Source organism: Snodgrassella alvi (assembly GCF_002777855.1).
GTDB lineage: Bacteria > Pseudomonadota > Gammaproteobacteria > Burkholderiales > Neisseriaceae > Snodgrassella > Snodgrassella alvi_E.
This window is the reverse complement of the sequence record NZ_MEIK01000029.1, coordinates 173,015-283,878: the sequence shown is the minus strand read 5'-3', so window position 1 is coordinate 283,878 and position 110,864 is coordinate 173,015. Positions and strand designations below refer to the sequence as shown.

The following is a 110,864-nucleotide window of genomic DNA, read 5'->3' as shown; positions in this document are numbered from 1 at the left end:
GCTGAGCGAAACCACCGCACAAGGCACCCTTAGCCATCAGTACGACCAACTGGGCAACCGCATCGCCACCACCTTGCCCGATGGTCGTACCCTCAACAACCTCTATTACGGTTCCGGCCATCTGCACCAAATCAACCTAGACGGCACCACCATCACCGACATCGAACGCGACCGCCTACATCGCGAAGTCCTGCGTAGCCAGGGACAACTGAACACCGAATTCAGATACGACCGCAACAGCCGCCTGCAACACAAACAGACCCGACGTGGCCACAACACCATCCTGCCCGACATCCTCACCGACCGCCGCTACCAGTACGACAACCTCGACCGGCTGGTGAGTAAAAAACATACTCAGCAAGGACAGACCGATTACCACTATGACCGCACCGGCCGCATCGAAAGCTGCCGCAACCAGGCCTACTGGGAAACCCTGCAATACGATGCCGCTGCCAACCTACTGGATAAAAGACGCAACCAAGACAGCAGTACCGACAACCAAAACCTGGTCCGCTTTAACCAACTACTCCACTTCCGCGGCCTGCAATACACCTACGACGCACATGGGCGTACCCACAGCAAACAGACCGCCAGCGGTACCCAGTATTACCACTACGATGCCGAACACCGCCTGACCGAAGTTCGTATCGAAAAATTAAACTGTACCGAACGCTACGGCTATGTCTACGATGCCTTAGGCCGACGTATCGAAAAGCACCAGATAGACCGGGCGGGCAAAGCCTGCAACCGTACCCACTTTCTGTGGGACGGACTAAGAATGATTCAGGAAACCCGTACTGACAGAAGCAAAAGCGTCTATATCTACACTGATGAAAGCGGCTATGAACCCTTAGCCAGAGTAGAGACCACCACCGGTACAGAACAAAAGGTGCTGTACTACCACACCGATGTTAACGGTGCCCCGGAAGAACTCACTGATGAAGCTGGTAACATCTTGTGGGAATGTAGCTATCAGCTGTGGGGCAAACCGATACAGGAAATCGAACACAGCCAGATACAACAGAACCTAAGGTATCAGGGACAGTATTTAGACAGAGAAACGGGCTTACATTACAATACTTTCAGGTACTATGACCCTGATATAGGCAGATTCACGCAGCCGGACCCGATTGGGCTGTTGGGTGGGTTTAATCTGTATCAGTATGCGCCTAATGGGTTGACTTGGATTGATCCGTGGGGACTAACAACGGAAAAAATAAAACTTAATTCAAATGAGATTCTTGTTAACCCTAAAGATATTAATTTTTCTCAGAAAACTATTAATAGTGCTTTTGATACACCTGAAGGTAAACGAAATATACAATCTGTAATAAATGATGTACGTAAAGGAAATATAAAAGTTACAGATTTTACAGCAATAAGGGTTATCAATGTTAAAGGACAATTAGTGGTAAGGGATGGTAACAGTCGTTTAACTATTGCTCATCAAGCAAAAGCTAAGCAAATAAAAGTAATCATTGAAACAGATATTGATACTTTGAAAGATTTCAACAGTAGACTTAAAAAAAATGGTTTACCTAAAAAAGGGACTGGTAAAATTCCAATTTGCAAATGAAAGATAAATATTATGAAAAAAGATATGGCATATGCAATAGAGCTTCCTTATTGGCAGGCTCCAAATGATGATATTGTTTTAAAATCAAAAGGAGATTCATTAACTGCTTTTTTTAAAATATGGAATTCTTCTTCTGCTAAATATTCTGTATTTACTGGAATATTAGATTTTTCTTATGTTTGGGCCATGAGATACGAACGTAATAAAAAATTAAGCTATTATATTCCTCGTGAAGACGATAATTTTCACGCTTGCTATTGGATTGTCAAAGATTCATCCTGGCTAGAAAATTTGAAGATTGAAAGAAGTTCTTTTTTTCCTGAATGGAATAAATATGATTTTGGAGACTATTATCATTATATTATCCAAAGTGATTCATTTTATGTTGAGATTATTGCTAAAGATTTAAAAATATCAAGAAAAAAATTAACAGGTATTTTTTAAAAGATCATGTAGACTAGATAATATATCTATACTCCAGAAAGAATTAATTTTAGCATAACTAATTTTCATTGATGAAATTTGAATATAAAATTAAACAATTATTTTAAAAAAACTGACCATTCAGTATCGCACAATTATATAGGAATGCAGCTTTCAACAATGAGGCAAACCAATTCAAGAAATCGAATACAGCCAGATACAACAGAACCTAAGGTATGAGGGACAGTATTTAGACAGAGAAACGGGCTCACATTACAATACTTTTAGGTACTATGACCCAGATATAGGCAGATTCACGCAGCCGGACCCGATTGGGCTCTTGGGTGGGTATAATCTGTATCAGTATGCGCCTAATGGGTTGACTTGGATTGATCCGTGGGGATTGACGGCCTGTAATACAACAATTTCATCAAGAAAATCTGCTTTGGGAGCAGCTAAAAGAGAAACAGGATTGGCTATGAATCAACATCCGATAGTAGTTAAGAAAGTTCCTTTAACTGATAGAAAAGGTCATTTAGTTATGGATGATAATTATAGACCATTAGAATCAAGAAAGTATCATTTTGTACAACATAATGGTTCAAAAGTCGTAATTCAGGAGCATTTTGCAGGACATATATATGGACTTAAAGGAACTCCAGGAAACCAAGGGTCACATTTCAATATAAGGCCTTTGACTCTGAAACAGGAAATGGCACAAGAAACGGCTCTATCAAAAATACATTAGGTCATTATGAATTTCCAAAAGGATTTTAAATATGTGGTTAGATCATTTACAAGGACGCGAAAAAATTAAATTTATGTTTAACGATGAATTATCTCTTGATGATTCAGAGTTTGAAAATTTACTATTTTACGATTTATCTAAAGTTAGATTATGTTTTAAAGTAAAAAACATACCAAAAAAAACTCCTAAAAAATGGAAACAAATAAAGTTTAACGGTATATCAATAACTTTGGAACTAATAGCTATAAACAACTTGATTTTAAATGGAAACCGTGTCGGTTTCATATGTTCTCCATTAATACATCAAGAAAATAATAAATTTATATTTACGATTACCAATAAAGAAGAATTTTTCTTTTCTTGTACCACCGATGTAATTTTTATTGATTCAATTTATCCCTATTGGGATCAGCGATGGAAATAATAGATTAAATTTTAGCTTTATTATTTATAATTTTGTATTTAATAAATAAATTATTCAAATATATTATTAATGAGTATAAATAAAAAATTTTAAATTATTAAAAATATTGAGGTAAAAACAGACCGCCAGCGGTACCCAGTATTACCACTATGATGCCGAACACCGCCTAATCGAAGTTCGTATCGAAAAATTAAACCGTACCGAACGCTACGGCTATGTCTACGATGCCTTAGGCCGACGTATCGAAAAACACCAGATAGACCGGGCGGGCAAAGCCTGCAACCGTACCCACTTTCTGTGGGACGGGCTGAGAATGATTCAGGAAACCCGTACTGACAGAAGCAAAAGCGTCTATATCTACACGGATGAAAGCGGCTATGAACCCTTAGCCAGAGTAGAGACCACCACCGGTACGGAACAGAAAGTGCTGTACTACCATACCGATGTCAACGGTGCCCCGGAAAAACTTACTGATGAAGACGGTCATATTGTATGGGCGTGCAGCTATCAGCTGTGGGGCAAGCCGATACAGGAAATCGAACACAGCCAGATACAACAGAACCTTAGGTATCAGGGGCAGTATTTAGACAGAGAAACGGGCTTACATTACAATACTTTCAGGTACTATGACCCTGATATAGGCAGATTCACGCAGCCGGACCCGATTGGGTTGCTGGGTGGGTTTAATCTGTATCAGTATGCGCCTAATGGGTTGACTTGGATTGATCCGTGGGGGTGGAAAGCCGAGGATGGATACTATCATGGGCCAAAACCAAAATATGAAAATCCAGGCCATCATGACCCTTCATCTGGTAATTTTAGAGGAGGTGGAACAAAAACATCAGTTTTACCAAGTGATGCAGAAAAACTATATGAACATGCAATACCAGACAAAGAAGGTAAACATTGGTATGCAATTGATAAAAATGAAGTTATTCATCGTTATGGTAATAGCAATAATGGGAGGGTTCATTGGAATGGAGATACATCACAAAATAGAGGTATTTTAGTACCTAAAGAAGTTAAAAATAGATTTAATCAAATGAAAAAAGATGGATTTTTCAAAAATAAACACAATAAAGGATGTTGATGGACTTTTTTTTTAAAATTAAAACTTTTCTTTCAAATGACCAAGAATATTTGTTTTGTAATTGTTGTTTTTTATGCAATAACTATGTTATTGGGGATTTTGATCAAACAGTATTAGCTGAGTCATTAAAATTATCATTTGATGATTTAATGATGAGATTATCCAATAGTAAATTAATTAAAGTTAAATATGATGAAATTGATATAGTATTCGATTTTCTTTTCGAAGACATAAATAACTCATGCTTACCCACTTTTATTGAATCATTTGATGGAGATTTTGGTATTTTTTGCTCCATAGATGAAGTAGAGTATTTGGTAGTAAAAAAATGGGGTAGTTCTAAATTAATTAGAATAAAAGTAAACAAAAAAGATTATATTAAAATTATTCAAAATGCTATTGATAAATTGAACAAAGAGATAATAAAAAATTAGTTTGAGAATAAAAAGTATATTTTTAAACTTTAAGGCAGACTTGGCTTTTACAAAAGATTTTACATACTAAGATATAAAAGAACCTAAGGTATCAGGGGCAGTATTTAGACAGAGAAACGGGCTTACATTACAATACTTTCAGGTACTATGACCCTGATATAGGCAGATTCACGCAGCCGGACCCGATTGGGTTGCTGGGTGGGTTTAATTTGTATCAGTATGCGCCTAATGGCTTGATGTGGGTTGATCCGTGGGGGTTGTGTAATGTAGCTAACAACTCAAAACTGAATAAAAAAATAAAAGAAGCACAATCAGGAAAAGATGTAAGTGTTAATTCATTTAAAGAAGCCGATCAAGTATTATATGGCGCTTTTAATAACACCCGAAAAGTTACCGAAGCCGAGAATAAATCGACAGACAAAACATCTAAACAAAAGAAAGAATTTAAACTTAGACCTTTAGAAAAAAACAAAACTGCTGTATACCATAAAGATTACCAATTTAATAAAAATGGTGTTTTATATGGACATGAGGGATTACCAGATGGCCATCCTCATAAAACAGTACCACATATTAATGTTTTAACACCAAATGGTGAAAAAATAACTATTTATATTGAGAGGTAATATGCAAAAAATTATCAGCTTTATTGAAAATGAAATTAATTCATTAAATGGAAATAATAAAGAATTATATTTAAAACTATATTTGTTAAAACAACTTACTGTTTATTTATCGCAAAATAAAATTGAAGGAAAAGTGGAAAAAATAATTCCACTAATAAACACGTATACAGGATATTCTGAATATAGAGTAATGAATGATTGTGAATCAGATAATAAAGAATTATGGATAGAATATATTTACGAAAATAATAAAATAAGATTAAATACAGGGGACATTTTAGTAAAAATGAAATATTCAAAATAATGTGAAAATTATATTATTATGAGTAATCCCTAACATAAAGATACCATCAAATTTTAATAAGAAATTTATATTAAAAAACAAAATATTATATAATTTATGATTACTACAATAACTTTTTTGGGCAATATCAACCGCCACTACTAAAACAGTTATCATAATATTTAGAACATTGTTGGCTGCTTACAACTTATTCCACTTCCGTGGCCTGTAATACATTTACGACGCACACGGCCGTACCCACTTCCTGTGGGACGGACTAAGAATGATTCAGGAAACCCGTACCGACAGAAGCAAAAGCGTCTATATCTACACTGATGAAAGCGGCTATGAACCCTTAGCCAGAGTGGAGACCACCACCGGTACGGAACAAAAAGTGCTGTACTACCACACCGATGTCAACGGTGCCCCAGAAGAACTCACTGATGAAGACGGCCACATTGTATGGGCATGCTGCTATCAGCTGTGGGGTAAATCTACGCAATTATTAAAGTACGCTTTGACAATATAAAAGCATCTTAGAAATTGGAAGTACATCAACATATTGAAATGTGTTGTCGCCTACTAATATGTTTAGATTAAAAATGGTGATTAATCCATAAAATATTTGCTCAATAAAAAATACTTGAATTAAAGTGAACTTGAAGTTTTATACTTAATCATCAAAACATTTCAAGATAAAAACCATGAATTCATCATTTAAACAAATCTTTCCACTAGGTGAAGAAAATATCAATTATGCTCAATATTTTATTGGTCAGAGCTATTTAGCTAATCTGGCTGCTATTGATGACAATATCGATGTAGACGTTAGCAATGTTACTTTCGAGCCTGGCTGCCACAACCATTGGCACAAGCATATGAATGGCTATCAAATTTTACTTGCTACTGCCGGTCAGGGTTGGTATCAAGAAGCAGGCAAACCGGCACAATTACTTAATCCTGGCGATGTAGTGGTTATTCATGCGGGAGTCAAACATTGGCATGGAGCAACGAAAGATAGTTGGTTCAGTCATGTGGCCATTACCAAAGGTCAAAGCGAATGGCTGGAACCCGTAGCAAGCAGCGATTACAACGCTCTGTAATTTTTAATCTACAGGAGTACGGCAATGAAAAAACAGACAGCAGGTCATGAACTTTTAGGCGAATTTGCACCTCAGTTTGCTCATTTTAATGATGATGTTTTATTTGGTGAAGTTTGGTCACGAGAACAACAATTACCAGCACATCAGCGCAGCATGATTACTATTGCAGCATTAATCAGTGCCGGTAATTTCGAGCAATTAAGTGCCCATCTGAATATTGGCAAACAAAATGGCATCACCAAAGATGAAATTGTTGAAATTATTACTCATCTGTCCTTTTATGTGGGCTGGCCGAAGGCTTGGTCTGCATTTAATCTAGCCAAGCAAATTTATCAAGACAATGAAAAATAATTTGCGCTAAACTTCAAATGTATTCAGGTATTTGATAATTTTGAAATTTTTCCCTGGTCAAACTTAAGCTCAGACACTATAGCTAATTTGCCAGCTAATATTTATATACCTGTCATTTAATCTTAACAAAACAGCAATCGGTGTTTGAGCACTAAACGGAACTAATCAAAGGAGTAAAACATGGCTGTTCAAAATAAAGTAGTCATCATAACCGGTGCATCATCAGGTATTGGCGCAGCAACTGCACGCTTACTAGCTCAAAACGGAGCAAAAGTCGTACTTGCTGCGCGCCGCGAATCACAACTTCAACAACTACAACAACAGATTACTCAGTCTGGCGGCGAGGCCGTTTATCAAGTTACAGATGTGCGCCAGCCGGTAGAGATGCATGCATTAGTTGAGCTGGCTAAAAAACATTTTCAGGGTGTAGATGTGATATTTAATAACGCCGGTATTATGCCCAACTCCCCTATCAGTGCTCTTCAGACAAACGATTGGAATAATATGATTGATATTAATCTGAAGGGTGTGCTAAATGGAATTGCTGCGGTCATGCCTATTTTCACGAAACAGAAATCTGGCCATATCATTACTACCTCTTCAATTGCTGGCTTGAAAAGCTTCATGGGCTGTGGTGTTTATGGCGCAACTAAATTTGCCGTACGTAATCTGATGGAAGTTATTCGGCAGGAAAGTGCCACTGAACAAACTAATATCCGTACTACTACTTTGTATCCTGCAGCGATCAACACAGAGCTGTTACAAAGTATTTCTGATGCAAATGTGCTGCAAAGTATGACTCAATTATACAATCAGGTTGGCATCAGCCCTGATGCCATTGCTCGTGCTGTTAACTTTGCCATTGAGCAGCCCGAAGATACCAATATTAGTGAGCTGACTATCTATCCAACTAAACAAGCTTAATCAAATTATCTGGAATACAATATTTGTAGTAAATACGAAAGCAAAAGCTTTATACTTTTGCTTTTTGCATATCAATTTAATTTGTTACTGCAGAAATCAACAATAATTACTGAATTAGTTTAACTTATTATTTAATAGTGCATTTTACAGATCAATACCGTATCAATAAGCTTTTAAAAAGTTTATAGTATTTTTATTACAATTAAATATTTGTTTACTGGTCTCAATGATTTCTTTTGATGTATCAGCTCTTATCATTAATTTATAAATGACATATACTTTGAAGTTTAAAACATTATACTGAGAAATATTTTCTCATGGTTGAACTTAAGTAATAGAAAAGCCCGAGCAATGCTCGGGCTTAAAACATTTTTTATTACAATCAGATTATTTATCTGATTATATCAATCAATGTTATTTTCGATGAGTGCGCAGGTAATCCAGAGTTTTCAGTTGAGCAATCGCCGCAGCTAAAGCCACATGAGCTTTGGCCAGTGAAACATCATCCTTGGCCTCATGGATACCGGATTCGGCTGCTTTTTTGGCTTCTTCGGCACGCTGCTGATCCATTTCTTCACTGCGAACGGCCACATCTGCCAAAAGCGTAAGCTTATTCGGCTGTACTTCCAGAACACCGCCTGATACTGCTACCAGAATTTCTTCTTTCTGGTCAGGTACGGTCAAACGAAGAGCACCAGGACGCACCAAGCTCATAATGGGTTCATGGCGAGGGTAAATACCTAGCTCACCTTCCAGAGTCGGCACAACTACAAAGCTGGCTTCACCTGAATAGATGTTTTCTTCGTTACTCACCACTTCCACTTGCATGGTACTCATCAAGCGCTCCTTAGTTTAGGGTTTTCGCTTTTTCAGCAGCTTCTTCAATATTGCCTACCATGTAAAAAGCTTGTTCAGGCAGGTGATCGTACTCACCATTCAGAATAGCTTTAAAGCCGGCAATGGTATCACGCAGTGAAACATATTTACCCGGCGCACCGGTAAACACTTCTGCTACGTGGAATGGCTGTGACAAAAAGCGCTGGATCTTACGTGCGCGGTTTACGGTTAGTTTGTCTTCATCAGACAATTCATCCATACCCAGAATCGCAATGATATCGTTCAACTCTTTGTATTTTTGCAAAGTAGTCTGTACACCACGTGCAACGTCATAATGTTCCTGACCAATTACAGCGGGGTCTAGCTGACGTGAAGTAGAGTCCAGCGGATCCACTGCCGGATAAATACCTAAAGAAGCAATATCACGGCTTAACACCACGGTTGCATCCAAGTGGGCAAATGTTGTGGCCGGAGAAGGGTCAGTCAGGTCATCTGCAGGTACATATACGGCTTGGATAGAAGTAATGGAGCCAGTTTTAGTAGAAGCAATTCGCTCCTGTAGACGACCCATTTCTTCAGCCAGTGTTGGCTGATAACCCACAGCAGACGGCATACGTCCTAGCAAAGCTGATACTTCAGTACCGGCCAGTGTGTAACGGTAAATGTTGTCGATGAACAGCAGTACGTCACGGCCTTTACCGTTTTCATCTTTTTCATCACGGAAGTATTCCGCCATGGTCAGACCAGTTAAAGCTACACGCAGACGGTTACCAGGTGGTTCGTTCATCTGACCATACACCATGGCCACTTTATCCAGTACGTTGGAGTCCTTCATCTCGTGATAGAAGTCATTACCTTCACGAGTACGTTCTCCTACACCGGCAAATACAGACAAACCACTGTGTGCTTTGGCAATGTTGTTAATCAGTTCCATCATGTTAACGGTTTTACCAACGCCGGCACCACCAAACAAACCAACTTTACCGCCTTTGGCAAATGGACACAGCAGGTCAATCACCTTGATACCCGTTTCCAGCAATTCAGTTGAGCTGGAAAGCTCATCAAATTTCGGTGCCTGTTGGTGAATGGAGCGGGTAGTACTGGTCTGAATTTCGCCAGCTTCATCCACCGGATGACCCAAAACGTCCATAATCCGACCCAACGTAGCTGTACCCACCGGTACAGTAATCGGTGCGCCGGTATTAACTACGGCCATACCGCGTTTCAGACCATCGGAAGTACCCATAGGGATGGTACGCACGATACCATCACCCAGTAACTGTTCAACTTCAAGAGTCAAATCAGTATCAACCAGTTTAAGAGCGTCATACACATTGGGTATGGAATCATGTGGGAATTCTACGTCCACTACCGCCCCAATAATTTGTACGATTTTGCCTTGGCTCATTATCGCATCCTAAGTTTATTTGACCTGTACTGCTTAAACAGCAGCAGCACCGGCCACAATTTCTGACAACTCTGTGGTAATCGCTGCCTGACGCGATTTGTTATACACCAGACGCAATTCTTTAATGGCATTGCTTGCATTATCGGTAGCAGCTTTCATCGCTACCATACGCGCAGCCTGCTCGGCAGCCATATTTTCAGATAAGGCCTGATAAACCACAGACTCTAAATAACGGCGGACTAAAAATTCCAGCACCTGTTGTGGCGAGGGTTCGTATACATATTCCCAGCTGTATTCCTTACTTTCAGATACCTGATCCAGAACATTCTGCCCGATGGGCAGCAGTGTTTCCAGACGCGGTTCCTGACGCATGGTATTGATAAAGCCGGCATAAACCAGATAAATGGCATCCAGTTTACCTTCTGCATAACGCTGAAAAATTTCCGTTAACGGACCCAGCAATGTAGCCACTCTAGGTGTATCACCTAGACCCACAGCACTGGCAATGACATTCAAACCCACTCGGTTACAGGCGGCCAGTCCTTTACTGCCGAGACATACAACTTCGGCCTCAAGCCCCTGCTGATTGCATTCTTGTACTTTACTGAAGAATGCTTTGAGGATATTGGCATTCAGACCACCACATAGTCCTTTATCAGTCGTAATTACAATAAATCCTACTCGCTTACTGTCATTATTACTGCGCAACAGCGGGACGTTGTGATTAGAATGGGTTTGTGCCAGATGGCTCATCACCAGACGAATTTTATCGGCATACGGACGCGCCTGACGCATCCGTTCCTGAGTCTTCCGCATTTTAGAGGTTGACACCATCTGCATCGCTTTAGTGATCTTTTGGGTATTTTGAACACTGCGAATTCGGGTGAGAATCTCTTTTCCTACTGCCATTTCAGACTCCTTTCAATGACACGTTTACGCCTGATAGCCGTAAGACGATTTGAAGGTCTTCATGGCGTTGTCCAATGCTTTGGCATTGTCATCGCTTAATGCACCGGTGGCATCGATGTCCTGTAATACATTTGGACACTGAGTACGCACATAGCCCAAAAATTCTGACTCAAAATTCAATGCCTTGGACACAGGAACATCATCATATGAGCCATTATTGATTGCCCACAGAGTTAGTGCCATTTCACCTGTACTCAACGTGCTGAACTGTTTCTGTTTCATCAGTTCAGTCACAACTTCACCATGACGCAACTGTTTGCGTGTTGCTTCGTCCAAATCAGAAGCAAACTGAGAAAACGCCGCAAGTTCTCGATACTGAGCCAATGCCAGACGAATACCACCACCCAGTTTTTTGATAACTTTAGTCTGAGCAGCACCACCTACGCGGGATACAGAGATACCAGCATTAATGGCCGGACGAATACCGGAGTTAAACAGATCGGTTTCTAGGAATATCTGCCCGTCAGTAATGGAAATTACATTGGTCGGTACAAATGCAGACACGTCACCAGCCTGTGTTTCAATAATTGGCAATGCAGTTAATGAACCGGTTTTGCCTTTTACTGCACCTTTGGTCAGCTCTTCTACTTCATGTGCGTTAATACGGGAAGCACGTTCTAGCAGACGTGAGTGCAGATAGAATACGTCACCCGGATAAGCTTCGCGGCCAGGTGGACGGCGCAATAGCAGGGAAATTTGACGATAGGCTACGGCCTGTTTGGACAAGTCATCATAGACAATCAGGGCATCTTCACCATTATCACGGAAGAATTCACCCATACTACAACCAGCATACGGAGCGATATATTGCAGCGCAGCTGCTTCAGAGGCAGTAGCTGCTACAATAATGGTATGATCCATCGCACCATGTTCTTCCAGTTTGCGCACTACACTAGCTATGGAAGAAGCTTTCTGCCCGATGGCTACGTATATACAGATTACGCCGGTATCTTTCTGGTTAACAATAGCATCCAGAGCCACGGCTGTTTTACCTGTCTGACGGTCACCGATAATTAATTCACGCTGTCCACGGCCAATAGGCACCATTGAATCAATGGCTTTCAGACCGGTTTGCATTGGCTGATCAACAGATTGACGTGCAATTACACCCGGAGCAATTTTTTCTACCGGAGCAGTATGTGTAGCATTAATCGGTCCCTTACCATCAATGGGGCGACCCAGTGCATCTACGACGCGTCCTACCAGCTCACGGCCTACTGGCACCTCCAGAATACGCCCAGTACAGGTAACTTCGTCACCTTCTTTAATGTGTTCGGATTCGCCCAGAATCACGGCACCTACAGAATCGCGCTCCAGGTTCATGGCGAGACCAAATGTATTGCCGGGAAACTCGAGCATTTCACCTTGCATCACGTCTGACAAGCCATGTACGCGCACAATCCCGTCAGTTACAGACATTACGGTACCACGGGTACGTAATTCTGTATCTACGTTCAGGTTTGCGATTTTAGCTTTAATCAAATCGCTAATTTCAGCAGGATTAAGCTGCATGAAAACTCTCCTAATTCATCAATGCCGTATGCAGGCTGTTTAATCTACCCTGCACCGACAAATCCAATACTCGGTCACCAACTTCTACTTTTATGCCACCAATTAATTCTGGGGCAACCACCTGATGCGCTTTCAACCGTGTGTTGAAATGGGCTTCCAGATCCACTACTACTTGTGCAAACTGCGCTTTATCAATAGGGTAAGCTGTGTATACGGTGGCTTCTTTTATGTCGTTAAGGGACAAAGCATAGTCTTGGAATAACGTATAAATTTCTGGCAAAACTGTTAAGCGTTTGTTCTGCGCCAGCACAAAAATGAAGTTTCTCAAATCTTCTGCGGGCGTAAAATCCACTAAAGACAGGATTTCTTTTGCCTTTTCAGTGTATTCGCATTCCGGCTCATCTATTAGTAACTGCACTTTCGGTTGCAGTATGATTTCAGCCAGTGTTTTCAGTTCGTCCAACCAAGACTCAATCTGATTCTGTTCTTGCGCCAGACTAAACAATGCCTTGGCATAAGGTCTGGCTATGGTTGCGAACTCAGCCATGGGATTACAGCTCCTGTTTCAGGTTCGCCAGTAAATCAGCGTGACGTGAAGGATTAACTTCACTGCGCAGGATAGATTCGGCACCTTTTACAACCAAATCTGCTACCTGCTGCCGCAGTGCTTCACGGGCCCGGTTAGCTTCCTGCTCTACATCAGCTTTTGCCTGAGCCATGATACGGGCAGCTTCTTCGGATGCCTGTGTTTTGGCATCCTCAACAATCTGCGCGGCACGCTTTTCCGCATTGGCCACCATTTCGGAGACCTGACTGCGACCCTCGGCCAAGATATCAGCAACACGTTTTTCCGCCTGAGCAAAATCGTTTTTTCCACGTTCGGCAGCAGCCAAACCTTCGGCAATTTTGTCGGCACGGGCATCAAGTACTTTGACGATGGGTGGCCATACGAATTTCATCGTAAATAGCACAAACATGACAAAAACAAGTACTTGTGCAATTAGGGTTGCGTTGATATTCACGATTAAACCTTTAGAATTTGTGTTTATTAATTAATACAGTTAACAACCAGCAAATCTAAGTTTATCAGCCGCCGATTTTGGCGAAGTACAAGAATGATACGCCTAGAGAGATAATGAACGCAGCATCAATCATACCCATGATAATGAAGAATTTACCCAGCAATGAGTTCATTAATTCTGGCTGACGGGCAGAAGATTCCATGTATTTTGCGCCCAGCATACCGATACCGATAGATGCACCCATGGCAGAAATACCAATCATCAAACCACAAGCGATAGCGATTAAACCACCCATTTACTTCACTCCTTAAATAAAAGAAAAGAATACTACAATAAATAAATTACCCTTAATGGGAATCGTGAGCCTGACCCAAATATACAAAGGTCAGCACCATAAAGAGATATGCCTGTAAAGCAATGACCAAAATGTGGAATATGGCCCAAGCCAAACCTGCAACAATCTGGAGAATGAATAAAACCACATCGCTTACGCCTGCAGCACCGGACATACCCCAGGCACCACCCATTAGAGCGATCACCATAAATAAAATTTCACCGGCATACATGTTACCAAATAGTCGCATACCATGAGACAGGGTCTTGGAGAAAAATTCGATGATATTCATCAGAAAATTAGGGATGAACAACCAAATTTTGTTACCAAACGGTGCACTGAATAATTCGTGTATCCAGCCACCCAATCCTTTGATTTTGATATTGTAAACGATACACAGAAACAAAACAGATATCGCCATTGCCATGGTGGTATTCAGGTCAGCCGTGGGAACAACGCGCAGAAACGCATGATGATCACCCGTAGCATGCTGCCATGCCCAAGGCAACAAATCTACAGGTAGCAGATCCATAATATTCATGAAGAGAATCCACATGAATACAGTTAAGCCCAGAGGAGCAATGGTTTTTCGGGATTTCTCATTGTGAACCATATCTTTGCAGATACCACCCACAAATTCAATTAGTAGTTCGACGGCGGCTTGAAAACGGGTAGGTACACCTACTCTCATACGACGAGCTGCTACAAACAGAATAGCTGAGGCGATGATGCCAGTCAGTATGGAAAAAAATAAGGTATCCAGATTAAGAAACGAGAAATCAACCATATTGGTCTGGTAATCTGGTGATTTCTGAGTGTAATTGATTAAGTGATGGCTGATATATTCGCCCGGAGTCATCTCTGTGCCGCTCATAGTAACAATCTTTTTCTAAATGTGAACAATCCAGCCTGACTGACCAGTATAAGTCCTGTCAGGAAAGCAAACCAGTTAACTGCGGAATAGCACACGTAAGCCAGCAACATCATTAGGCATATCATGAGAATTTTGCTGATTTCGGCCATTAATAGTGTTGCCGGTAATAGCGCCGGTAATTTTTTTGCGGCGATGACGGTTAGCATCGCCAATAATGTAGGTATTAGGTAACTTAGTCCACCCAATACTGCCGACCAGATAGCAGAATATTTCCACAACCATGCGGACACACAAACTGCGGCAAACAACATGACTGTTTGCCAGAACATGATCCACTTCATTCTGTTACCTTAAAAAAACACTGCGGTAAGCTGCGCTAATATAATCAACTAATACTATATCGTCAAGTAATTTTGTGAAATTTTGTTAAATAAATTTCAGCTAATTTATTAATTTTTCTATATATTTCTTTAACATTGCCGAATTTGATAACTGAATTAAACAATTTTGCCACAATTAATCTGTGATTGCAGGATTTATTCCAGTCCCATTTTTTGTAATAAATGACTCAAGGTTTCGGGATTATCAAATTGTAAGATGATACGGCCGCTGCGCTGGTTGCGGCTTTGTACTTTGACTGGTACGCTAAAACGTTGCTCCAGTGCAGCTTCTATTGATTGAACTTCGCTGCTTTTTTCAGCCAAATGGGGAGAGGCGGTTTCTGGTTTGGCCTGAACTTGCTGGCAACGGCGCTCCACTTCGCGCACTGACCAGCCATTCTGAGCTGCTTTCTGAGCCAGATCAATCTGCTGGATAACAGGTAAAGTCAATAAGGCACGGGCATGACCCATTTCTAACTGCCGGCTGTACATTAAGTCTTGTACTGGTTGCGGCAGATTGAGTAAGCGCAGACTATTGGAAATGCTGCTGCGGCTGCGTCCTACAGCTTTGGCCACTGTTTCATGAGTGAGTCCAAATTCATCTACCAATCGCTTCAGACCTTGTGCTTCTTCAATCGGATTGAGATTTTCGCGCTGAATGTTTTCAATGAGTCCCATTGCCAGTGCTGCTTCGTCAGAAATGCTTTTGACGACTACTGGAATTTCCGCCAGTTCGGCTAGACGGGCAGCTCGCCAGCGGCGTTCGCCGGCAATCAGCTCATATTGCTGTAGTCCCATTTCCCGTACAATCACTGGCTGAATGACACCTTGCGCGCGTATGGATTCTGCCAGCTCTTGCAATGATTCGTCATCAATTTGAGTACGTGGTTGATAACGTCCGGGAATAATATCGCTAATTGCAACTTTGGTTAAACGGTCGCCACCGGTGATATCACTGCCGGAACCAAGTAGGGCGTCTAGCCCTGCACCCAAACCTTTTGCTTTAACCATGTATCGCTCTTTAATTTATTGGTTGACACTTGTTGTTGTGCTGATGTTATTACCATGAAAATGAATAATTTTATGTCTGTTTAGTGGCTGTGCGCTGCAAAATTTCGTCAGCCAGCGCGAGATATGCTTTGGTACCAGTGGCTCGTGGGTCGTACTGCAATGCAGGCATGCCATGACTGGGAGCTTCGGCCAATCGGATATTACGCGGGATAGGGGTACTGAATAGCTGATCAGGAAAATGAGTCATTAACTGTTCATCCACCTGTTTGGCCAGTAAGCTGCGTGGGTCATATAATGTGCGCACAATGCCCAGTATTTCGAGCTGAGGGTTGATGGCCTGACGAATTTTACGCACGGTAGCAATAAGGTCGGAAATCCCTTCCAGTGCATAATATTCGCATACCATTGGTACAATGATGTGACGTGCAGCTACTAATCCGTTGATGGTTAATAGGGTTAATGTGGGCGGGCAATCAATAATGATGTAATCGTATTTATCGGCTACCTGCGCCAGCGCATTTTTCAAACGCATTTCTCGTGCCAGCTCTTGTACCAGCTCGACTTCAGCACCAGCCAGAGCTCTATTTGCAGGCAGAACATCAAAGCCGCCATGTTGTGCAGTAATTATGGCGTTGTTTATATCTTCATTACCTAACAACACGGCATAGACGCCGTTGGTGACGTTACCTTTATTGATGCCGCTGCCAGTTGTGGCATTACCCTGCGGGTCGAGGTCAACAATCAATACTTTGGACTTTTTTTCCACCAGTGAGGCTGCCAGATTAACAACGGTGGTAGTTTTCCCAACACCACCCTTCTGATTGGCTACGGCAATAATATGTGCACTCATGCATTCTCTTTCTTGCGGACAATCACCATGTGACGTTCTGCATCCAGATGGGGGACACTGAGTTTATCCACACGTACTAGCTCAACATTTTCAGGCAAACGTTCGATTTCCTCATACGGATACACACCTTTCATAGCCGCCCAATATCCACCTTTTGCCATTAGTTGTTTGGTAATGGTGACAAAATCGTTTAATTCGGCAAACGCACGGCTAGTGATTACATCAAACTGTTCACCCACCATGGCTTCTACGCGAGCGGTAATCACTTGTACGTTAGTTAAGCCCAGTTCGATTACTGCCTGTTGCAGAAATGAGGTTTTTTTGCTGTTGGCATCGAGCAAAGCAACAGGCAGATCCGGACGGGAGATAGCTACAGGGATGCCTGGCATACCACCACCGCTGCCAACATCTATCAGACCACGGGCTTTCTCCACATAGGGCAGTAGCGTCAGGCTATCGAGGATATGATGACTAATAACATCCTGATCATTACGCAACGCGGTGAGGTTGTAAGTGCTGTTCCATTTTTTTAACAGTTCTACAAAAGCCAGCAGTTGTAATTGCTGTGGTACGGTCAGGTTGATATTCATTTGCTGCAAACCTTGTTGCAGCATCGTTTTCATGTCGCTCATGCTGTTTTTGCTCCCTCAAAACCCCGTTTTAGGTGAACCATCAGTAAGGCAACCGCTGCCGGTGTGATACCGGAAATACGGGACGCCTGTCCTACAGTTTCGGGACGGTACTGATTTAATTTTTGTTGTACTTCGGCGGAAAGGCCTTTTACCAATGAGTAATCAATGCTATCTGGCAGTTTCATTTTTTCCAGATTCTGGCGATGGCTGATTTCTTCGTTTTGTCGTTCAATATAACCCTGATATTTTGCCTGAATTTCCACTTGTTCTGCCGCATCACTATTCAGTATTTCCTGTTGTGCATTGGGCAGAGTCATTAAGTCGGCATAGCAAACGTTTGGCCGGCGCAACATGTCCAGCAGGCTGGATTCTTTGCTTAAAGGCTGACCGAGTACGCGTTGTTGCTCTGCTATCGGCAGATTAAGAGGTGTATACCAGACATGGCTCAGGCGTTGGAGTTCGCGTGCGACAGCTTCCTGCTTGTGCTGAAATATTTGCCACTGTTCATCATTCACCAATCCTACGCTGCGCCCCAGCTCGGTAAGCCGCATATCGGCGTTGTCTTCACGCAGTTGTAGGCGGTATTCAGCGCGGCTAGTAAACATGCGATAAGGTTCGGTCACGCCTTTAGTTATGAGATCGTCAACGAGTACGCCTAAATAAGCCTGATCACGTTGCAATACTAGGGGTTCAGTTTCTCGGGTATACAATACGGCATTAGCACCGGCGAGTAACCCTTGTGCAGCAGCTTCTTCATAACCAGTTGTCCCGTTGATTTGGCCAGCAAAAAATAGGCCGGAAACAGTTTTGGTTTCAAGACTGGATTTTAAGTTACGCGGGTCAAAATAGTCGTATTCAATGGCGTAACCAGGACGTAAGATATGGGCATTCTGCAAACCGGGCATGGAATGAACCATTTGCAGTTGGATATCAAACGGCAGGCTGGTGGAAATACCATTAGGGTAATATTCGTGTGTAGTCAGCCCTTCCGGCTCCAGAAAAATTTGGTGACTGTCTTTGTCTGCAAATCGATTGATTTTATCTTCAATAGACGGACAGTAACGCGGGCCGACGCCTTCAATTTTGCCGGTGAACATCGGGCTACGGTCAAAACCGCTGCGAATAATGTCGTGGGTTACGCTATTAGTATGGGTAATCCAGCAAGATATCTGTTGTGGGTGCATAGCAAGGTTGCCACGTACAGAAAATACTGGAGCAGGATTGTCTCCTGGCTGTTCCTGCAATTGACTGAAATCAATGCTGCGCCCGTCTATCCGCGGCGGTGTACCGGTTTTCAATCGTCCCTGCGGTAAATTCAAATCTCTGAGACATCCAGATAAATGTTGTGCTGCGGGGTCTCCGGCACGGCCACCAGCATAATTTTCTAATCCGATGTGAATTTTTCCGGCCAAAAATGTACCCGCAGTCAGCACAATAGCGCGGCTGCGAAAGGAAACTCCCATAGATGTCATAACGCCAACTGCCCGGCCGTTTTCAACAATAATATCTTCTACTTGTTGCTGAAATAATTGCAGGTTAGGCTGGTTTTCCAGCATGGAACGGATGGCCGCTTTATATAGAATGCGATCAGCCTGCGCCCGTGTTGCACGTACTGCCGGCCCTTTTGATGCATTCAGACGTCTGAACTGAATCCCGCTCTTATCTGCTGCCAATGCCATTGCGCCACCCAGTGCATCCAGCTCACGCACTAGATGGCCTTTGCCTATGCCGCCGATAGACGGATTACAAGACATTTGTCCCAGCGTTTCGATATTGTGAGTCAGTAATAATGTGCTTGCACCCATGCGCGCAGCAGCCAGAGCGGCTTCTGTACCCGCATGGCCGCCACCAACCACAATCACATCGTATTCAATCGGATAGTTCATTTTGACAACAGTTGATTCCATAACGTTGTTTTTTCACGGAACAACGCTTAAGCAAAAGTGTATTATTTTACGCGAGCTGCAGCTGTTTGTCAGGCCGATAAATTGATAAACGGATTTTACTTCCAGTAGTTGCCTGAACGGTGCATTGATTTAACGGCTGTGCACAGCCTGCCAAGCCGCATCCAGTCTGGCACCGGCGGCCTGCAATGCTGCATCGGCTTGCTGCCGCTGCACATCGGCCTGATTAAAATCACTTTGCAAGCGGGTAACATTATCCTGTGCATTCTTCAACTGTAGCTGTGCTGACTGCAACTGGGTTTGCAGCTGTAAGGCACGGCTCTGGCTGGCACTTTGCCCAGACAATGCGGCCTGATAGGCTTTCTGTGCGCTGAGCAATTCTACATCTGCTGGAGATTCTGCCCATGCCGATACGGCCAAACCTAAAATTATCCATAAGCTGTATTTTGCTTTCATGCCTGATTACTTTCTATTAGCAAAATTAATGGCTACATACGTGCTGATATTGCTGCTCGGCAGCAGAACCACTGGTGATACCCATCGGACGCAGATCGGTTTCGCCAAAATGATCCTGACGAATCAGCTCACCATGCGCATCCAGCAATTCGACATCAAGCACGCGGAACAATTTGCGGCTGCAGTCTATCTGAGTAGTGCTCAATGCAGTTTTATAGGCTGGTGTGTTGCTGTAATACTGCTGTTTCGGGTCGATAACGGTTTTACGGTCACGAAAGGTTACCATATTACCCTGACGTTTAATGCTGCCGCTATCCAGTGCATATTGAATATTACCGCTGGCTGATACACCCAGCTCAATCCAGCTGCCGCTGGCTTTGGGCACGTTGGTGGTGGTACAGGCAGCCAAAATAGAAGATATAGCCAAACTGGCTGTTAGGTGACGGATACTAATGATTTTCATGCTGATTCCTTATAACAGCAATTGGTTAGCTGTCGGAAATAGAGGTAAGTTGCAGTACAATACCCGTTTCAGATTCAGTGTAACAGGTGTTTTGTGACTCATGCCGTGCAAATTCTACACGATGTTTTCGGCTATCCCGAATTTCGCGGGCAACAGGCTGAAATCATCGACACGGTGGCAAGTGGCCATCATGCACTTGTATTAATGCCTACCGGCGCAGGTAAGTCTTTATGTTATCAAATTCCAGCCTTAATGCGCGATGGTGTGGCCATCGTTGTGTCACCGCTGATTGCACTCATGCAGGATCAAGTCACAGCTTTGAATGTAAATGGAATTGCAGCTGCTTGTGTTCACGGTGGTACTAGTGGCGAAGAGATACGGCGTATTGCCGATGATATTGCTTCTGAACACCTGAAATTATTGTATGTAGCACCGGAACGGCTGGTTATGCCACGCTTTTTACAGTTTCTACACCAAACGCCTGTCAGTCTGTTTGCTATTGATGAGGCACATTGTGTAAGTCAGTGGGGACATGATTTCCGCCCCGAGTATCAGCAGCTGGCAATACTAGCAGATGAGTTTGCCTTTGTACCACGGATTGCGCTAACGGCTACCGCAGACAGCGCCACACGTGCTGATATTCAGCATTATCTGGCTTTAAATGATGCACGCCTTTTTGTTTCCAGCTTTAATCGTCCCAACATTGATTATCAGGTTGTGGAAAAAAACAATGGCAAAAAACAGCTATTACAGTTTATTCGCAGCCAGATGCCGGGTGAAAATGGCATTGTTTACTGTCTCTCGCGCAAGCGAGTGGAAGATATTGCCGCTTTTCTGACGGAAAACGGTCTGACCGCTCTGCCCTATCATGCTGGACTGGACTGGGAGACCCGCAGCCAAAACCAACGCCGTTTTACACAGGAAGATGGCATTATTGTGGTAGCGACAGTGGCTTTTGGAATGGGTATCGACAAGCCGGATGTGCGTTTTGTCGCCCATTTGGATATGCCAGCCAGTATTGAACATTTTTATCAGGAATCGGGCCGCGCTGGCCGTGATGGCCTGCCTGCTACCAGCTGGCTGTGTTATGGCCTGAATGACTGGGTATTGCTGCGTGAGCGGATTCAGCTGGCTGAACGTGATGAAGCGCAAAAACTCATTGATTTGCAAAAACTGGATGCAATGCTGGCTTTCTGTGAAACGGCCGATTGCCGACGCCAGCTGTTATTGCGCTATTTTGGCGAAGACAGCCAGCCATGCGGCCATTGTGACAACTGTACTGACCCACCAACTCGTTTTGACGGTACTGTATTGGCGCAAAAGCTGCTGTCCTGTGTGTATCGAGTGGGGCAGCGTTTTGCCACTGGCCATGTGATTGATGTGTTACGTGGGCGCAAGTCGGAGTGGGTGTTGCGCTATGGCCATCAGCAGTTATCCACTTTTGGAATCGGCAATAAACTGACTGTTAAGGAATGGCGTACGGTGGTACGGCAATGTGTTGCTGCCGGTTATCTTAATGTTGATATAGCCAATCAGGCTTTGCAATTAACTGAGCAGGCACGCGCAGTATTAAAAAATCAGCAGCAAGTCTGGCTGCGCCCGCTGAAACATGACAAAACCCGCAGTAGCCGTAATAATGATATTTGGCTGCGCACCGAGCGCGAAGAACGCTTATGGCAAACCTTGCGCCGTTGGCGCAAAGAGCGCGCCAGTCAGAATAATGTGCCTGCTTATACCATTTTTGCAGACCGTACCTTACAGGATCTGGTCCAACATCCCCCATCCAAGCTGGCAGATTTAAATCATATTTATGGACTGGGTGAAAGCAAAATAAAGCATTTTGGTGCCGATATTCTGGCTTTGTGTCGCGAATGGGCACAATAATGGTTTAACGATTTGGCTGCTTAAACAACTTCCCGATTCTTGACTTGTAAACAGCTTTCGCTTATGCCCTTCACTTTCTCACACCCTGCCATTATTTTACCTTTATACCGTTTCAACAAATGGTTTTCTATGACCGGATTGATTATTGGCAGCATGTCACCAGATTTTGAATATTTTATTCGCATGAAAATGTTCGGTATCTATGGTCACGCCAATATTGGTATTTTTCTACTTAATATCTTATGTGGATTAGCAGTAGCTTTTATTTTTCATCTAATTATCCGCAATCCTTTCATTCTGCATTTGCCCGCTTGTTTGCAGCAACGTTTAAATGTTTATCTCAGATTTAACTGGACGGAGTATTTTTGCCGCCACTACTTGGTAGTTATCTTTTCGCTGTTTCTAGGTAGTTTATCGCATGTATTATGGGATGCATTTACTCACCCATCTGGCTGGTTTGTCAGCCATAGCCTTGTGCTAAAACAGTCAATTGCCTTGCCTTTTTTACAGCCATTGCCTGTGTACAAATTGTTGCAGCACGGCAGTTCCATCGGTGGTTTGTTGGGTATTGCTGCCTTCATCCTGTTGATGCCGCGGTCTGATTTAGCCGTTATGCGCATTGATTACCGTTATTGGCTACTGATTGCTGTATTTGCTTTGCTGATAGCGGGCATTCGTATTAGTTTTAATCCTGATTGTCTGCGCAGTGGTCATTTTATTGTTACTATTATTACGTCATTTTTTCTCAGTACATCGTTGGTTTCACTTTATACAATGTACAGTAAAAACCGCACTGAAAACTTGTTGCAAGGCGATCACCAATAACTCATTTTATCAATTGAACTATATGAGTTATTAGCGATGGCACAAATCATTAGCCTCGCCGCCAACAAGCAAGAAATGACCATTTTTTACACTGCACTTTTATTTGTATAAATTATTGATTTTTATAAATTAAATATCATTGTCAACTCGATTTGATGCGCTATATCAAATAAAAGCAAAAAATGCTGCTTTATCCAAAACAGCAATCCCATATATAGTAAAAAAAAGAGCAACAGGGGTACTTTGCTACTAAATATAGTATCTATTATTTCTATATACCCCTTGCAAGGCCAATTGTTATACCTGAAAGACATGCAGTAACTGCTACCAGATGTTAGCGGCAGCAGCAGAAGGACTATCAACATGAAACCCATTGTAATTAAGAGAGATGGTTGCCGCGTTCCCTTTGATGCAACGCGTATTGAAGAAGCTGTACAGCACGCGGCCAGTGCGGCAAACATTATTGACAATACCTACTGTGCACAGGTAGCTGCTCACGTCAGCAGCAGCATGTCCAGTCGTGAATGTGTGGATATTCATGATATTCAGCAGGCAGTAGAAGACCAGTTAATGGCCGGTCAGTATAAAGAACTGGCACGAGCCTATATTGAATACCGTCATTCGCGCGATGTTGCGCGCGAATCTCGCGGACATCTCAATCGCGAAATTCAGGGTTTGGTAGAACAAACCAATTTCAGTCTGCTTAACGAAAATGCGAACAAAGACAGCAAGGTTATTCCCACGCAGCGTGATTTACTGGCTGGCATCGTGGCCAGACATTATGCACAGCAACACCTGTTACCGCGCGATGTGGTATTGGCACATGAGCGGGGAGAAATTCATTATCACGATTTAGACTACGCACCGTTTTTTCCAATGTTCAACTGCATGTTGATAGATCTAAAAGGCATGCTGACCAACGGATTTAAAATGGGCAATGCTGAAATCGAACCTCCTAAATCTATTGCCACAGCTACCGCTGTTACCGCACAGATTATCGCGCAGGTGGCTAGCCACATTTACGGCGGCAGCACCATAAACCGGATTGATGAAGTGCTGGCACCTTTTGTCCGTACCAGCTACGACAAACACTTTGCCGTAGCTCAGGAATGGCAGATTGCCAATGCTGAAGACTACGCCCGTACTCGCACTGAAAAAGAATGCTACGACGCTTTTCAGTCACTGGAATACGAAGTCAACACCTTGCATACTGCTAATGGTCAGACTCCTTTTGTCACTTTCGGCTTTGGGCTGGGCACCAGCTGGGAAAGCCGGCTGATTCAAACCGCTATTCTGCGCAATCGATTAGCTGGACTGGGCAAAAATGGCAAAACGGCTGTCTTTCCAAAACTGGTTTTCAGTATTAAAGACGGCGTGAACCACAAAGCGTCAGACATTAACTACGACATCAAGCAACTGGCTCTCGAATGCGCCTCCAAACGTATGTATCCGGATATTCTCAACTACGAGCAGGTTGTAGCTGTGACTGGTTCTTTCAAAACGCCGATGGGCTGCCGCAGCTTCCTCAGTCGTTATGAAGAAAACGGTCAGGAAATTCATGAAGGACGGAATAATCTGGGCGTAATCAGCCTGAACCTGCCACGTATTGCCATCGAAGCCAAACACGATGAAGCACGGTTCTGGCAACTGTTGGAAGAGCGCCTGCAACTTTGCCGCAAAGCCCTGATGACCCGCATTGCCCGTTTTGAAAACGTCAAAGCACGAGTGGCACCAATTCTGTATATGGAAGGAGCCTGCGGCGTGCGTTTGCAAGCTGATGAACCCGTAGCACATATATTCAAAAATGGCCGTGCCTCCATTTCTCTGGGCTATATCGGCCTGCATGAAACCATCCATGCCCTGTACGGCAGCGACATCCATGTGTTTGACAGTGACAACCTGCGTCAGAAAGCCATAGCCATTGTCGAGAAACTGCGCCGTACTGCCGACCAGTGGAAAACTGAGACCGGCTATGGCTTCAGCCTTTACAGCACTCCGAGCGAAAACTTGTGTGACCGCTTCTGTCGTCTTGATACCGCTGAATTCGGCGTAATTGACGGTGTAACCGACAAAGGCTACTACACCAACAGCTTTCATCTAGATGTAGAAAAAAAAGTTAATCCATACGACAAAATCGATTTCGAAGCACCCTACCCGAAAATGGCCAGTGGTGGCTTTATTTGTTACGGCGAATACCCTAATCTGCAACACAATCTCAAAGCATTAGAGGACGTATGGGATTACAGCTACCGTCATGTACCTTATTACGGCACCAATACGCCCATCGACGAATGTTATGAATGCGGTTTTAGTGGTGAATTTTCCTGTACCAGCAAAGGCTTTGTCTGCCCCAAATGCGGCAACCATGATCCGGCACGCGTATCCGTCACCCGACGTGTCTGCGGCTATCTCGGCAGTCCCGACGCCAGACCGTTTAACACCGGCAAACAGGAAGAAGTGAAAAGACGAGTCAAACATCTCAGCCAGCAGTGTGGTGCTCTGTAAACATGAATTACCATCAGTACTATCCGGTAGATGTCGTCAACGGCCCTGGTACGCGCTGCACCTTATTTGTTGCTGGCTGCGAACATAAATGCCGCGGCTGCTATAACGCCACCACATGGCGAACCGACTCCGGCAAGCCATTTGACCAGCAGTTAGAAGACCGCATCATCAGCGATCTAAACGACACACGTATTGTCCGGCAGGGACTGTCACTCAGCGGTGGCGACCCACTGCATCCGCATAACCTTAGCGCTATTTTGCATCTGGTGAAGCGAGTGCGGCAGGAAACAGAGCATAAAGACATCTGGCTTTGGACTGGCTACACACTGGCAGAACTATCAGTAGCGCAACAACAGGTGGTAGCAGAAATTAATACCTTGATTGATGGTAAATTCATAAAGGAACTACGAGATCCAGCATTAATTTGGCGTGGCAGTAGCAACCAGCAGATTCATTATCTGCGTCCAGCGTGATTCTTAATTCAGCATTGTTGTGATGCGCTGAATAATGCGCATCACAACAATGCTTTTAAACTAACACTACAAATAAATTCTATTAACAAACCATCATCTTAGCCTGCAATACCAGTTCTTCCCTGCCAAATGTAGCGGAATTTGGCATAAAATTTGCCTTCGCTGAATAAATTTTTGGGATAATTTACGCTTCATTTTGCTTACAATCGCGAATTTAACTCTACCATAGTGCTATTTCCCTCAATTGATACAGCACAGATTTACCCAAATAAACCCTAGCCTACGCCGTCTGCTTCTATGCTGTGTCTATAACCGGCAACCGACCAGCAACAGAACCCAAACGGTTTTTACGCACAGACATGGACACCACTGATGAGCATAATTGATTTAACCGCCAAACGCGCTGAAACACAGGCCATGCTAGATACAGCAGAGCTGCTGTTTGACCGCAACACCTGTGAAGCGAAACTGGAACAGATGGCTGCGGACATCACAGCCGCACTCAGTGACAAATATCCACTGGTATTACCGGTAATGGGTGGCGCAGTAGTATTTACTGGGAAATTATTGCCATTGCTGCGTTTTCCATTGGATTTTGACTATATTCATATTTCACGTTATGGCGATAAACTGCAAGGTGGTAACTATCAGTGGCTGAGAGCACCACAAAACGCCGTAATTGGACGCCATATACTGGTACTGGATGATATTCTTGATGAAGGGCATACACTAGCAGCCGTCAAAAAACAGATACTGGAAATGGGTGCAGCCAGCTGCGCCACCGCTGTATTTGCCAATAAACTGATTAATAAAGACAAGCCGATTACAGCTGATTTTGTCGGACTGGATGTCCCCAACCGTTATGTCTTTGGCTATGGCATGGATGCTGAAGGAAAATGGCGTAATCTAGATGAAATTTACGCACTGGCAGAAGATTAGTAACTTTGCTGCAAACAAAAACTCTTCGTTATGATTTGCCACTGTCTGGATATTAGAATTGGAAAATAGAATATTTTGGCTAAAAATATGGTAATAAAATATTAAGTGCTAACAGCCACCAACTCAAATTTTAAAATCATCTTTCTAATCTTTCCCTCAACTAATACCCGTAAATTCAAGCTACTATATTCAATCAGCTTTTCAGGTCTGTGCCTGATAAGCTGCTTGTAATATGTAAAATCAGGCCAGATATAAAATATAAAATCAGCAGCAATCTTTATCCTAAGCGCTAAAATTAATTCTACTGTAGCAGCATGCCAATCAACTGCAAATCAGTTACATGCAAAAAATTGAGCTAATAAAAAAATTCTGCAAGCTATCGCTTAAATCTAAGCGTATAGAAAATTCATTTTAATTATTAATAATAAATATATGCAATCAGCATTTAAACATGGAGTATCAAAATAAAAAACCAGTATGGATCATAAAGCCAATATAAAATTGCTCATAAAGTGAATTTTTTTATGCAGATTTAGATAAAAATTTTAATTTTAAATTTTTAGCATATTTCAGCTATATTTATATAATAACATTCACTATTATGCAAACAGCAATACATAATAATCAAATAATATAAATATTTATATTATTCATATTATTTTTTTACATTAGTCAGTCTACTCAATCTATAATTACATTAATTAGTAAATCATAATATTTATTTAACACATTCTTGACAAATATAAATATCCGACAGTATGATGGCCGAGCCGTATTCAATAGTACGGCCAGCTCTGGAAGGCTGTTTTATCAGACAGATAAGCCATTGAATTTTTGCAATAAATGGTTTTTAAATCTGTATACCAAGTCATTGACATACCTTTTCCATGGTAGACAATGGCAGGGAGGCATTATGCCTGCCGGTTCTGATTAACGGTCTTCCAGCCTTGCCATTCTTCTGCCGCCACATGCGTCTGGAAGCGCAAAGCGGTGTTGGTAGAATAATCAGGAAAGGCAGTGTTAATGACTATTTTTTTGGCAGTAAACCGCCATCTGGAGGCGTATATGTTACGCCTGTTTCCGCCAGCGAAATTTATAATCGGCGGAATACAGGTTGTATTTGGATTTGTCATATCAATTGGCGTAAAAACAACACCTTTGGGTAAGATGAACCGGCAATTTTCAGCATCAGCCTAAAATACCCCAGAAAACCGATTATTTACCTAATGAAACCTGACAACGTAGCAAATTGAGTATTATAATCAATAATGAAGTAGTTAAATTTTAATAACACTAAATTTATTGTATAAAGTATATTTTTTTCATTACTACAATTTTATCCGATTGTAAAAAGGGGTTGAAAAAATGCTTCAGAAAAAAGCTTACCTATCGAATTTCGGATGATGCCAGTATAGCAATAAAATACTGAGCATCTTCTACCGATTAATGTTTATTTGTCTATGTTTCCTGGTTCTTTAGCTTTTAAGGGGCGGAACCAGGCTTTTTGCATTTTGGTACAACGTTATAATTTTAACATATCATCTGCATAATCCACAGTCATTTTAGTGTTTCATAGCTGCATGCCCCTCATCTCGCAACTGCAGAATTTTTCTGCCCTCGGTTTTGGCTTCAGTCAGTTTGCCGGCATTCACCAACTTACCAGTTTTATCAATTTCAGCAATCAACCTATCTATTTCAGACTGATAAACTTTAAGTTTCGGATTATTAGTTGGCGCATTGTCCAGAGCAGATGGTTTTTGCGCCCGTGCAGCCACGGCCGCCGTACGCATATTAGCTAAAGCCTTCCGCGCATCTGCAACTGTCTGAGCAGCATTGAAGCGTGCATAGCTCATGGTAATCGCCCCCATATACATATTCACTTCATTCGCTTGTACAGTTACACTGGATACGGTCAGCGATAGACACAACATTCCTACTGACACGAAATCTTTTGTCTTCATTTGATTTTCCCATTATTACAATCATTGGTAGCATTGCATATGCAGCTACATACGCGGAACAACACAGCAGCTTTATCCACTGTGGTGAATCAGGAAAGCGTACATCTCCTGACAAATTATTTTAACAAGTGCTCATCTTGATACAGAATCGGCCTAAGATATCTCTTTTAATAGCATTTACATACTTTGTGTCTGAATCAGTTTGCGCAGAAAAACATCACAGCGACTAAGCTGCTCTAATTCAATATATTCGTTAGCCTTGTGTGCCACCGTAATACTGCCAGGACCACACACTACGGTATTGATACCACTATTTTGAAACTGCCCCCCCTCTGTAGCGTAAGCTACTTTAACCTGCTGTTCAACATCCACAAGACCAGCAATCAGATTATGCAGGTGATGATTATTTGCATCATTTAAAGGAGGAACATTCACGACATGGTTTAGTTTGATAGCAGCTTCCGGCGCCACTTTGTGCATAGCCGGCAAAAGTTGGGTCGAAATATATTGCCGGATAGGCTCAATTAGTTCGTCGACTGTCATATGTGGAAGATTACGGTAATCAAATTCAAAAGCACAGTAATCAGGTACAATATTAATAGCTGTACCACCACGAATTAGGCCAGTAGAAACAGTAGCAAACGGAATATCAAATGCATGATCCAAATCAGCACGTTGCTGCAATTGCTGAGCCAGCTGATTAATAAAGACAATTAAACGAGCGGCATACTCAATTGCGTTTACTCCATCCGGAGTCAGTGAAGAATGAGCGTTTTTACCCTGTACCTCGCAGCAGAATGTATGAATTCCTTTATGTGCCACCACCATCTGCATCGATGTAGGCTCGCCAACAATACACGACTCAGGCTGTAGCCCCCTTCTCTCCAATTCTGCCAGCATCACCGGTGCACCCAAACATCCCACCTCCTCATCAAAAGACAAAGCAATATGCAAGGGTACTTTCAGTCTCGCTGTCTGCATGGCAGGCACCGCAGCAAGCACACTGGCAATAAAACCTTTCATATCGCTGCTGCCTCTGCCATAAACACAGCCATCCCGCACATCGGCCACAAACGGGTCTGACTGCCAGTTCTGTCCATCCACCGGTACCACATCAGTATGGCCTGAAAATACCAATCCACCGGAAATACGACCATCTGTGGCAGGGATCGTTACAAACAGATTAGCTTTATCACCAGCAACATTTTGTGCCAGCCAAGGCGACAATTTTCGGCTTTCCAAATAATCTGCTACATAATTAATCAAGGCTAAATTACTCTGACGACTGGTGGTATCAAAAGAAATGAGCTGACATAACCAGGAAAGGGTATCCACAAATAAATCTCCAAAAAATTTCCGGCTTAATAAGCCCCTATTTTATGCTTTTAACTTAGCATTGACATCAAACAATACACTGCTTGATGCTGATAATCGCTACAATATACATTTACTGAAAGGCACTACACATGAAACAGCATTTTGATTTAGCAGGACATCCATATGTAGCTTTATGTGATTTACTCAAACTGACCGGACTGGCAGAAAGTGGAGGCCGAGCCAAACAAATGATTGCTGAAGGCTTGGTTCAACGTAATCAGCAGCCAGAGACACGTAAAACGGCCAAAATTATCGTCGGAGACTGTATCGGCGTGGATAACACTGAAATCTACGTGATTAACACTCAGGTATGAATACGCTATCATCATTAACACCACCAGTACCACCGGAAGACTGGGAGTGCTGCAACAGCGATTGTGGCGAGGCCTGCGTCTGGCAGATTTATTATCGTGAGAAAGCCAATTATGAGGCACATCTGGCTCAACTCACCTCATCTTCTTGCGACCAATAATATTTATTCATGAGTATTGATTTACATTGCCATTCCACCATTTCCGATGGGGTGCTGACTCCAGAAGAAGTTGTTCAACGTGCCCATGCCAACGGTTGCACGATGCTGGCGCTGACTGACCACGACCACACCGGCGGGCTGGCTGCAGCTCGTAAACAGGCAGAATTATGTGGCATCCAATTAATCAATGGCGTAGAAATTTCCGTAAGCTGGCGCGGGCGAACTATACACATCGTTGGCCTGAATATTGCACCCGAAGATGAGCTGTTGCAAACCTTGCTGCTGCGCCTACGCAGCGGCCGGCTACAACGATTACAGGCCATTGCCAATAAACTGGAAAAAAAAGGTATCAGGGGTGCCTATGAAGGCACACTGGCACAGGCCACTAATATTGACATGGTAACACGCACCCATATAGCTGATTTTCTGGTTAATAGCGGCCATGTAAATAAAAAAGCAGATGCTTTCCGCAAATATCTTGCCGATGGTAAATCGTGCAGTGTCCGTCATCAATGGGCAGAACTGACCGAGGTTGTCGCTGCCATTCGCCATGCAGGGGGCATTGCAGTGATAGCTCACCCCATGCGTTATGAACTTTCGGCCACGGCACGACGTAATCTATTCAGTGAATTCAAAGCTTGTGGTGGAGTAGCTATAGAAGTACACAGTGGACGTTCTGGACTCAACGATCGTCTAAACTATGCCTTAATGGCACAACAATTCGGATTTTTGGCCAGCTGTGGCAGCGATTTTCATCGAGATGGTGATTTCGGCGGTGGCTTACTAGGCAGCTGCCCAGAATTACCACCTATCTGCGTACCAGTCTGGCATCATCTGACAGATTAACGGCATATGTGATTTAATTCAGACAAGGGAAATCTTATAGGCCTGGATCACCAAATGCATATTGACGGTTTACTTAGTGCAAACAAAGTTTATCAAGCATTGTGTTATTGCAGCAGAAATACCCTCCGTTTGCTGCCAGCCCAGAGGCACACAAACATTAATGTAAAATTGTTAAACCGTCTTCCCGCTTTTTATTCGATGCCAATACAATTCAAATATTTGTATGCATAAAAACAGCGCATCATTCAACAAAGCAAATAAATTATACCGATGGGCACCCTGACCATCATCAACGCATTACCTCAAAAAATAATAAAGCTACATTTCTAACGGATACTTGCATCATTTTTCTGATTATATTTCACAATCCATAGCCGCAATCACAAATAAGATAGCTGTTATACTGAGAGCATTTGGCTGATTCAGCTAAACTCTCAATATAATCAACCCTGAGGATAAAGAATGAAATCTCGTGCCGCCGTGGCCTTCGCACCGGGTGAAGCATTAAAAATTGTAGAAGTAGATGTTGCACCGCCCAAAGCGGGAGAAGTTCTCGTCAGAATTACCCATACCGGTGTCTGTCATACCGATGCTTTTACTTTGTCGGGTGCCGATCCAGAGGGTGTATTTCCGACGATACTAGGCCATGAAGGCGCTGGTATTGTGGTAGAAGTAGGTGCAGGGGTAACTTCGGTCAAACCAGGTGACCATGTGATTCCTCTCTATACCGCTGAATGTGGTAAATGCTTATTTTGCCGCTCAGGCAAAACCAATTTATGCACCGCAGTGCGCTCTACTCAGGGTAAAGGACTGATGCCAGATGGCACCACACGTTTTACCTATCAGGGTCAACCCATTTATCATTACATGGGCTGTTCAACATTTAGTGAATATACCGTTGTCGCGGAAGTTTCATTGGCCAAAATCAATCCAGCCGCCAGACCGGAAGAAGTGTGTCTGCTCGGCTGCGGCGTCACCACCGGCATTGGTGCGGTACACAACACGGCTAAAGTGCAAGCAGGCGATAGTGTGGCCGTATTCGGGCTGGGTGGTATTGGATTGGCTGTGGTTCAAGGGGCACGGCAGGCTGGTGCTGGACGGATTATCGCCATTGATACCAATCCGGCCAAATTCACGCTAGCCAGACATTTCGGCGCTACCGAATGCATCAATCCTGATGATTATGAAGAGCCCATCCAGCAGGTTATTATCCGTCTCACCGAATGGGGTGTGGACCATAGCTTTGAATGCATCGGCAATGTGGACGTAATGCGAGCAGCACTAGAATGTGCTCATCGTGGCTGGGGGCAAAGTATTATCATCGGTGTAGCTGGTGCCGGCCAAGAAATTGCCACACGCCCTTTTCAGCTGGTTACCGGACGTATTTGGAAAGGTTCTGCATTTGGCGGCGTGAAAGGCCGGTCACAACTTCCTCACATGGTGGAAGAGGCCATGCAAGGCAAAATTGAGCTATCACCTTTCATTACCCATACCTTACCACTAGCCGAAATCAATCAGGCTTTTGAGCTAATGCACAGCGGAGAATCTATCCGCGCCGTGATTTACTATTGAATCCACACCTTGCTATGGTTTCAATTTTAATCATAATACTGCGGTAAATCATATTCATCCCACGAGCAGAACGGATAAGCTACCATGACTGAAATCACACTGCTGAACAAACATAAACTTTTTAATGGCGAACAACGGCGCTACCAACATTACAGCCACTTCAACCACTTCAACATGACTTTTTCTATATATTTGCCATCACGTGCATTACAAGGGTACGCACTGCCCGTAATCTATTGTCTTGCTGGCCTTACCTGCACTGATGAAAATTTTTCCATCAAAAGTGGCGCCCAGCGTTTTGCTGCTGAGTGGGGCATCGTTCTGGTAATGCCCGATACTAGCCCACGCGGAGCAGAAGTTGCCAACGCCGATAGTTACAGTCTGGGACAGGGAGCCGGTTTCTACCTCAATGCCACTCAACAACCTTGGGCACAGCATTATCAAATGTACGATTATGTAGTCACAGAACTACCCGAACTTATCGAAAAGCATTTTCCTGTTACTAGTCAGCGCAGCCTGTGTGGGCATAGCATGGGCGGCCATGGTGCATTAATGATTGCACTGAAAAATCCACAACGCTATCTTGCTGCATCAGCATTTGCTCCCATTGCCCATCCCATGAACAGTGCATGGGGAAAAGAAGCATTTAGCACTTATCTGGGCAATAATCAGGCTGAATGGGTAGCTTACGACAGCACTGAGCTTATTCAGCTATACCCACCATCCTTACCCATTCTGATTGATCAAGGTAGTGTAGATGAATTTTACCCTGAACAATTACATCTGCAGGATTTCATAGTAGCAGCTAAAAGCAAAGGAGCTAATATCCGTTATCACCTACGTGAACATTACGATCACAGCTATTATTTTGTCAGTACCTTTATCGAAAGTCATATCAGCTTTCATGCTGAAGCATTCGGTCTATAGGTCATCAGGCTTCAATCACAGATTCACGCGCAAAGGTTTTCTCACAATAATGACAGCGTAAACGGGTTTCGCCATGGCTCAATCGCACTGTAAAACGGCTTTGTACCGGTTCACCATGGCTGGCACAATTGCTGTTCGGACAGCGAAAAACCTCAGTAATGGCTTCTGGCAACGTGAGCATGCGTTTACGCACCACTTTAAAATTTTCAATATCATTGACAGTTGCTCGAGGTGCAAACAAAGCCAGACGGTTAGCCGCTGCATCATTCAGAAAATGACCAGCTATTTTAATGATATCTTTGCTGCCACTGGACTGGCTACTCAGATTAAAACCCACTGTAACCGCATTACCGGAATGCAGCAACTTGAACTGGCGCAGAATATTCAGCCCCTGCCCTACCGGAATGTGATCAATTACCGTACCGTCTTTAATCGCCTCAATACTTAATCTGGTCTGATTCATCATTGCTTTAACCTCGTGCACTGTCCGCATCAGTTTCTTCATTCAAAATTGCTGCCAAAATCGCCTGACGCGCATACATACCATTATTCGCTTGCTGAAAATAATAAGCATGAATACTCTCATCGACATCCGCATGAATTTCATCTACCCGTGGTAAAGGATGCAGAATTCGCATATTCGGTTTTGCCTGCTTCAACATAGCCGCACAAAGACTAAAATGACCATTAATTCGTGCAAATTCTTGCTCATCAAACCGCTCCCGCTGTATACGTGTCATATACACAATATCAGCCCAAGCCAGCGCTTCCTCAAGATCATCTGATGTGCGACAGACAACCCCGTTCTCTTCCAGCTGTTCACAGATATAATTTGGCATGGACAGAGTGGGAGGAGATACAAAAATAAACTCACAGCCCCAACGGCTCAGAGCCTGAGCCAGTGAGTGTACTGTGCGCCCATATTTCAAATCTCCAACCATGGCAATCTTCAAATTCTGCAAAGTTCCCTGTGTTTCGTATATCGTCACTAAATCCAGTAAAGTTTGCGACGGATGCTGATTTGTACCATCACCAGCATTAATCACGGGAACATGAGCAAATTCACTAACAACACGTGCTGCACCGTCTTTAGGATGGCGCATAATAATTGCATCAGCATAATTACTGATAATTCGTGCCGTATCAGCCAAAGTTTCGCCCTTTTTGGCACTGGTATTGGCACCATCAGCAAAACCGATAACTTTTCCTCCCAGCCGTTGAATCGCCGTCTCAAACGACAACCGGGTTCGCGTAGAAGGCTCAAAAAAACACGAACCAATTAATCGTCCCTTCAACAACTCAGTCTGCGGCTGCCGCTTTAACTGCAACGCAAGCGTCAGTAAGAACTCTAGTTGCTCTGTGGATAAATCATTTATTGAAATAAAATGTTGACGAAAAAGCGGATTAGCCATAATTTAACTTTCAGCATCTAACAACAGGCATAAAAAAACCCGCTTAGAAACGGGTATACATACGGTCATTAACTGTTCAAAAGTAACAACTGCTTCAGACACAACAATAAGCTGGCTGCAAATATTGTCATTTTTCAGTTACTCACATATTAAACTATGTGAATTATCTCATAAACACTCCTACGGTAAAAGCCAGCCACTTTGAGTTACAATAAACAAATCATTGCCTATTTACCCCTGATTACATTGATTTACCATCAACTGGCACTGAACGTGCCCCTCTACCCATTGCTAACATACGCCCATCCAACTACCTTGCCGGCAGGAACAAGGGTAGCCGTACGCTTTCGCAACCGATTGGTAGCAGCCATAGTATGGGAAAGTGATATACAGCCGGAAATAGACCTTAGTAAAATACGACCCATTGAGAACATTTTATCGGATGGCTGGCAATTGCCCGCAGACTGGCGTGCACTACTTAGCTTTACTGCGCGCTATTATCATTATCCTCTTGGACAAGCCGTGATGGCGGCCCTACCCAAAGGTCTGCGTCAGCCTCAAGCCGTGCCATTACCGAAACAAGAACACATTTACAGCCTCAATGCCCTTGGATGCATCCAGCCAGCACCTCCGGCTCGTTATCATAAACAAAATGCATTATGGCAGAGACTATTAGCCGCTCCAGCCACTCTGCACCAGCTTAAAACCATACATACTCAGGCATCACAATATCTTAAACAGTGGCAACAACAAAACTGGATAGAAGCCAGTCACATACCAGCTTGTGGACCTGTACCGACCAGCCGGCATCAGCTCAATCAGCAACAGCAACTAGCCAGTGCAGAAGTACAAACCAGATGTGGGCAATTTGCCCCATTTCTATTGTATGGCATTACTGGCAGCGGTAAAACCGAAGTCTATTTCGACATCATGGCCAATATAATGCAGCAAGGTAAACAGGTACTGTTTTTGCTGCCCGAAATCAACCTCACACCGCAGCTTATGCAACGGGTACGCCAGCGTTTTCCACATACAGTTACTACTGTATTACACAGCCAGACCGCAGCCGGACAACGTACCACCAACTATCTTCAGGCAGCTCTGGGGCAGGCAGCTCTGGTCATCGGTACACGTCTGGCCATATTTACCCCCATGCCTAATCTAGGCCTGATTGTTGTCGACGAAGAGCACGATTATTCATTTAAACAAGAAAGTGAATTACGCTATCAGGCACGTGACCTAGCTGTCTGGCGTGCGCGGCAGGCAGCCTGTCCAGTGGTACTGGGTAGTGCCACTCCGTCATTAGAAAGCTGGTATAAAACGCGGCACGGAGATTACCAATTACTGCAACTGAGCGAGCGGGCACACTCCAACGCCCAATTGCCACAAATACATTTACTCGATATCCGCCGCTTACCACTGGATAATGGTATCAGCGATATCATCAAGCAAAAACTGCAAACCAATGTCGCTCGCGGTGGTTTAAGCATGGTTTACCTAAACCGAAGGGGTTTTGCCCCAGCTTTATTCTGCGATGCTTGCGGTCATACTTTCGGCTGCCCGAATTGCTCCGCCAAACTGGTTTTACATCAGCATGCAGGTCAGCTACGCTGCCATCATTGTGATTTTCACCAGCCCATACCCCCATCCTGCCCGGAATGTGGCAATCAGGACTTGACCGCCGTTGGACAAGGCACTCAGCGCATTGAAGAATACCTGCAGCATCTACTCCCTAGTGCACGCATTCTTCGGGTAGACCGTGATAGCACTGCTCACCGACAAGACTGGTCGGAAATCTATCACACCATTATGCGTAAAGAAGTAGATGTATTGGTCGGCACCCAGATGCTGGCCAAAGGCCATGACTTTCCCCATCTCAATCTAGTGGTAGTTTTAAATGCAGACAACAGTCTCTATAGCGCCGATTTCCGTGCTCCTGAACGTTTATTTGCCGAATTAATGCAGGTAAGTGGCAGAGCCGGCAGAGCCGACTGCACTGGTGAAGTATGGGTACAAACGCGTCAGCCGGAACACAAAGTGTACCAAGCTTTGGCGGCACAGAATTATGTAACTTTCGCCACGGCAGAACTGGCAGAAAGACAAGAGCTGGGCATGCCGCCATTTAGTTATATGGCCGCCATCCGCGCAGACGCTCACACCATGCACGAGGCGCAACAGCTTTTACGGCAAGCACAACAAGGAATCGAGCAGCAGCATGCATTACCAGCCAATGTCAATGTCTTCGGTCCAGTACCGATGCTAATGGCCCGACTGGCTGGGTACGAACGCGCACAAGTATTTCTAGAAAGTAAAAACCGGCGAGACCTACACCGCAGCATTTCATTATGGCAAAATTGGCTCCTGCATCTGGAAAAAAGCAACCCTCATACACGTTGGCTGATAGATGTCGACCCACTGGAAATGTAGCTATACTCCATATATATTTTTTCCTGAGAGTTTGCTTAAGGCTATTCCATACCAGACATGCGTTTCAAGTATCGGAACAACTAAACAGTCATTCTAATTTTCACAGTTACTCATAATTTACAAATATAATTATCAAAAAAAAACGGTCGCTAGCTGGGACAGCAAACGACCAGATTTATTCAAATAATTTGTTTAAGCGCGACCGGTCAGACCGTGCCATGCGCGCGAAAGCCAAGATTTCTGTTTTTTCTGACGCGTCACTTCATTACCATCATAACCAACTTGTGACTCTTTCGGAAATGCACCAAATGGCTTAACAGCATAATTTTCCAGTTTATAACCAGCATCCAGCGCCTCCTGATAATACTGATCAAACAATTCAACCAGATCCTTACGCGGATGAGGCAAAATATCACTGTCAAACCAATGTTTCTGACCAGCAGCGGTTAGACGCGGTATGGAGTATTTATGACTGAACTGCGTACCCATGTCTGAATAATGCAGAATTTTCATCTGTTCTATCGGCATCCCTTCTCCATCGACACAATTCCAAGCAGCCTTATAAGCCTGTACCCATTCCGGATGTTGCTTAAACTTTGCCATCATTTTCTTATGCGAATCAGGGTCAGCACGCAAACTAGCCAGCTCAGGCAAAATCGATTTAGCTTTGGCGCAATCCCAGACACAAGTACACAATCGAGTAAATCGTTTACCCTTAGCATGATCATGTACTTCTTTAGCCGCAACAATCGCTTCGCCTTCAATCGGATGTGCCCACAATTCCGCTATATCAGCCAATACAATCATATCCGCATCCATATAAATGGCGCGTCCCTCATAATTACAGGCGGCCGGGATCCCCCAGCGAAAACCGGAAAATGGCGTTGCCCACTTTTCTGTATGCCAGCCTGCACCCGTTTGTGGATCAGAATACCACGGACTGTTCGGATCATGACTTAATTGCATCCAGACGATTTCTACCGGCCGCGATGTGTGTTTGTGGATACTGTAATCCACCACCATCATCTGCTCCAGATCACAGTTATTCGGGTCACAACCCACAAAAACCTTAATAACATCGTTGCTCATGCATAGACTCCCGATTTCGCTTACATTTTAAGAATAATTGTAATATTACAGCAAAAAATACCAAGGCAAATGATAAAAATAATCAAATAACACTTGATTTGGGGCAAATAATGCCACAACACTAGACTAAAATTTGCCACATCTAAATCATAACTCGCTACGAAATACTAACCTTCAGCCTACCCAAAACCATACTTAACCAACATTATCAGCCACTGTCTTAAAAATATTATAAGACTCAAGCAACTTATCCATATCATAAATATAGCTGACTGCCATCACTTCATCCGGCTGAAAACGCAAGACATATGCTTCTAACTGCTGCTGAACTGTTTCTGGTGCGCCCAATAAAGTACAAGCGGTAAAATTTCGTACGTAGGCTTCTTCTTCAGGTGTCCACAAACCATCCATAGTCGGTACTGGCTGATGCAGCGCTTTCCGATTATTCCGAATCAGCCCCAGCACAGACTGCAACTGCGTCGTTTGTAAATAAAGAGCCTCATCATCAGTAGCAGCCGCCACCAGATTTAGACATAGCATAAAAAAAGGTGCAGCCAGTTGAGCAGAAGGCTGGAATCGCTCACGGTAAATAGCAGCTGCCTCATCCAGAAAACGCGGAGCAAAATGCGCCGCAAAGACATAAGGCAAACCCAGACTGGCTGCAAGATATGCACTGTCGGTGCTAGAACCCAATATATATAAGGGAATATGAGTGCCCATACCCGGATAAGCCTTTACTAACCCCTGCTGTTGCTCATCACCTAGATAACGTTGCAACTGCACCACATCATCCGCAAATTTAAGCGAAACATCGTTCAACTGGCGCCTCAGAGCAGCAGCGGTTACTCTGTCTGTTCCAGGCGCTCTCCCCAGCCCTAGATCAACTCGGTGCGGATAAATTGTAGCTAGAGTGCCATATTGTTCAGCCACCAGCAACGGACTATGGTTAGGCAACATCACACCGCCACTGCCTACACGAATATGATGCGTATGGCTTAACGTATGGCCGATCAATATCTGTGTCGCCGAACTGACCACCATCGGCATATTATGGTGTTCAGCAATCCAGTAGCGTACAAACCCCAGCTGTTCGGCTACCTGTGCCAGTCGCAACATATCCCGTATTGCCGAAGCTGCCGTACCATTGTCTCGACGCGGCACCAGATTCAAAATTGAAACAGGTATCGCCATAAAACTTCCCGTCTTTAAAATATACAACAGAGACTAAGTTATTCCGTTCTTCATCAAATTACAAATATATTCAATTCAAATACAAAAAAACCACTGCAGGAAACATGCAGCGGTTTAAAAAAACTGATAAAAAATTATTCTGGCAATAGTTCAATTTTACTAGGGTCCCGACCTTGCTGCTTCAACGATACCACTGAAGTAAACAGCATATCACTGGAAGAATTCAGAACAGTTTCGGCAGAATCCTGAATCTCGCTGATAACAAAGCCAATGGCCACAACCTGAGCTGCAATGGCTGGATCAATTCCGAACATACTACACGCCACCGGAATCAACAGTAACGAACCTCCCGGTACACCGGAAGCGCCAAGTGCACATACTGTAGCCAAAATACTTAGCAATAATGTCTGAATAAAGCTTACATCCATCCCCAAAGTATGCACAGTAGCCATCGTCATCGTCGTAATTGTAATAGCTGCGCCATTCATACTCATCGTCACACCCAAAGGAATAGAAAGTGAGTATATTTCTTCGGGCAACTGCATACGCTGAGCTAGACGAATATTTACTGGAATATTGGCGGCCGAACTACGAGTAAAAAACGCCGTAATGCCACTATAACGCAGACATGTAAATACCAATGGATAAGGATTTTTACGGAAATTCAAAAACACAATCAGTGGATTGATTACCAAGGCCACAAATACCATCAAACCGAGTAATACACCAATCAACTCCAGATAATTTTTTAATTTAGCCAGACCATCACTAGTAAAATGTGAAGCCACCAAACCTAGAACTCCGTAAGGAGCAATGGCCACCACCAGCCGTACCACCCAGATAGTTGCATCAGACCAGTTTTTAATTACCGATTTAGTTGCTTCACTACTGTGACGCAAAGCAATACCCAATGCCGTCGACCACGCTAAGATACTGAGGAAATTGCCAGTAGCCAACGCATCGACAGGATTATCCACAAACTTAAGGATAATATTCATCAGAATCTCAGCTACACCTTCGGGCGGTTTCTCGGAAGCCGGCGGCACATCCATCACCAAATGCAGTGGATACAAATAACTCACCGTTGAAGCCAGTATTGCAGAAATCAGCACCGTTATAGCATACAGCCAAGCCACCGACTTAATACTGGAAACATTATCAAACTTATTATTGACAATCGAAGATATCACCAGTACGAAAACCAGAATAGGTGCAGCAGCACGCAAAGCCTGAATGAATACCCTACCCAGAAATTCCAGTTTAACCCCGTATTGCGGTAAAAAAGCCGCGATAAACGCGCCAATAATCATACACACTAACATGCGTACAATCAGATTACTCTTAAACAATATCCATAAAAGTTTCTTCATTCACAATCCTTAGTTACAGCCGGATAAAACATATGTAAAACAGATTAAAAACCATCCAGCCATGCAAAAAAATTCATTGCATCAAATCAAGTTTTTGAATCCATTTCCATCCACCTCCACAACAGCCTAAACTTAACAGAAAACCATTACTACTTAGCAGCTGGATAACAAGTTTAGCATTAAAATAGCCCAAACCTACGAATAAACATATAACAACCAAAATAGTTAAAAAACAGCTGCTCTTAATTAACTCATCTCAAATAGATCAAACAGCCCAAAATATTAAAATGCTATACTGCAAACCTCAAAATCGCCCGATACAGCAATCAATGAACAAAGCTTCACAAAATTACATCTTATGTATGAAATGGGGTCAAAAATATAGCGCGGAATATGTCAACCGACTATATCACATGGTTAAACGTAATCTGACACTGCCATTTACCATGATTTGCCTGACAGATGACGCGAGCGGCATCCATCCTGCAATTCAATGCCATCCACTGATACCATTAAACTTGCCTGCAGGCTTACCAGAACGCGGCTGGAACAAACTGACCACTTTTAGTGCCAACCTGTTCGGTTTACAAGGCACAGCCCTATTTTTAGATATAGATATCGTTATCATCGATAACATCGATTGCTTTTTCACCCAGCCATCCAGCCGTCCCGATGAAGTCTGGATTATCCGTGACTGGAAAAAACCTTGGCGCAAAATTGGCAACAGTTCTGTTTATCGATTTCAAATTGGTGCGATACCAGATTTAATGGATTATTTTCGCAATCATTTTCAACAAATCCGGCAACAATTCCGCCATGAACAGGCTTTTTTATCATGGTATGTGCGTGAACATCATCAACTTAGCTATTGGCCAGAAAATTGGTGCCTGAGCTATAAGTACAATGTTTTAAAAAAAATGCCTTATGCAATATGGCAAGCACCGGAAAAACCTGATTTTGGTAAAATCATCGTTTTTCATGGCGAAGTTAATCCTCCCGATGCCATCAAAGGTGGTGGAGGTAAATGGTACCGTAAAATTTTACCGGCTCCTTGGCTAAAAAATTATTGGCAATAATAACAAACCACTATGAAAACAGTTCAGACTCACAGTAAATTCTTCATTATTGGTAATGCTGACGAACAAAACTCCATAGCACACCTGATTCAGGATGATGACATTGTAGTCCGCTTTAACAACCCCAATCCAAACTGCACGCTTAAAGCAGATTGGATATTCATTGCCAATGGTTACACCCAGATTAGACATCTGGTAATCGAACATCAATTTTTAAAACACGAAACTCAAATATTTTTCCGCTATAGTAAAAAAGATATTTTCTATAGTCGCTACCAGAACATCCCTATGCATAAACGCATAAAATACCTATGGCGTTTTCCCAAATGGATAAAAAAATCGCAATTGGATCAATATTTCATCAACACCATACCAAGCAAAATTTACCGCCACTGTGCTGACTCACTGGGTTTCCGTCAACCTAGTACAGGACTTCTTGCCATTGATTATATTTGCCAGCAGTACCCAAAAAATACCGTATATATTCACAACTTTACTAGTGAAGGCTGGACCGGACATAACTGGAACGACGAAAAACAACTAATCCATACTTGGGTAAAAACAGGGAGAATAATTACTATTTAAAAACTTCATTTATGCGTCAAGGCAAATAAAGCTGATTTCAACATCAATTTAGCCGCTTTATCCCACATATGAGTACGCAGCAACAACAAAATTGTTGTACGAATTGACAAACGTTTCACGACAAAAAGCTCAGCCGCCTTGTGCAAAATTGCCTTTTTTTCTTTTTCTGGCATAGTTGTTTTTGCAAGCTTCCGGCATAAACGAAAATAGTACAAATGAGCCTTATACAGCAAATAAGCACAACATTTCTCATCACCTACAATAGTTTCAGCATAAAATGCTTGAGTGAGATAAGCTTCAATACCATAAACCTGCTTTAGACTCATTTTCTGCACAATAGAATTTGGCCATATACGATAATGCACCAAAACCTGCGGATAATAAAAATAAGTTTGGCATTCATGCAGCAGACTAGGTGTATTCGCAATATCTTCGTAGGCAGGAATAGTAAAACGGCAAACTTTTGTCGCCAACTGGCGTCGGAAAACTTTATTCCAGAAATAATGTTTCCCATCCATAATAGCAAGATGGAATAAGTTTCCATTTTTCTGATGCAGTAAAGTATTGGCCGGAGCAATCGATAAATGCTCCTTCGATTTTAACTTACCAGTATTATCAAAAAATACATCATAATCAAATAGAAGCACATCTGGATGGTATTGTTTCAAAATACCCATAATCTGTTGGACAGCTAGTGATTCAACCTTATCATCCGAATCAATAAACCAAATATACTCAGCTTGAGTTGAATGTAAGAGACATTGGCGTACCTGCGTAATGCCTTTATTTTCCTGACCACACAACACGCGAATAAACGCATCTGTGTAAATTTGCTGATATTTTCGGATAATAGCCAGCGAGTCGTCCTGCGAACAATCATCATAAAAAATCACTTCAACATTAGCCGGCAAATTTGGCAATAAAGATTCCAGCAATTCAGGTAGATAAACTCCTACATTGAATACCGGAATCAGAATACTTAACTCTATTTTGCCCATATCAGCGAAAATATCCTTCATCTCCCACAAACTTATTCTTCAAAATCACTTTGTATAATAGGTACCATTAGTCGTTGCGCACATCTTGATACAGACAGCTGACGACAGCCCATACGTAACTGCGCTGCCAGCCGACGGTATTTAAAACATAAATAATGATAAAAATGGTTAGCCTGTGGTTTAACATTATTTTCAGGTGTTATCGTTGAAACAAAAGAAACAGGAGGGTTCAAACCATAATTAGCACATTGATCCAGTTGAATGGCAGCAGCCGGATAAACCTGCCAGCCATTTAAGTCATAGGACCGGCATAAAAAAGCGTCAGCCAATGCCGGAGCCGCAAACTGTGCTCTGTTTACCAGCTTACGTGCTCCTGATGGAAATAAAACATAAGCAGCAGCACCTGTTCGATCCTGATATAAACGCCGCAATTCATAACCCGCAATCAAAGCCAAGCTTTTTCGATCCAGCCACTTTCTCCGGTGCCTAGTTTCCAGATTCACATAATCTAACTCACAAGTCGTAGAAGATATAGTTGTCAAAAGTTCAGCCGTTTTATGTGAAAGCAACGCATCATCTTCAAGAATTAACCAAGGCTGACCAGTTTCCAAAACAAATTGCCAGGCTGCTTTATGGCTCAAAAAACAGGCTAATTCTGCCGGACGTAATTTACGCTCCCAACCATTTGCCTGATGCTCATACTGATCAGATAATATATCTTTCGTACTCACCGCATCCAGACGCCGCATGGGAATCTGTAAATGAGTTAGCTGCTGACGCTGGAATCTCAGTCGCTCGGCAGAATGTTCCAGATTAATTACTAAAGCAGAAATCATCTGTTACTTTCATTACAGATATTTATTACAATGAACCATCAAGTCGGTTTGGAAACAAAATATTCTCAATTTCAAGAATCCTATCCATCCGGCGCTGTACCTTACTTTTTCGAATAGAAAACAATTTTCCATTGGTTCGCAGATTTTCATGAACCACCCGCGCGGCCTGCAACTGCTCTATATAAACCCGTTGTTTGGGGGCGAGTAAATTATCCTCACGATCAAAAATCCAGCAAAAGCCCACTGGCAAATGAGCAACTTTATAGCGAGGATGTGCAGAAGCTTGGTCTGCCGCAATTACAGATTGTAATACCTCTTGATCCCATATTGTCGGCTGAGCAATACACTGACGGTTCCATTCGGCCAATAAATGTCTGGCAGCAGCTGTATCCTGAAAAAATAAAGTAGCAGAAACTAAATGACCATCACCCAAATCATAATAAACAGCTATATCACAATCCAGACCAGCCAAATATTTCAACGGTGAAACATGGAAAACCGCATCCACATCGACATACAACATCGGACCACTCACCAAATCGCGCTCATGCATCAAATAGTTCGACTTAAAAGAAGTATTAGCTTCCCATCCCCCCTTACTGGAAATCGTTGTAATTTTAACTTTGATATTTAAACGCTCAGCAGAGGCACACATCCGTTTCGCTTCATGCGTATAAAACTCATCATCCGTATGATAAGCCACCACTGTCACCCCATCAGCAACAGAAGCTTTCATCTCTTCCGTTACCACTTCAGCTAGCGGTACCACAACCCGACGATTCTTCGCACGCCAAGCATATTCCCTACCCAGTTTAACCATTATTAATATTCTCAAACATGAACGAGATTAATTATAACCGCGACCAACCATACATGCGTATTACATCCAGTCTGCGTCGCCAATGTCGCCCCTTCACAAAAAATCTTATAAATTTTTGCCAAAATGTCAATTTAAAGCGCACTCGATGAGGAATATCAGAATCCAGTGACTGAAATGCCAATGGTTCAGCCAGAAATCCCTCTTTTAACAAACCACCACAATAATGCCAAACTTTATCGATCGGATAAAAAAGATTATCACTGGCCAAAAGCATTTGTTTTGCCCCTTGCAAAGAAACAATATAACAACAAGCTAAAGAGGGAGCAAAATCACATTCACAGGCAATCATCCCATTATGCAAAGCATGTAAACGATAAATTTTCCACTTAACAATTGCCTTGACCTCCATCATTCGCCAAGCTTTACGCTTTATCACTTGCCAAAATGCTGGACGAATAAGGTGTTTTTGGGAAAGTGATTTTTTAATTTCCACAGCATCAATATCATAATATGGGCGCTTCAAAGTCAGATTCAAAAAATCAAATGAATGATAATTTTTTTCTTCAGCAATTAAAGAAACCAGCTCAGAGCTCAACTGAACATCATCTTCCAGCACTAAAGCAAAAGGAATACTCTCAGCCACCATCCGCTGCCAGACGGCTCGATGAGATAAAGCACAGCCAAACTCTCCGTTAACAGCCTTACGTTTACACTCCAAGGCAAATCTTGGCTGATTTAAAAATACTTTCTGCTCATCCGTTAAACAATTACCATCAACAGCACTGATTCGTTCGAAATCAATCCCCAAATTCCCCAATTGCCGTTTAACGTAAATTAACCTATCTGAACGTCTATCCAGATTTATTAAAAAGGTTTTGAGCATTTATTCAACACCATACCAACTAAATCATAATTTATTCATAAATTATAACCAAAAACCACAAAACAATTCACAGATATTGTTTCTCTTAAAACCACTGAAACCAACATATACTGCTAAAATACGAATCTAACTTAACCAATAACCCCTATCAGATTCACAACAATTTAAAACCACAACTCTCCAAAAGTAATTTAACAATGCCGCAACAAACTATTATTCTAGCTATGTCGAGCTATAGCGACTTCGCCTGTGCCATCAAAAATCATCTAGAATATCATAATTACAAAGTTATCTTTATTGACAGTACTTCAGAAACACTGAAAAAAAAGATTGAAGCTAATTTTCATTATCCCAGTCTGAAAACGCATATCATTAATACTATCCGAAAAATATTTTTGTTCGACTTCACCTATAAAGCTGAACTGAAAGAACAAATCTATCATCAGGAACTATATGAGAACACCCAGAAAACACTAGGAAATTATAATTATGACTATACACTGGTTATACGTCCGGATCTGTTTTCCATCGCAACATTAGAGCTTCTGAAAAGCCATACAAAAAAGAAATTTATAGGCTATCAGTGGAATGGTATCAAACGCTTTCCCAAAACCATTCCAACAATAAATTTGTTCGATCGTTTTTTTGTATTTGATCCTTTAGATGTAAATAATCCGGAATATAGCCAATTTCATTTGAAAGGGATGAGTAATTTTTATTTTGACATGTACCATCCACAACCAGTACCCCATAAAGGGCTCATTGCCTACTTTGTAGGCTTACATGTTGACAACAGAACAAAAGCCCTTCAAACCTGTGCAAAAGCACTGATAGAAAATGGCGTGAATTTAGATTTCAATATCAAATTGCGCCCGTCCGAAGCAAGCAAAGCAGTCCAATATACAGAACAAAACATATGTTTAATTGCTCAAAATATTTCTTTTGAAGACAATTTAAAGCACGTTAATAAGGCTGACATACTTATAGATATCGTTAACCCAATACACAATGGCTTATCATTTAGAGTATTTGAAGCCTTGTACTATAGGAAAAAATTAATTACTAATAATTCATATATAAAGAATTATGATTTTTACCATCCTGATAACATTTTTATCTGGACAGAAGAAAAAGACTTGCAGCAATTAAGTGATTTTTTAGTCAGACCATTAATCAGCATTCATCCTGATATCATATCGAAATACAGTTTTGCCAATTGGATAAAAAATATTCTGGACGATTCACCTTACAAAGAAATATCAGTTATATAACATTGAAGCTACTGCCCAATATAGCTAGGCTAAAACCTTACATGCTTAATTGAAAATGAAAGGATTGAAATACAAAATACAGATACGTAAATCTTTTAAAAACCGTATCTTGTATTTTGTATATAAGAACTATTATCAAAAAATCAGTACAGTTTAATCATTAAAAATTCAATAAACAACATTTGAAAAATTAGTAATATCAAAATAAAACATGAAAATCAATTATTTACAATAACTAAATGTTAACATCTGCTGAACTTCTGTTTTCACCAAACTGCATACGGTGTAGCACTGCATAACGACCATTTTTGGCTAACAAATCCTTATGTTTACCTTGCTCAACAATTCTACCCTGATGCATCACCACAATATTGTCAGCAGTTTCAATAGTTGAAAGCCTATGAGCAATAACAATTGTAGTCCGATTTTTCATCAAAGTTTCCAGAGCTGATTGAACCAGCCTTTCAGATTCTGTATCCAGTGCACTAGTAGCCTCATCCAGAATTAAAATAGGCGCATCTTTTAACAGTGCACGCGCAATGGCTAGTCTCTGTCTCTGACCTCCAGAAAGTTTCATCCCCTGATCACCTACTTGAGTTTGTAAACCTTCAGGCATATTACTAATAAAAGACCAAGCATTAGCGGCCTTTGCCGCCTGAATAATATCAGCCTCTGAAGCCTCAGGACATCCATAAGTAATATTATTGGCTATAGTATCATTAAACAAAACCACATCCTGACTTACCAGTGCCATCTGAGAGCGAAGACTTTTCAGCTCAAAATCTTCTACATTAACTCCACCAATAGTTAATTGACCACTAGTCACATCATAAAACCTAGGAATCAAATTAACAGTAGATGTTTTACCGCAGCCTGACTCTCCTACTAACGCAACAACACTACCCTGTTTAATCGTCAGACTTAAATGATCAATCGCGTTTTTATTTGCTTCACCGTAACGTAATGTTACATTATTAAAAGTTATATCACCTATCGGTGAAACAAGCTGTTTTACCCCAAGATCTTTTTCTTCAGGCTCGTCCAGAAAATGGAAAACACTATCTGCAGCCATCAAACCTGTCTGCAACACACTAGACATATTAGTAATTCGCTTTAATGGATCAAACATCATCAGCATAGCTGATAGAAAAGACATAAAATCACCGGCAGTAAATCCTGCATGACTGGCTCTTTTAGCAGCAACATACAAAATAATCGATAAAGAAGTTGCAATTAATAATTGCGTCACAGCACTGCCTATAGAAGTATAAGACTGGCGTCTTACTGCAAGGCTTCGTAATGCTTTATTAGTCTTTTCCAAACGATTCTGTTCATAATTTTGACCGCCATAGATACGTACCACTCGAGTACCATCAATGGATTCAGACAAAATCTGCATCACCTGACCAAGATCATTTTGACTTCGTGTAACCAATCGACGGATGCGTTTATTAATAATCCTTACACACCACGCAATCAAAGGAATGGTCACAAAAGTAATTAACGTAAGTTGCCAATCAAGATAAAACAACCAGATTAATAAACCAAGAACGGTAACACCGTCTTTAGCAAACACAGTAATCACATCAAAACCGGCTGCAGTAATCCCTTTGGCGTCATTCGTAATCCGTGACATCATACGCCCACGGCTATTTTCCTGATAGTAGCCGATTGGAAGCATCATCATTTTGGCAAACAAATCCCTCTGAATTACCTGAACCATCTGATTCGAAATATATGCACTAGTGTATTCATTAATATAATTAGCAATACCACGAAAAATAAATAAACCGACAATTTCAAATGGAACCCATTTCATGGCTTCCATGTTTTTTTCGACGAATCCATTATCGATGATTGGTTTCAACAAATAAGCAAACAGAGGCCCTGTTACCCCTACCACAACCATAGCCAGCACAGAGATAAAGAAATACTTTACAAGTCCCCGCATATAGGGGAACAACCTCTTATACAGATTCTTCGGTGAATAGGCATTGGTTTCTTTACTTTTTTTCATTCGTTACCTAGAACAATCAAAACATAAATGTTATATAAGTTTAATATAGATCATTAATACATTGTATTAATCAAAATCTTTCAAATACAAAAATTTTTAAAATATTAAACACCGCAAGCAATTATCCAAGCTAATTATCCTATCTAGCCTAAATCATCACATCAATCATAACTAAGTATATTCTACCAAAACAAAAAAATCTTGCATGGAAAGTTTAAAAAGATTCATATTTATTGATAATAAAAAATATTGATTAGTTCATATTAAAATTAAGAAAACATCTATATTAGATAGTAATGAATTTAATTATAAACAAACATACCTATTCTTAAGAAATAGGCAATGGCTAGTAATCAATTAAAACTTTCTAAATAAAATTTAATACCAAATAATCTCGCAATATTGATTAAAAAAAACACTACACTTAAAATAATTAGTTTCAAATTGCCAAAAATTCTAGTTTAAATTTGTTTCATGAGAAATAAAACTATTTTATTAGCCATGCCACCAAGTAATGGTATCGTAGACTTAATTGCAAAAAATTTGCAATTTCATGGGTATGAAGTATTTCGTGTGGATAGCATATTAAATTTTGAATATGCAAGCATCAAAGACCGAATATCCAATTTTTTTATTAAGCATGCCTTACGTAACAATAATTACAAAGAAAAATTAAAAGCGAAACAATGTTTAAATAAAGCAGAATTACTAATTGGAAACAAACAATATGATTACACTATTGTTATCCGACCAGATTTATACCCTAAAAGTGTTTTAGAAATGTTAAAACAGCAAACCAAAATTAAATTTATAGGATATCAATGGGATGGACTTAAAAGATTTCCGGTAATAAATCTTATACATTTATTTGATAAGTTCTATATATTCGATCATACAGATATAATAAATAAAGAATATAAAAAATACCATCTACATAAGACTACAAATTTTTATTTTGATATGCTTACGCCCCAAAATATAAAAAATGATGTGATGCAGGCTTATTATATTGGAGATCATCAAACTTGTCGCGTACAAGCAATTGAGCAATGCATAACAAATCTTACCGCCAATGGAATAAAAACGAAGTTTATTATCCCTACAAGCAAAAGAAAAGATATTAATTGCTATCAATCTAAGCATATCATTTTTGGCAAAGAAAACCGAATTAATTATTTTGAAAATTTAAAAAATGTGAATTCATCAGATATACTGGTCGACTTTGTAGTTGGAGGACATCATGGTCTTTCTTTTCGTCATTTTGAAGCTCTTTATTATCAAAAAAAATTAATTACAACAAATACATATGTTAAAAATTATGATTTCTATCATCCAGAAAATATATATATATGGGAAGATAAAACACATAATGATATTAAAGATTTTCTAAAAGAACCTTTTAAACCAATAAAAGCAGAAATATTCCAAAAATATAGTTTCAAAAACTGGATAGAACAAATCCTTTACTCTTAAGCTTAATAAGGTAAACTATTAAAATATAACAAATACCTATAAATTTTTTGTTTTATATGATTTTTTATATACAATTTGCTCGTAAAAAGTTATACTAAAAAATTGATTTAAATAAATTTTACAACTAGCAATTTTTCTGACGCAAAGTAATAAGTAAGCAAAAATTGTGAAATATTGTTATCATGATTATTAGGTTTTTGGTGTGACGCATTATGAATTCAACCGACTTTCAATCTATTCTTACCTCTGCGCAACAATACTATGAGCAAAATTTACAAAAAATTGATCAAACATATATTAATAATGTTTTAGAAAAATCTAATGACTTTGAAGTAATATCTTTTGATATTTTTGATACGCTTTTAACTCGATTATTCGAATGTCCTATTGACTTATTCGCTTACGTAGAAAATCAGCTCCAAGTGAATAATAGTAATTTAAAAGATTTTGCTAGAAATAGACTCCTAGCAGAAGCACAAATACGAGATATTTTGCATCGTCAGAAAAATAGAGATGAAGTGACATTAGATGAGATTTATGACTATCTTTTTGATACATATAAATATAATACAAGTTTACTAAATAAAGCAAAAAAGCTAGAGCTAGTAGCCGAGATAGATAGCAATATCAGTATAGAAGATAATAAAAAACTAATTTTAGAATTAAAAAAGCTTGGAAAAAAAATTATATTTGTTTCTGATATTTATTTATCTAAACAATTTATTGAAACTCTTCTTGAAAAGAATCATTTAAACTTATATGACGAATTATATGTCTCATCTGACTTATTATCATCAAAACATAGTGGAAGAATTTGGAAATATGTTTTAGAAAACAATACAGGCTATAAAATATTGCATATAGGCGATAATAAAGTTGCAGATGTTATACAACCTAGAAAATTTCATATAAATACTTATCATTATAAGCGATTTTTAGGACAAAGAAGATTAGGTGCACAGCTTTGTCAAGAAGTAGTCCCTTTTTCATTAATGAATAAGGTGTATCATTTAACTAATGGTATCTACTCTTTGAAAGAGTTTAATGAAGATTCATTCTGGAATGGTTTAGGGGAAACACTTGGAGCTTTAATTTTATATAGTTATACTTCATGGTTAAAAAAACATATTAAAAAAAATGAAATCAACCACATTTATTTTTGTGCAAGAGATGCACAATTAATTCAAAAAGTATGGCAATTACTAGATTTAGATAAAGAATGTAATACAACTTCCAGCTATCTCTATCTTTCAAGAAAAGTCTTACGCTTTCCTACATATTACATAGAACTTAAACAAAATGGAAAACTTTCAAGTGACTCTTTGACTTCAATAGTGAATGAATCTTTACAACATACCGATACTTATATAACATATTTTAATCGTTTAGGAATCGATGCGCAAGATATCTTAAATACTAATTTTGTTCAGAAATTTGGTTCAATCAAAAATGCTTTTGATTTTAAAAAAATTGACAAATTAAAAATATTTATACAAAAAGAATTAACTTCTATTTTGTTAAAAAAATTTGAAGAAGAATATACAGAATCCATAGAATATTTCAAACAAGAAGGGTTATTTGAAGTAAATAAAAAAATAGCGATAATAGATTTAGGTTGGAGTGGCTCAATTCAATTGGCATTGAGTAAATTTCGTTCACATATGGGTATCGAAAGTAAAATATATGGATTCTATTATGGGTTATTTGGACAAACTGCTTCAGGAAGACTTTATAAAAATGGTCCAATGAAAGCTGCTTTTTTTAATATTTTTTCTTCTATATCCGAAAAAAAATTATATCAAAATTGTGTAAATATTTTAGAAAACTTACATTCAGCAGATCATGAAACTACCATAGGTTATAAGAGAGATGAGAAAGATATTTATCCTTGTTTAAAGGATGATAAAAAAAGTATTTATATTGAACAATATCTCCAAAAAATTTCTATTTTTCAGAAAGGTGTGTTAAGTACAATTGAAAAATGGAAAAAAAATAAATCCGTTTATGGTTTGCAAAAAAATTATATCAATACCGAAGTTGCAAAAGCAGCAATTTTTCAAGTTTGTATTTCTCCTCTTAGATATGAACAAACATATTTGGGAAGAATTAAACATTCTGCACTTTTTGATCATCAAATAATGCAATGTTTAATAAACCAACAATTACCTCAGAATCTAAAACAAGTCCGATTTTCATTTGGGGGACCGGGAGGATGGCAATGTGGTACAATTCAGTATTGGAAAGAAAATCGTAAAAAAATTAAACCGCAAGTATATCAATTTGCCCTCCAATATTTTAATGAATATCCTAAGTTAATTAAAAATTTTATTGAAAACTAATTATGTTAAAATCAGCAAATCAACAATTATATCCAATAAACTATTTTGAAAACAATACTGTTGACAATCTGAAAAGGGATGGTTCAGTTGCTATTATAATGAGGACCAAAAATAGGCCCTTATTGTTAACTAGGGCTCTTGAAAGTGTAATTCAACAATCGTATTCTAACTGGCATTTATATTTAATCAATGATGGTGGTGATGCTAAAGAAGTAAATGAGTTGGTTGAGATTAATTTACCTTATTTAAAAGACAAAATAACAGTAATTCATAATTCTACTTCTTTAGGAATGGAAGCTGCATCAAATTGCGGTTTTGATATTGCCACTGAAGAATTCATGGTTGTACATGATGATGATGATTCTTGGCATTATAATTTTTTACAAGAAACAGTAAATCATTTAAATTCCAACCAAAATGCAGTCGCTGTTGTAACAAAATGTTTAGTTATATATGAAGAAATAAATGTAGACACCGTTAAACAGTTACGTACAGAAGATTGGTCTCATTGGCAACAAACTATAGATATAGGGTACTTGTTAAGACAAAATGTTACACCACCAATTTGTCTGTTAATTCGCATGAATGCGGCAAAGCAAATCGGAAAATTTAATGATCAGCTTCCAGTGCTAGGGGACTGGGATTACAATCTAAGATTATTTAGAATAGGTGAAATACATTCTATAAATGAACAATTGGCTTTTTATCATTTAAGGGCTTCTTCTAATAATATATATGGTAATTCAGTCTGCGCGGGGGCAAACCTGCATCATAAATATCAGATAGAATATAGAAACTCAATTGTTAGAAAGGCTTTATCTGATAATTCAGCAAATTATGGTATTTTACATTTACTTATAAACGAAATGGATAAAAAAAATACTGAATTAACAAATAAAATTAATGAATTAAATCATAAAATAAATGATATTCAAGGCAATGTGTGGTATTTAAGAAGAAAATCATTTCCTCTGAAAACAATTGCAGCAAAAATTAGGGATACAATAAGAAAATGGAAGAAAAAATAAAAAAAATTAATATAATTAATTTATTGACGTTATTTTTAGATAAAAAATTTTATTATTGGAGTAATCCTGGCAATTCTGGTGATGCATTGATAGCTCATTCTACTTATTTATTATTTGATTCTTTAAATCTTAATTATGAAATAATAAATGATACATCACTACTCAAAAATCAAACCATATTATTTGCTGGTGGTGGTAATTTAGTTGAAGGAAAATACGATGAAATGTATAAAGAGATTTTAAAATCTGTCAAGAATAATTCCTGTATTGTTCTTCCACATACAGTTTTAGGGTATCCTAATTTATTGAATGAAACTTTTGGAAATTTAAAAATTCTTTGTAGAGAAAATTATTCCTTTAATAACTGTATTTCTAGCCAAGCTAATATGGATAATGTATATTTATCGGATGATATGGCTTTTTATTTCCCGAAATACTATTTTTCAAATTTTGAACAAAAAGGAATAGGCACCGCATACTGCTTTAGAACTGATGGAGAATCAGCAAATCTATTCGATTTACCAAGTAACAATATGGATATTTCTTTATCTTGGAATGGAAGTCTATGGTCTAATAAACATCTAGCTAAACATGTTTCGTTAAGTTTAGCTGGCTATTTGTCGAATTTTGAGACCATTGAAACAGATCGTCTTCATATTGGAATACTAGGTTCTATATTAAAGAAAAAAGTAAAATTATTTGCAAATAATTATTTTAAAAATAAAGCTGTTTATGAAAATTCGTTATTAGAACAGTATCCTCATACTTGTTTTATAGATATTAATCATCTCCATTAAGAGTATCTGAATAAATTTGTTTTATCATTAGTATAAATAGAGTATGTTAATTTTTTTAATATACTCTATTTTAATAATATTTAGTTTTATTGTGGTAAGGTAATTTTTTGATATGAATCTAGGTTTAAAATATTCTTTATCCAATTGCCAAAACTATATTTTTGTATGATTTCAGAATCAATTATAACCATCGGTTTAGCAAGAAATTCTGATAAAAAATTGTAATTTTGTTTTTCCCAAATCATTATATTATTGGGATGAAAAAAATCATAATATTGAACGAATGGGTTAGTTGTAATCAATTTTTTTTGATAATATAATGCTTCAAAAACCCTGAATGATAAACCATGATGTATGGGATTAACTATATCAACTAAAATATCTGAATAATTAATATTAGATATATTTTCATGAAAGCTTAATTTATTTTTAGCTCCAAAAGTAATAAGATTTTTTTGTTTATATTTAGAAATTTTCCAAGGATCGTCTGTTGGAATTATGAATTTTAATTGAATATTATTTTTATTTAATTCAAATGCACAGCTATCAATTGCACTTATCCGTTCATCTATATGTGACCCAACAAAATAAGCAATTTTTCCGGTATGACTAATAGGTTCAGGTTTGTTAACATCAAAATAAAAATTTGTTATTCCACTCAAATGGAATTTCTTAAAATCATTGTTTTGGATATCGTTAGAATCAAATACATAAAAACTATCAAATAAATCAATAGTTGCCAAAACTGCTGGAAACCGGGTTAAACCGTCCCACTGATATCCTATCATTGATTTAGTAACCCTTGTTTTAATGAGTTGCAACAATTTTAAAGGATAAGTATCAGGTCTTATGATTAAAGCATAATCATATAGTTTAGACGATAAATACATTTTTGTATTATCGACTAACAATTTTTCTTTAAGCAAATGTTTATATGAATAATCCCTAAAAAAGATTTTACGTACTAAATGAAATATTCTATCTAAAACATTTTTATATCTAAAATTTTTAATATATTTAGGGTTGCTATCTACAAATGTAACATCAAATTGATAATATTCCAAATTTTTTATTATTTCAGCAAAAATATCATTATGCTTTGGCATAGCAAGAATAATCCGCTTTTTAACCATCCAGTAGCCTCAAAAACTTTAATACTTCCTTTTAATTATACTTTAATCAAATTGATGGTGAAAATATACCCAAAAATTAAAACCTCTATAACACACATTATTTATAGAGTGCATTCTCATGTACAAAATTTTATAATACGTATATATAAAGCGTTATCCCTTTTACGAGAGCCATTTCAAAATAATTAATTTTTTTTGATTTTCTGAAATAAATGTTGTAGGAATGAAATGAATATATTAGTTACAGGCGGAGCTGGTTTTATAGGTTCCGCCCTAATAAGATTTTTGATCGAACATACAAATCATCAGGTTTTGAACTTAGATAAATTAACCTATGCAGGAAATTTAGAATCTTTATCGTCAATAGCACGAAATCCAAGATATCATTTTTATCAAGCAGATATTATTGACTCCTATGCCCTAGCCAAAATTTTTGATAATTTTCAACCTGATGCAGTAATGAATCTGGCGGCAGAAACACATGTCGATAGATCAATTAATGGGGCTTCAAATTTTATTCAGACCAATATAATAGGAACATTCCATTTACTAGAATCTTCTCGTATATATTGGCAAAAATTAAGTAAAGAAAAACGGCTATCTTTTCGTTTTCATCATATATCTACTGACGAAGTATTCGGAGACCTCAAAGATAGTAGTCTTTTTTTTACAGAAATGACACCTTATGCACCTAGCTCACCATATTCTGCCAGTAAAGCCAGTTCAGACCACCTTGTTCGAGCATGGTACCGCACGTATGGTCTGCCCATTATACTTACAAATTGCTCTAATAATTATGGTCCTTATCATTTTCCAGAAAAACTTATACCGCTTAGTATCTTGAATGCTTTATCCGGCAAATTATTACCAATATACGGTAATGGTGAGCAGATAAGAGATTGGTTGTATGTTGATGATCATGTAAGAGCACTTTATACCGTTTTGACAAAAGGTAAAACCGGTGAGAGCTACAATATTGGTGGGCACAACGAACAAAGAAACATCGATGTTGTTAACCAAATATGTGATCTACTTGAAAAATTAGCTCCAAAAAAACCCATTGGAATTAATAAATATAGAGATCTCATTACATATGTTAAAGATAGGCCTGGACATGACATTCGTTATGCAATAGATGCTAGTAAGATTAAGAATGAACTAGGCTGGGTACCAAAAGAAAGTTTTACCTCAGGTTTAACCAAAACTGTTAAATGGTATATTGAAAATCCAGTATGGGTGAAAAACATACAGACTGGCGAATATAAAAATTGGATAAAAAAACAATATAATAATATTTGAAGTATATATATAAAACAGTATTTATTGACTATATACTACTTTTAAGTTGAAATTTAGTTAACAACCTAAATAATTTTAATAAGGTTTGCTTTTTATTAATTTGACAAAATAATTCGCTATAAAACAATTTTTAATGCACATGCGAAATTAATATACTTAGTTAAAATCAATCTGAAAAATTTACATTTAGGTTATAATATTCCCCTTTTACATTAGCTTAAGACTTGCCAGAAAGAAAATCATGAAACGGAAAGGTATTATTCTTGCTGGAGGATCTGGTACGCGGCTGTATCCTATTACATTAGGAACTTCAAAACAGCTATTACCGATTTACGATAAACCTATGATTTACTATCCGTTATCTATTTTGATGATGGCTGGAATTAATGAAATACTTATTATTTCTACTCCAGAGGATTTACCAAATTTTCAGAAACTTTTTCATGATGGTAGCTCTATTGGGATTAAAATTGAATATAAAATACAGCCATCTCCAGATGGTTTAGCCCAAGCATTTATTTTGGGAGAAGAATTCATCGGAGAAGAAAACGTAGCTTTAGTATTAGGAGATAATATATTTTACGGGCAAAGCTTTGGACAACAATTACAAATTGCTTGTAATCAGACTATAGGCGCTACTATATTTGGTTATTATGTTAACGATCCTGAGAGATTTGGTGTTGTAGAATTTGGGGCAAATGGCAAAGTACTTTCAATCGAAGAAAAGCCTTCCCATCCTAAATCCAATTATGCTGTTACCGGATTATATTTTTACGATAATCAGGTTGTTGAAATGGCTAAAACTATACGTCCTTCAGCAAGATCCGAATTTGAGATTACAGATATAAATAATCTTTATTTAAGTCAACAACAATTAAATGTTCAATTGTTAGGAAGAGGTTTTGCATGGTTAGATACAGGTACACATGATTCTTTGATAGATGCCAGCCAATTTGTACAGACTATTGAAAAACGGCAGGGTTTAAAAATTGCATGTTTAGAAGAAATTTCATTCAATAACAAATGGATAACAATTGAACAACTATATGAGCGTGGGAAATTTTTAAATAAAACCAGCTATGGACAATACTTATTAAAATTATACAACGAATATCATAAATAATTGATTATGAATATAATTGACACTCCTATCAAAGATTTATTAATAATTGAGCCTCACATTTTCGAGGACGAACGAGGCTGGTTTATGGAAAGCTTTAATCAACAACTGTTTGAAGAAGCTTTAAATAAACGTCATCTACATAGTCCTGAATTTGTTCAAGACAATCATTCTTTGTCCCATAAAGGTATTATTAGGGGTCTACATTATCAAATTTCACCACACGAACAAGGAAAATTAGTTCGTGTAGTCCAAGGCAGGGCTTGGGATGTAGCTGTTGACATTCGACCTGATTCTATAACATTTGGGCAGTGGTATGGAGTAGAACTATCGGCTGTCAACCATCGACAGTTTTGGATTCCTGCAGGTTTTGCACATGGATTTTTAGCTCTTGAGGATGATACTCAGTTTCTTTATAAAACAACTGATTTTTATTTTAAAGAATGTGAGCGTAATCTTCGCTGGAATGATCCTGAACTAGCCATTTCATGGCCTATCAGTTCTGATATGGTAGTCAGTTATTCACATAAAGATGCTCAGGCTCATGATTTTGCCCATCTTAAAAATTGTTATAGCTAAAATCTTAAAAAGATAATTTATAAATCAATTTAATTTATATTTTTAAATATAATTCTATTTATTAATTCTTGTATAGTTACTGCCATGATCCCATCCTGTTACCTTCGTTAAATCGATTTTACGGTTTATTTTATCATGAAGACTGTTTTTACTTTTATTTGGATTGTTTCAATTCTCATTGTTGCAATAATTATATATTTAACATATCGACACAAATCATTACAAGAACATCAGTCCGTAAAGAAGCAGTTATCAGAAGCCTTGAATGAGTTGATTCGTGTACAAACAGAAGTTAATTATCTTAAGCAAAATAAACAGATCAATGATGAAGAATTGATTCGGTGTCGTCAAGAATTACAAGTTGTATACAAACGCTTGAGTGCTGCAGAAGCAGTAAATGTTCAGTTAACTACTGCACAGGAAGCATTTCAATCAGAATGTGAACAACTGCGGTCTGCCGCCATCGATCTGGCTGCAGCAGAACAGCAGTTACAGGACTGGCAACTGCGTTCTGAGGACTGGCATATTCGTGAACAAAAGTATATAAATGCTGCGGAAAAATTAAATCATATACAAATTGAAAACAGTCGTCTTAACACGCAACTTAAGCTTGAACGCGAAGCCTTTGAGGAGAAGCTGGCTTTATTAAACGAAGCGCGTAATAGCCTCAGCAATCAATTTAAGTCATTAGCTAATGATATTCTGGAAGAAAAAAGTAAACGTTTTAGTGAGCAGAATCAGGCTAGTCTTAGTCTGTTGCTGAATCCTTTACATGAGCGTATGCAGGGATTTAGTCAACTGGTTCAGCATACTTATGAAAAAGAGGCAAAAGAACGTACAACGCTAGAAAATGAACTAAAACACCTGCAGCAGCTTAATGCTCAACTGCATTGTGATGCTAAAGCGCTTACCGATGCTTTAGCCGGTACTCAGAATAAAAATCAGGGTAACTGGGGCGAGATGATTCTGGAAAAGGTATTGGAAAATTCTGGTCTTCAAAAAGGACGTGAGTACGTTCTACAGGCGTCTAATACGATTATTGATGAGTTTGGTCGTCAGCGTCGTTTGCAGCCGGATGTGTTGGTAAATTTACCTGAGAATAAACAGATTGTTATTGATGCTAAAACTTCACTGACAGCTTATGTCCGTTATACTCAGGCAACAGATGCAGCCAGTGCGGAGAAAGCGCTAGCTGCACATATTCAGTCTGTGCGTCATCATATTAAAGAACTCTCGTCTAAATGTTATGATGAAATTGATGGGCTAAATACACTCGATTTTGTGTTTATGTTTATTCCGGTTGAGCCGGCATATCTACTCGCGCTACAGCAGGATAATCAATTGTTCGATGACTGTTTCCAAAAGCGGATTATGCTGGTTGGGCCCAGCACTTTACTGGCAACATTACGTACTATTGCTCATATCTGGCGTAGTGAACAGCAAAATCAGAATGCGCTTACTATTGCAAAAGAAGGCGGTAAGTTGTATGACAAATTTGTTGGCTTTGTGAACACTCTCGAAGGTGTTGGAAAAAATCTGGATCAGGCTCAAGGACAATTTCAGAAAGCTATGGGGCAATTGGTTAACGGGCGTGGTAACCTAGTGAACAGAGCGCAAAAGCTGCGTCAGCTGGGGATACAAAGCAGTAAAAATTTGCCTGAATATTATCAAAAAGGAGAGGAAGATGAAGATGAGCTACTTCTTGCTACCTCAGACTCTCCCTCAGAATGATCTTGTGTTGCCTAATTTCATGAATTTTTCTATACATGAATAATGTTGGCTTACAGCTAAATTAAGCTTTTATTGCAACCTTTGGCTTGTTTAAATCTGGCGTACAATAGCGTTTAATTGTCAGCTTGCTGGCTAAGTAAACTTATACTTCTGCATAAATAATTCGGATTTATGCATTTTCTTAGACATATGTAATTTGCTGTTGGATTATTGCTGTATGACTCAGAACGCTCATCAATCGCCTCCATCTATCTGGCAGCGAATTTTTAGTCAGCATATGCTGATCTGTGTGTTTACAGGTTTCAGTTCAGGTTTGCCACTGTACTTTCTGATAAATCTTGTTCCTGCTTGGCTGCGTAATGAAGGTGTGGATTTAAAGACTATAGGATTGTTTTCTATTATTGGTCTGCCATTCACATGGAAATTTTTATGGTCCCCTCTAATGGATGCTGTGCAATTTCCATGGTTAGGAAGACGGCGTGGATGGATGTTTGTCACACAGTCAGCTTTATTGTTGTCTATTCTCGGTTATATGCTGCTCAGTCCTCAGCAAAATATGAATCTCATTAAAATTTTATCTCTGTTTGTGGCTTTTTTTGCGGCCAGTCAGGATATTGTATTGGATGCATTCCGGCGAGAAATATTACCTGATAGTGAACTAGGACTGGGCAATGCAATCCATGTAAATGCTTATCGTATTGCGGCTCTTGTACCCGGCTCTGTGTCTCTTATTCTGGCAGATATCTATCCTTGGCCGACAGTATTTGCTATTACTGCGTTATTTATGTTGCCGGGTATATTTATGACTTTATTTTTAGCTCACGAACCCACTTTACCGATAACTGTACCCAAAACTTTTAAAGAAACTGTAGTTGAGCCTTTTAAAGAATTTTTTGCACGAAAAGGTGTTAAAAGTGCTTTACTAGTACTGTTTTTTATCTTTTTGTACAAGCTTGGTGACAGTATGGCTACCGCTCTGGCCACACCATTTTATATGGATATGGGTTTTAGTAAGATGGATATTGGTCTGATAGCCAAAAATGCTGGCTTATGGCCAACAATTATCGCCGGAATTCTTGGCGGTATATGGATGATTAAGCTGGGTATAAATCGGGCGCTATGGTTATTCGGTCTAGTTCAGGTTTTTTCTATCCTAGGATTTGCCTGGCTGGCCAGTCAGGGACCTTTTATCCATATTGGTTCTAAAGAGCTTTTTACTTTAGCTTTGGTTATAGGATTTGAAGCTATTGGTGTAGGTTTGGGTACGGCAGCATTTGTAGCCTACATGGCCAAAGAAACTAATCCTGCTTATACTGCTACTCAACTAGCACTGTTTACTAGTCTGGCAGCTGTGCCTAGAACATTGATTAATGCTACTACTGGATATTTGATAAACTGGCTAGGTTATGTGAGCTTTTTCTGGTTATGCTTTTTTCTGGCCATTCCAGGAATGTTGCTGTTGTTGAAGGTCGCACCATGGAATAAAAAAGTAACAGGCATTTAAGCATAACTAAGATTTATTTTGATAAAAAGTTCATTCGGCAGCAATTTAATATCATATAGATAGTGTTTTTCACCCAAATTTCTATATATTATTTGCGAAAAAACTTTGTCTAAATTATAAATTCATTAGAAAATACGGCTGCTGGTTAGATTAATGCAAAAATGGATTATGCTGCTTTTCGTGACCTATGGTAGTCATGGGGCCATGGCCTGGTAATACGCGGGTATCATCAGGCAAAGATAATAGCTTTTCCTGAATACCGCGGATTAGATCAGAATGATTACCACCAGGGAAATCTGTACGGCCGATAGATTCTCGAAATAACACATCACCAGCTATCAGCAACTTATTAGCCTGACTGTAAAATACAACATGGCCTGGAGTGTGGCCTGGTATGTGAAAAACGATAAATGTATGCTCACCTACTTTTAATGCTTCTCCTTCCTTTAACCAGCGTGTTGGTATAAATGGCTGACTAATGGGAAAACCATAACTGGCAGTCACATCTGGCAACGCCTGCAACCAGTAGTTGTCAGCTTGATGCGGCCCCAAAACGGGTACCGGCTGTAAGGTAGTTAATTCTTCTACGCCGCTTGCATGGTCAAGGTGCCCATGTGTTAACCAAATAGCTTTTAAGTTCAGCTGATGTGTTTCAACTGCCTCCAGTAAGCGTTCAGCTTCACCACCTACATCTGTTAATACAGCTTCTTTGCTGACATCATCCCATAATAATGCAGCATTCTGTTGAAATGGTGTTACGGGTAAGATCTGCACGTTTAAAGCCATTTTTACCTCGCTTATCAGTTATAACAATACAGCTTTGCTTAAAAAATACAGGCTCATGAAGAGCAGCAGACAAGCAAAACATTTTTTCAGCTTTCTAGGTGAAAGATAATGCGCCACTTTAGCACCCTGTCTGGCTGTGATAAAACTTATGAAACTGATGCCAATAAACGCATAAATATGAACATATCCTATAGTATGTTCAATATGAATTTGTTCATGGGCACCAAAAAACATAAAGCCTATGGCACCTGCAAGCGCAATTGGTAGACCACATGCGGCAGAAGTACCTATAGCTTGCTGCATAGCTAGTCCGCTTCGATTTAGATAAGGTACAGTTAGACTGCCTCCGCCAATACCAAACAAAGCTGACGCAATACCGATGATTACACCTGCCAACCAGTGCCAGCGAGAATTAACCAACTGAGTTTGCTGTAAATTTTGTTGACTGCAGGCGGTGCGAAACATATTGATACCAACCATAAGGGTAAAAATACCAATAACCAGTTGAAGCTTTTCTCCTGATAATGCATCTGCGATGGCTGCACCGCCAAACGAACCCAATACAAGACCAGGTGTTAAACGCCCAACAACTGGCCAGATTACTGCATGATTTTTGTTATGCGCCAGCATGGAACTAATAGAAGTAACCATGATGGTTGCTAGAGAAGTACCCAGCGCCAGATGCATCGTGACCGCTTCACCATAACCTGCATGCATAAAGACGATATACAGAATAGGTACAACAATCAAACCACCCCCAACGCCAAACAGTCCAGCAGCGAAGCCTGCTACAGCACCTATTAATAAATAAGTAAGCAGTTCCATAAATTAGCTTAATTACAATTTTTGGTCAGAAGATAAACAAAAATAGTAGCTTTTGTATCAAAGCCATGGAAAAAATTAATGGCGGAAGTGGCGCACACCTGTGACCACCATGGCAATTCCATGTTCATTGGCAGCAGCTATTACTTCTTCATCGCGAACAGAACCACCGGGCTGGATAATGGCTTTGATACCTTGTGCAGCAATCACATCCACACCGTCTCTAAATGGAAAAAAAGCATCTGAAGCGGCACAGGCACCGTTTAATTCGAAGCCAGCATCCTGTGCTTTTCGCGCAGCAATTCGCGTGGAATCGACACGGCTCATTTGTCCTGCGCCGATACCATACGTCTGCCCGTTTTTACCAAATACAATAGCATTAGATTTCACATACTTAGCTACATTCCATACAAATAGTAAGTCTTTAATTTCCTGTTCGCTGGGTACTCTTGCTGTTACGACCTTTAAATCACCTGCATCGATATAATGCCTGTCAGGTGTCTGCACCAGCAGACCACCACCCACACGTTTTAATTCAAACTGATTTGCTCCGGCAGACAAAGGAATTTCCAGTACTCGGACATTCTTTTTGGCCGCTATGATGACTTTGGCTTCGTCTGTGAAAGCAGGAGCCAATAAAACTTCTAGGAACTGACCGGTTACGGCTTCTACAGTGGCCGCATCTACTTCACGATTGAAGGCAATAATTCCTCCAAATGCACTGGTTGTATCGGTCGCCAGCGCTAATTGGTAAGCAGTTAGAGTGTCACTGGCTATGGCAACGCCACAAGGATTAGCATGTTTGACAATAACACAGGCCGGCTGAGTAAAAGATTTGACTGTTTCCCATGCTGCATCGGCGTCCGCAATATTGTTGTAAGATAATTCTTTTCCCTGCAATTGCTGATATTTAGCGAGACTGCCTTCAGCAGGCTGCAACTCTCGGTAAAAGGCAGCCTGCTGATGTGGATTTTCGCCATAGCGTAAATCCTGAATTTTCAGCCAGCTTTGGTTATATTGCTGGGAAAAGGTTTGTAAATCTGGTATTCCAGATAAATTCTTATCGTCAATGCGTGTCAGATAATTGGCAATCATGCCATCATATTGAGCTGTATGCGCAAAAGCTTTGCGTGCTAGATTAAATCGGGTTTGCTCAGACAGGTCACTTTGCTTTCTGATTTCATCGATTATAGCAGCATAATCATTACTATCAGTTACAATAGCCACATCACGCCAGTTTTTGGCGGCAGAGCGAACCATTGCAGGACCGCCGATATCGATATTTTCGATAGCGTCTTCCAATGTACAATCCTGCTTCGCAACAGTTGCAGCAAAAGGGTACAGGTTTACACATACAAGATCTATGGTTCCGATAGCTTGTGCTGCAAGCTGATTCATGTGTTTAGCATTATCACGCCGTGCCAGAATACCACCATGGATTTTAGGGTGTAGTGTCTTTACTCGCCCATCCAGCATTTCCGGAAATCCAGTATGGTCTGCTACTTCAGTCACCGCTATATTTTCTTTGGCCAATAGACTGGCAGTTCCTCCAGTTGACAGTAATTCAACGCCCAGTTGTACTAACTGACGCGCAAAATCAACCACACCAGTTTTATCAGACACACTTATCAGTGCCCGTTTGATTCCCACCATAACATCTCCCTTAGTATTCAGTTAAAACTGCCTCAGTCCAGCAAATGATACTGCATTAATTTTTTTCGCAAAGTATTGCGATTGAGACCTAGAATTTGTGCAGCGCGAGTCTGGTTGTGTTCACAAACATCCATCACACAACGCAACAATGGTAATTCCATCTGCTGCAACACCATATCATAAACAGCACAAGGTGTTTCTCCATCCAGATCTGCAAAATATTGCCTTACATTGACCTCTATACATTGAGCGATACTTACTTTGGGTGCTTCACTCATTTATATTATCCTCGTATGACAAGGCAAATAGTTACTGCTGCCGATAGGAGCAAGGCCATACCGATAGTTGTGCTACCTGCCTGTCTAAAAAATCATTAATCAGCTGTAACTGAATCTTCGCATCGTTCACGCTATTGACCTGCTTGCGAAAATGCTCGCCCTGCGGTAAGGCAGCGACGTACCAGCCAATATGCTTACGGGCAATACGGACACCCGTTATATCACCATAGAATTGATGCATAGCCACAATATGTCCTACTATAACCTGTGCATGCTCCGCTACCGTCAAAGAGGGGGGCAAACATCCATGCTGATGATAATGCACAAGATCTCGAAACAGCCACGGTTGCCCCTGAGCTGCGCGCCCCACCATCACGCCATCAGCCTCAGTCTGCTGCCATACTTTTAAGGCTTTTTGTGGACTGGTTATATCTCCATTAACCCACAATGGCAGGTTTATTTGCTGACGTATCTGAGCAATCAGATCATAACTCGCTTCACCACGATACATTTGTGTACGTGTACGGCCATGTACCGCCAGAGCGGCAATTCCTGCCTCTTGCGCCAGATGGGCAATGGTTAGTATATTGCGATGCTCATCATCCCACCCAAGCCTTGTTTTCAAAGTTACAGGCACATCTACTGCATTAACTACAGCCTGTAAAATTGCTTCAACCAATGATTCATTCTGTAATAAAGCACTGCCTGACAGTACATTACATACCTTTTTGGCTGGACAACCCATATTGATATCAATGACGTCTGCACCACGTGCAACATTATAGCGTGCAGCTTCTGCCAGTTGCTGCGGTTCACTTCCAGCTATCTGAACTACCTTGATACCGCTTTCACCCTTATAATCGGCACGCTGCAAAGTTTTACGAGTATATTGCAAGCTTGGATCACTGGTAATCATTTCACTGACTGCCCAGCCGGCTCCGAACTCGCGGCATAGCTGGCGAAAGGGTTTATCAGTTATACCAGCCATGGGAGCCAACGCAACAGGGGCTGTCAGCTGATAACAACCTATTTGCATATTCAGTAGACTAATTATGGGAAATCAATATTCAGAGGTGAATTATTGTACATTTTTTAGGCAATCACTCCAAATATAAATACCAATATTTAACCAAAGAGAGGTTATGCTGCATCCTTTCTACTACTCGTAAAATGGAAATTTCGTTCTAAGCAGAAGCCATTACAGCAAAGTTTTTATGTAGGATATTAAATTAAATTTTCAACCAACTAAAGACACCAGCAATGACCAAAAAGCTGCTAATGAAGAAATATTATAACTGACGAACAACAGATTTAATTATTGAATTGATTCGCATATAACTAAAATTAGCTACTGAAAACTGACTAAAATCAATATAAGAAAACGTCCAACGAAAATAGGTTTTAAACTAAATCATCATGTATTAACAATTGAATCAATATAATGTTGAAAAAAGCATAACACCTAATTTTTTCTGGCTATTAGATTAGTTTCTATTTAATTTGCAACTGCAACCACAAGAATTTATGTCAAATATGCTTAGAAGATTTAGAACATTGAAACCAAGCCTAAACCAGAATTTTAGCTAAAAACTAAACGACCCAATCAAGAATGTGTTGCTGAATTTTGGCAGCACTCAGTCCCATCTGGTTTAATAGCTGAGCTGAATCACCATGCTCAGTTACAATATCAGGTATGCCCAGTGTGAGAACCGGTTTGACTAAATTATGCTGTGCCAGCACTTCAAGCACTGCACTGCCAGCCCCACCAATCCTACTATTTTCTTCAACGGTCACCAAATAATCATGTTCAGCAGCCAGATGAAGTAAAAGTTCGGTATCCAGTGGTTTAACAAACCGCATATCAGCCACTGTAGCATCGATAGCATCCGCTACACACATAGCAGCTGATACCATACTTCCAAATGCAATTAAAGCAATCCTTTGCCCCTGACGACGTACTACCCCCTTACCAATTGCTACAGTTGCCAAATTCGTACCAGCTGGTACACCTGTACCTGCCCCTCTAGGATAGCGTACAGCAGCTGGCTGATTGAGCTGGTAACAGCTAGATAGCAGTAAACGACATTCATGTTCATCGCTTGGTACGGCAATAACCAAATTAGGCACACAACGAAGGTAGCTTAAATCATAAACACCTGCATGTGTCGGACCATCAGCACCTACAATTCCGCCACGGTCAATGGCAAACAAAACTGGTAAATTTTGCAAAGCAACATCGTGAATGAGCTGATCATACGCACGTTGTAGAAAAGTGGAATAAATAGCTACTACCGGCTTCATTTGCTCACAAGCCAGACCTGCCGCAAACGTGACTGCATGCTGCTCCGCAATTCCGACATCAAAATAACGTTCTGGATAACGACGAGCAAACTCCACCAGTCCACTGCCTTCTCGCATAGCAGGGGTAATAGCCAGCAGTTTTTTATCTGCCGCTGCCTGATCAATTATCCATTGGCTGAATATCTGGGTATAAGTCGGATTAGAAGCATTTGCACCAGATGAATACAGGCCCTGAGCCGGATCAAAAGCACTGACTGCGTGAAAAGTTACAGGATCATTTTCTGCCAGTTTGTAACCTTGGCCTTTTTTGGTAATGATATGCAATAATTGCGGCCCTTTCCGGTTGCGCATATCCTGAAGTACATCTACAAGCTGAATAACATCATGTCCATCAACTGGTCCGGAATAAGTAAAGCCAAAATTATCGAATAAGGACAGCGTTTCCGAAGTGGTACTTTCTTCAATTAGGCCTTTGATTTTGTTTTCTACCCGCTGCGCTACATCTAGAGCCCCGGGTACCATACCCAAAACCTTTTCTGATTTTTGCTTGATTGATTTCACCAGTCCTTTAACATCATGCAAAGGATTTCTGGCCAGATATTTCGGAAGAGCACCAACATTAGGAGAAATAGACATCTCATTGTCATTTAAAATAACAAGTAAATCCACGTCCATATCACCAGCATTATTCAACGCTTCAAACGCCTGCCCTGCTGTCATAGCACCATCACCAATAATCGCCACACTTCGATTGTTTCTGTGCTGCAATTTATCGGCCACCGCCATACCCAATGCCGCACCGATAGAGGTAGAAGAATGGCCTACACCAAATACGTCGTATTCAGATTCACTGCGTTTCGGAAATCCAGCCAGACCGCCAAACTGGCGCATCGTAGCCATTTTTCCTTTACGTCCGGTCAAAATTTTATGCGGATAACTCTGATGACCCACATCCCATACCAAATGATCCTGTGGCGTCTGGTACACATAGTGTAGGGCTACAGTTAACTCAACTGCACCCAAATTACTCGCAAAGTGCCCCCCTGTCTTGCTTACTGATTCCAGCAAATACGCACGCAATTCATCTGCCAGTTGGGGTAACTGGCTTTTTTGCAAACGACGCAAATCCTGTGGTAGATCAATTGTATCAAGGAGAGGGGTAGGATTCATGATCAGACTTTACTTATTATGAATAAATTCAGACAATATAGGCTATTAGCACTAGCAATCTGATTGCTAGCGCAATTATATACTAGCCTACCCCCTGTTCGGGGGTATTCATTCTATGTCAGGACATTATTTCTATCTAGATTAATTATAAATAATTAGCACCTCGAGTCACATAAGTTCTGCGACAAGAGGCAGTAACTACCTTAAGAAATTATTCACGATGGTAGGGATGATTATGCAGAATAGACTGAGCACGATATAGCTGCTCAGTCAGCAACACCCTTACCATACCGTGTGGTAAAGTCAGGCTCGACAATCGCATCAACATATTTGCCCGCTGCTTCAAATTGGTCGTCATGCCATCAGCTCCACCAATAATAAAACACAGATTGTCGCCCTGCTGTTGCCATTTTTTTAAACTATCGGCCAGTTCCATTGAAGTGGGTGCCTTACCACGCTCATCCAATACAATCAGATAACTATGTGCGGGTATGGCTGCAACAATGCGCTGTTCTTCAGCTGCCATAGCCTGCGCGGCATTAACACCGGCACCTCGTTTTTCAGGTTTGATTTCTTTAAGCTGAAACTGAATTTCTCGGCCAAATCTTTTGCTGTAATCACGCACCGCATGATCCACCCATTGCGGCATCTTCGTTCCTACAGCCAATATAGTAATATTCATTCAATCACAAAAAACATTAGAATCTGTCAATCAGCAGCCTGCCATGGTTTAGCTGCGCCAGCATGAAAAGAAGGCTTCTCACCACCCCATAATGCTTCTATATCATAATAATCACGCACCGCTGGCTGCATTACATGTACGACAAGATCACCTGCATCAACCAGAGCCCATTCACCACTATCCAGCCCCTCAGTACTGATTATTTCATAACCAGCTTCTTTTAATTCTACAGCCACATTGTTAGCCAGCGCTTTTACCTGACGCGTACTGTCACCACTGGCAATAATCATTCGCGAAAACAGCGAAGTTTGTGCTGAAGTATCCAACACAGTAATATCTTTACCTTTAATATCTTCAAGTGCATCCACGCAAATGGCAACCATATTGTCCCATTGAGCGATAAGATTTTCATCCATACTGTTTATTTCCTAATGTATAAAAAAGCATTTCCTGCTCGAAAATGCATTAAAACAGGCAAATTATGCCCGATAAAGGTTTTCTTGGTCGATATATTGGGCTACCGTAGCCGGTACATCATCATGCTTCCCTTTTGACCATTCTGCACGAATTTCATGGGAACTTACCGGTAAAAATGATGCCTGTAATAATTTAGCCCGACCGCCATCCGCACCGTCTGGTGCAATCAAATTCTTAGCCAAAGCTTCTGGTAGCCAACCCTGTAAATCATTCGGCAACTCAGTTAAACCTTGTTCGCCACGCTGAGCAATAGCTAGATTCACACTTTGCAATAAAGCCTGATAACGATACCATTTAGGCAATTGTAATAATGAATCCATACCCAGCAACCACCATAACTGTGTCTGTGTAAACACCTGTCGAAATAAAGAAACCGTATCAATCGTATAGGTAGGCCCTTTGCGTCGCACATCACAATCAGAAACACTGAAACGTTTATCCATAGCAATTACCTGCTCTACCATGCACAACCGTTGTTCTGCGGTTGAATTAGACTGTCTCAGTTTATGATATGGATCACCAGCCGGAATAAATATCACATTATCCAGCTTTAATTCATCTGCAAAAGCCTGCGCAATATGAATATGGCCATTGTGTGGTGGATCGAACGTACCACCAAACAAACCAACTCGTTTCATACTTTATTTCCATTCACCACAATATTCAGTTTTCCCGTAATGGGATGGATCACCAGACCGTGTACCTTTATTTCACTCGGCATCAACGGATGCTTACGTATCATATTAACAGAATGCATAATCGCGTCTTCCACACTATCAAAATCTGTCAACCACTTATGAAAATCCACACCAGCATTCTCCAGTATCTCCAAACGTTCATCACTGATACCACGTGCCCGCATACGATCCAACATATCTGGTACATGTAACTCCTGCATACCACAGTCATAATGCCCAATTACCATGATTTCGTGTACGTTCATTTCAAAGACTGCCACCAGCAACGAGCGCATCACTGAGCCCCACGGATGAGTAACCAAAGCACCGGCATTGCGAATCACTTTGGCATCCCCATTTTTCAATCCTAGCGCCCGAGGCAGCAAATCCAGAATTCTTGCGTCCATACAAGACACAATGGCCAGATTTTTTTCTGGATATTTGTCAGTAAAAAACTGCTCGTATTCTTCAGCATCCACAAATTTCTGATTAAAGTCCATAATCTCATCAATTAAAGACATCATTTCTCCATTATCATTTATATAAATCAGTGATTACGAATCATATCGGGTACAATCAGCATTCAAGCCTGCGGCTAAAAATATTCAGGCAGCCATAGCGGCTGCCTGTTATCAACCAAACTACATTATGCTCCAAGCCATAGCAGTTTAAATGCCCATAAAACCGCAATTATCCATACCATGTAAGATACATCTTTAACCCTACCACAGAACAATTTAATCAGTGCATAACTGATAAAGCCCATGGCAATACCATCCGCAATAGAATAAGCGAAAGGCATAAAAATCAGAGTAAAAAATGCTGGCGCTGCTTCAGAAACATCTTTCCAGTCAATCTCAGTCATACTACGCATCATCAGCACGCCAACATACATCAATGCAGGTGCAGTCGCATAGGGAGGAACACTCGCAGCCAGTTTAGAAAACCATAAACTTGCCAGCATCAAAATACCTACTACAACCGCCGTTAAACCTGTGCGCCCGCCAGCAGCCGCACCCGCTGCTGATTCCACATAAGCCGTAGTAGAAGAAGTACCTAGTCCAGCTCCCACCACAATGGCCGTAGAATCAGCTAACAATGCTTTTTTCACCCGTGGCAACTTGCCGTCTACTAACAACCCTGCGCGACCAGCTACGCCAATCAGAACCCCTGTACTGTCAAATAGATCAACAAAGAAAAAAACAAAAATAACACTTACCAGACTCATGGTAAATAAATCATGAAAATCCAGCTGTAAGAAAGTAGGAGCTAATGAAGGTACTGGTGCAAACACACCCTGAAACTGATTGATACCCATCAACGAAGCCACAGCCGTAATGGTTAAAATACCAATAATAATCCCGCCACGTACCCGAAAATGCTCCAATGTGACGATAAAGCAGAACCCAACAATTGTCATCAATACCTGAGGTGAATGAATATCGCCCAAACTAACCAATGTCGCCGGATTAGAAACCACAACACCGGCACTTTTTAATGCTACTAGAGCAAGAAACAGCCCAATACCCCCACCAATGGAAAACTTAAGCGAATTCGGTAAAGAATTCACTATTGCCTCGCGTACCTTAAATAAGCTCAGGATAATAAAAATAATACCTGAAACAAAAACCGCGCCCAACGCCACTTGCCATGAAATACCCATACCTTTGACTACTGCATAGGTAAAATAGGCATTCAGTCCCATACCCGGTGCCAGAGCAATCGGATAATTTGCTATTAGTCCCATCATCATGCAAGCAAATGCCGAGGAAATACAGGTAGCCACAAAAACGGCACCGAAATCCATTCCTGCATCCTTCAGAATGGATGGGTTGACTACCAAAATATAACTCATTGCCAAAAAAGTAGTCAGGCCTGCTAGCACCTCAGTGCGCACACTACTGCCACTTTCTTTAATTTTAAAAAAACGATCCAAAAAAGAAATACCCACTGGGCTCATGCCAATTCCTTTTAATACCGAAAAAAGGCCACACAAAACCGGCTAACACAATTAAACAGATAGGTAACCGGACAAAAACACTACCATATTGCAGCTAATCGAATAACCAATACAGCCTTCTTGTTTGTATTTATATGCATATTGATCTGCATTTACAAACCTCATTAGCGCTTTGCTTTCCTCTGCTTTCCTAATGAATCATTCATTCGGCCAAAACAATTTTTCCGCGTAACGAGAATGTATGTGCCTCAGTAATTTCCAACTCAACCATTTGATTTATCAGACGTGGATGGCCGGTAAAATTTACCACCCTGTTATTAGCTGTTCGAGCCTGCAACTGATCTGGATCCTTTTTGGAGACACCTTCAACCAGACAGCGCTGTACACTTCCAAGCATTGATTGATTAATACGACCCGTTTCAGCCTCTATCACTTCATTTAAAGCCTCCAACCGACGTACCTTTTCAGTATGTGGCGTATCATCTGGCAAATTAGCCGCAGGCGTACCTGGCCGCGGACTATAAATAAAGACGAAACTTAAATCAAAAGCCAGATCCTGTACCAGCTTCAACGTCTGCTCAAATTCTCGTTCCGTTTCACCTGGAAATCCTACAATAAAATCTGAGCTCAAACATAAATCCGGACGTATAGCACGTAATTTACGAATAATATGTTTATATTCCAATGCAGTATAGCCACGTTTCATTGCTGCTAGCACACGATCAGAACCAGACTGTACTGGCAAATGCAGATGCGATACCAATTTTGGCAAGTCCCGATAGCACTCAATAATAGCGTCAGAAAATTCACGAGGATGGCTCGTTGTGAAACGCATGCGCTCAATACCAGGTATCTCATGGACAATACGCAGCAAAGTAGCAAAATCACATATTTCACCATTGCCCATATCGCCCCGATAAGCATTCACATTCTGCCCTAGCAGGTTAATTTCCTTAACACCTTGTTGAGCCAGTCCGGCAATTTCAGTTAACACATCCTCCAATGGACGAGAAAACTCTTCACCACGCGTGTAAGGGACAACACAGAAACTACAATATTTGGAACAGCCTTCCATAATGGAAACAAAAGCCGCTCCTCCCTCGACACGTGCCGGTGGCAAATGGTCAAATTTTTCTATTTCAGGAAAAGAAATATCTACCTGAGAAAGACCACTCGTCTCCTTATCCAAAATCATTTGCGGCAAACGGTGCAAAGTCTGCGGTCCAAAAACAACATCTACATAAGGCGCCCGCTGAATGATTGCCTCACCTTCCTGAGAGGCCACACAGCCGCCCACTCCGATGATTAAATTCGGATTTTTAGCCTTTAACGGCCGAATACGTCCCAAATCTGAAAATACTTTTTCCTGAGCTTTTTCCCGTACTGAGCAAGTATTAAACAGAATAATATCCGCATCTTCAGCTCTGTCAGTACGCTCTAAAGATTGTCCTTCCGCAAGTACAGACAGCATTTTTTCGCTATCATACTCATTCATTTGACAACCAAAGGTTCGTATAAATACTTTTTTCATAACACCTAACAATATTATTCAACCTGAGGATTATTCGGGCGGATCAACTCATTTTGTTCCTCATCCGTCAATACCCAGATTTCTTGAATCTGATTCATCCTGTCAAAGCGTACCGCTATCGGAGAGTTCTTGAATCTAGACAAATTATTATAAGTAATAAAACGGTTATTGGCATCATGCACTCTTACGGCACGACTCAATTGAAATGTTTTATTACCATTGATTAAGCCCAGACTCAGCGTACGTAACCAGGCCTTTTTCGCAGTTCCCAATACAACCTGTTGCCCCTCAGCATTTTTCAGCACTACAATCTGAACATCGCTAGGTAAAATACGGCCTGCCCATGCAAATGAAGCAGTCAACAAAATCAAACCACATAACGCCAATCGCAAGTACTTCATAGTTTCTCCTTGAATAACAATGGTTAATTTACGGGAAACAATTATACGCAGAAGACGATTTATCAGCAGCCATTCCAGCAAAGCAATCAAATGAGAACTGATAAATAAAATAATGAAATTATTAATCTGCGTTTAAACATTTAATTACATCATATCGTGCTTCAACTAAAGATAAATAAATGGATGGAATATCATCATATACAAAGATTTAGCTAAGAATTAAGAATTTAATTGCTCTACTAAATAATCAGTGTTAACAAATTCACCTAGCAAACAATTCAAGTCATACCATATATCTTATACTTATAATTATTGCTAGTTATACCCATTAATAATTGCGTGAATCCTCATTTTTACTTAGTGACAAAGCAACCAAATCTTCTTTTAATAAAACTTGTCGATACCTATTAAGCATTTAAAATAATTTCACAAGTAAAATTTCTACACAATCATAATTGTATTAACGGGCAAATAAACAAAATGAAACAAGCCAGCCTAACGGCTGGCTTGTATTTGAAGTCTGATTACTCAGCAACAGCTTCAGTTTCAGGTGCTTTCTCTACTAACTCAACCAGAGCCAATGGAGCATTATCACCTTTACGGAAACCATATTTCAAAATGCGCAGATAGCCACCATTTCGATTAGCGAAGCGCGGGCCCAATTCATTAAATAACTTTACAACAACTTCACGATCACGTGTACGATTAAAAGCTAAACGATGATTGGCCAGTGAAGGCTTTTTACCTAAAGTAATCAACGGTTCAGCAACACGGCGTAACTCTTTAGCTTTCGGCAAAGTAGTTACAATCGCTTCGTGAGTCAACAATGAATTAGCCATATTACGCAACATAGCAGCACGATGACTGCTGGTGCGGTTTAATTTGCGGTTACCATTACGATGACGCATGTCATTATCCTTTAATCATCAAACTTGTGGCTTTTCCAGACTGGCCGGCGGCCAGGCTTCCAGTTTTGAACCCAACGTCAAACCTTTGGAAGCCAAGACTTCCTTGATTTCATTCAGAGATTTTCTACCCAGATTCGGAGTTTTCAACAGTTCAGTCTCTGTACGTTGAATCAAATCGCCAATATAGTAAATATCTTCAGCTTTCAAACAGTTTGCTGAACGAACGGTCAACTCCAGATCGTCCACAGGACGAAGTAGAATAGGATCAATAGGTGGTTCTTTTTCTTCCACTACTGCTACCGGCGTACCCTGTAAATCAGCAAAGATTGACATCTGATCAATCAAAATACAGGCTGCACTGCGTACCGCTTCTTCCGGATCAATTGCACCATTGGTTTCAATATCCAAAACTAAGCGGTCTAAATCAGTACGTTGCTCCACACGAGCCGGTTCCACTTCAAAGCTGACACGACTGATAGGCGAAAAGCTTGCATCCAGTTGAATAGCGCCGATACGTTTGTGATCGTCTTTATTTCGACGACCAGACACAGCTTCATAACCACGTCCTTGCTCAACCTTGATTTCCATATTAATACTTCCACCTTCTGACAGATGGCAGATAACATGATCAGGATTAACAATTTCGACGTCATGTGGTAACTCGATATCAGCAGCAGTAACAACCCCTGCTCCAGATTTTTTCAGACTTAAAGTTACCTCTGTGCGGCCATGCACTTTAAATACTACGCCCTTCAGATTCAGAAGAATATCAACAACATCTTCCTGAACACTGTCAAGCGTAGAGTATTCATGCAATACGCCTTCAATCGTTACTTCTGTCGACGCATAACCATTCATTGATGACAGTAAGATACGACGCAAAGCATTACCCAACGTATGGCCGAAACCACGTTCAAACGGCTCCATAGACACTTTGGCTCGAGTAGCAGACAAGGTGTCAACGTCAATTTGACGCGGTTTCAAGAATTCGGATGTGTTTTGCATTTAACTGTCCTCACTTAACCAGCTTTATTTAGAGTAAAACTCTACCACCAGCTGTTCATTAATATCGCCACTCAATTCAGTGCGATCTGGCATGTTTTTGAAAACACCTTCCAGTTTGCCTTCTTCAACAGAAACCCAGCTTGGTAAGCCGATCTGACTGGCCAGACTGAAAGCTTCCTGAATACGCACCTGTTTTTTGGCTTTTTCGCGAACAGCAACTACATCACCAGCTTTTACTTGAAAAGAAGGGATATTGACAACTTGGCCGTTCACGGTAATGGCTTTGTGAGATACCAACTGACGGGCTTCAGCACGTGTAGAACCAAAACCCATGCGGTATACCACGTTGTCTAAACGAGATTCCAACAACTGAAGCAGCAATTCACCAGTCGAACCTTTACGACGGGCTGCTTCAGCAAAATAACGGCGGAACTGACGTTCCAAAACGCCGTAAATACGACGAATTTTTTGTTTTTCACGCAATTGCAATCCATAGCCAGACAGGCGAGGTTTTTTCGCACCGTGCTGACCTGGAGCAGAATCCAGCTTACATTTAGAATCCAGAGAGCGACGAGCACTCTTCAGAAAAAGATCAGTACCCTCACGACGGGCTAATTTACATTTCGGGCCGGTATAACGTGCCATACTCGAATACTCCTGTTAGATACGACGTTTTTTAGGTGGCCGACAACCATTGTGTGGCAATGGAGTAACGTCTGTAATACTGGTAATCTTGAAACCAAGAGCGTTGAGCGCACGTACAGAAGATTCGCGACCAGGACCCGGCCCCTTTATACGAACTTCCAGATTTTTTACGCCATACTCTTGGGCAACTTTGCCAGCTGCTTCAGCCGCAACCTGAGCGGCAAATGGTGTGCTTTTACGTGAACCTTTAAAACCAGCACCGCCAGAGGTAGCCCAAGATAATGCATTGCCCTGACGGTCAGTGATAGTAATGATGGTATTATTGAAAGATGCATGTACATGCACAATACCTTCACTTACGGATTTACGTACTTTCTTGCGCACACGAGCTGTGTTTGCTTTAGCCATTATTGTTCCTTATCAATTATTTCTTGCCTGCAATCGCTTTACGCGGACCTTTACGAGTACGCGCATTGGTACGGGTACGCTGACCACGGCAAGGCAAACCACGACGATGACGCAGACCACGATAGCAGCCCATATCCATCAATCGTTTGATGTTCATGGTTACTTCACGACGCAAATCACCTTCTACATGGTATTTGGCAATTTGTTCACGTAAAGCATCAAGTTGAGCCTCGTCCAAATCTTTAACTTTAGTGCTCGGCACAACGCCGGCAGCTTCGCAAACCAGTTTAGCGCGAGACGAACCAATACCATAAATAGCCTGAAGGCCAATTACGATATGGGCATTGTTAGGGATATTCACCCCTGCAATACGAGCCATATTTTTTCCTTAGGGCAAAAAGTCTGTCACTATAACATAAAGACTTAGGGTTATCCAATTAGCCTTGACGTTGTTTGTGACGAGGGTCGGTACAAATCACACGTACAACGCGGTTGCGACGGATGATTTTACAATTGCGGCAAATTTTCTTTACCGACGGCTGAACGCGCATATTATTTCCTTTCTACTCTTAGCGGGCGCGGAAAACGATGCGAGCACGAGTCAAATCGTACGGAGTCAATTCCACAGTCACCTTATCTCCAGGGGAAATACGTATGTAATGCATACGCATTTTTCCAGAAATATGACCTAAAACGACATGATCGTTTTCAAGTTTAACTTTAAAAGTTGCGTTGGGCAGGGTTTCAAGGATTTCACCCTGCATTTGTATGGTATCTTCTTTAGCCATAATACTTAACGACGTGATGATAATGATTTCATCGCAGAACGCTTCATTAGATGTTCATACTGACTACTCATCACATAAGAAGCAATTTGCGTTTTAAAATCCATGGTCACCACCACCAGAATAAGTAGTGAGGTGCCACCTAGGTAGAAAGGTACATTCATCGCAGAAGTTAATACTTCCGGAATCAGGCACACGATAGCTATATAAATTGCGCCCCAGAAGGTTAAACGCAATACAACTTTCTCCAGATAACGACTGGTTTGTTCACCAGGGCGAATACCCGGCACGAAAGCACCACTTTTCTTCAGATTTTCTGCCATTTCTCTTGGACTGAATACCAACGCCGTATAGAAATAACAAAAGAAGATAATAGTAGCTGCAAATAGCAAAATATAAACAGGCTGACCATGCTGCAAGAGTGTGGCCAGTTTCTGCAACCATCCATCTTGATTAGCTGAACCAAACCAGCTTAATAGAGTAGAGGGAAACAGAATAATACTAGACGCAAAAATTGGCGGTATCACGCCGGCCATATTCAATTTAAATGGCAAATGTGAATTCTGAGCCTGCATAATGCGATTACCTACTTGCCGCTTAGCATATTGCACCGGTACTTTACGTTGTGCACTTTCGATGTATACAACAGCATAAATCAAAGCTAATGCCCCAACAATCAGTGCAACAGCCATCAAATAACTGATTGAACCCTGACTAGTCAGTGTTAGTAAGCGACCAATACCGGCAGGCAGACTGGCTGCGATACCGGCAGTAATAATCAGCGAAATACCATTACCAATACCACGTTCTGTAATCTGCTCACCAAGCCACATAAGAAACATGGTTCCGGTAACCAGACACACCATGGTAGTCAAATAAAATTCAAACTGGCCAGATACCACTACATTTTGTTGATAAACAAATGCTGCAGCACCGAAACTTTGTAGAGTAGCCAACAATACAGTGCCATAACGCGTATATTTCGTCAAAGTCCGACGTCCAGCTTCACCTTCCTTTTTGAGTGCTTTCAGGGAAGGGATAATTTCAGAAGCCAGCTGTACAATAATTGAAGCTGAAATATATGGCATAACACCAATTGCAAAGATACTGAACCGTTGCAGTGAACCGCCGGAAAACATATTGAGCATGCTCAATATGCCTCCGCCGGCACTTTCATACAGTTTGGTCAAAGCAGCACCATCCACACCGGGCACTGGAATATGCGATCCGATGCGGAATACAACCAACGCACCAAGCAAAAATAACAGACGATTTTTTAAATCACCAAACTTTGAAAGTCCTGTTGCGGATTGCGGATTAGCCACTTGTTTCCTTGCCTTATTCTGCTACTTTACCACCGGCAGCTTCAATGGCCTGTTGCGCACCTTTGGTGGCTTTAATACCATTTAAAGTTACCGCCTTATCAATGTTGCCAGATGCAATGATTTTGACATTCAAAGCAGTTGCAGGTACCAATCCGGCCTGTTTCAATACCAGAACATCAATTTCGTTTACTGCAACTTTCGCCAGTTCATCCAGACGCACTTCAGCATTTAGATGAGCTGTCATAGATTTAAAGCCACGTTTCGGCAAGCGACGCTGCAAAGGCATTTGTCCGCCTTCGAAACCAACTTTATGATAACCACCTTTACGGCTTTTCTGACCTTTATGCCCACGGCCACAGGTTTTGCCTAAACCACTGCCGATGCCACGACCCACGCGGCGAGCCGCATGTTTAGCACCTTCAGCAGGCTGAATGGTATTCAAAAGCATGTTACTTCTCCACTTTCAAAAGGTAGCTGATTTTGTTGATCATGCCACGATTTTCGGGGGTATCAAGCACTTCAACAGTATGCTCACGATGACGCAAACCTAAGCCACGTGCGCAGGCACGGTGAGCGGCAATAGTGCCAATCAAGCTTTTAACCAGTGTAATGCGTACGGTTTTCTGCTCACTCATGATCTGCTCCTAAAATTTCTTCTACGGTCAGGCCACGTTTGGCAGCAATTTCAGCTGGCGTGTACAGTTTAGACAAACCATCCAATGTTGCACGAACAATATTGTAAGGATTAGTTGAACCATGCACTTTAGCAGAGATATTATGAATACCCATTGCATCAAAAACCAAACGCATCGGACCACCTGCTTTCACACCATTACCTTCTTTGGCAGGCTGCATGAATACGCGAGTAGCGCCATGACGACCGATTACTTCATGATGAATTGTACGGCCATTTAATGGCACTTTAATCATGTTACGACGTGCATGATCCATGGCTTTCTGTACAGCAACAGGAACCTCTTTAGATTTACCTTTGCCCATACCGATGCGACCATCGCCATCACCTACTACGGTTAAAGCTGAAAAAGCCATAATGCGGCCACCTTTAACCACTTTGGTCACACGGTTTACGGCAACCATCTTTTCGATCAGGCCGTCACCGCGTTCTTCAGTTTCGTGTTTTGCCATATTTCTGGTCTCCAGTTTATTAGAAGCTTAAGCCGTTTTCACGGGCTGCCTCAGCCAAGGCTTTAACGCGACCATGGTATTGAAAACCTGAACGGTCAAATGCCACTGCTTCAATGCCGGCTGCTTTAGCTTTTTCAGCAATGCGTTTGCCAACCACTATCGCAGCGTCTACATTGCTGCCGTATTTGATGCTGGCACGCACATCAGCCTCAAGAGTAGAAGCCTGAGCCAATACTCGATCACCTTCAGCGCTAATAACCTGGGCATAAATGTGATTATTGGTACGAAAAACGCACAATCTCACTTTGTTCAGGGCTGCAATTTTGGCACGGGTTTTACGTGCACGACGCAGTCTTGCTACATTTTTATCCATCAGTGAGCCTCAATTATTTTTTCTTGGTTTCTTTAATAACGACACGCTCATCAGCATATCGTACACCTTTACCTTTATAAGGTTCAGGCGGACGGAATCCACGAATTTCAGCAGCAACTTGCCCTACTACCTGTTTGTCAGCACCAGCAATAATAATTTCGGTAGCTGAAGGTGTAGTAGCTGTAATGCCTTCTGGCAATTCGTAATTAATCGGATGAGAGTAGCCCAAAGAAAGATTTAATACCTTTCCTTGAGCTTGAGCGCGATAGCCTACACCAATCAATTGCAGTTTTTTCTCAAAACCATTGCTTACACCAACAACCATGTTGTGCAGTAACGCACGCACGGTACCAGATAAAGCATTCGCTTTTGTACTGCTGTCGTTGGCAGTAATAACTAATTGTCCATCATTTAATGCTACATTTACTTCAGCATGCTGATGCAGGGACAGTTCGCCGTTTTTACCTTTAACAATGATAGCTTCTGGAGAGAACTTAACGTCAACGCCAGCCGGAACGACTACCGGATGTTTAGCAATTCGAGACATGTTTTCCCCTTAGGCAACCACGCATAACAACTCACCGCCGATACCATTGGCACGGGCTTTGCGGTCAGTCATTACACCTTTAGAAGTGCTCACAATCACAACGCCCAAACCATTCATTACTGAAGGAATGTCGTTGGAACCTTTATACACACGCAGACCAGGACGTGAAACGCGTTGAATGCGTTCAATCACAGGCTGACCAGCGTAGTATTTTAATTGTATTTCCAATGTCGCCTTGGTTTCGGTAGATACGGCAAAGTCTTCTACGTAACCTTCTTCTTTCAAAACTTTGGCAATAGCCACTTTCAGTTTGGAAGACGGCATGCTTACAGATGCTTTGTTAGCACGCTGAGCATTACGAATACGGGTCAACATATCGGAAATAGGATCATGCATACTCATATTTTATACTCCTATTACCAGCTGGCTTTGATTACGCCCGGAATTTCACCACGCATGGCGATTTCACGGATTTTAGTACGGGCCAAGCCGAATTTACGGAAATTACCACGCGGACGACCTGTCAAAGCGCAGCGACGACGTTGACGAATCGGAGCAGCATTACGCGGAATAGCCTGCAGTTTCAATCGAGCCTGAAAATGCTCTTCATCAGTCGCATTGGCATCATTGATGATAGCGAAAATGGCTTCGCGTTTGGCAGCATATTTTTTTGCCAAAGCTTCGCGCTTCAGCTCACGATTAATAAGTGCTTTCTTAGCCATAATTAACCCTTAAACGGAAATTTGAACAGAGACAACAGTGCTTTGGCTTCTGCATCAGTTTTGGCAGTCGTGGTGATGGTAATATTCAGACCACGCAAAGCATCAATTTTGTCGTATTCAATTTCCGGGAAAATAATTTGTTCACGCACGCCCATGTTGTAGTTACCACGACCGTCAAATGATTTACCGTTTACGCCACGGAAGTCACGCACACGTGGCAAAGCTATGGCAATCAGTCGATCCAGAAACTCATACATACGGTCACGGCGCAAAGTTACTTTACAGCCGATCGGATAGTTGTCACGGATTTTGAAACCTGCAATTGACTTGCGTGCTACAGTTACTACCGGTTTCTGACCAGCAATTTTTTCTAAGTCACCAACAGCGTGTTCCATTACTTTTTTATCAGCAACCGCTTCGCCTACACCCATATTCAAGGTGATTTTTTCAATACGCGGTACTTCCATGATAGATTTGTAACCGAACTGTTTGGTCAACTCAGGAACAACAGTGGTGTTATAAAAGTCTTTTAAACGAGCCATTGATTACTCCTTAAGCTCCCACGACTGCACCGGTAGATTTGTATACACGGGTACGTACTACTTTACCGTCTACAGTTTCTACTTTGATGCCTACGCGGTCAGCTTTTTGGGTTTCCGGATTGAAAATCGCTACATTGGAAATAGCCAATGGCGCATCTTTGGTGATCACACCACCTTCAATCCCACGCATGGGGTTAGGTTTCTGGTGACGTTTCACGCGGTTAATACCGTCAACAATCACTTTCTCACCCAGAACACGCACTACTTTACCCTGTTTGCCCTTATCTTTACCGGCAATGATGATCACCTGATCACCAGTTTTAATCTTTTTCATTGCAACCTCACTTACAGTACTTCAGGAGCCAATGAAACGATTTTCATGAATCGCTCAGTACGTAGCTCACGGGTTACCGGGCCAAAAATACGGGTACCAATTGGTTCCAATTTAGTATTCAACAGCACGGCTGCATTGTTATCAAACTTAATCAGTGCACCGTCGTTACGACGTACACCTTTTGCTGTGCGAACAACTACAGCATTATATACATCGCCCTTTTTTACGCGACCACGAGGAGCTGCGTCTTTAACGGCCACTTTGATGATGTCGCCTACAGATGCGTAGCGACGCTTAGATCCACCTAATACTTTGATGCACATTACACGGCGTGCACCAGAGTTGTCAGCCACATCTAAGATGGTCTGCATTTGAATCATGTTATTACCTTTTAAAATCCAACTTAATTTACCGCTTTCAATCAGCCTACTACTCTTTATGGCTGTTTGAAACCTTTAACGGTTCTAGTAAACCAGTCTTGGGTCCCGAAGGGAGAGTTCCGGCGAGCGCCGGAAACTTTCAGGAAACTGAAAGTTAAGGAACGAAGTTTACAGACAATATTGGATTGTCGCAATACTTCGTTCCCTAATTGCAGCACTTTGTTGTGTTAATTACACATTGCGTGCTTTTTCAATCAGCTCAGTTACAACCCAGCTTTTGGTTTTTGACATTGGGCGACCTTCGGAAATGACAACAACGTCACCAATACCGTATTGGTTTTGCTCATCGTGGGCATGGATTTTAGTCGAACGACGAATCACCTTACCATACAACGGGTGTTTTACTTTGCGTTCAACCAGTACGGTTACGGTTTTATCCATTTTGTCGCTCACGACTTTGCCCTGCAAAGTACGTACGTTTTTAGCTTCAGTCATTATTCACCATCCTTCTGATGCAAAATGGTTTTTACACGAGCAATATTACGACGCACTTTTTTCAGCTCACTGTTTTTACCCAGCTGGCCGGTGGCATGCTGCATACGCAATCCGAATTGCGCTTTCAGCAGGCCAACCAGTTCTTCGTTTAACTGCTCAACAGATTTGTCTTTCAATTCACTGGTTTTCATTATTGACCTACCTGGCGTTTAACAAATACGGTCTGAATCGGCAATTTGGCAGCAGCCAGCTCGAAAGCCTGACGAGCCAAAGTTTCATCTACACCGTCCATTTCGTAGAGCATTTTGCCCGGCTGAATTTCGGCGATGTAATATTCAACATTACCTTTACCGCCACCCATACGAACCTGAATCGGTTTCTCGGTAATGGGTTTATCCGGGAATACACGAATCCAGATGCGACCGCCACGTTTGATATGACGAGTCATTGCTCGACGTGCTGCTTCAATTTGGCGTGCAGTCAGACGACCACGACCCACAGCTTTCAGACCAAAATCACCGAAGCTAACTTTATTGCCACGAGTAGCAATACCGGTATTGCGGCCTTTCTGCTGTTTGCGGTATTTCATTCTAGTTGGCTGCAGCATTTCGACCACCTGCCTTTCTGCTGTGTTTCTTTTCCTGTTCCGGCTTGGCCTGAATTTCACCTGGTGTCAGTTCACCTTTGTAAACCCAAACTTTTATACCGATGATGCCGTATGTGGTTTTGGCTTCGCTGGTTGCGTAGTCCACATTAGCACGCAGGGTATGCAGAGGCACACGACCTTCGCGATACCATTCGGTACGAGCAATTTCAATACCGTTTAATCGGCCGGAAGACATGATTTTGATACCTTTGGCACCAACACGCATGGCATTTTGCATAGCGCGTTTCATGGCACGGCGAAACATTACACGTTTTTCCAACTGGGCTGCAATATTATCAGCAATAATTTGCGCATCAATTTCCGGTTTACGGATTTCTTCGATGTTGACATGTACCGGCACACCCATGATTTTCTGCAAATCACGTTTTAATACTTCGATGTCTTCACCTTTTTTACCAATTACAATTCCCGGACGGGCACTATAAATGGTAATACGTGCAGATTTAGCCGGACGCTCAATAACTACGCGACCAACAGAAGCATTAGCCAGTCGTTTGCGCAGAAAATTACGTACGTCAATATCTTCTTTCAGCACTTTGGAAAAGTCGCCGCTTTTGGCAAACCATTTGGAAGACCAATCTTTATTCACTGCCAGGCGAAAGCCTGTAGGGTTAATTTTTTGTCCCATCGCTTTTCCTTAGTTGCCCACAATCACGTTGATGTGACAAGTTTGTTTTTCGATGCGATTACCACGACCTTTGGCACGTGCTTGAAAACGTTTCAGGCTCGGACCTTTGTCGACATAAATGGTAACCACTTTCAATTCGTCAATATCAGCACCTTCGTTATGCTCGGCATTGGCCACAGCAGACTCCAGTACTTTTTTGATCAGCTCAGCACCTTTTTTGGGGCTGAATGTCAAAATATTCAACGCTTGGGCAATATCTTTGCCACGCACCAAGTCAGCAACAAGACGGGCTTTTTGCGCAGAAATGCGGGCATTTTTGTGTTGTGCACTAACTCTCATGTTTTATCCCTTATTTTTTAGCCTTCTTATCAGCCAGATGGCCTTTGAAGGTACGGGTCAATGAGAACTCACCCAATTTATGGCCTACCATGTTGTCGCTAATAAACACTGGCACGTGGGTACGGCCGTTGTGTACAGCGATGGTCAAACCGATAAAATCAGGCAGAATAGTGGAACGACGTGACCAGGTTTTAATCGGGCGCTTGTCGTTATTAGCACGAGCCGCATCGACTTTTTTCAGTAAATGCAGGTCGACATATGGGCCTTTTTTCAATGAACGAGCCATATCAGTTAACCTTTATTTGAGTAACGGCGGCGAACAATCATGTTGTTCGTGCGTTTATTACGACGAGTACGATAGCCTTTGGTCGGTGTACCCCATGGGCTAACCGGTTCGCGGGCTTCACCTGTACGACCTTCACCACCACCATGCGGGTGATCTACTGGGTTCATTACTACACCGCGAACGGTCGGACGAACACCGCGCCAGCGTTTGGCACCAGCTTTACCCAGTTTTTGCAGGCTTTGCTCTTCGTTGCCTACTTCACCAATAGTGGCACGGCAGTCAACGTGAATTTTTCGCACTTCACCAGAACGTAGACGCAACTGAGCATATACACCTTCTTTTGCAAGAAGTACGGCAGATGCGCCAGCGGAGCGAGCAATCTGTGCGCCTTTACCCGGTTTCATTTCGATACAGTGCAATGTAGTACCAACCGGAATATTGCGAATAGGCAGGTTGTTACCTGCTTTGATTGCAGCTTCGGAACCGGAAACCAGCACAGCACCAACCTGTACATTGCGTGGAGCAATGATATAGCGGCGCTCACCATCGGCGAAGCACAACAAGGCAATATGGGCGGTACGGTTTGGGTCATACTCAATGCGTTCAACTTTAGCAGCGATACCGTCTTTGTCGTTACGTTTGAAGTCTACAACACGGTAGTGATGCTTGTGACCACCACCTTTGTGGCGAGTGGTAATGCGACCACCGTGGTTACGGCCAGCAGTTGAAGATTGTTTTTCCAATAATGGTGCATATGGAGCACCTTTGTGCAAGCCTTCTGTTACCACGCGTACCATGCCGCGACGGCCAGCAGAAGTCGGCTTCATTTTAACAATAGCCATAGTGCTTATTCCTTATCTGCAGAAGCGGCAGCAGATTCAATGTCCAGCTCCTGACCAGCCGCAAGACTGACATAAGCTTTTTTCACATCACTGCGCTTACCGATGGTACGGCCAAAACGTTTATTTTTGCCTTTAATGATGGTGGTGGCTACTGAGTCCACTTTCACATTAAATAATAGTTCCACGGCTGCCTTGATTTCAGGCTTGGTGGCATTTGGCAATACTTTAAACGTCATCTGGTTGCGTTTTTCAGCCAGCATGTTGCTTTTTTCAGAAACAACAGGAGCCAAGAGCACTTGCATTAAACGTTGTTGATTCATACCCATTGCTCCTCAAGTTGTGCAACTGCTGCTTTGGTAAGCACTACTTTCTTAAAGCGTAACAGATTGTACGGATCAGTTTGCTGTGCTTCCAAAACCAGTACATTTGGCAGGTTACGGCTGGACAGATAAACGTTTTCATCCAACTGTTTGGTGATGAACAGTACTTGTTCCATACCCAGATTTTTCACCTGTTCGGCAAAGGCTTTGGTTTTAGGTGTAGCAGCAGATAATTCGTCAATTACAAACAGGCGTTCATCACGTACCAGCTGAGACAGAATAGCTGCCATACCCGCACGGTACATCTTGCGATTTACTTTCTGGGTAAAGTTTTCATCTGGTTTATTTGGGAACGCACGACCACCACTGCGCCACAGCGGAGAAGAAGTCATACCAGAACGGGCACGGCCAGTTCCTTTCTGACGCCATGGTTTTTTAGTGGAATGTTTTACTTCAGCACGAGTCAGCTGTGAACGGTTACCAGAGCGAGCATTAGCCAAAAAGGCCGTTACAAGCTGGTGAACCAGATCTTCATTGTATTCACGTGCAAACAATGCGTCAGAAGCAGCAACCGCACCTGCAACCTGACCTTGAGCATCAATTAATTTCAGTTCCATTACGCACCTACCTTCACGCTCGGACGCACGACAACGTTGCTGTTAACCGCACCGGGCACCGCACCTTTCACCAGCAGCAGCTGACGTTCGGTATCTACGCGTACGATTTCGAGATTCTGAATGGTGGATTTAACGTTACCGTACTGACCAGCCATACGTTTACCCGGGAATACGCGACCCGGATCCTGCGCCATACCAGTTGAACCAGGTACGCGATGAGAACGGGAGTTACCGTGAGAAGCACGCTGAGAACCAAAATTGTGACGTTTGATGGTGCCAGAAAAGCCTTTACCTTTGCTGGTACCAGTGACATCAATCAACTGACCTGCTGCAAACATGCCGACATTGATTTCAGCACCTGCAGACAATTCAGCCAGTTTTTCAGCAGAAACAGCAAATTCAACCAAACCGCGTCCGGCTTCAACACCAGCTTTGGCAAAGTGACCTGCCTGTGCCTTGCTTACGCGATTGGCTTTTTTCTGACCAAAAGTCACCTGTACGGCAGTGTAGCCGTCGGTAGCTTCGGATTTGAGTTGAGTGACGCGGTTAGCAGACATATCCAGTACGGTTACTGGAACGGATGCGCCGTTCTCATCGAACACGCGCGTCATGCCTACTTTGCGCCCAACCAGACCTAAAGTCATAGTTATTTCCTTTTATAAAGGGACCAATTACGATTGATTGGCCTCGCACAAATAAAGAATCTTGCCGACGTAAAATCGGCAAGATTGTGATAATATCATGTTTATTCTGCTTGAATCAATTTTTTATGTAACTAAAGCACGGATTTTTAGGTAAAAACAACGATTACGCCTTACTGATAAAGTCTAGATTGGGTTTAGACGTTTTATCGTCATAAAATATCAATCGTTTAGCTGCATTTTTTGTTTGTTAGTAGATGTCATTTGCTTAATTCATCTGTGATATTTTGCAGAAAACGCAACCTCTCTGGTTTTAGCTTACCTTCAGCTAATGCTTGCTTGAGAGCGCAGCCCGGCTCCTGACGGTGGGTGCAGTTATGAAATCGGCATTGACCGATATAAGAACGCATATCAGGAAAGTAATGCAGCAAATCGCCTGTATGTAAATAATGCAGCCCAAATGCCTGCAACCCGGGAGAATCGATTAACTGACTCTCAGTATCGAGATCATATAACTGCGCATGAGTTGTGGTATGACGTCCGGAATCCAGCGCAGATGAAATCGTACCCACCCGAGCCTGCTCTTTACCCAGAAGGGCATTGGTTAAAGTAGATTTACCCATGCCGGACTGTCCTAGCAGGATAGCACATTCACACTGTAAATGTTTACGCAATAGAGTTATATCATTCAGAGCGCTGATGTTGATTACCTTATAGCCGAGGCTCTGATAATAAGATAGTTTTACCAACCATTCAGCATTCTGAGGTAAGTCAGCCTTATTTAAGATAATCAGTGGCGTTATGTCCGCCGCTTCTGCAGCCAGCAATGCTCGCTGCAACAGCAATTCACTTGGTGTAGGTACCGCCGCCAGCACTATTAGCATCAGAGTAACATTGGCTGCTATAAGCTTAGTGCGTGTTGCATCCTGGCGGTATAGCAGGCTGCGACGGGGTAAATAATCTTCAATCACGGCTTGTTGTTGGTTGATATGTCCGATATGCACAATATCACCGCAAGCAAAATCTATTCTTTTTTTTCGGGTAGTAGCCTCGTACGTTTTTCCGGCAGCAGTACGCACCTGAAAACGCCGACCGAAACTGGTAATAATTTGCGCTGTTAATAACTTATCCGTCTGCTGCACCATTCCTAATGTCCTAATGCGCCTTTATTGCTGTCTGAAGTGCCGCAATACGTTCTCGTGCACCAGGATGAGAATCATAAAAGCGTGAATACCAGATATCTGAGACGAGACTGGCAGCATTGCTACGGTACAGTTTGGTTAGCGCCTGAATTAAATCCTCAGCATGGGCATATTTAGCTGCAAACCGGTCGGCTTCAAATTCATTTTTACGAGACAAAACACTGGCCAGTGGTGAAAATGGGAAAGTAAACAATGGTAGCACCAGCATAAACAATAATAAGGCCATGGCATGACTGGGCTCATGCACACCCAGCCCCAGATAAAAACCCGCCTGGGGCAATAGCCAACCTAAAACCGCAAATACAATTAAGGCAAGTATAAAAGTAACAATCATTTGCTTGAATACATGCTTGTGAGCAAAATGTCCTAATTCGTGCGCCAGCACAGCTTCAACTTCATTTACTTGCATATCTTTTAGAAGGGTATCAAAAAATACAATGCGCTTGTGCTTCCCAAGACCTGTAAAGTATGCATTGCCATGTCCGCTACGTTTGGATCCATCCATGACAAAAATTCCATCACTGTGAAAGCCTGTACGTTGTAGCAGATTTTCGATACGTGCACGCATGACATCATCTTGTAATGGTTCAAATTTATTGAATAATGGAGCAATCCATTTAGGAAATGCCCACATCAATAATAAAGAAAAACTTACCCAAACCAGCCAAACCACAAGCCACCATGCGCCCCCAAACCAGTTTGCTGCAATCAGAATCTGCATGATTAATAGTATGATGTACAGCAAAGGTAACCCAACAATAATAGCTAGCAAACATCCTTTGAATTGATCAGCAATAAATGTAGCTAGTGTCATTTTGTTAAAACCGAATTTAGCCTCAAGGCAAAAGCTGCGATACCATGCCAATGGCCAGCCCAATACCATATTCACCAGTGCAAACAAACCAATTAACAAAATTCCTTGTACTATATCGTGGTGTGTCCACTTTTGACTTAGACGTGCCAACAAATCTAACCCGCCGCCAAGTGTAAACACCAGTAGCAACAATGCCTGAAACAGTATTTCGTAACGAGCCAGACGTTGTTTGGCTAAAGTATAATCTGCTGCTTTCTGATGCTCATCCAGTGATACGTTGGCTAAGAATGCAGCAGGCACGCGGCTTCGATGCGCTAATACAGCTTTACTCTGACGTATAGACAGATACAACTGACCACAGGTTGTAGATACGAAAAATAAAAGAAATAGTAGATAGACTGTTTGGGCAGAAAGATAAAACGCCATAAAAACACACTATAGCTTAAAAATAATGATTGTAGCGGAGTTTGTACGTTATGGGTGGATAAAAGCGGCAATCCGAAAAATCCCTTTTTTTTAATAAAAATTTACCACGCTTTTAAGCCTGTTTAACAAATTTTCATGCTTGTATTTATTAGTTTCTAAATCGGAATAAATATTAAAATTATCTTTTAATTTACCGTAAAAAATAAGCTATCAGCCATTAAAGAAAGCAGCTAAAATGATGTTTTGTTATCAATCAAGATTAAGATATGCAAAACGATAAAAATCTTGTCTGGCTGGATATGGAAATGACTGGCTTAAATCCGGATACTGACCGGATTATTGAAGTCGCCATGATCATTACTGATAGTGATCTTAATATTTTAGCTCAGTCTGAAGTACTCGTTATTCATCAGCCAGATAGTATTATTAATCATATGGACAAATGGAATACGTCTACCCACACACGTACAGGTTTGATAGATAAAGTAAGGGCTTCTACCTTGACTGAAGCAGAAGCGGAAGAAAAATTGTTAGCCTTTATCAGTGAGTGGGTACCCGAAAAAGCTTCACCAATGTGCGGTAATTCGATTCATCAGGACCGTCGCTTTATGGTGCGATATATGCCGAAACTGGAAGCTTACTTTCACTATCGCAATTTGGATGTATCTACATTAAAAGAATTGGCTAAACGTTGGAACCCGCCTGTTGCAAAGGGTATAAGCAAAAAAGGCGCTCATCAGGCTTTGGATGATATTAAGGAAAGTATCGAAGAAATGGCTTATTATCGCAAACATTTCTTAACAGTATCTGCCTGATTTTGTATACTCCGCCTTTATTCTTTGCTGAAAAATTTTCCGGTTATGATGAATCCATCTTGTCCAATTAATCAGACAGCCATCTGGGCACAGCTACATCAACATCAGCGCAGTACCCGCTTTTTGCATATGCGTGATCTATTTCGGCAACAGCCGGATCGTTTTGAACAAATGCATGAGCAATTAAATGGCCTATTACTGGATTACAGCAAAAACCGCATTACTGAAGATACTCTGACATTATTAATAGAGCTGGCCAATATTGCCGATGTACGAGGCTGGACAGATAAAATGCGGCGCGGCGAAAAAATCAATGTCAGTGAAAATCGCGCAGTGTTGCACACAGCGCTCCGGCTTCCCCCTCAGGCTGAAGTCTATGTCGATGATCACAATATCGTTCCCGATATTCATCATGAACTTGAACGTGCCTATAGCTTTGCCGAAGCGGTTCGTTGTGGAGAATACACAGGAGCTCAGGGAAACCGTATTACGGATATTATCAATATCGGTATTGGTGGTTCTCATTTAGGGCCGGAAATGGTTACATTGGCATTACGACCGTTTCAGCAATCTGGATTGAATATTCATTATGTAGCCAATGTTGATGGCGCCAATCTGATGCAGGTATTAGAAAAAGTAAACCCTGCTACAACAATTTTTATTATTGCCAGCAAATCCTTTACTACACCAGAAACCTTACTGAACGCACAGACTGCACGAAGCTGGTTTATACAGCATGGCTTGCGTGAAACTGATATCGGTCGCCATTTCATTGCTATTACCAGTGCAATTGATAAAGCACAGGCTTTTGGCATACAACCTGAGCACATATACGCTATGTTTGAGTGGGTGGGTGGTCGCTACTCTGTCTGGTCAACAATTGGTCTGTCGGTTATCTTTGCCATTGGTAAAGATAACTTTCAAAATTTCCTCGCCGGCGGTCGGGCAATGGATGAACATTTCTTTCATGCGCCATTAAGACACAATATTCCCGTTTTACTTGGTTTGATTGGCCTGTGGTATCACACATTTTATACCACCACCAGCCATGCAATTATCCCGTATGACCACGGATTGCGCCGTCTCGCAGCACATTTACAACAACTGGATATGGAAAGTAATGGCAAACAGGTAAGCCGTTATGGAGAGCGACTGGATTTTGATACGGGGCCAATCATCTGGGGTGAAGAGGGCGTAAACTGCCAGCATGCTTTTTTTCAGCTCCTTCATCAAGGGCCACGTCTGATATCCTCTGACTTTATCATTCCGATTAATAGTTTCTACCGTGTCAGTACGCAACACAAGGTACTTGTAGCCAATGCGTTTGCTCAAACTGAGGCCTTAATGCATGGCAAAACACTGGCTGAAGCCTATGCAGAACTCATGACTTTAGACAATAAACGTCGTGATATCATGGCACCACAGAAAGTATTTCCTGGTAATCAACCATCTAATACCTTGCTGCTAGATGAAATCAATCCTTTTAATCTGGGGATGTTGCTAGCAATGTATGAACATAAAGTCTTCGTTCAGGGCGTGGTATGGGGGATAAACTCTTTCGACCAATGGGGCGTAGAGTACGGCAAAGTTCTGGCGAAACACATAGAACCCGAATTGAGCAACACAGATACGCTTAGCCATGATGCATCTACCAATGGCCTCATAGACTACTTTAGAAAACATCACCATGAGACAAACCCTGCATGATATCACCACGAAACTAGAAGAACTCGGACACACTGTAACCTGTGCAGAATCTTGTACAGGTGGCCTACTGGCAGCTGAGTTAACTCATCTTCCAGGAAGTTCCGGCTGGTTTAATATGGGCTATGTAACTTACAGCAATCAAGCAAAGCAACACTTGCTCAATGTTAATGAAGTTACTTTACGACATTATGGTGCTGTAAGTGAAGAATGTGTACGTGAAATGGCTCTAGGAGCACTGATTGACGCCAAAGCTGATTATGCCCTTTCTATTTCCGGTATTGCCGGACCAACTGGCGGCAGTGCTGAAAAACCTGTTGGCACGGTCTGGTTCGGATTAGCTACCAAACAACGCATTTGGGCCAAACAACACCTTTTCAAGGGAGATCGTGACGTCATCCGATCACAGGCAGTGGAATATGCACTACGTTTTTTGCGTCACTATTTATACCGCTAAGAAAATAAATCTGTCTAAAAAATAAGAAGCTGGCCATATACAATACCGGCCAGCTTGTTTTATTTTTCTGCACAAACAAATTAATTATTCAATACGTTCACCATGAATGCTGACATCCATGCCTTCACGCTCAGCATCATGATCTATACGCAAACCACGGCATACCAGTGCTGCTATTTTAAGAATCAGATATGTCATTATTACACTGTAAACAACAGTAATTGCAACGTCTTTAACTTGTGCCAGCAGTTGACTGCCAACAGTGGACTCACCTCCGAAAATAGCATTACTGAATAGCAGACCAGTTAAGATCGAACCCACTATTCCGCCAAAACCATGAATACCGAAAGCATCAAGCGAATCATCATAGCCAAATCTGCGTTTTAAAAATACAGCAGCAAAATATGCTGCTACCGCCGTTAGAATGCCAATTAGCAGTGCAGCCTGAGGATCAACAAAGCCAGCAGCCGGTGTAATCCCAACCAGTCCAGATACGGCTCCGGAAGCCATCCCTAAAGCAGAGGGTTTATGTCCGGCCAATTTTTCACAAAGCATCCATGTCAATGCAGCTGAAGCCGCCGCAACCTGAGTGACCGCCATAGCCATGCCCGCTGAAGCATCCGCCGCACCTGCGGAACCAGCATTAAAACCAAACCAGCCTACCCATAACATCGCAGCACCAGTTAATGTTAACACCATATTATGAGGAGCCATAACATCCTTGCCATAACCGAGACGTTTACCAATTACCAATGCCGCTACCAGACCAGCAATACCGGCATTAATATGAACGACAGTACCTCCCGCAAAATCAAGAACTGGCGTATGTGCGTCAGCCATAAAGCCACCACCCCATACCCAGTGACAAACCGGAGCGTAAACTAAAGTTACCCACAATCCAGAAAAAACCAATAATGCAGAGAATTTAAGACGTTCAGCAAAAGCACCGGTAACAATCGCAGTAGAAATAATCGCAAACGTCATTTGGAAAAACATAAATACCGACTCGGGAACAGTACCACTACCATTTACGATGGTAGTCATTTCTCTGGTTTTATCCAATCCCATGCCAACCAGCATAAATCTGTCTAGGCCGCCAATGAAAGCGTTTCCTGGAGTAAAAGCCAGTGAGTATCCTAATATCATCCACAAAACACTGACCAATGCTGCCACAACAAAACTGTGCATCATGGTACCTAACACATTTTTTTTGCGCACCATACCGCCATAAAACAATGCAAGTCCTGGTACGGTCATCAGCAAAACAAGTACGGCTGATGTCATCACCCATGCAGTATTACCAGCATTTATTTCCGATAGTGGCCGCCACCAGCCGGACAAATCGCCTGCTAGCAACGGCAATGGCATCAGCAAGACAGCAGCTAACAAACATTTATTTATTTGATTCATTTTATTTCCTTATTAAATAATACGTCTGTATTTACACCGCCGCAGCACCTGATTCTCCGGTACGGATACGCACGACCTCATCGACAGGCGAAACAAAAACTTTACCGTCACCCACCTTACCTGTTCTGGCACAAGTGACAATCACTTCAATAGCACGCTCAACCAGGTCTTCCGTCAGAACAATTTCCATTTTGATTTTGGGTAAAAAATCCACTTCATATTCTGCTCCACGATAAATTTCAGTATGTCCTTTTTGACGGCCAAAACCTTTTACTTCACTTACCGTCATTCCTTGTACACCTATCTCAGCCAATGCTTCACGAACATCATCCAATTTGAATGGTTTAATCATTGCAGTGATTTTTTTCATATAACAACCCCATCATCGAATTTCACTATTTATCATCAATCAGGCAGAACCATAATTTATTTGAACCAGTATATTTAACTCAGTAGCGTAGTTTACAGTTATCTACAGTGACTAATCACACCATACATCTTTCTTTTAAATTTGCAAAGATGTATCAAAATTACTGAGGTATCAAATGCCGTGTTCTGTTGATTTGATCTCTATCTTTTGATGAAGCAATCCCCATATAAGGCATGAAACTAAACAATTACAATCAAAAATATAATTATTTAAGCACAACCTTCAAAAATATTAATTCAAAACAACAAATGATTGGCGGCTCCCTTTTTTTTGGAAAATTTCTTTACCTCAATCAGTCTTTTTTCCTAAAGCCAAACCTCAATGTTATAAAACTACATATACCCATTGAAATTTATCACTATTCTTAGAACAGCCCCACTCAAGTGACATGCATCAGACAGATACAATCAGGTATAATTGCACCCTAATAGCAAAATAAATACATATACGTCATTGAAACATTTGTTTCTGTTAAGAGGCCAGCATGCTAATTTGCAATCCATACGAAATCGTTATTCAAGGCATGACAAATAATGGTAAACGCTTTCGCCCAAGTGACTGGGCTGAACGTTTATGCGGGGTATTGTCTTCTTTCGATCAAGGGCACAGGCTGTCTTATCACCAATGGGTTCGTCCTATTCTGGTTGATAATATCCGCTGCGTAGCAGTCGATCGCAAGTTAGAACAGATTAGCGCCACAGCCTTTAATTTTATGATGGATTTTGCGCGCGATAACGATCTGCGCATTCTGGATTGCAAAGCTTTATTAGAAGAACAGGAACACAGACAAATCAGCCTGACAGATGCTGTTGCGCAGGAAAATATCGAAGCGAAACAAACCAAACAAATCAATTCTTCAACCTCTGCCGAAACAAATTCTCAGATTCCAGTCAGTCAATTACGAGAACTGAAACCAGCCGAAATAAGCTCTGCCTTTGCTGCATTACATATGTTACATCCTGATATTCGGGATATCACTCAGTTTCAGGAATTGGTAACCATTCAGCAAGCAGAAGGTTATAGATTGCTGGGAATATTTGAAGAAGGTAAACAAAATGCAGTAACTGTTTGCGGATTTCGTATCGTCACCAACTTCACAGCCGGACGACATTTACATATAGATGATTTGGCCAGCCATCACATACCGGTTCAGGATCATCAGGTCAGCCAAATATTAGATGCATTGAAAGCCATCGGACTTAAAGAACAATGTAAGTGTATTCATGCAGATTCAAGTGTTTCATCTGATAACACTAATATGCATCACTTATACCTGAAACATGGTTTTATATTAACATGCCATAAATTCAGTTTTACGATTGAATGATAATAATTAGTAAAATAGCTCAATCAACCATTGTTTCATTAAAAAAAACCGGATTGAATAAATTCTTCAATCCGGTTTTTTTATTCAACTTCATCATTCTGCTTCGGCCAAATAACCACGTAATTTCTGCATTGCTTTAGCTTCAATCTGACGAATACGTTCGGCAGAAACACCATATTCACCTGCCAGATCATGTAAGGTTAATCCGCCATCATCCGCAAGCCAGCGACTTTCCACAATATGACGGCTGCGTTCATCTAATTTGGCCAGAGCTGTTTGCAGACCATCAGTCTGTAACGCGTAATGAGCTTGCTGAGCCAGTACCTGTGTTGGTTCGTTAGAACTGTCTGTTAACCAGTCTATCGGTGCAAAATTATCTTCATCATCATTTTCAGCCAGTAAAGACATATCCTTACCAGTCATGCGCTGTTCCATTTCCAGCACTTCTGACAATTTTACGCCAAGATCATCTGCAATGGACTGGGCTTCTTTATTACTTAAAGCGGCCATTGATTTACGCATGCTACGTAAATTAAAAAACAGTTTACGCTGGGGTTTGGTGGTAGCTACACGTACTAAGCGCCAGTTACGTAAAATAAATTCATGAATTTCTGCTTTGATCCAATGTACCGCAAACGAAAATAATCGTACGCCCCGGCTAGGCTGAAAACGTTTTACGGCTTTCATCAAACCAATATTGCCTTCCTGAATCAAATCAGCCTGATTCAGGCCATAACCATCATATCCACGTGCAATAGAAACCACTACACGCAAGTGTGACAGAATCAATTTTTTTGCAGCCTCTAAATCTCCTTCGGTCTGGCGTACCGCTAAATCCTGTTCTTCCTCGGGAGAAAGCATAGGAATATTATTTACGGTATGAATGTATTGCTCCAAACTACCATGCCCAGTCGGCACGGGTAATGCAAAAGCTGTATTCATGCCTATCCTTTCTGTTCGTGTTAGGTTATTGCTATTAATGTAACTGCAACACATTGTTTGTTACCTAAAAAACAATCAATAACCCAACTAATAATTTATCATTGTAATTAAAATAAGAATGTACTTCAATCACTATTTATGAATTGTTCATCATTGGTAAAATAATGTATTTTATCAATTTCGATTGTATATTTTAATGATTATACACATCAGAATAATTTATTCAACAACGATAACGTCTAAAAACATAGATTATTAATAATAAAATCAAGCCAATAATAGCTAAGGGCCAGCTGCTACCCAGCCACATATAGGGTGTAATGCCCCTGTAGCCGTAAATTTTACCTTCCAGCACACCTGCTGTATCCGGTTTCAGATGTGCGACAATCTGACCTTTGGGATTGATAATGGCTGTCATACCGGTATTAGTGGCTCGAACCATATAACGACCTGTTTCCAATGCCCGAGCCTGAGATTGCTGCATATGCTGTTCCATAGCATGGGAGTGTCCATACCAAGCCATATTACTTACATTGGCCAGCATACTGGCCTGACTGGCCGAATTAATGATTTCATCACCAAAACCATCTTCATAACATATATTAAAGGCTACACGCTGGTTAGCCAGCTTTAAAGGTGCTTGAACAGCACCACCGCGAGAAAATCCGGCTAGCGGCATATCCATCCAGCGATACAACCAGCCCAGTAGAAAAGGCAATGGAATATATTCTCCAAATGGCACTAGGTGATTTTTCGCATAATAAGGTAATCCACTGACGGATAGTGGGGCTGTAAAATTTACTACCGAATTCAGATAACCTGATCCATCGGCGGTATACTGCGGAATACCAACTGCTAAAGCAGAGCCATTGTTTCGCGCTAGCTGGGTAAATACAGCTAGCTGCTTTGGTGACATATCCTGCCGCATTACTGGAATAGCTGTTTCGGGCAGAATAACAATATTGGCGTGCGTACTGTTTATCAGGTCAAGATAACGCCTAAGTGTTGGCTGTAAAGATCGTTCATCCCATTTAAAAGATTGGGGAATATTACCTTGTGCTAAAGCCACTGATGCATGCGTACCGTCAGGCTGAGTAAACTGACAATGCAATAAAACCGCACCGAGCAGCCACACACTCAATACGCTGATACTAAACCCTGTTTTAGCCTTAATTGATTTAGCCAGTAACAGCTCTGCTAACCATGAACCAGTGGCAACAGTAAATACGGTAACCAGAAAAATTCCGCCTAAAGGTGCAAAACCAGCTAAAGGTGAATCAGCTATCTGGCTATAACCCCATATGCCCCAGCCGAAACCGGTCAGTGCCCTTTCCCGTACGAATTCTGCCAACGCCCATAGCAACGGTAAAATTATTGCATGACGAACGCTACGAGAAATTCTGAATTTTCCGAGTAGCCAGAATACTAGAGCAGGATAAACAGCCAGATAGGCGGGCAGCAGCAAAGTTAATGGCCAGGCCATTATCTGCGGTAAACCAGCTACATCATGCAATGCAATATCTATCCAGTAGAGTAAAACAGTATAGGCTGTGAATGCCCAAAGATATGCTGAACGAACACGCCATTGTGGCCGTACTGATTGTAAAATCAGCAATATGGCCAATAAAACAGGTAAGAGCCAGAAATGATAATAGGGGGCATAAGCAAAAGGCACCAGAGCAGCAGATAAGAATAAAAGTGGCCAGTACAGCCAAGGTTTGGCTAAAACAGCACCATATTTGAATTCATAAATAGGCTGTGCCGACTTATCCTTTTGTTTGGTCACTTCTATCTTCTCCAGCGTTTTAACCGGTTTAGTAGATACAGATTTTTATAATCACTACTGACTTTAAACTCGTATTGTAGCGATAAGCAATACAGAATAAATATCTGTTTACTATAATCTGTTATGGTGGGTATCCACGCAATCAGACTGGATTTATTATTCCTTCCAATCTTGAAATATATGCAATACAGATAAAATTTCATATAGTTTAAGCTTTAACCTAATCTGTTTTATGAATGAGTACTATTTTTTACCGTTACCATTAAAGTCTGCAGACGCCTTGCATCGGCACGGGCAACAGTAAAATTTAATTTTCCAATAGTAATTTTTTCGCCACGTACCGGCATATGACCCAATTCTTGAATCACCAAACCTCCTATGGTATCAACTTCGTCATCTGAATAATCGGTACCAAAAAATTCGTTGATGTCTTCTATTTCGGTTACTGCATTAACGCGAAAACGTTCAGCTGAAACTGCGAAGATATTGTCGGCACTATCATCTTCATCAAATTCATCCTCAATATCACCTATGATTGGTTCAATCACATCTTCAAACGTCACCAATCCAGAAGTGCCACCATATTCATCGACGACAATGGCCATATGATTCCGTTGTTCACGAAATTCCTTGAGTAATGTATTCAGGGATTTTCCCTCTGGCACAAAGACAGCCGGTCGTATTACCTGTTCTAACTGAAAATGTTCGCTTCTGCCCCAGTACTTAAGCAAGTCCTTAGCATGTAGGATACCCAAAATCTGATCTTTATCTTCTCCGATTACGGGGAAACGTGAATGAGTGGTGTCAATAATATACGTAATTATTTTATCCAGCGGATCTTCAATTTTGATTACATCCATCTGGCTACGCGTTATCATTGCATCACGCACTTCCAGATCAGCAAAATCCAGCACATTTTCCAGACATTGCAATGTATCAGCATCAAAAACCTGCCGTTCATGTGCTTCCCGTAACGTTTGTAAAACTTCAGCTTCAGTCTCTGGAGCCTCTCCAGAGATACGATTTACCAGTCGCTCAAAAAAACCGGGTTTCGACGAACTTTCGTCCATAATCAATATTCATCCTGTGCATATGGATTTGCATATCCTAACTGATGCAGGATACGGATTTCAAGCGCTTCCATAATTTCTGCTTCTTCATCTTCAATATGATCATAACCCATCAGATGCAAGACTCCGTGGACTGTCAGATGAGCATAATGCGCTATCAGTGGCTTTTGTTGTTCAGCAGCTTCTTTCTCAATCACCTGCGGGCAAAATATAAGATCCCCATTCAGCTCTCCTTTATCCGGCATAAATATATTTTCACCCTCATTTAGTGCAAAGCTTAATATATTAGTCGCATAATCTTTGTGCCGATAATCATGATTAAACTGGCGTGCTTCTGTTTCATTGCATAAAAGAATAGCAATATTGGCACGTTTAAAACTATTTTTGCAGGTTTGCCATATCCACTGACGCCATTGGCTTAGTGTAGGAATATTTTGTGCATCACTGTGATTATCAAAATGTAAACTGAATACAGCATTTAAATGCTGTAAAAAAAGGCTTTTTTTGGCAACTTTCATTTAATCATTTTTGTATCCTAATACGGATATTTTAGCAATTTCGGCTGGGAAATGCATTACTCTGCAATTTTGATTAGACTGTGAACTGAATCTTTATCAATGAATTCAAGATAGGCTTGCATGTTTTTAAGATAAGAAGATTTCAAAACAAGTTGCCAGTGATATCAAATAAATTGTTGTCAACTCAGGCTTAGTCTATAAACAATTACAGAAGTAATATCACGTAGTATGTTTTTAATATTGCTGAAAAGAAATCATTTTTTTAGTCTAAATGCAATCTGAGACAACTTTGAATCACTATTATGAATTCATAAACAATATATCCATCTGGATTCAGTGATAAACGCTAAAGTAAAATAATAAATCCATAAGTAGATTCTGCTTTGAGATAGGAAACATGAATCTACTTATGGTTAAAGATATCTAGCAAATTGATTATGCCAGAAGAGGATATGAAGTTATAAATGGGTTACTTCAGACATGAACTTATTTAAAGTATGGCTATAATAGGCTACCGCCCTGTTTAAGCTTTATAAACAGGGCTGTATGCTGAATTTTCTGTTATCGTAAAATATCCACAATGCTGCGGGCAGCACGACGAGCATCCAACAAAATCAAACCTAATTTGGCACCTTCATTAGCTGTCACAGCCAGTACATTGGTATCACCTGCTTGAATCAGCAGAATATAACCATGTTTACCCTTTACCATAACTTGCTCCAGTTCATCACACTGTAATTCACGTGATGTGCGGTTACCCAGAGCAAGCAAAGCTGCCGCCATTGCACCAACGCGATCCGGATCAACACCATTTGGTAACAAGGTTGCTACCGGCAGACCATCGGAGGAAATTACAGCAGATGCGGTAATGTCAGCCGAGGAGCTGTTTAAATCGCTTAATACCGAAACCAGTAATTGTTCTTGCATCTTGATGTCTTTCTATTGATGTTATTCATTTACCACATGAATGTCTTCACCAGCCAATACATACAGGCCACGTACCATAGTGACGAAAGCCTCACTGTTGAGTAATGGCAATCCGGCAGTGACCAAAATATTTTTGGTATTCCCTATATATAAAGGGAAGAATGTTAATTCACTCTGACCGGCAGGATCACATATCCCGATAGCGTTGTTGTATATATTGAGGTTATTTTTAATCAGCAGGCTGTGTTTTTCAGTCAGCCGTGTTGCCTCGCTGGCCAGATTGGCCACTTCTTCGGCAGTCTCATGATTAAAACCGACATTAGCAAAATAAAAACCATCCTGATCAACCAGCAATGCCTTATGGCTGTCTGACAATTGACCCAGAATATCTTCGAATCCATCTGATGTTACCTTCACCAGCTGTGAGCTGGGTTTGGCTTCACCATATAAAAATTCCAGACGTTGCAAGCGATATAATAAATTCAATGCAGTATGAACATCATCTGTCTCAGCCCATTGCTTTAAACGCTCTTCAGTTAATTTGGCGTTTATGTCTGCCTGCAGAATGTTAGCCAGTAACATACGGCTTGCACTGTGACTAGGGCTAGACACTGCATAAAATGCACCAGCCGGCATCACTTTTGGATATAAATCATGATGTAACTGTAATGTAGAATCCATACTGACTATCCTTCCAATCCCGGATCAATGGAATACAGCATAGCAGTAACCAGTTGTTTCACGTCATCTTCATTGCGTGCATCAACTTCAAACACAGGTACATTTAGATTGTGTTGTGCCAGATACTGCTGATAAACATCCACACCTGGCTGTGGATTTAAATCCATTTTGGTCACACCCACAACGACTGGTGCATCTTCCAGCAAATCGTGAAAAGAAGTCAGGAAGAATTTCAAATCTTTCAATGGATTCTGGCGAGTATTATCCAGTAACAGAATTAAACCCATACTGCCCTTACTCAGAATACTCCACATGAAATCGAAGCGTTCCTGACCTGGGGTACCATATAGATGAACTTTGGTATTATCGTCCAATCGAATAACACCATAGTCCATGGCGACAGTAGTATAGCCTTTTCTGTCCTGAGTCATGTCCGACGCACTGGCATCTGTCTGTACCGGAGGATCATCCGATAATGCAGCGATAGCAGTTGTTTTTCCCACCCCAACCGGGCCGGTAAAGATAATTTTATTTTCAACCATGATTACTCCCTGCTTAGGTATTAATTGCCACGCAAGCGACCCATCAAACGTGCCAGTAAACCTTTCGGCTTGTCGTCATCGCTTTCATTATACTCTGACGTTGGTGCACCACCATCTGGTTTGGAAACCTTCTGTGGTGCTTTCCGGGTCAGAACCATTTCTTTTTCCTGTTGCGCAGCAGAATGAGTCAGCGGCTGCTCAATAATCAGGGAACCAATTGAATAAGTAGCAGCTATGTAGTTCAGGACATCTTCCAGAGATACGGGCAACAACTTGTATAAAGTGTTGAGTGCTACGGGCGTACGTACCAGAAAAGCGGATAGACGCATGGCTTCAGGTAAAAACGCCAGACGAGTCATATTCGGCCAAGCTTTCAGCTTGATGATTGTATCTGGTGTAATCGGATCGATTAGGCGGCCGCGAGCTGTCCAAATTGATAGCTGCCATATACAGGACTGTAAGGTAAGTTTAGCTTTGTCATGCAACTGTGCGGTAGGTGCGGAAGCTGGAACAGTTTTAGTCTGCCATTCTGCATCAGTCTGCATACACAATTGTTGTAAAGCATCATTATCAACAGCCAGTAATACTTTTTCAACACTTGGAAACACAATCAACACAGGTTTGTTTTCAAACAGAATTGCAGTATCTTCTGATTGCTGTGCCAGCTTTTGCACCATGCCCAGCAATGTCCCTTTTGTGTGAAAACGTACTACTGATACGGCTTGCTGAGTATGTTCAGACGCGTTGTGCTGCTCTAGTCTCTCGGCAGTTACGGTTTCCTCGCTGGCCGTTTCCTTGTGTGCAGCAGCTTTATCGGCCAGCCAAACACCATTGCCCTGCTGTAAATTACGCAGATGTTGAAACAGGGTATCGAATCTGATGGGTTTCATCAGATAAGGAGCAGTAAATGACGGCGCATTACGTCCGAAAAATACGACTACAGCTTCAGGATATTTCTTTTTGGTCTGTTGCCATACTTCTTCACCATCGGCTGTGTCACCATCTACCAGAACCAACTCGGGTTTGAGGTTATCTTCAGGCTGTATCAGCTGATAGTTAACGCTATTGTACATTTTGAATGCCATGCGCAACATGGCTGTCTGGCGATCATCCACATTGACGAGCAAAACATAGGCAGTTTTTACTTTAGGTATTGAATTGTTCATCATTGATTTTGCACACCACCGTGGTTAATACGTTTCAATAATTGACTCATAGCCAGTACAACTTCCTCAGGCGGGGTCTGAATTTCAGCACGGATAACCTGTAACATTTTTTCCAGACGTGTCCATTCTTCTGCACGTTCGTATAAGTCAAATAAAGTAATGTAGAGCTGGGACTCCTGTGGATAAAGCAGAACTGATTTTTCCAGTAAATCCATGGCTTCATCAAATTGACCGAATGTAAGCAATGATTCCACATCACGCAATACGCGTTCGGCCGGTGTTTCAGCCACATCATTATCTGAAGAAGCCTTATCAACCAGTGATAAACGCTTGGCCTTCAGTGCACTGCTATTCATGGGTAGATAACCCTGCGTTACCCCAATATCACGCAGTACGGTTTCACTAGGTCTGGTTTCTAACTGCTCAAACATCGGATGTTGTCCAAGGCTATAGCCCCATCCAAGCATACGCTCTTTTACGACATTACCATATTGACCAAGCGTATAATATAAACGCCATAAATGCTGAGCGAATACATTAATATTATTGTGTCGGTAATCCAGCACCAGAGCATCAATAATCAAACCCGCCGGTTTTTTGGATGTTTTGATGGCTTTATTCAGACAGCGGATAGCAGCATCGTAGGGCAACTGCTCTTTCAACAGTCCGTAGCTGTTTTCCGGTTTAGAGAAGCTTAGCAGTACGTCACGCTCATCCCCTCTAATTTTAAAATTACCAACATTGCCTTCGACTAACAATTCATGCGGCTGTTCGTCGGTGTTTGACCCATTATTGGCTGATTCAACCGCCGGCTGTATATCTTCAGGTTTTTTATCCTGATTGATTCCGACTTCTTTTTCAGTTTCCTTGACATCCCACTGCAGCAAGTCTTCGGCCAGAACACGCAAACCCAGATGATTTTCATCCAGCGCAAGCCCCTGACGAATCAGATTTTCTAGCTCAGTCCGATTTAAACACTTGCGGTACAGATCAATGACTTCGGCAAGTTTGTCGGTATTTTTGGCTTCCAGACACAGTCCAGCCAGCTCGTTGACCAATGTATTGGCCATTGCTGGGCTTAACTGGTCGGCATTCTGTTCCAGATAGGCAGAGAGTGAGTCTGCTGCTTTCTGGAAATAGCCAAACTGTTTGTAAACTTTATATTCAGTCAGATGATCCACAGTAGCAACAGATACTGTGGCTTTATCCGGCCTAGTTGGCTGCCAGTCCCAATCGTCGCCATCAAGTGCTTCTGCTGTTTCTTGTGCTGCAGGTGCCGTCTGAGCATCTACAGTTTTACTTCCAGTTTTTTTCTTACTTTTGGAAGCAGACTGCTTTTTACGAGCAGTATCTTTACTTTTAGCATGGTCGCCCGCTTTCTGACGCTTTTTCAGAATAAGCAATGCAACCAGCAATATGACTAAAAGGGTAATTGGTAAATATAATTCCATAATTTACATCCCTTTTACGATTATCTGCCAGAAGCATGAGCGCATGGTTAAATGCATGTTTTTCATTTACGGTAACGCTTCACATACAATTGTCAATACTGTAACTATTTTACCTTAGCTTGCATTTGTTCGCCAGATTTTTATTTGACCTGGGGCAGCATTCCGTTAGGTAACAGTTGCCATACATAACCAGGGTATTTCATTTTACCAGCTAATGCGCCGGCTTCATCGCCATAACCCCAGAAATAATCCACTCTCACAGCACCGTTGATGGCACTACCGGTATCCTGTGCCATCAAGAGCCGGTTTAAGCCGAAACCATTGGCTGGATGAGTGGTAGCGACAAACAATGGAGCGCCTAGGTTGACAAAATGACTGTCTACGGCAGCGGAATAGCCCTTAGTCAGTGGAACACCTAATGCACCGGTAGGTCCGCTAGCCGGCTCTGCTGTGGCTCGGAAAAAAACGTAGCTCGGATTCTGACCCAGCACTTCGGCTAGTTGCTGTGGATGCCGCTGTAACCATGCTTTGATACCTTGCATTGAAGTTTGCGCAAGTGGCAAATATCCCTTGCCGGCCATATATTTACCAATGGAAACATATGGGTAGTCATTTTTGTCAGCATAACTGAGACGCAGCATTTGTCCATCTGGTGTTTTTAATTGTCCGGAACCCTGTACATGTAGAAAGAATAATTCTACTGGATCATTAGCGTAACCCAGAATGGGGGCTTTGCCATTGAGGGCTCCGGCATTAATCTGTGCCCGAGTGTAATAAGGTACCAGCTGGCTGCCGCTGATTCGACCTTTTAATGCCCGTGTTTTCTCATTGAGGGGAAAAGCAGCCAGATTGGCAGTGTAATTACCGGTCGGTGTGATGACTCCGCTGTTGGGTCCGGTGAGGCGAATGCGCACTATCCCCTGACGCTGGCCGCTTGTAAGCGGTACGACAATAAAGTCATTGGGGATGCCGTAAATTGGAAACCGTGCCTGAGCTGTTTGTTTAGTATCGCCCTGTAGCATAGGTTCGTAATAACCAGTAACTGTGCCGGCGAGTTGTCCATTCTGACTGACCTGCCATGGCGTGAAATAGCTTTCAAAAAAAGCTTTTGCTTGATGATTGTGTCTGCCTATTCGGGCAGCTTGCTGACATACCGGCTGCCATGCAGGCTGCATTTGCAGTTTGCCGCAGCTGGTTTTGAATGCTTCTAGGCTGTCTGCAAATGATTGGTCTGACCATTGGGGCAAATCGTGATAATTAACGACGCGATAGCTGACACCAGCTTTCCCCGGTGTGAAGACGTAACTGGGTGGCAATGGCTTGCCGGGTGCAATAGCTGGGCCACTGATACCGGACAAAATTTTATCTGTCGGTTTGTGTGTGATGCCACAGGCTGCAAGACATAAAACGCTAAACCACAATAGCCAATGACGTATTGAGCTAAATTTTATTGATGGTTTCATTTGGACATGTTCTTGTGTAATGAATGGTACAGATTCTTACCGTATTTTTATTATTATGACAGTCCTTAGCCCTTTTGAACAAGGGTAAGCAGGTGGTGGTAGCTGTTGTGAATATGTGCTAGAGCATCAATTCAGGCTGAACACTCTGTTACAATAGCTTTTTTAGCCAAATCAAATATCTTGCCTACGCCATGAGTAAACCTTCCCTGACACCGATGATGACGCAATATATGGCCATTAAGGCCGACCATCAGGACAAGCTGTTGTTTTACCGGATGGGCGATTTCTATGAGCTGTTTCTTGATGATGCAGTGCAAGCAGCTCGTTTACTGGATATTACGCTAACTACCCGCGGGCAGATCAACGGCGAGCCGGTGAAGATGGCTGGGGTGCCTTATCATGCAGTGGAACAATATTTGGCCAGACTGGTAAAGCTGGGTAAAAGTGTGGCGATTTGTGAGCAGACGGGTGAGGTGGGCGCAGGTAAAGGGCCGGTGGAACGGAAAGTTGTGCGCATCGTAACGCCTGGGACGCTGACTGATTCAGCTTTGCTGGAGGATAAGGAAACCAATCGTATGGTGGCGGTTTCTTTATTAAAAAAACAGCTTGGTGTGGCTTGGCTGTCCCTGCAAAGCGGGGAATTCCGCTGCAAAATAATTGCACCTGAAGCTTTGCCAAATGAGCTGGCACGTCTGCAGGCAGCGGAAATTTTGATATCTGACCAGACACTGGAAAAGCTCCATCTTGATGAACAAAACCGAAAATTGACTCGTTTACACGCGTGGCAATTTGCTGCTGATACAGGAGCACGCCTGATTCAACGTTACTTTGGCAGCCAGGATTTACGCGCTTTTGGTCTACAGATCGGTGACCATGATGCCGCTATTGGTGCGGCAGGAGCGTTATTGAATTATGTTCAGCAGACCCAGATGCAGCTGCCAAAACATCTGGACAGCCTTACGCTGGAGCAGGAAACCACTTATATTGGTATGGATGCGGCTACGCGGCGCAATCTGGAAATAACTCAGACGTTAAATGGACAGAAAGCGCCTACTTTGTTTTCGGTATTGGATACATGCGCGACACATATGGGCAGCAGACTGCTCGCACAATGGTTGCATCAGCCATTGCGCAGACGCGGACAGATTGTGGCTCGTCAACAGGCCGTGGCAGCACTCTCTTCTCAGCGTGAGCAAATAGTGACCATGCTGAATCAGGTGGCGGACATTGAACGAATTGCAGCTCGTATTGCTATTGGGAGTGCACGGCCACGTGATTTATCAGCTTTGCGTGATAGTCTGGCAATAATGTCGGCATTTAGTTTGCAGGAGTCTGACCAGAGCTCGCTGGTACAGACGCTGCTGGAACAGTTTCCGCCTGCTGCACCGATTGCACGGCAGCTAAGCAAAGCCATCATGGCCGAACCAGCTGTATGGTTACGTGATGGCGGTGTGATCAATGATGGTTTTGATGCTGAGCTAGATGAGTTGCGCCGTTTACAGAATCATGGCGATGAATTTTTGCAGCAATTGGAAAGCCGTGAACGTGAACGTACGGGATTATCCAGTTTGAAAGTGGAATTTAACCGTGTGCATGGTTTTTATATTGAACTGAGCAAGCTACAGTCAGAACAGGCACCTGCAGATT

General features: G+C 41.4%; 124 protein-coding genes and 1 pseudogene (1 of these 125 cut by a window edge). 41 read left to right on the top strand and 84 right to left on the bottom strand.

Annotated elements, in window-relative coordinates; all coding sequences use genetic code 11:
- From BHC43_RS05245 to BHC43_RS05190, 13 genes and pseudogenes are all read left to right on the top strand, one after another.
- Window positions 1–1,576, top strand: a 1,576-nt coding sequence (locus tag BHC43_RS05245; RefSeq protein ID WP_144078739.1) for an RHS repeat-associated core domain-containing protein, incomplete at its 5' end; no start/stop codon positions are given.
- Between the two features lie 12 nt (window positions 1,577–1,588).
- Entirely contained in the window at window positions 1,589–2,020 is a 432-nt protein-coding gene (locus BHC43_RS05240; RefSeq protein WP_100156710.1) for a hypothetical protein, read from the top strand.
- A gap of 172 nt (window positions 2,021–2,192) precedes the next feature.
- Window positions 2,193–2,747, top strand: a complete 555-nt coding sequence (locus BHC43_RS05235; protein WP_306807696.1) for an RHS repeat-associated core domain-containing protein — start codon at window positions 2,193–2,195, stop codon at window positions 2,745–2,747.
- Between the two features lie 31 nt (window positions 2,748–2,778).
- Complete coding sequence (locus tag BHC43_RS05230; protein WP_100156708.1) at window positions 2,779–3,171, top strand: Imm50 family immunity protein; 393 nt, start codon at window positions 2,779–2,781, stop codon at window positions 3,169–3,171.
- A gap of 313 nt (window positions 3,172–3,484) precedes the next feature.
- On the top strand, window positions 3,485–4,261 hold the full coding sequence (locus BHC43_RS05225; protein WP_218966467.1) for an RHS repeat domain-containing protein: 777 nt from the start codon (window positions 3,485–3,487) through the stop codon (window positions 4,259–4,261).
- On the top strand, window positions 4,261–4,695 hold the full coding sequence (locus BHC43_RS05220) for a hypothetical protein (protein WP_100156706.1): 435 nt from the start codon (window positions 4,261–4,263) through the stop codon (window positions 4,693–4,695). The genes BHC43_RS05225 and BHC43_RS05220 overlap by 1 nt, the downstream gene beginning before the upstream one ends.
- 140 nt (window positions 4,696–4,835) lie before the next feature.
- Window positions 4,836–4,895, top strand: a pseudogene (locus BHC43_RS10990) (hypothetical protein); the annotation flags it as partial.
- A 9-nt stretch (window positions 4,896–4,904) separates the two neighbouring features.
- The gene (locus tag BHC43_RS10805) at window positions 4,905–5,321 is read left to right on the top strand and encodes a hypothetical protein (protein WP_373885632.1); all 417 of its coding nucleotides are present in this window, start codon (window positions 4,905–4,907) and stop codon (window positions 5,319–5,321) included.
- A gap of 1 nt (window position 5,322) precedes the next feature.
- On the top strand, window positions 5,323–5,625 hold the full coding sequence (locus BHC43_RS05210; protein ID WP_100140250.1) for a hypothetical protein: 303 nt from the start codon (window positions 5,323–5,325) through the stop codon (window positions 5,623–5,625).
- A gap of 262 nt (window positions 5,626–5,887) precedes the next feature.
- Window positions 5,888–6,133 (top strand): RHS domain-containing protein, encoded by a 246-nt coding sequence (locus BHC43_RS05205; RefSeq protein ID WP_100156705.1) that lies wholly within the window; start codon window positions 5,888–5,890, stop codon window positions 6,131–6,133.
- A 175-nt stretch (window positions 6,134–6,308) separates the two neighbouring features.
- The gene (locus BHC43_RS05200) at window positions 6,309–6,707 is read left to right on the top strand and encodes a cupin domain-containing protein (protein WP_100156704.1); all 399 of its coding nucleotides are present in this window, start codon (window positions 6,309–6,311) and stop codon (window positions 6,705–6,707) included.
- Window positions 6,708–6,731: 24 nt separating this feature from the next.
- Window positions 6,732–7,058: a carboxymuconolactone decarboxylase family protein gene (locus BHC43_RS05195; protein WP_100156703.1), complete on the top strand. Its 327-nt coding sequence runs from the start codon at window positions 6,732–6,734 to the stop codon at window positions 7,056–7,058.
- Between the two features lie 180 nt (window positions 7,059–7,238).
- Window positions 7,239–7,982 carry an SDR family oxidoreductase gene (locus tag BHC43_RS05190; RefSeq protein ID WP_100156702.1) on the top strand — a complete coding sequence of 248 codons (744 nt, stop codon included), beginning with the start codon at window positions 7,239–7,241 and terminating at the stop codon, window positions 7,980–7,982.
- Window positions 7,983–8,396: 414 nt separating this feature from the next.
- Here the strand turns inward: BHC43_RS05190 and BHC43_RS05185 are convergent, their stop codons facing one another.
- The 15 genes from BHC43_RS05185 to BHC43_RS05115 form a co-directional block, all read right to left on the bottom strand.
- On the bottom strand, window positions 8,397–8,819 hold the full coding sequence (locus BHC43_RS05185; protein WP_100156701.1) for a F0F1 ATP synthase subunit epsilon: 423 nt from the start codon (window positions 8,817–8,819) through the stop codon (window positions 8,397–8,399).
- Window positions 8,820–8,829: 10 nt separating this feature from the next.
- Window positions 8,830–10,227: a F0F1 ATP synthase subunit beta gene (gene atpD / locus BHC43_RS05180; protein WP_100100496.1), complete on the bottom strand. Its 1,398-nt coding sequence runs from the start codon at window positions 10,225–10,227 to the stop codon at window positions 8,830–8,832.
- A 33-nt stretch (window positions 10,228–10,260) separates the two neighbouring features.
- Entirely contained in the window at window positions 10,261–11,136 is an 876-nt protein-coding gene (gene atpG, locus BHC43_RS05175) for a F0F1 ATP synthase subunit gamma (RefSeq protein WP_100141186.1), read from the bottom strand.
- Between the two features lie 24 nt (window positions 11,137–11,160).
- On the bottom strand, window positions 11,161–12,708 hold the full coding sequence (gene atpA / locus BHC43_RS05170; protein ID WP_100151587.1) for a F0F1 ATP synthase subunit alpha: 1,548 nt from the start codon (window positions 12,706–12,708) through the stop codon (window positions 11,161–11,163).
- 10 nt (window positions 12,709–12,718) lie between these two features.
- Window positions 12,719–13,255 (bottom strand): F0F1 ATP synthase subunit delta, encoded by a 537-nt coding sequence (locus BHC43_RS05165; protein ID WP_100141184.1) that lies wholly within the window; start codon window positions 13,253–13,255, stop codon window positions 12,719–12,721.
- A 4-nt stretch (window positions 13,256–13,259) separates the two neighbouring features.
- On the bottom strand, window positions 13,260–13,730 hold the full coding sequence (locus BHC43_RS05160) for a F0F1 ATP synthase subunit B (RefSeq protein WP_025331626.1): 471 nt from the start codon (window positions 13,728–13,730) through the stop codon (window positions 13,260–13,262).
- A 64-nt stretch (window positions 13,731–13,794) separates the two neighbouring features.
- Window positions 13,795–14,025: a F0F1 ATP synthase subunit C gene (gene atpE / locus BHC43_RS05155; protein ID WP_025331627.1), complete on the bottom strand. Its 231-nt coding sequence runs from the start codon at window positions 14,023–14,025 to the stop codon at window positions 13,795–13,797.
- Window positions 14,026–14,077: 52 nt separating this feature from the next.
- Window positions 14,078–14,938, bottom strand: coding sequence for a F0F1 ATP synthase subunit A (gene atpB / locus BHC43_RS05150; protein WP_100141183.1), 861 nt, complete (start codon window positions 14,936–14,938; stop codon window positions 14,078–14,080).
- Window positions 14,935–15,279 carry an ATP synthase subunit I gene (locus BHC43_RS05145; protein ID WP_100156700.1) on the bottom strand — a complete coding sequence of 115 codons (345 nt, stop codon included), beginning with the start codon at window positions 15,277–15,279 and terminating at the stop codon, window positions 14,935–14,937. The genes atpB and BHC43_RS05145 overlap by 4 nt, the downstream gene beginning before the upstream one ends.
- 195 nt (window positions 15,280–15,474) lie before the next feature.
- Window positions 15,475–16,329: a ParB/RepB/Spo0J family partition protein gene (locus tag BHC43_RS05140; protein WP_100156699.1), complete on the bottom strand. Its 855-nt coding sequence runs from the start codon at window positions 16,327–16,329 to the stop codon at window positions 15,475–15,477.
- 70 nt (window positions 16,330–16,399) lie between these two features.
- Entirely contained in the window at window positions 16,400–17,179 is a 780-nt protein-coding gene (locus tag BHC43_RS05135; RefSeq protein ID WP_100156698.1) for a ParA family protein, read from the bottom strand.
- Window positions 17,176–17,811, bottom strand: coding sequence for a 16S rRNA (guanine(527)-N(7))-methyltransferase RsmG (rsmG, locus tag BHC43_RS05130; protein WP_100156697.1), 636 nt, complete (start codon window positions 17,809–17,811; stop codon window positions 17,176–17,178). Before rsmG ends, BHC43_RS05135 begins: the two co-directional genes overlap by 4 nt.
- The gene (gene mnmG, locus BHC43_RS05125; RefSeq protein ID WP_100156696.1) at window positions 17,808–19,697 is read right to left on the bottom strand and encodes a tRNA uridine-5-carboxymethylaminomethyl(34) synthesis enzyme MnmG; all 1,890 of its coding nucleotides are present in this window, start codon (window positions 19,695–19,697) and stop codon (window positions 17,808–17,810) included. The genes rsmG and mnmG overlap by 4 nt, the downstream gene beginning before the upstream one ends.
- A gap of 150 nt (window positions 19,698–19,847) precedes the next feature.
- On the bottom strand, window positions 19,848–20,171 hold the full coding sequence (locus BHC43_RS05120; protein WP_100141177.1) for a hypothetical protein: 324 nt from the start codon (window positions 20,169–20,171) through the stop codon (window positions 19,848–19,850).
- 25 nt (window positions 20,172–20,196) lie between these two features.
- Complete coding sequence (locus tag BHC43_RS05115) at window positions 20,197–20,634, bottom strand: surface-adhesin E family protein (protein ID WP_100156695.1); 438 nt, start codon at window positions 20,632–20,634, stop codon at window positions 20,197–20,199.
- Between the two features lie 93 nt (window positions 20,635–20,727).
- Between BHC43_RS05115 and recQ the strand changes: the two genes are divergently transcribed.
- The 5 genes from recQ (at window position 20,728) to BHC43_RS05085 (ending at window position 27,260) form a co-directional block, all read left to right on the top strand.
- Window positions 20,728–22,518, top strand: a complete 1,791-nt coding sequence (recQ, locus tag BHC43_RS05110) for a DNA helicase RecQ (protein ID WP_100156694.1) — start codon at window positions 20,728–20,730, stop codon at window positions 22,516–22,518.
- 63 nt (window positions 22,519–22,581) lie between these two features.
- Window positions 22,582–23,343, top strand: coding sequence for a DUF4184 family protein (locus BHC43_RS05105; RefSeq protein ID WP_100141174.1), 762 nt, complete (start codon window positions 22,582–22,584; stop codon window positions 23,341–23,343).
- A gap of 363 nt (window positions 23,344–23,706) precedes the next feature.
- Window positions 23,707–25,848: an anaerobic ribonucleoside-triphosphate reductase gene (gene nrdD / locus BHC43_RS05095; RefSeq protein WP_100156692.1), complete on the top strand. Its 2,142-nt coding sequence runs from the start codon at window positions 23,707–23,709 to the stop codon at window positions 25,846–25,848.
- A 2-nt stretch (window positions 25,849–25,850) separates the two neighbouring features.
- On the top strand, window positions 25,851–26,321 hold the full coding sequence (gene nrdG / locus BHC43_RS05090) for an anaerobic ribonucleoside-triphosphate reductase-activating protein (RefSeq protein WP_100141172.1): 471 nt from the start codon (window positions 25,851–25,853) through the stop codon (window positions 26,319–26,321).
- 378 nt (window positions 26,322–26,699) lie between these two features.
- Window positions 26,700–27,260 carry a hypoxanthine-guanine phosphoribosyltransferase gene (locus tag BHC43_RS05085; protein WP_100156722.1) on the top strand — a complete coding sequence of 187 codons (561 nt, stop codon included), beginning with the start codon at window positions 26,700–26,702 and terminating at the stop codon, window positions 27,258–27,260.
- Window positions 27,261–28,171: 911 nt separating this feature from the next.
- On the opposite strand, the gene BHC43_RS10605 is transcribed toward BHC43_RS05085, so the two are convergent.
- The 3 genes from BHC43_RS10605 to argE form a co-directional block, all read right to left on the bottom strand.
- The gene (locus tag BHC43_RS10605; RefSeq protein ID WP_144078737.1) at window positions 28,172–28,393 is read right to left on the bottom strand and encodes a hypothetical protein; all 222 of its coding nucleotides are present in this window, start codon (window positions 28,391–28,393) and stop codon (window positions 28,172–28,174) included.
- Between the two features lie 429 nt (window positions 28,394–28,822).
- Window positions 28,823–29,221 carry a cytochrome b562 gene (locus BHC43_RS05080; RefSeq protein WP_100156691.1) on the bottom strand — a complete coding sequence of 133 codons (399 nt, stop codon included), beginning with the start codon at window positions 29,219–29,221 and terminating at the stop codon, window positions 28,823–28,825.
- A gap of 177 nt (window positions 29,222–29,398) precedes the next feature.
- Window positions 29,399–30,556 (bottom strand): acetylornithine deacetylase, encoded by a 1,158-nt coding sequence (gene argE, locus BHC43_RS05075; RefSeq protein WP_100156690.1) that lies wholly within the window; start codon window positions 30,554–30,556, stop codon window positions 29,399–29,401.
- Between the two features lie 131 nt (window positions 30,557–30,687).
- Between argE and BHC43_RS05070 the strand changes: the two genes are divergently transcribed.
- The 5 genes from BHC43_RS05070 (at window position 30,688) to fghA (ending at window position 34,415) form a co-directional block, all read left to right on the top strand.
- Window positions 30,688–30,912 (top strand): RNA-binding S4 domain-containing protein, encoded by a 225-nt coding sequence (locus BHC43_RS05070; RefSeq protein ID WP_100141168.1) that lies wholly within the window; start codon window positions 30,688–30,690, stop codon window positions 30,910–30,912.
- Window positions 30,909–31,070, top strand: coding sequence for an oxidoreductase-like domain-containing protein (locus BHC43_RS05065; RefSeq protein ID WP_100141167.1), 162 nt, complete (start codon window positions 30,909–30,911; stop codon window positions 31,068–31,070). Before BHC43_RS05070 ends, BHC43_RS05065 begins: the two co-directional genes overlap by 4 nt.
- Before the next feature lie 9 nt (window positions 31,071–31,079).
- Complete coding sequence (locus BHC43_RS05060; RefSeq protein WP_100141166.1) at window positions 31,080–31,916, top strand: PHP domain-containing protein; 837 nt, start codon at window positions 31,080–31,082, stop codon at window positions 31,914–31,916.
- A 462-nt stretch (window positions 31,917–32,378) separates the two neighbouring features.
- The gene (locus BHC43_RS05055) at window positions 32,379–33,488 is read left to right on the top strand and encodes an S-(hydroxymethyl)glutathione dehydrogenase/class III alcohol dehydrogenase (protein ID WP_100156689.1); all 1,110 of its coding nucleotides are present in this window, start codon (window positions 32,379–32,381) and stop codon (window positions 33,486–33,488) included.
- A gap of 93 nt (window positions 33,489–33,581) precedes the next feature.
- Window positions 33,582–34,415, top strand: a complete 834-nt coding sequence (gene fghA, locus BHC43_RS05050) for an S-formylglutathione hydrolase (RefSeq protein WP_180297429.1) — start codon at window positions 33,582–33,584, stop codon at window positions 34,413–34,415.
- Between the two features lie 4 nt (window positions 34,416–34,419).
- Here fghA and pyrI read toward each other — a convergent pair whose 3' ends face one another.
- Window positions 34,420–34,878, bottom strand: a complete 459-nt coding sequence (gene pyrI, locus BHC43_RS05045) for an aspartate carbamoyltransferase regulatory subunit (protein ID WP_100156721.1) — start codon at window positions 34,876–34,878, stop codon at window positions 34,420–34,422.
- Between the two features lie 7 nt (window positions 34,879–34,885).
- Window positions 34,886–35,827, bottom strand: coding sequence for an aspartate carbamoyltransferase (gene pyrB, locus BHC43_RS05040; RefSeq protein ID WP_100156687.1), 942 nt, complete (start codon window positions 35,825–35,827; stop codon window positions 34,886–34,888).
- A 246-nt stretch (window positions 35,828–36,073) separates the two neighbouring features.
- Here pyrB and BHC43_RS05035 point away from each other — a divergent pair, with 246 nt between their 5' ends.
- Window positions 36,074–38,254 carry a primosomal protein N' gene (locus BHC43_RS05035; RefSeq protein WP_100156720.1) on the top strand — a complete coding sequence of 727 codons (2,181 nt, stop codon included), beginning with the start codon at window positions 36,074–36,076 and terminating at the stop codon, window positions 38,252–38,254.
- 192 nt (window positions 38,255–38,446) lie between these two features.
- Here BHC43_RS05035 and BHC43_RS05030 read toward each other — a convergent pair whose 3' ends face one another.
- From BHC43_RS05030 to sstT, 3 genes are all read right to left on the bottom strand, one after another.
- On the bottom strand, window positions 38,447–39,343 hold the full coding sequence (locus BHC43_RS05030) for a glycosyl transferase (RefSeq protein WP_100141162.1): 897 nt from the start codon (window positions 39,341–39,343) through the stop codon (window positions 38,447–38,449).
- A gap of 195 nt (window positions 39,344–39,538) precedes the next feature.
- Complete coding sequence (locus BHC43_RS05025) at window positions 39,539–40,534, bottom strand: LLM class flavin-dependent oxidoreductase (protein WP_100141161.1); 996 nt, start codon at window positions 40,532–40,534, stop codon at window positions 39,539–39,541.
- A 134-nt stretch (window positions 40,535–40,668) separates the two neighbouring features.
- Window positions 40,669–41,904, bottom strand: a complete 1,236-nt coding sequence (gene sstT, locus BHC43_RS05020) for a serine/threonine transporter SstT (protein ID WP_100141160.1) — start codon at window positions 41,902–41,904, stop codon at window positions 40,669–40,671.
- 413 nt (window positions 41,905–42,317) lie between these two features.
- Here sstT and BHC43_RS05015 point away from each other — a divergent pair, with 413 nt between their 5' ends.
- Together BHC43_RS05015 and BHC43_RS05010 are read left to right on the top strand one after the other, a co-directional pair.
- Window positions 42,318–42,980 carry a hypothetical protein gene (locus BHC43_RS05015; protein WP_218966466.1) on the top strand — a complete coding sequence of 221 codons (663 nt, stop codon included), beginning with the start codon at window positions 42,318–42,320 and terminating at the stop codon, window positions 42,978–42,980.
- A gap of 12 nt (window positions 42,981–42,992) precedes the next feature.
- Window positions 42,993–43,565, top strand: a complete 573-nt coding sequence (locus BHC43_RS05010; RefSeq protein ID WP_100156685.1) for a hypothetical protein — start codon at window positions 42,993–42,995, stop codon at window positions 43,563–43,565.
- Window positions 43,566–43,570: 5 nt separating this feature from the next.
- On the opposite strand, the gene BHC43_RS05005 is transcribed toward BHC43_RS05010, so the two are convergent.
- The 4 genes from BHC43_RS05005 to BHC43_RS04990 are packed head-to-tail and all read right to left on the bottom strand — an operon-like array spanning window position 43,571 to window position 47,102.
- On the bottom strand, window positions 43,571–44,563 hold the full coding sequence (locus BHC43_RS05005) for a glycosyltransferase family 2 protein (RefSeq protein ID WP_180297427.1): 993 nt from the start codon (window positions 44,561–44,563) through the stop codon (window positions 43,571–43,573).
- A gap of 32 nt (window positions 44,564–44,595) precedes the next feature.
- Window positions 44,596–45,399, bottom strand: coding sequence for a glycosyltransferase family 25 protein (locus tag BHC43_RS05000; protein WP_100156683.1), 804 nt, complete (start codon window positions 45,397–45,399; stop codon window positions 44,596–44,598).
- Window positions 45,400–45,424: 25 nt separating this feature from the next.
- Complete coding sequence (locus BHC43_RS04995; protein WP_218966465.1) at window positions 45,425–46,219, bottom strand: putative nucleotide-diphospho-sugar transferase; 795 nt, start codon at window positions 46,217–46,219, stop codon at window positions 45,425–45,427.
- Window positions 46,220–46,250: 31 nt separating this feature from the next.
- Entirely contained in the window at window positions 46,251–47,102 is an 852-nt protein-coding gene (locus tag BHC43_RS04990) for a glycosyltransferase family 25 protein (protein ID WP_100156682.1), read from the bottom strand.
- 197 nt (window positions 47,103–47,299) lie between these two features.
- Here BHC43_RS04990 and BHC43_RS04985 point away from each other — a divergent pair, with 197 nt between their 5' ends.
- On the top strand, window positions 47,300–48,373 hold the full coding sequence (locus tag BHC43_RS04985; RefSeq protein WP_100156681.1) for a hypothetical protein: 1,074 nt from the start codon (window positions 47,300–47,302) through the stop codon (window positions 48,371–48,373).
- Window positions 48,374–48,608: 235 nt separating this feature from the next.
- Here the strand turns inward: BHC43_RS04985 and msbA are convergent, their stop codons facing one another.
- A complete protein-coding gene (gene msbA, locus BHC43_RS04980; RefSeq protein WP_100156680.1) occupies window positions 48,609–50,390 on the bottom strand; it encodes a lipid A export permease/ATP-binding protein MsbA in 1,782 nt (593 codons plus the stop codon).
- Between the two features lie 474 nt (window positions 50,391–50,864).
- Here msbA and BHC43_RS04975 point away from each other — a divergent pair, with 474 nt between their 5' ends.
- The 4 genes from BHC43_RS04975 (at window position 50,865) to BHC43_RS04960 (ending at window position 56,027) form a co-directional block, all read left to right on the top strand.
- The gene (locus BHC43_RS04975; RefSeq protein WP_100156679.1) at window positions 50,865–51,863 is read left to right on the top strand and encodes a hypothetical protein; all 999 of its coding nucleotides are present in this window, start codon (window positions 50,865–50,867) and stop codon (window positions 51,861–51,863) included.
- Window positions 51,864–52,075: 212 nt separating this feature from the next.
- Window positions 52,076–54,202, top strand: coding sequence for an HAD-IA family hydrolase (locus BHC43_RS04970; protein WP_100156678.1), 2,127 nt, complete (start codon window positions 52,076–52,078; stop codon window positions 54,200–54,202).
- 2 nt (window positions 54,203–54,204) lie between these two features.
- A complete protein-coding gene (locus BHC43_RS04965; RefSeq protein ID WP_100156677.1) occupies window positions 54,205–55,230 on the top strand; it encodes a glycosyltransferase in 1,026 nt (341 codons plus the stop codon).
- Window positions 55,215–56,027 (top strand): polysaccharide pyruvyl transferase family protein, encoded by an 813-nt coding sequence (locus BHC43_RS04960; protein WP_100156676.1) that lies wholly within the window; start codon window positions 55,215–55,217, stop codon window positions 56,025–56,027. The genes BHC43_RS04965 and BHC43_RS04960 overlap by 16 nt, the downstream gene beginning before the upstream one ends.
- Before the next feature lie 86 nt (window positions 56,028–56,113).
- On the opposite strand, the gene BHC43_RS04955 is transcribed toward BHC43_RS04960, so the two are convergent.
- Window positions 56,114–57,160 (bottom strand): hypothetical protein, encoded by a 1,047-nt coding sequence (locus BHC43_RS04955; protein WP_100156675.1) that lies wholly within the window; start codon window positions 57,158–57,160, stop codon window positions 56,114–56,116.
- A 228-nt stretch (window positions 57,161–57,388) separates the two neighbouring features.
- Between BHC43_RS04955 and rfbB the strand changes: the two genes are divergently transcribed.
- The 5 genes from rfbB to BHC43_RS04930 all read left to right on the top strand — a co-directional run bounded on the left by rfbB (window position 57,389) and on the right by BHC43_RS04930 (window position 63,393).
- Window positions 57,389–58,459 (top strand): dTDP-glucose 4,6-dehydratase, encoded by a 1,071-nt coding sequence (rfbB, locus tag BHC43_RS04950; RefSeq protein ID WP_100156674.1) that lies wholly within the window; start codon window positions 57,389–57,391, stop codon window positions 58,457–58,459.
- Window positions 58,460–58,700: 241 nt separating this feature from the next.
- Window positions 58,701–59,582 carry a glucose-1-phosphate thymidylyltransferase RfbA gene (gene rfbA / locus BHC43_RS04945; protein WP_100151555.1) on the top strand — a complete coding sequence of 294 codons (882 nt, stop codon included), beginning with the start codon at window positions 58,701–58,703 and terminating at the stop codon, window positions 59,580–59,582.
- Window positions 59,583–59,588: 6 nt separating this feature from the next.
- Window positions 59,589–60,158 carry a dTDP-4-dehydrorhamnose 3,5-epimerase gene (gene rfbC / locus BHC43_RS04940; RefSeq protein WP_100151554.1) on the top strand — a complete coding sequence of 190 codons (570 nt, stop codon included), beginning with the start codon at window positions 59,589–59,591 and terminating at the stop codon, window positions 60,156–60,158.
- A 261-nt stretch (window positions 60,159–60,419) separates the two neighbouring features.
- Window positions 60,420–61,889: a DNA recombination protein RmuC gene (rmuC, locus tag BHC43_RS04935; RefSeq protein ID WP_257377986.1), complete on the top strand. Its 1,470-nt coding sequence runs from the start codon at window positions 60,420–60,422 to the stop codon at window positions 61,887–61,889.
- Window positions 61,890–62,106: 217 nt separating this feature from the next.
- Window positions 62,107–63,393: an AmpG family muropeptide MFS transporter gene (locus BHC43_RS04930; RefSeq protein ID WP_100156672.1), complete on the top strand. Its 1,287-nt coding sequence runs from the start codon at window positions 62,107–62,109 to the stop codon at window positions 63,391–63,393.
- 150 nt (window positions 63,394–63,543) lie between these two features.
- On the opposite strand, the gene BHC43_RS04925 is transcribed toward BHC43_RS04930, so the two are convergent.
- The 43 genes from BHC43_RS04925 to BHC43_RS04715 form a co-directional block, all read right to left on the bottom strand.
- Window positions 63,544–64,179 (bottom strand): MBL fold metallo-hydrolase, encoded by a 636-nt coding sequence (locus BHC43_RS04925; RefSeq protein ID WP_100141145.1) that lies wholly within the window; start codon window positions 64,177–64,179, stop codon window positions 63,544–63,546.
- A gap of 18 nt (window positions 64,180–64,197) precedes the next feature.
- Window positions 64,198–65,004 carry a sulfite exporter TauE/SafE family protein gene (locus BHC43_RS04920; protein WP_100156671.1) on the bottom strand — a complete coding sequence of 269 codons (807 nt, stop codon included), beginning with the start codon at window positions 65,002–65,004 and terminating at the stop codon, window positions 64,198–64,200.
- 75 nt (window positions 65,005–65,079) lie between these two features.
- Complete coding sequence (purH, locus tag BHC43_RS04915) at window positions 65,080–66,654, bottom strand: bifunctional phosphoribosylaminoimidazolecarboxamide formyltransferase/IMP cyclohydrolase (RefSeq protein WP_100156670.1); 1,575 nt, start codon at window positions 66,652–66,654, stop codon at window positions 65,080–65,082.
- Window positions 66,655–66,686: 32 nt separating this feature from the next.
- The gene (locus BHC43_RS04910) at window positions 66,687–66,932 is read right to left on the bottom strand and encodes a helix-turn-helix domain-containing protein (protein ID WP_100141142.1); all 246 of its coding nucleotides are present in this window, start codon (window positions 66,930–66,932) and stop codon (window positions 66,687–66,689) included.
- Between the two features lie 31 nt (window positions 66,933–66,963).
- Window positions 66,964–67,968, bottom strand: coding sequence for a tRNA dihydrouridine synthase DusB (gene dusB / locus BHC43_RS04905; RefSeq protein ID WP_100156669.1), 1,005 nt, complete (start codon window positions 67,966–67,968; stop codon window positions 66,964–66,966).
- Between the two features lie 554 nt (window positions 67,969–68,522).
- Window positions 68,523–70,403 (bottom strand): 1-deoxy-D-xylulose-5-phosphate synthase, encoded by a 1,881-nt coding sequence (dxs, locus tag BHC43_RS04900; protein WP_100156668.1) that lies wholly within the window; start codon window positions 70,401–70,403, stop codon window positions 68,523–68,525.
- Between the two features lie 211 nt (window positions 70,404–70,614).
- On the bottom strand, window positions 70,615–71,085 hold the full coding sequence (gene rlmH, locus BHC43_RS04895) for a 23S rRNA (pseudouridine(1915)-N(3))-methyltransferase RlmH (protein ID WP_100156667.1): 471 nt from the start codon (window positions 71,083–71,085) through the stop codon (window positions 70,615–70,617).
- A 26-nt stretch (window positions 71,086–71,111) separates the two neighbouring features.
- Window positions 71,112–71,501, bottom strand: a complete 390-nt coding sequence (gene rsfS, locus BHC43_RS04890; RefSeq protein ID WP_100141138.1) for a ribosome silencing factor — start codon at window positions 71,499–71,501, stop codon at window positions 71,112–71,114.
- 63 nt (window positions 71,502–71,564) lie between these two features.
- Window positions 71,565–72,200 (bottom strand): nicotinate-nucleotide adenylyltransferase, encoded by a 636-nt coding sequence (gene nadD, locus BHC43_RS04885; protein WP_100156666.1) that lies wholly within the window; start codon window positions 72,198–72,200, stop codon window positions 71,565–71,567.
- Window positions 72,197–72,760, bottom strand: coding sequence for a beta-class carbonic anhydrase (locus BHC43_RS04880; protein ID WP_100141136.1), 564 nt, complete (start codon window positions 72,758–72,760; stop codon window positions 72,197–72,199). Before BHC43_RS04880 ends, nadD begins: the two co-directional genes overlap by 4 nt.
- A 125-nt stretch (window positions 72,761–72,885) precedes the next feature.
- Entirely contained in the window at window positions 72,886–74,199 is a 1,314-nt protein-coding gene (locus BHC43_RS04875; RefSeq protein WP_100141135.1) for an NCS2 family permease, read from the bottom strand.
- 202 nt (window positions 74,200–74,401) lie between these two features.
- Complete coding sequence (miaB, locus tag BHC43_RS04870) at window positions 74,402–75,730, bottom strand: tRNA (N6-isopentenyl adenosine(37)-C2)-methylthiotransferase MiaB (RefSeq protein ID WP_100156665.1); 1,329 nt, start codon at window positions 75,728–75,730, stop codon at window positions 74,402–74,404.
- Between the two features lie 14 nt (window positions 75,731–75,744).
- Window positions 75,745–76,131, bottom strand: coding sequence for a hypothetical protein (locus BHC43_RS04865; protein WP_144078736.1), 387 nt, complete (start codon window positions 76,129–76,131; stop codon window positions 75,745–75,747).
- A gap of 524 nt (window positions 76,132–76,655) precedes the next feature.
- Window positions 76,656–77,039, bottom strand: coding sequence for a 50S ribosomal protein L17 (gene rplQ / locus BHC43_RS04860; protein WP_100141132.1), 384 nt, complete (start codon window positions 77,037–77,039; stop codon window positions 76,656–76,658).
- A gap of 18 nt (window positions 77,040–77,057) precedes the next feature.
- Entirely contained in the window at window positions 77,058–78,044 is a 987-nt protein-coding gene (locus BHC43_RS04855; RefSeq protein WP_100141131.1) for a DNA-directed RNA polymerase subunit alpha, read from the bottom strand.
- A gap of 24 nt (window positions 78,045–78,068) precedes the next feature.
- Window positions 78,069–78,689 carry a 30S ribosomal protein S4 gene (gene rpsD, locus BHC43_RS04850; RefSeq protein ID WP_025331687.1) on the bottom strand — a complete coding sequence of 207 codons (621 nt, stop codon included), beginning with the start codon at window positions 78,687–78,689 and terminating at the stop codon, window positions 78,069–78,071.
- 15 nt (window positions 78,690–78,704) lie between these two features.
- Window positions 78,705–79,097 carry a 30S ribosomal protein S11 gene (gene rpsK / locus BHC43_RS04845; RefSeq protein ID WP_025331688.1) on the bottom strand — a complete coding sequence of 131 codons (393 nt, stop codon included), beginning with the start codon at window positions 79,095–79,097 and terminating at the stop codon, window positions 78,705–78,707.
- A gap of 16 nt (window positions 79,098–79,113) precedes the next feature.
- Window positions 79,114–79,476, bottom strand: a complete 363-nt coding sequence (rpsM, locus tag BHC43_RS04840; protein ID WP_037406984.1) for a 30S ribosomal protein S13 — start codon at window positions 79,474–79,476, stop codon at window positions 79,114–79,116.
- Between the two features lie 58 nt (window positions 79,477–79,534).
- Window positions 79,535–79,648 carry a 50S ribosomal protein L36 gene (gene rpmJ / locus BHC43_RS04835; protein ID WP_003697674.1) on the bottom strand — a complete coding sequence of 38 codons (114 nt, stop codon included), beginning with the start codon at window positions 79,646–79,648 and terminating at the stop codon, window positions 79,535–79,537.
- 18 nt (window positions 79,649–79,666) lie between these two features.
- On the bottom strand, window positions 79,667–79,885 hold the full coding sequence (gene infA, locus BHC43_RS04830; RefSeq protein WP_003684714.1) for a translation initiation factor IF-1: 219 nt from the start codon (window positions 79,883–79,885) through the stop codon (window positions 79,667–79,669).
- Between the two features lie 5 nt (window positions 79,886–79,890).
- On the bottom strand, window positions 79,891–81,207 hold the full coding sequence (gene secY, locus BHC43_RS04825) for a preprotein translocase subunit SecY (protein WP_100151547.1): 1,317 nt from the start codon (window positions 81,205–81,207) through the stop codon (window positions 79,891–79,893).
- Window positions 81,208–81,220: 13 nt separating this feature from the next.
- Window positions 81,221–81,655 (bottom strand): 50S ribosomal protein L15, encoded by a 435-nt coding sequence (rplO, locus tag BHC43_RS04820; protein ID WP_100141129.1) that lies wholly within the window; start codon window positions 81,653–81,655, stop codon window positions 81,221–81,223.
- 1 nt (window position 81,656) lies between these two features.
- Window positions 81,657–81,842: a 50S ribosomal protein L30 gene (rpmD, locus tag BHC43_RS04815; protein ID WP_100100557.1), complete on the bottom strand. Its 186-nt coding sequence runs from the start codon at window positions 81,840–81,842 to the stop codon at window positions 81,657–81,659.
- The gene (rpsE, locus tag BHC43_RS04810; RefSeq protein WP_100100558.1) at window positions 81,835–82,353 is read right to left on the bottom strand and encodes a 30S ribosomal protein S5; all 519 of its coding nucleotides are present in this window, start codon (window positions 82,351–82,353) and stop codon (window positions 81,835–81,837) included. The genes rpmD and rpsE overlap by 8 nt, the downstream gene beginning before the upstream one ends.
- A 19-nt stretch (window positions 82,354–82,372) precedes the next feature.
- On the bottom strand, window positions 82,373–82,726 hold the full coding sequence (gene rplR, locus BHC43_RS04805; RefSeq protein ID WP_100156663.1) for a 50S ribosomal protein L18: 354 nt from the start codon (window positions 82,724–82,726) through the stop codon (window positions 82,373–82,375).
- A 13-nt stretch (window positions 82,727–82,739) separates the two neighbouring features.
- Window positions 82,740–83,273: a 50S ribosomal protein L6 gene (rplF, locus tag BHC43_RS04800; protein WP_100151546.1), complete on the bottom strand. Its 534-nt coding sequence runs from the start codon at window positions 83,271–83,273 to the stop codon at window positions 82,740–82,742.
- A 9-nt stretch (window positions 83,274–83,282) separates the two neighbouring features.
- Window positions 83,283–83,675, bottom strand: a complete 393-nt coding sequence (rpsH, locus tag BHC43_RS04795) for a 30S ribosomal protein S8 (RefSeq protein WP_100141126.1) — start codon at window positions 83,673–83,675, stop codon at window positions 83,283–83,285.
- A gap of 14 nt (window positions 83,676–83,689) precedes the next feature.
- A complete protein-coding gene (rpsN, locus tag BHC43_RS04790; RefSeq protein ID WP_025331697.1) occupies window positions 83,690–83,995 on the bottom strand; it encodes a 30S ribosomal protein S14 in 306 nt (101 codons plus the stop codon).
- A gap of 2 nt (window positions 83,996–83,997) precedes the next feature.
- Window positions 83,998–84,537 carry a 50S ribosomal protein L5 gene (gene rplE / locus BHC43_RS04785; RefSeq protein ID WP_025331698.1) on the bottom strand — a complete coding sequence of 180 codons (540 nt, stop codon included), beginning with the start codon at window positions 84,535–84,537 and terminating at the stop codon, window positions 83,998–84,000.
- A 10-nt stretch (window positions 84,538–84,547) separates the two neighbouring features.
- Window positions 84,548–84,871 carry a 50S ribosomal protein L24 gene (gene rplX / locus BHC43_RS04780; protein ID WP_100156662.1) on the bottom strand — a complete coding sequence of 108 codons (324 nt, stop codon included), beginning with the start codon at window positions 84,869–84,871 and terminating at the stop codon, window positions 84,548–84,550.
- Window positions 84,872–84,882: 11 nt separating this feature from the next.
- The gene (rplN, locus tag BHC43_RS04775) at window positions 84,883–85,251 is read right to left on the bottom strand and encodes a 50S ribosomal protein L14 (RefSeq protein WP_025331700.1); all 369 of its coding nucleotides are present in this window, start codon (window positions 85,249–85,251) and stop codon (window positions 84,883–84,885) included.
- Between the two features lie 231 nt (window positions 85,252–85,482).
- Complete coding sequence (gene rpsQ / locus BHC43_RS04770; protein WP_100141124.1) at window positions 85,483–85,746, bottom strand: 30S ribosomal protein S17; 264 nt, start codon at window positions 85,744–85,746, stop codon at window positions 85,483–85,485.
- Window positions 85,746–85,937 (bottom strand): 50S ribosomal protein L29, encoded by a 192-nt coding sequence (gene rpmC, locus BHC43_RS04765; RefSeq protein ID WP_025331702.1) that lies wholly within the window; start codon window positions 85,935–85,937, stop codon window positions 85,746–85,748. Before rpmC ends, rpsQ begins: the two co-directional genes overlap by 1 nt.
- Entirely contained in the window at window positions 85,937–86,353 is a 417-nt protein-coding gene (gene rplP / locus BHC43_RS04760; protein ID WP_037394618.1) for a 50S ribosomal protein L16, read from the bottom strand. Before rplP ends, rpmC begins: the two co-directional genes overlap by 1 nt.
- A complete protein-coding gene (rpsC, locus tag BHC43_RS04755; protein ID WP_100141123.1) occupies window positions 86,337–87,041 on the bottom strand; it encodes a 30S ribosomal protein S3 in 705 nt (234 codons plus the stop codon). Before rpsC ends, rplP begins: the two co-directional genes overlap by 17 nt.
- Before the next feature lie 9 nt (window positions 87,042–87,050).
- Window positions 87,051–87,380: a 50S ribosomal protein L22 gene (gene rplV, locus BHC43_RS04750; RefSeq protein ID WP_037406961.1), complete on the bottom strand. Its 330-nt coding sequence runs from the start codon at window positions 87,378–87,380 to the stop codon at window positions 87,051–87,053.
- A 10-nt stretch (window positions 87,381–87,390) separates the two neighbouring features.
- Window positions 87,391–87,666: a 30S ribosomal protein S19 gene (rpsS, locus tag BHC43_RS04745; protein ID WP_025331704.1), complete on the bottom strand. Its 276-nt coding sequence runs from the start codon at window positions 87,664–87,666 to the stop codon at window positions 87,391–87,393.
- Window positions 87,667–87,671: 5 nt separating this feature from the next.
- The gene (rplB, locus tag BHC43_RS04740) at window positions 87,672–88,508 is read right to left on the bottom strand and encodes a 50S ribosomal protein L2 (RefSeq protein ID WP_100141122.1); all 837 of its coding nucleotides are present in this window, start codon (window positions 88,506–88,508) and stop codon (window positions 87,672–87,674) included.
- 5 nt (window positions 88,509–88,513) lie between these two features.
- On the bottom strand, window positions 88,514–88,828 hold the full coding sequence (rplW, locus tag BHC43_RS04735) for a 50S ribosomal protein L23 (protein ID WP_180295814.1): 315 nt from the start codon (window positions 88,826–88,828) through the stop codon (window positions 88,514–88,516).
- Window positions 88,825–89,445: a 50S ribosomal protein L4 gene (gene rplD, locus BHC43_RS04730; protein ID WP_025331819.1), complete on the bottom strand. Its 621-nt coding sequence runs from the start codon at window positions 89,443–89,445 to the stop codon at window positions 88,825–88,827. The genes rplW and rplD overlap by 4 nt, the downstream gene beginning before the upstream one ends.
- A complete protein-coding gene (gene rplC / locus BHC43_RS04725; RefSeq protein WP_100141120.1) occupies window positions 89,445–90,089 on the bottom strand; it encodes a 50S ribosomal protein L3 in 645 nt (214 codons plus the stop codon). The genes rplD and rplC overlap by 1 nt, the downstream gene beginning before the upstream one ends.
- Window positions 90,090–90,346: 257 nt before the next feature.
- The gene (rsgA, locus tag BHC43_RS04720; protein WP_100156661.1) at window positions 90,347–91,231 is read right to left on the bottom strand and encodes a ribosome small subunit-dependent GTPase A; all 885 of its coding nucleotides are present in this window, start codon (window positions 91,229–91,231) and stop codon (window positions 90,347–90,349) included.
- Window positions 91,232–91,241: 10 nt separating this feature from the next.
- Window positions 91,242–92,528 (bottom strand): M48 family metallopeptidase, encoded by a 1,287-nt coding sequence (locus tag BHC43_RS04715; protein WP_100151544.1) that lies wholly within the window; start codon window positions 92,526–92,528, stop codon window positions 91,242–91,244.
- Between the two features lie 266 nt (window positions 92,529–92,794).
- On the opposite strand from BHC43_RS04715, the gene orn reads away from it, so the two are divergent.
- From orn to BHC43_RS04700, 3 genes are read left to right on the top strand one after another with little or no spacing between them, the layout of a single operon-like run.
- Window positions 92,795–93,343, top strand: coding sequence for an oligoribonuclease (gene orn, locus BHC43_RS04710; RefSeq protein WP_100141117.1), 549 nt, complete (start codon window positions 92,795–92,797; stop codon window positions 93,341–93,343).
- A gap of 48 nt (window positions 93,344–93,391) precedes the next feature.
- The gene (gene pgi, locus BHC43_RS04705) at window positions 93,392–95,050 is read left to right on the top strand and encodes a glucose-6-phosphate isomerase (RefSeq protein WP_100151604.1); all 1,659 of its coding nucleotides are present in this window, start codon (window positions 93,392–93,394) and stop codon (window positions 95,048–95,050) included.
- Window positions 95,031–95,504 (top strand): CinA family protein, encoded by a 474-nt coding sequence (locus tag BHC43_RS04700; RefSeq protein ID WP_100141116.1) that lies wholly within the window; start codon window positions 95,031–95,033, stop codon window positions 95,502–95,504. The genes pgi and BHC43_RS04700 overlap by 20 nt, the downstream gene beginning before the upstream one ends.
- A gap of 84 nt (window positions 95,505–95,588) precedes the next feature.
- Here the strand turns inward: BHC43_RS04700 and BHC43_RS04695 are convergent, their stop codons facing one another.
- Together BHC43_RS04695 and BHC43_RS04690 are read right to left on the bottom strand one after the other, a co-directional pair.
- Window positions 95,589–96,905: an ammonium transporter gene (locus BHC43_RS04695; protein WP_100156719.1), complete on the bottom strand. Its 1,317-nt coding sequence runs from the start codon at window positions 96,903–96,905 to the stop codon at window positions 95,589–95,591.
- Between the two features lie 40 nt (window positions 96,906–96,945).
- Window positions 96,946–97,284, bottom strand: a complete 339-nt coding sequence (locus tag BHC43_RS04690; protein WP_100156660.1) for a P-II family nitrogen regulator — start codon at window positions 97,282–97,284, stop codon at window positions 96,946–96,948.
- Between the two features lie 544 nt (window positions 97,285–97,828).
- Here BHC43_RS04690 and BHC43_RS04685 point away from each other — a divergent pair.
- Window positions 97,829–98,671, top strand: a complete 843-nt coding sequence (locus BHC43_RS04685; RefSeq protein ID WP_100156659.1) for a GNAT family N-acetyltransferase — start codon at window positions 97,829–97,831, stop codon at window positions 98,669–98,671.
- 93 nt (window positions 98,672–98,764) lie between these two features.
- Here the strand turns inward: BHC43_RS04685 and rpoH are convergent, their stop codons facing one another.
- The 10 genes from rpoH to mltA form a co-directional block, all read right to left on the bottom strand.
- Window positions 98,765–99,613 (bottom strand): RNA polymerase sigma factor RpoH, encoded by an 849-nt coding sequence (gene rpoH / locus BHC43_RS04680; RefSeq protein WP_100141113.1) that lies wholly within the window; start codon window positions 99,611–99,613, stop codon window positions 98,765–98,767.
- 223 nt (window positions 99,614–99,836) lie between these two features.
- Window positions 99,837–101,366 (bottom strand): apolipoprotein N-acyltransferase, encoded by a 1,530-nt coding sequence (gene lnt, locus BHC43_RS04675; RefSeq protein WP_100156718.1) that lies wholly within the window; start codon window positions 101,364–101,366, stop codon window positions 99,837–99,839.
- Between the two features lie 263 nt (window positions 101,367–101,629).
- Window positions 101,630–102,469 (bottom strand): HlyC/CorC family transporter, encoded by an 840-nt coding sequence (locus tag BHC43_RS04670; protein ID WP_100141112.1) that lies wholly within the window; start codon window positions 102,467–102,469, stop codon window positions 101,630–101,632.
- Window positions 102,470–102,471: 2 nt separating this feature from the next.
- Window positions 102,472–102,987: an rRNA maturation RNase YbeY gene (gene ybeY, locus BHC43_RS04665; protein WP_100141111.1), complete on the bottom strand. Its 516-nt coding sequence runs from the start codon at window positions 102,985–102,987 to the stop codon at window positions 102,472–102,474.
- 561 nt (window positions 102,988–103,548) lie between these two features.
- Window positions 103,549–103,914: a roadblock/LC7 domain-containing protein gene (locus tag BHC43_RS04660; protein ID WP_100091176.1), complete on the bottom strand. Its 366-nt coding sequence runs from the start codon at window positions 103,912–103,914 to the stop codon at window positions 103,549–103,551.
- Window positions 103,915–103,935: 21 nt separating this feature from the next.
- Entirely contained in the window at window positions 103,936–104,595 is a 660-nt protein-coding gene (locus BHC43_RS04655) for a peptidase M23 (RefSeq protein ID WP_100141110.1), read from the bottom strand.
- A gap of 5 nt (window positions 104,596–104,600) precedes the next feature.
- Complete coding sequence (locus BHC43_RS04650; protein WP_100141109.1) at window positions 104,601–105,137, bottom strand: GTP-binding protein; 537 nt, start codon at window positions 105,135–105,137, stop codon at window positions 104,601–104,603.
- A 20-nt stretch (window positions 105,138–105,157) separates the two neighbouring features.
- Window positions 105,158–106,306, bottom strand: a complete 1,149-nt coding sequence (locus BHC43_RS04645; protein WP_100141108.1) for a hypothetical protein — start codon at window positions 106,304–106,306, stop codon at window positions 105,158–105,160.
- Window positions 106,303–107,754, bottom strand: coding sequence for a hypothetical protein (locus tag BHC43_RS04640; protein ID WP_100141107.1), 1,452 nt, complete (start codon window positions 107,752–107,754; stop codon window positions 106,303–106,305). Before BHC43_RS04640 ends, BHC43_RS04645 begins: the two co-directional genes overlap by 4 nt.
- Window positions 107,755–107,894: 140 nt before the next feature.
- Window positions 107,895–109,217, bottom strand: a complete 1,323-nt coding sequence (gene mltA / locus BHC43_RS04635) for a murein transglycosylase A (RefSeq protein ID WP_100156658.1) — start codon at window positions 109,215–109,217, stop codon at window positions 107,895–107,897.
- A gap of 191 nt (window positions 109,218–109,408) precedes the next feature.
- Between mltA and mutS the strand changes: the two genes are divergently transcribed.
- On the top strand, window positions 109,409–110,864 hold the 5' portion of the coding sequence (gene mutS, locus BHC43_RS04630; protein ID WP_100156657.1) for a DNA mismatch repair protein MutS. It continues 1,169 nt past the right edge of the window; 1,456 of the gene's 2,625 nt are visible here — the first part of the coding sequence; the start codon lies at window positions 109,409–109,411; the stop codon falls past the right edge of the window.

What these genes read in the sequence shown, in the direction of transcription:
- BHC43_RS05240 (WP_100156710.1), top strand. Translation starts at nt 1,589, where the DNA reads ATGAAAAAAGATATGGCATATGCAATAGAGCTTCCTTATTGGCAGGCT.
- BHC43_RS05230 (WP_100156708.1), top strand. Translation starts at nt 2,779, where the DNA reads ATGTGGTTAGATCATTTACAAGGACGCGAAAAAATTAAATTTATGTTT.
- BHC43_RS05225 (WP_218966467.1), top strand. Translation starts at nt 3,485, where the DNA reads ATGATTCAGGAAACCCGTACTGACAGAAGCAAAAGCGTCTATATCTAC.
- BHC43_RS05220 (WP_100156706.1), top strand. Translation starts at nt 4,261, where the DNA reads ATGGACTTTTTTTTTAAAATTAAAACTTTTCTTTCAAATGACCAAGAA.
- BHC43_RS05210 (WP_100140250.1), top strand. Translation starts at nt 5,323, where the DNA reads ATGCAAAAAATTATCAGCTTTATTGAAAATGAAATTAATTCATTAAAT.
- BHC43_RS05205 (WP_100156705.1), top strand. Translation starts at nt 5,888, where the DNA reads ATGATTCAGGAAACCCGTACCGACAGAAGCAAAAGCGTCTATATCTAC.
- BHC43_RS05200 (WP_100156704.1), top strand. Translation starts at nt 6,309, where the DNA reads ATGAATTCATCATTTAAACAAATCTTTCCACTAGGTGAAGAAAATATC.
- BHC43_RS05195 (WP_100156703.1), top strand. Translation starts at nt 6,732, where the DNA reads ATGAAAAAACAGACAGCAGGTCATGAACTTTTAGGCGAATTTGCACCT.
- BHC43_RS05190 (WP_100156702.1), top strand. Translation starts at nt 7,239, where the DNA reads ATGGCTGTTCAAAATAAAGTAGTCATCATAACCGGTGCATCATCAGGT.
- BHC43_RS05185 (WP_100156701.1), bottom strand. Translation starts at nt 8,819, where the DNA reads ATGAGTACCATGCAAGTGGAAGTGGTGAGTAACGAAGAAAACATCTAT.
- atpD (WP_100100496.1), bottom strand. Translation starts at nt 10,227, where the DNA reads ATGAGCCAAGGCAAAATCGTACAAATTATTGGGGCGGTAGTGGACGTA.
- atpG (WP_100141186.1), bottom strand. Translation starts at nt 11,136, where the DNA reads ATGGCAGTAGGAAAAGAGATTCTCACCCGAATTCGCAGTGTTCAAAAT.
- atpA (WP_100151587.1), bottom strand. Translation starts at nt 12,708, where the DNA reads ATGCAGCTTAATCCTGCTGAAATTAGCGATTTGATTAAAGCTAAAATC.
- BHC43_RS05165 (WP_100141184.1), bottom strand. Translation starts at nt 13,255, where the DNA reads ATGGCTGAGTTCGCAACCATAGCCAGACCTTATGCCAAGGCATTGTTT.
- atpE (WP_025331627.1), bottom strand. Translation starts at nt 14,025, where the DNA reads ATGGGTGGTTTAATCGCTATCGCTTGTGGTTTGATGATTGGTATTTCT.
- atpB (WP_100141183.1), bottom strand. Translation starts at nt 14,938, where the DNA reads ATGAGCGGCACAGAGATGACTCCGGGCGAATATATCAGCCATCACTTA.
- BHC43_RS05145 (WP_100156700.1), bottom strand. Translation starts at nt 15,279, where the DNA reads ATGAAGTGGATCATGTTCTGGCAAACAGTCATGTTGTTTGCCGCAGTT.
- BHC43_RS05140 (WP_100156699.1), bottom strand. Translation starts at nt 16,329, where the DNA reads ATGGTTAAAGCAAAAGGTTTGGGTGCAGGGCTAGACGCCCTACTTGGT.
- BHC43_RS05135 (WP_100156698.1), bottom strand. Translation starts at nt 17,179, where the DNA reads ATGAGTGCACATATTATTGCCGTAGCCAATCAGAAGGGTGGTGTTGGG.
- rsmG (WP_100156697.1), bottom strand. Translation starts at nt 17,811, where the DNA reads ATGAGCGACATGAAAACGATGCTGCAACAAGGTTTGCAGCAAATGAAT.
- mnmG (WP_100156696.1), bottom strand. Translation starts at nt 19,697, where the DNA reads ATGAACTATCCGATTGAATACGATGTGATTGTGGTTGGTGGCGGCCAT.
- BHC43_RS05120 (WP_100141177.1), bottom strand. Translation starts at nt 20,171, where the DNA reads ATGAAAGCAAAATACAGCTTATGGATAATTTTAGGTTTGGCCGTATCG.
- BHC43_RS05115 (WP_100156695.1), bottom strand. Translation starts at nt 20,634, where the DNA reads ATGAAAATCATTAGTATCCGTCACCTAACAGCCAGTTTGGCTATATCT.
- BHC43_RS05105 (WP_100141174.1), top strand. Translation starts at nt 22,582, where the DNA reads ATGCCCTTCACTTTCTCACACCCTGCCATTATTTTACCTTTATACCGT.
- nrdD (WP_100156692.1), top strand. Translation starts at nt 23,707, where the DNA reads ATGAAACCCATTGTAATTAAGAGAGATGGTTGCCGCGTTCCCTTTGAT.
- nrdG (WP_100141172.1), top strand. Translation starts at nt 25,851, where the DNA reads ATGAATTACCATCAGTACTATCCGGTAGATGTCGTCAACGGCCCTGGT.
- BHC43_RS10605 (WP_144078737.1), bottom strand. Translation starts at nt 28,393, where the DNA reads ATGACAAATCCAAATACAACCTGTATTCCGCCGATTATAAATTTCGCT.
- BHC43_RS05080 (WP_100156691.1), bottom strand. Translation starts at nt 29,221, where the DNA reads ATGAAGACAAAAGATTTCGTGTCAGTAGGAATGTTGTGTCTATCGCTG.
- BHC43_RS05070 (WP_100141168.1), top strand. Translation starts at nt 30,688, where the DNA reads ATGAAACAGCATTTTGATTTAGCAGGACATCCATATGTAGCTTTATGT.
- BHC43_RS05065 (WP_100141167.1), top strand. Translation starts at nt 30,909, where the DNA reads ATGAATACGCTATCATCATTAACACCACCAGTACCACCGGAAGACTGG.
- BHC43_RS05060 (WP_100141166.1), top strand. Translation starts at nt 31,080, where the DNA reads ATGAGTATTGATTTACATTGCCATTCCACCATTTCCGATGGGGTGCTG.
- BHC43_RS05055 (WP_100156689.1), top strand. Translation starts at nt 32,379, where the DNA reads ATGAAATCTCGTGCCGCCGTGGCCTTCGCACCGGGTGAAGCATTAAAA.
- pyrI (WP_100156721.1), bottom strand. Translation starts at nt 34,878, where the DNA reads ATGAATCAGACCAGATTAAGTATTGAGGCGATTAAAGACGGTACGGTA.
- pyrB (WP_100156687.1), bottom strand. Translation starts at nt 35,827, where the DNA reads ATGGCTAATCCGCTTTTTCGTCAACATTTTATTTCAATAAATGATTTA.
- BHC43_RS05030 (WP_100141162.1), bottom strand. Translation starts at nt 39,343, where the DNA reads ATGAGCAACGATGTTATTAAGGTTTTTGTGGGTTGTGACCCGAATAAC.
- BHC43_RS05025 (WP_100141161.1), bottom strand. Translation starts at nt 40,534, where the DNA reads ATGGCGATACCTGTTTCAATTTTGAATCTGGTGCCGCGTCGAGACAAT.
- sstT (WP_100141160.1), bottom strand. Translation starts at nt 41,904, where the DNA reads ATGAAGAAACTTTTATGGATATTGTTTAAGAGTAATCTGATTGTACGC.
- BHC43_RS05015 (WP_218966466.1), top strand. Translation starts at nt 42,318, where the DNA reads ATGGTTAAACGTAATCTGACACTGCCATTTACCATGATTTGCCTGACA.
- BHC43_RS05010 (WP_100156685.1), top strand. Translation starts at nt 42,993, where the DNA reads ATGAAAACAGTTCAGACTCACAGTAAATTCTTCATTATTGGTAATGCT.
- BHC43_RS05005 (WP_180297427.1), bottom strand. Translation starts at nt 44,563, where the DNA reads ATGGGCAAAATAGAGTTAAGTATTCTGATTCCGGTATTCAATGTAGGA.
- BHC43_RS05000 (WP_100156683.1), bottom strand. Translation starts at nt 45,399, where the DNA reads ATGATTTCTGCTTTAGTAATTAATCTGGAACATTCTGCCGAGCGACTG.
- BHC43_RS04995 (WP_218966465.1), bottom strand. Translation starts at nt 46,219, where the DNA reads ATGGTTAAACTGGGTAGGGAATATGCTTGGCGTGCGAAGAATCGTCGG.
- BHC43_RS04990 (WP_100156682.1), bottom strand. Translation starts at nt 47,102, where the DNA reads ATGCTCAAAACCTTTTTAATAAATCTGGATAGACGTTCAGATAGGTTA.
- BHC43_RS04985 (WP_100156681.1), top strand. Translation starts at nt 47,300, where the DNA reads ATGCCGCAACAAACTATTATTCTAGCTATGTCGAGCTATAGCGACTTC.
- msbA (WP_100156680.1), bottom strand. Translation starts at nt 50,390, where the DNA reads ATGAAAAAAAGTAAAGAAACCAATGCCTATTCACCGAAGAATCTGTAT.
- BHC43_RS04975 (WP_100156679.1), top strand. Translation starts at nt 50,865, where the DNA reads ATGAGAAATAAAACTATTTTATTAGCCATGCCACCAAGTAATGGTATC.
- BHC43_RS04970 (WP_100156678.1), top strand. Translation starts at nt 52,076, where the DNA reads ATGAATTCAACCGACTTTCAATCTATTCTTACCTCTGCGCAACAATAC.
- BHC43_RS04965 (WP_100156677.1), top strand. Translation starts at nt 54,205, where the DNA reads ATGTTAAAATCAGCAAATCAACAATTATATCCAATAAACTATTTTGAA.
- BHC43_RS04960 (WP_100156676.1), top strand. Translation starts at nt 55,215, where the DNA reads ATGGAAGAAAAAATAAAAAAAATTAATATAATTAATTTATTGACGTTA.
- BHC43_RS04955 (WP_100156675.1), bottom strand. Translation starts at nt 57,160, where the DNA reads ATGGTTAAAAAGCGGATTATTCTTGCTATGCCAAAGCATAATGATATT.
- rfbB (WP_100156674.1), top strand. Translation starts at nt 57,389, where the DNA reads ATGAATATATTAGTTACAGGCGGAGCTGGTTTTATAGGTTCCGCCCTA.
- rfbA (WP_100151555.1), top strand. Translation starts at nt 58,701, where the DNA reads ATGAAACGGAAAGGTATTATTCTTGCTGGAGGATCTGGTACGCGGCTG.
- rfbC (WP_100151554.1), top strand. Translation starts at nt 59,589, where the DNA reads ATGAATATAATTGACACTCCTATCAAAGATTTATTAATAATTGAGCCT.
- BHC43_RS04930 (WP_100156672.1), top strand. Translation starts at nt 62,107, where the DNA reads ATGACTCAGAACGCTCATCAATCGCCTCCATCTATCTGGCAGCGAATT.
- BHC43_RS04925 (WP_100141145.1), bottom strand. Translation starts at nt 64,179, where the DNA reads ATGGCTTTAAACGTGCAGATCTTACCCGTAACACCATTTCAACAGAAT.
- BHC43_RS04920 (WP_100156671.1), bottom strand. Translation starts at nt 65,004, where the DNA reads ATGGAACTGCTTACTTATTTATTAATAGGTGCTGTAGCAGGCTTCGCT.
- purH (WP_100156670.1), bottom strand. Translation starts at nt 66,654, where the DNA reads ATGGTGGGAATCAAACGGGCACTGATAAGTGTGTCTGATAAAACTGGT.
- BHC43_RS04910 (WP_100141142.1), bottom strand. Translation starts at nt 66,932, where the DNA reads ATGAGTGAAGCACCCAAAGTAAGTATCGCTCAATGTATAGAGGTCAAT.
- dusB (WP_100156669.1), bottom strand. Translation starts at nt 67,968, where the DNA reads ATGCAAATAGGTTGTTATCAGCTGACAGCCCCTGTTGCGTTGGCTCCC.
- dxs (WP_100156668.1), bottom strand. Translation starts at nt 70,403, where the DNA reads ATGAATCCTACCCCTCTCCTTGATACAATTGATCTACCACAGGATTTG.
- rlmH (WP_100156667.1), bottom strand. Translation starts at nt 71,085, where the DNA reads ATGAATATTACTATATTGGCTGTAGGAACGAAGATGCCGCAATGGGTG.
- rsfS (WP_100141138.1), bottom strand. Translation starts at nt 71,501, where the DNA reads ATGGATGAAAATCTTATCGCTCAATGGGACAATATGGTTGCCATTTGC.
- nadD (WP_100156666.1), bottom strand. Translation starts at nt 72,200, where the DNA reads ATGAAACGAGTTGGTTTGTTTGGTGGTACGTTCGATCCACCACACAAT.
- BHC43_RS04880 (WP_100141136.1), bottom strand. Translation starts at nt 72,760, where the DNA reads ATGTCTTTAATTGATGAGATTATGGACTTTAATCAGAAATTTGTGGAT.
- BHC43_RS04875 (WP_100141135.1), bottom strand. Translation starts at nt 74,199, where the DNA reads ATGAGCCCAGTGGGTATTTCTTTTTTGGATCGTTTTTTTAAAATTAAA.
- miaB (WP_100156665.1), bottom strand. Translation starts at nt 75,730, where the DNA reads ATGAAAAAAGTATTTATACGAACCTTTGGTTGTCAAATGAATGAGTAT.
- BHC43_RS04865 (WP_144078736.1), bottom strand. Translation starts at nt 76,131, where the DNA reads ATGAAGTACTTGCGATTGGCGTTATGTGGTTTGATTTTGTTGACTGCT.
- rplQ (WP_100141132.1), bottom strand. Translation starts at nt 77,039, where the DNA reads ATGCGTCATCGTAATGGTAACCGCAAATTAAACCGCACCAGCAGTCAT.
- BHC43_RS04855 (WP_100141131.1), bottom strand. Translation starts at nt 78,044, where the DNA reads ATGCAAAACACATCCGAATTCTTGAAACCGCGTCAAATTGACGTTGAC.
- rpsD (WP_025331687.1), bottom strand. Translation starts at nt 78,689, where the DNA reads ATGGCACGTTATACCGGCCCGAAATGTAAATTAGCCCGTCGTGAGGGT.
- rpsK (WP_025331688.1), bottom strand. Translation starts at nt 79,097, where the DNA reads ATGGCTAAAGCAAACACAGCTCGTGTGCGCAAGAAAGTACGTAAATCC.
- rpsM (WP_037406984.1), bottom strand. Translation starts at nt 79,476, where the DNA reads ATGGCTCGTATTGCAGGGGTGAATATCCCTAACAATGCCCATATCGTA.
- rpmJ (WP_003697674.1), bottom strand. Translation starts at nt 79,648, where the DNA reads ATGCGCGTTCAGCCGTCGGTAAAGAAAATTTGCCGCAATTGTAAAATC.
- infA (WP_003684714.1), bottom strand. Translation starts at nt 79,885, where the DNA reads ATGGCTAAAGAAGATACCATACAAATGCAGGGTGAAATCCTTGAAACC.
- rplO (WP_100141129.1), bottom strand. Translation starts at nt 81,655, where the DNA reads ATGCTTTTGAATACCATTCAGCCTGCTGAAGGTGCTAAACATGCGGCT.
- rpmD (WP_100100557.1), bottom strand. Translation starts at nt 81,842, where the DNA reads ATGAGTGAGCAGAAAACCGTACGCATTACACTGGTTAAAAGCTTGATT.
- rpsE (WP_100100558.1), bottom strand. Translation starts at nt 82,353, where the DNA reads ATGGCAAAACACGAAACTGAAGAACGCGGTGACGGCCTGATCGAAAAG.
- rplR (WP_100156663.1), bottom strand. Translation starts at nt 82,726, where the DNA reads ATGGATAAAAATGTAGCAAGACTGCGTCGTGCACGTAAAACCCGTGCC.
- rplF (WP_100151546.1), bottom strand. Translation starts at nt 83,273, where the DNA reads ATGTCTCGAATTGCTAAACATCCGGTAGTCGTTCCGGCTGGCGTTGAC.
- rpsH (WP_100141126.1), bottom strand. Translation starts at nt 83,675, where the DNA reads ATGAGTATGCATGATCCTATTTCCGATATGTTGACCCGTATTCGTAAT.
- rpsN (WP_025331697.1), bottom strand. Translation starts at nt 83,995, where the DNA reads ATGGCTAAGAAAGCACTTATTAATCGTGAGCTGAAGCGCGAAGCTTTG.
- rplE (WP_025331698.1), bottom strand. Translation starts at nt 84,537, where the DNA reads ATGGCTCGTTTAAAAGACTTTTATAACACCACTGTTGTTCCTGAGTTG.
- rplX (WP_100156662.1), bottom strand. Translation starts at nt 84,871, where the DNA reads ATGAAAAAGATTAAAACTGGTGATCAGGTGATCATCATTGCCGGTAAA.
- rplN (WP_025331700.1), bottom strand. Translation starts at nt 85,251, where the DNA reads ATGATTCAAATGCAGACCATCTTAGATGTGGCTGACAACTCTGGTGCA.
- rpsQ (WP_100141124.1), bottom strand. Translation starts at nt 85,746, where the DNA reads ATGACTGAAGCTAAAAACGTACGTACTTTGCAGGGCAAAGTCGTGAGC.
- rpmC (WP_025331702.1), bottom strand. Translation starts at nt 85,937, where the DNA reads ATGAAAACCAGTGAATTGAAAGACAAATCTGTTGAGCAGTTAAACGAA.
- rplP (WP_037394618.1), bottom strand. Translation starts at nt 86,353, where the DNA reads ATGCTGCAGCCAACTAGAATGAAATACCGCAAACAGCAGAAAGGCCGC.
- rpsC (WP_100141123.1), bottom strand. Translation starts at nt 87,041, where the DNA reads ATGGGACAAAAAATTAACCCTACAGGCTTTCGCCTGGCAGTGAATAAA.
- rplV (WP_037406961.1), bottom strand. Translation starts at nt 87,380, where the DNA reads ATGAGAGTTAGTGCACAACACAAAAATGCCCGCATTTCTGCGCAAAAA.
- rpsS (WP_025331704.1), bottom strand. Translation starts at nt 87,666, where the DNA reads ATGGCTCGTTCATTGAAAAAAGGCCCATATGTCGACCTGCATTTACTG.
- rplB (WP_100141122.1), bottom strand. Translation starts at nt 88,508, where the DNA reads ATGGCTATTGTTAAAATGAAGCCGACTTCTGCTGGCCGTCGCGGCATG.
- rplW (WP_180295814.1), bottom strand. Translation starts at nt 88,828, where the DNA reads ATGAATCAACAACGTTTAATGCAAGTGCTCTTGGCTCCTGTTGTTTCT.
- rplD (WP_025331819.1), bottom strand. Translation starts at nt 89,445, where the DNA reads ATGGAACTGAAATTAATTGATGCTCAAGGTCAGGTTGCAGGTGCGGTT.
- rplC (WP_100141120.1), bottom strand. Translation starts at nt 90,089, where the DNA reads ATGACTTTAGGTCTGGTTGGGCGCAAAGTAGGCATGACGCGCGTGTTC.
- rsgA (WP_100156661.1), bottom strand. Translation starts at nt 91,231, where the DNA reads ATGGTGCAGCAGACGGATAAGTTATTAACAGCGCAAATTATTACCAGT.
- BHC43_RS04715 (WP_100151544.1), bottom strand. Translation starts at nt 92,528, where the DNA reads ATGGCGTTTTATCTTTCTGCCCAAACAGTCTATCTACTATTTCTTTTA.
- orn (WP_100141117.1), top strand. Translation starts at nt 92,795, where the DNA reads ATGCAAAACGATAAAAATCTTGTCTGGCTGGATATGGAAATGACTGGC.
- pgi (WP_100151604.1), top strand. Translation starts at nt 93,392, where the DNA reads ATGAATCCATCTTGTCCAATTAATCAGACAGCCATCTGGGCACAGCTA.
- BHC43_RS04700 (WP_100141116.1), top strand. Translation starts at nt 95,031, where the DNA reads ATGAGACAAACCCTGCATGATATCACCACGAAACTAGAAGAACTCGGA.
- BHC43_RS04690 (WP_100156660.1), bottom strand. Translation starts at nt 97,284, where the DNA reads ATGAAAAAAATCACTGCAATGATTAAACCATTCAAATTGGATGATGTT.
- BHC43_RS04685 (WP_100156659.1), top strand. Translation starts at nt 97,829, where the DNA reads ATGCTAATTTGCAATCCATACGAAATCGTTATTCAAGGCATGACAAAT.
- rpoH (WP_100141113.1), bottom strand. Translation starts at nt 99,613, where the DNA reads ATGAATACAGCTTTTGCATTACCCGTGCCGACTGGGCATGGTAGTTTG.
- BHC43_RS04670 (WP_100141112.1), bottom strand. Translation starts at nt 102,469, where the DNA reads ATGGACGAAAGTTCGTCGAAACCCGGTTTTTTTGAGCGACTGGTAAAT.
- ybeY (WP_100141111.1), bottom strand. Translation starts at nt 102,987, where the DNA reads ATGAAAGTTGCCAAAAAAAGCCTTTTTTTACAGCATTTAAATGCTGTA.
- BHC43_RS04660 (WP_100091176.1), bottom strand. Translation starts at nt 103,914, where the DNA reads ATGCAAGAACAATTACTGGTTTCGGTATTAAGCGATTTAAACAGCTCC.
- BHC43_RS04655 (WP_100141110.1), bottom strand. Translation starts at nt 104,595, where the DNA reads ATGGATTCTACATTACAGTTACATCATGATTTATATCCAAAAGTGATG.
- BHC43_RS04650 (WP_100141109.1), bottom strand. Translation starts at nt 105,137, where the DNA reads ATGGTTGAAAATAAAATTATCTTTACCGGCCCGGTTGGGGTGGGAAAA.
- BHC43_RS04645 (WP_100141108.1), bottom strand. Translation starts at nt 106,306, where the DNA reads ATGATGAACAATTCAATACCTAAAGTAAAAACTGCCTATGTTTTGCTC.
- BHC43_RS04640 (WP_100141107.1), bottom strand. Translation starts at nt 107,754, where the DNA reads ATGGAATTATATTTACCAATTACCCTTTTAGTCATATTGCTGGTTGCA.
- mltA (WP_100156658.1), bottom strand. Translation starts at nt 109,217, where the DNA reads ATGAAACCATCAATAAAATTTAGCTCAATACGTCATTGGCTATTGTGG.